Raw genomic sequence first — 115343 nt, 5'->3', positions numbered from 1 at the left:
GATTATATACATAAAGATACTTCTTTTTCAAATAATAAATGTACCATCATTTGGAAAGAAGGCCGATGTATGAAGAAAGCAAAGTGGACTTTATTAGGCGGGTTAGCAACGTTCGTAGTAGCGATTGTACTCTATAAACTTATTGTATTAACTGGTGGCTATATGATGGATGAAAAGCAGCTTGTTTTCCACTCTTCATCACGTATCGTTGACCAGAAAGGAAAAGAAATTACGAAATTATATGTAGAAAATAGAGAGCTCGTGCCGATCGAAGAAATTCCAAAGTACGTGCAGCAAGCATTTATTGCTGTGGAAGATTCTCGTTTTTATGAGCATCAAGGAATTGATTACCCTTCCATATTTCGGGCGCTTTATAAAGACGCTTTAGCTGGAGAGAAGGTAGAAGGCGGTAGTACGATTACGCAGCAACTAGCTAAAAATGTCTTTTTAACTCGCGAAAAAACATTTACGCGTAAATTGAAAGAGGTCGCAATCTCTCTTCAATTAGAGCAAAAATATACGAAGCAGCAAATTCTTGAAATGTATATGAACCATATTTATTTCGGTCATGGGGCGTATGGTATTCAAGCGGCGGCTAAATTGTATTTTAATAAAAATGTAGAGGATTTAACAGTGGAAGAGGGGGCGATGCTTGCAGGGCTTCCGAAAGCGCCAAATGGCTATTCACCGTACTTATCTCCTGAGAAGAGTAAGGAACGCCGTGATCTTGTTTTGTCACTAATGCATAAACAAGGCTATTTAACAGCGGAAGATAGCGTTCGTTACCAAGGAAAAACAATCGCTCTTTATAAAAATGCAGATGAACGTGAACTCGCATATATGCCGTATATCGATATGGTTATAGATGAAGCAGCACGTTTATATGGTTTATCGCATCAAGAGGTACTACGCGGAGGATATACGTTTGTCGTACCGATGGATGAAAAAGTTCAAAAGGTAGCATATAACCAGTTTCAAGATGCGAAAAATTTCCCTGGTAAAGAAAACGGGGCGCAAGGTGCATTTTTATTAATGGATAACCAGACTGGCGGAATTAAAGCCGCGATTGGCGGAAGAGAGTATGTTCCGAGAGGGCTTAATCGTGTTTTTGCAAAGCGGCAGCCTGGTTCTGTTTTAAAGCCACTTATCGTATATGGACCTGCACTCGAGACGAAGAAATATAATCCATATTCTTTATTAACGAATGAAAAAAGTTCGTTTGAAGGTTATGAACCTCGAAATTATAATCATGAGTATACGCAAGAGATGACGATGTACGATGCGGTATTAGAATCAGCAAATGTGCCAGCTGTATCTTTATTAAATGAATTAGGGGTAGATGAGGGAAAGCAATATTTAGAGAAAGGGAATGTTCATATTGCGGACTCAGGTTTAAGCACAGCACTTGGCGGGCTAAAAAATGGTGTTTCTCCATTTGATCTTGTCAAAATGTACCGATCTTTTTTAGCAAACGGGAATATTATAGAACCGCACGTTATTGATAAAGTGTTAAATAGACACGGGGCAGTCATTGGAGAATCATCAAAAGCTGAAACGAAAGTCTTTTCGAAGCAAACGGCATGGTATATGACAAAGATGCTTGAAGGAGTTGTGAAAGAAGGTACGGCGAAAGCTGGTGTATATAATGGAGCTTTAGCTGGAAAAACAGGCACAACTTCACTGCCGAATGATGACCATGGTGCGCGTGATATGTGGTTCGTTGGATATACACCAAATTTAGTAGGTGCAGTTTGGATTGGCTATGACCGCACCGATAAAGAGCATCAATTACAAGATGGAACTGCATCTGCAACGATGTTATTTAAAAAGATTTTAACGAAAGCAAATATACAAGATAAAGCGAGTTTTCATAGGCCAAAAGGTGTTGAAACAATTGGACTGCCAATTCGTTTAGATAAGATTCAAAACGTGGAAGCAAAACTAGCTTTTAGTCCTTTCGGTTTATTTGCAATGAAACTAAGCTGGACACCGCTTCCTGATGAGCGAATTATGTACCGGATTTATAAAGTTGAAAAAGGAATTCATACGCACGTTGGAACGGTAAAAGGAACAGGTAAATATGAGGAAAAGTTTATTAATATATTCTCAAAACCAAGTTTTTACGTTGTGCCATATAACACACAAACGAACCGTGAAGGAGAAAAGTCAAAAGTAGCTAAACCGTAGTTTTTCTCTGTGCTATAATAAGAATGTTGTGAAAATAGTAAACGGTTTTACGAACGTTTGTGTCAATTTAATGAACAACGTACATAATGTTATGCATTTTGTTTTTACAAGCTGTATAGTAAAAAAAGATAAATATTGGAATAGAGCATATTTAAAGAAAAAGCATTGGTAAGGAAGGGAGCTAGGGTCTTGGTAAGAACTATAAATGAGACATTTTTAAAAGCATGTAGGGGGGAACGTACAGAGTATGTACCAGCATGGTATATGCGTCAAGCAGGTCGTTCACAGCCGGAATATAGAAAGATAAAAGAGAACTATTCTTTATTTGAAATTACACATAATCCAGAGTTGTGCGCTTACGTTACGAAGTTGCCAGTTGATCAATATAACGTAGACGCAGCAATTCTTTATAAAGATATTATGTCACCACTACCTGCAATTGGTGTTGATGTGGAAATTAAATCTGGTATTGGCCCAGTTATCGATAAGCCAATCCGTTCTTTACAAGACGTAGAAAAACTAGGGGAAATCAATCCAGAAGATGACGTACCTTACATATTAGATACAATTCGTTTATTAACGACAGAAATGTTAGATGTACCGTTAATCGGTTTTTCAGGAGCTCCATTTACGTTAGCGAGCTATATGATTGAAGGCGGTCCTTCTCGTAACTATCATAATACGAAAGCGTTTATGTATGCAGAGCCGAAAGCTTGGTTCGCTTTAATGGATAAGCTTGCAGATATGGTTATTACATATTTAAAAGCGCAAATTAACGCAGGAGTAAAAGCTGTTCAAATTTTCGATTCTTGGGTTGGAACAGTAAATGTAGCGGATTACCGCATATTTATTAAACCAGCGATGGAACGTATTTTTGCAGAAGTTCGCACGATGGGTGTTCCAATGATTATGCACGGTGTTGGTGCTGGACACTTAGTGAATGAATGGCACGACTTACCGCTTGATGTAGTAGGTTTAGATTGGCGCTTATCAATCGAAGAAGCACGTGCGCGCGGCGTTCATAAGGCGGTACAAGGAAATATGGACCCTTCATTCTTACTAGCACCTTGGCCTGTTATTGAAGAACATGTAAAAGGTATTTTAGATCAAGGGATGAAGCAGCCAGGTTACATCTTTAACTTAGGTCACGGCGTATTCCCAGAAGTAAATCCAGATACATTAAAACGCTTAACTACATTTATTCATGAGTACTCTAAAGAACAGTTAGCGAAGTAAAGGAGATTGTCTGTATGAAAAAGAAAATTGGTTTGCTTGTAATGGCATACGGAACGCCATATAAAGAAGAAGATATTGAACGTTACTATACACATATTCGCAGAGGAAGAAAGCCAAGTCCTGAAATGCTAGAAGATTTAACAGAGCGTTACCGTGCAATTGGTGGTATTTCTCCTTTAGCTACTATTACATTAGAGCAAGCTAAAAAGTTAGAGACGCGTTTAAATGAAATGCAAGATGAAGTAGAGTACCATATGTATCTTGGTTTAAAACATATTGAACCGTTCATTGAAGATGCAGTACAAGCTATGCATAAAGATGGAATAGAAGATGCAATTGCACTCGTTCTTGCCCCTCACTATTCTACTTTTAGCGTGAAGTCGTATGTAGGACGAGCGCAAGAAGAAGCAGAAAAACTTGGAAACTTAACAATTCACGGCATCGATAGCTGGTATAAAGAACCGAAATTTATTCAGTATTGGGTTGATGCAGTGAAAGGTATATATAACGGTATGTCAGAAGCAGAACGTGAAAAAGCTGTGTTAATCGTATCTGCACATAGCTTACCAGAAAAAATTATCGCACTTGGCGATCCATATCCAGATCAATTAAATGAAACAGCTGACTATATTGCACGCGGTGCTGAAGTAGCAAATTATGCAGTTGGCTGGCAAAGTGCCGGAAATACACCAGATCCTTGGATTGGTCCAGATGTACAAGATTTAACGAGAGAACTAAATGAAAAGTACGGATACAGTTCATTCGTATATGCACCAGTTGGATTTGTTGCGGAACATTTAGAAGTTTTATATGACAATGACTTTGAGTGTAAAGTTGTAACGGATGAAATTGGCGCGAAATATTATCGTCCAGAAATGCCAAACGCATCGGACGCATTTATCGACTGTTTAGCAGATGTTGTATTAAAGAAAAAAGAATCTGTAATGTAAGTAGAAAGGGGGAGCTTACTTGAGGAAAAAAGTTGTGATCATCGGCGGTGGCATCACAGGATTAACAACAATGTATAACTTACAAAAAGAAATTCGTGAAAAAAACTTGCCGATAGATGCATTGCTTATAGAAGCGTCCGGTAAACTTGGCGGGAAAATTCAAACCGTTCAAAAAGATGGATTTACAATTGAACGTGGCCCTGATTCTTTCTTAACAAGAAAAGAGAGTGCAGCTAAATTAGTGAAAGAATTAGGACTTGGCGATGAACTTGTAAATAATAAGGCCGGTCAATCATTTATCCTTGTAAACAATCGGTTACATAAAATGCCGAGCGGTTCAATGATGGGAATTCCAACGCAAATTACGCCGTTTCTATTTTCCGGATTGTTCTCCCCAATTGGTAAATTAAGAGCTGGTTTTGATCTGTTAATGCCTAGATCAAAACCAGTATCTGATCAATCACTCGGGCAGTTTTTCAGGCATCGCCTTGGAAATGAAGTCGTTGAAAATTTAATTGAGCCATTATTATCTGGTATTTATGCAGGGGATATTGATGAAATGAGTTTAATGTCAACATTCCCTCAAATTTATCAAATTGAACAGGAGCACCGTAGCATTTCACTCGGTATGCGTACGCTCGCTCCAAAGAAAGAGAAGGCTGAATTGAAAAAGGGAATCTTTAAAACTGTGAAAACCGGTTTAGAATCTATAGTAGAATCTCTTGAAGTGAAGATTCCTAATGATATGGTAATGAAGGGAACTCGTATTGAAAAAGTTATAAAACTTGGTGATAGTTATACGATTACTCTTAGTAACGGAAAAGAAATGGAAGCAGACGCGATTGTAGTTGCGACGCCGCATAAAGTATTGCCGTCTATGTTTGCGCAGTACAAGCAGTTTCGTTTCTTCCGTAACATTCCGTCTACATCTGTTGCAAACGTGGCACTTGCTTTCCCGAAGTCTGCAATTCAGCGTGATATTGAAGGTACGGGATTTGTCGTATCAAGAAATAGTGATTATACGATTACAGCGTGTACGTGGACACATAAAAAATGGCCACATACAACGCCAGAAGGAAAAACGCTTCTTCGCTGTTACGTCGGACGCCCAGGTGATGAAGCGATTGTTGAACAAACTGATGAAGAAATTGTGCAGCTTGTACTCGAAGACTTACAAAAGACAATGGATATTACAGAGGATCCAGAGTTTACAATTGTAAGCCGCTGGAAAGAAGCGATGCCTCAATATACAGTTGGCCATAAAGAGCGAATGAAGAAGCTCACAACATTTATGGAGGAAGACTTGCCAGGTGTGTATTTGGCAGGTAGTTCTTACGCTGGTTCTGGTCTTCCGGCTTGTATTGAGCAAGGCGAGAGAGCGGCAAAGTGTGTGTTATCTCATTTAGAGAAAGAAATGGAAACCGAATTAGTCGCACATTAAAATAGTTCAAACAAAACGCCTTCAATTATATTGAAGGCGTTTTGTTTATTGGATAAAATACCTGTTAGTCAATAAACCTATATAAGTTATTTTGTATTATAGTTTGAAAAGTTGTAAATTAAATGAATTTTGTGTAAAACTTGTCGAAATATGATTCTATATAACGAATCATTTGTTATGATAGATATGTTGAGAAAATATGAAATAGGGAGAGGGAGATGGCTGTGAAGAAATTATTAAGTGTCTTTTTATCATTGATGCTATTGCTTTCATTTACTGGAACTTTAGCGCAGGCGGAAGAAACTACTTCTATGTCAGTAGAAAAAGCAATTCAAGTATTTAAGCAGCAAGGGAAAACGAAGGGGATAGTGGAAGGATATATCGTTGGGTATACGCAAGGTCCTTCTAAATACACGAAAGATCCGGCTAAGTTTGACGATACAAACGTGGCAATTGCCGATTCGCCAAACGAAACGAATCCAGACAAGATCATGCCTGTTCAATTGCCAAAAGGCGATGTGAGATCGGCAGTAAATGTGAAAGATCATCCTGAAAATATCGGGAAGAAAGTTAGGTTGACAGGGACGCTTGAGTTATATTTCGGTAGCCCAGGTTTAAAATCAGTAACAGCTCATAAGTTTCAAGGCGAAGAACAAAACCGCGTTAGCGATGTAGTGGCATCACCAAATGGCGGGGAAGTTGCAAAAGGAACAGCGGTAACATTAACAACGAATACAGAAGGAGCAACAATCTACTATACGTTAGATGGCTCTAATCCTACAAATAAAAGCGTTCGTTATAACGGACAAATTATAGTGAATGAAAATAGTGTAGTGAAAGCAATCGCAGAAAAAGAAGGGCTTACTTCTTCAGCGATTTCAACATTTTCATTTATTATCGTAAAAAATGAACCAGTTCGTATTCATGATATTCAAGGGAAATCACATATTTCCCCTTACACTGGGAAGAAAGTAAACAATGTGGAAGGCATTGTCACAGCGCTTGATAAAAACGGTTTTTATATAGAAGATAATCAGCCGGATAATGATCCAGCTACTTCAGAAGGTATTTACGTATACAAAAAAGATGCAAATGTAGCGGTAGGAGACCTTGTCCAAGTTGATGGAGAAGTAGAAGAATATGTTGGACCTGGATATGCAGAACGATTCGAAACAGACTTAACTACGACTGAAATTAAAGCGAGTCGCATTGGTGTAATCGCCCAAAATCAGATTTTACCAGAAGCGATTGTATTAGGAGAAAACGGAGTGAAAATCCCAGATCAAATTATTGATAATGATGGATTTGGTCTATTTGATCCGAACGAAGATGCAATTGATTTTTATGAGAGTGTAGAAGGCATGCGCGTTACGATGCCAACACCAAAAATTATCGCTCCTCAGAAAAATGGTAACTTATATGTAACAGTAAAAAACGGTGGGGATAAAGTTATAACGAAGTATGGCACACCGCTATTAGATAAAGAGCAATTAAACCCAGAGCGTCTTTCTGTAAAAGTACCTCGTGATTATGTCGCGAAAGTAGGAGATACGTTCACTGGTAATATAACAGGTGTAATAGGATATGACTACGGTGCGTACCGCATTTCGCCAGTAACGGAATTACCATCTGTAACGGACGGTGGGTTTAAGCAAGTAGGGGCAAATATTCAGCCGCGTCTTGATAAGTTAACAGTTGCTACATATAATATTGAAAACTTCTCAGCGAACAAAAAAGAAACAACAGATGAAAAGGTAAAAGCGTTAGCTTATTCTATTAAATATAACTTGAAAATGCCTGATATTATCGGTGTAGAGGAAATGCAAGATAATAATGGATCAATTAATGATGGTACAACAGATGCTTCATTAAGCGCAAAACGTGTAATTGATGCTGTATTAGAAATTCGTGGACCGAAGTATGAGTATGTAGAAATTGCTCCGAACAATAATCAAGACGGAGGAGCACCAGGAGCGAACATTCGCGTCGGTTTCTTCTATAATCCATCACGCGTGAAATTAGCAGCAGTACCGAAGTTACTTGATAAAAATGTTGTTCGTATTGGAGATGAAAATCCATTATTTGAAAGTACACGTAAACCATTAGCAGCAGAATTTACGTTCCAAGGACAAAACATCGTTGTAGTTGCAAATCACTTAAACTCAAAAATAGGAGATGCAACGCCATTTGGAAAAGTGCAGCCGCTCGTATTAAAGAGTGAAGAAAAACGAGTTCAATTAGCACAAGAAGTGAATCATTTCGTACAAGGTATTCAGAAAAAGAATACGAATGCACCAGTTGTTGTATTAGGTGATATGAATGACTTTGAATTCTCTAAACCGTTAGAAGCACTAGAGGGAACGATATTAAAAGATATGTTAAACACAGTGCCGAAAGAGAATCGTTACACGTACATTCATGAAGGTAACGCACAAGTGCTAGATCATATTTTAGTAACAAATAACATTGCACCGCACACAATTGTAGACCCAGTACACTTAAACTCAAACATTATGAAAGAACATGGACGTGTAAGTGACCACGATCCAGTACTTGCTCAAATTGATTTGAAGAAGGCTTCTTAAATAGTCGAGAAAGAACGCTTAGAAATATACTAAGCGTTCTTTTACATTATTAGGAATTTTCATGGTAAAATAGATTGAATATTCATTCTTTAATGCAGGGAGGTGTAGACATATGGTAGCCCGAATAAACGGAAAATTAATGAATCAGCTTGCAATTTTTTTTAGTACGATCGTCATGCTTCAGTTTCTAGCTGATATAACAGGGCTTACACAGAATCTAGATAGTATGTATTACTTACTAAATACAGCAACTTCCTATATAACGTTTAGTTTGGCGGTTATTTTTACTTTAATCGGTGCAAGAAGAGAATTAAGTAAATATGCAATTATTTCATTATGTTTAGTGGTAGCTATTAAAGCAATTTACTTTGCGGCTGTCGTGATTTTGTGGGGATTGGCTGGTACGCCGTAAATGAATATAAAAAACCTAATTTCCAAGATAACGTGAGGAAATTAGGTTTTTATCCCGCTATTCGCCGGGCAGTAAAACTCCCACCTCAAAATTCAGTTGGAGCAAAGAAGTTAGTTGGGAGATAACTGCCCGTAAAAGCCCGATTGGTGAAGGCTAATAATTAGTGGGGGATGGATAAAACCCCCACTGATTAAAGTTTCACTTTATAATGGCTGAAAAGCTTTTCTACATCGATCTCGTTTTTGAAGTCTTCTCATATATCTTTTTTGGTCCCGTTGTAATCCTTTAATGTACATGAATAAGCTGACAAGGAAGAAAAATGTACATTGTAAAATGTACGGTGACATCCCGTGTAATGGTTGTTTTGGATCATATAAGTGAATAGGTGCTCCGCCTATTGTAGGGAATATTGTATTTAGCAGGACGAAGGGAATGGAAGTAACTGCCAATGGGAATAGAAGTGCCATGTAATCCTTTTGTGACCATGTGGACGCTGCTAAACCTAAGAGGGCCATTAAACCAGCGAATAAAAAATTAATCCCAATATATAGATAAATATAAGTGATGGGAGAAGAGAAATATAACTCTGCGAACATTCCGTTGCCATTTATCATGCTAGTACCGACGGTTGGATCTCCATTTGGAATTGTTAATTTGCAAAGTAATAAAGAAAGAATGAACGGTAAAGTATAAAGAAATCCCCCGCAGAAAAATGTAACGATATACTTTGTAAAGGAATACGAGAATAGGGAAATTTCCTTACTTATAAAAGTTTTGAAACCATCGGATTTATCGGAATTATAACTCGTACTAAATGGTAAACTTGCAATAACAGGCATTAATAATAAATAAATCTCCATTTCATTATTACGAAACCCGATCCATTTAAAAGCAGTTGCTATAGCCCCATTCGCTGTGTCTCCTGAATAACGAATTACATAATAATAATGATAAATAGAAATAAGAGCTAATCCACTAAACATAATAATTAAAGAAACACGATTACAAAAAGCTTGCCTTATATTTAAACGAAGCGCACGCATCATGACTGAAAAAGCCTCCACTATTTTTATAAATCTGTCTACTTTCTATATTACTATTAAATGTAAGGATTTTCTTGTTTTTTTATTTGTTTATTAGAAAACGAAGGATTTTGTTGTTGTTAGGTAAGGTTTAACTGTAGAAGAAGATTGTCAGAGTGAAAGGAAAAGAAAGGACATATTGAATTCTAGTTTAGACAAAATTACGTTTTCTACGCTGAAATAAGAAAAAGTTGTTCATAAAAATTATATCTGAAGAACATCTTTTCCTTTCCCCTTTTTTTCTGATACACTATGACAGTATTATATAGATTGACTGGGATTTTTTTAAACTGGGAATAACTAAAAAAAGAGAACTTGTATAGAATGTAAGCGTGTGGTAATATCAAATATGTACCGATTGACTATATTGTCCAATTGGTCATTTTTGGAGGTGACGATGTGGCGATAGATCGAAAACGTTCTATTATTGAAGCTGCAACAAAGTCTTTTTCAGCATTCGGTTATAAGGCGACGACGATGGATCAAGTTGCGAAGTTAGCGAATGTAGGAAAAGGAACAATTTATACTTTTTTCAAAAATAAAGAAGAACTATTTGGCGAAATTATTTCTAATTTAATTACAGAAATGAAGCAAGTTGCAGAAAATGCAATTCGTTCAGATATTTCATTTTTTGAAAATGTACATAGAGCATTATATAGCATATTAGAATTTAGAAAAGAACATCAGCTCATGATTAAACTAATTCAAGAAGAGCGTGATATGGGAACGAAAGAAGTACAAGAAGTGATGCAACAAGTAGATGTGGAAATCATTTCTGTCATCCAATCTTATTTAGAGATTGCGATTGAAAAAGGTGAGATTAGCAAATGTGATCCAGAAATTACAGCATTTATTATGCTTCGCCTATACGTATCGCTTATTTTTGATTGGGAAAAAAATCATGAACCGTTAGAAAAAGAAAAGATCTCGGAATTATTCGAACTTTATTTACTAAAAGGATTGTCAAATTAAGATAATCCTTTTAATATTATAAAAAATGACTAATTGAACGAAGTGGTCAATTATATGAGAAAGGTGGTTAAATAGTATAATCAAGTAGATGAAAATGTGCATAGTATAAATTCGGGGATAAGGCATATGTATGAACAGATATAGCCTTTTTATTTGGGTAAAAATGACTAAAAATACATTTTGGTCATTTTTGAAAAGGGGGATAAATTATGAAATGGCATAAGTTGCTTAGTAAAGAATTTGCAGAGATTATAAAAAGTAAAAAAATATTAATCCCAATCATTGCGGTTTTGTTTGTACCGATTTTATATGCGGGTATGTTTTTATGGGCCTTTTGGGATCCGTATGAACAGCTAGATGACTTGCCAGTTGCGGTAGTCAATTTAGATAAAGGCGCAGAACTTGATGGGAAACCAATTGAGGTCGGGAAAGGGCTCGTTGATAACTTAAAAGATAATAAAAGTTTTAAATGGGAATTTGTAAGTGAAAAAGAAGCGAAAGAGGGAATGGAAGGCAGAAAGTATTACATGTTAGTACGTATTCCAGATGACTTCTCAAGCAACGCTACAACGTTATTACAAGACGATCCGAAACCATTAAACTTAGAATATATTCCAAATGAAAGTTTAAACTTCTTATCTTCACAAATTGGAGGTACAGCTATTGAAAAAATTAAAAGTGAAGTATCAAGCACGTTAACGAAAACATATGCAGAGAAAATGTTTGATTCCATTAAAGACGTCTCAAAAGGATTAGCAGATGGAGCGGACGGAGCAAATAAGTTACATGATGGAGCTAGTGAGTTGCATGATGGATCAAGTAAAGTGACGGATGGGCTCCATACACTTCAAGGGAAATCTGGTGAGATGAAGGATGGAGTTCAGAAATTAGCAGATGGATCTAATAAATTACAAGATGGATCCGGAAAAGTAACAGATGGTTTAAATACATTAAATAGCAAAACAGGTGAAATACAAACGGGTATAGGGAAATTACAAGATGGGTCTGGAAAAGTAACAGATGGTTTAAATGCATTAAATAGTAAAACAGGTGAGATGCAGACAGGTATAGGGAAATTACAAGATGGGTCTCAGAAAGTAACAGCAGGTTTGAATACATTAGTAAGTAAAACAGGTGAATTAAAAACAGGAACGAATGAATTATCAAATGGTATGGAACAACTTGTTGGCGGACAAAATCAATTAGAGGGAGCCTCTCAAAAAATTGAAAAGGGTTTGCAAGAGTTAAATAGTACAGTGAAAAACTCTGTTGCAGGCTTAGAGGAAATGCAGTCGAAAGTTCCTACTATATTAAATACGGTAAATCAGAAAATAGATGGTGCTGGAGAAAATGTAAATCAGTTAAATGAATTTACTCAATCAACAGCAGGAGATGCGAAAAATGCAGCACAAGATGTAGTGAATTTGCAAAAGCAAATTGAAAGTTTACCAAAAGAATATCAAGAGCAGTTACAACCATTTATAACAAATGCGGCAAAAAGTACAGCGACAGTTCAACAGAAAGCTGCCGGAGTAGCAGGCGGAACGAGCAAATTAAATGAAGAAGTAAAACAATTAAAAGGTGAAATCAGTGAAAAGACAAGTGGAATGCAAAGCAAAATGCCGAATCCAGAAGAGGTGGAAAATTTAACGAGTGGTATTAAGAAATTAACGAATGCGCAAAACGAATTTGTAAGTAAGTTTCATGGATTAGGTGAAGGATTAGGTAATGCAAAAGCAGGTGCTGATAGATTGAAAGACGGATCAGGTCAATTAATTGATGGAGAAAATCAATTAGTAGATGGATCTGGAAAGGTAACAGAAGGATTAGGTACATTATCTGCAGGAGCAAATCAAATGGCAGGTGGCGTAAATCAATTAGCAGATGGTTCAAGCCAAGTGACAGGCGGCTTAGGTACATTATCTGTAGGAACAAACAAAATAATAGGTGGCGTAAATCAATTAGCAGATGGCTCGGGTCAAGTAACAACTGGCTTAGGTACTCTAAATGGTGGTCTAAATAACATGGCAACTGGCTCAACCCAGCTAATCGACGGAGTAAATAAACTAACAGACGGTTCAGGAAAAGTGACAGACGGACTCGTAAAAGTAAATGATGGGTCAGGTGAACTTGCAGAGAAACTTGGTGAAGGGGCAGAAAAAACAGGAGAAGTAAAAGGGACGGATAAAACGTATGATATGTTTGCAAGCCCTGTAAAAGTGAAGGTGGAGAAAATAGCGGAAGTTCCAAACTACGGAACAGGATTTACACCGTATTTCTTATCACTCGGTTTATTCGTTGGGGCATTACTATTATCTATCGTATACCCATTACGCGATACAGTCGGCGTTCCGAAATCAGGATTCAGCTGGTTTATTAGTAAGTTTGGCGTTTTATTATCAGTCGGTATTATTCAAGCAATAGTAGCAGATGTCATATTACTATTCGGATTAGGCGTAGAAGTACAAAGCATTCCATACTTCATACTCTTTAGCATTATTACAAGTTTAGCATTCATCGCATTAATTCAATGTTTAGTAACAGCATTCGGTGATGCGGGCCGTTTCATTGCGATCTTAACATTAATTATGCAGCTTACAACAAGTGCTGGAACATTCCCGCTAGAGTTGATTCCGAAGTATTTACAATCCTTTAATGCTTGGCTACCGATGACATACTCTGTATCAGGATTTAAAGCAGTCGTATCAAGCGGTGATTTTAACTTCATGTGGCAAAATATAGGGATATTAATGATCTTTATCGTTTTATTATCACTTGGAACAATTGTTTCATTAACTTGGATGCATAAGCGCCAGTTTAGAAACATTGCTGAGAATCAATCGGTTGAAGCTTAAATAAGACCAATAAAAAAGGCACCGAAATGGTGCCTTTTTTATTGGTCTTGTTTTATTGGTTGAGAAAGTTCATTTGTTTTTCTATTTTTACGGAACAAGTATATAACAATACTTATAAGAATAATTGTTGCTACAATCCAAACAAATGGACCATATCTTTCAGCAAAAGTATATAGTTTCATGTTGCTGGAAATGTCCTCTTTTGTTTTTCCTATTAGAATTTCAGAGCCACTATAACCTTCAAGTGTATCTCCGTTTTTTATACCAAAAATAAGAGTGTCTGATTTGTTTTCTATTCCTGTGTATCGGTATCCTTTACCTTTAATTGTTAATTGAGTATCATCGTTTTTTAGTGTGTAGTCTTCGGCGGAAATATCTTTTCCTGACAGTGTAATTGGTTCCATTGAGAAGCGGATTTCTTTTAATGCAGGAAGAGCCTCATTGTTTAGTAAGAGCTGCTTTGCAATATGCTGCTCGGTATCAATGTTTTTCCAATTTGCCTTTCGTCGTTTATATGTATTAATTTCAAGAAGTGCAAATTCTTTATTTTGAAGTTTTTCCTCTGTAATAGGTTGTGTAGTAGTTAATGTTCCTTTTAATAAAATCACACCGTCTTTTGCAGATTGAAATGAAGAGACTTCCTTCGTTTCTTTTAATGTATTGATAGCACCTCTATAATCTTCTTTTCCTAAAAGAACAGCTCCCGTATGTACGGTTAAAATAAGATATAGGATGCTTAATACTATAATAGCTTTTTTCACTATTTTCCCTCCAAAATATGTATAAGTTAATTGTAACATAATTTCCCATATGAAATTTATTAATTTTAATAATAGGTTATAAGAATGAGGGTGATAAGTAAATTAAGAGAAGTGTGGATGAGAGAGAAATACAGTTGTAAGAAAGGTGAACTGTACTTCTCTTTTAGATGAAAAGTATTTTATTCCGTAAAATCCCGATTGGTGTAGGCTAATAATCAGTGGGGGATGAACAAAATCCCCCACTGATTAAAGTTTCACTTTATTGAATTCTTTTTCGCTGTATTACATTTAAAAACCCCTCAATATTCGAGCTTGAAATTTGTCCCACCGTTATATATTCGTCTTCATAGTAAAATATTAGTTTTTTATCAAAGAATGTTCTTTTCGTCTCTATGGATAGAATTTTTTTATATTCAAATTCCACAATCAATGCATTTTTACAACATTTGAATGATTGTCCATAAAAAATAACCCTCCTATTAGTGGCAAGTAACACTCCGGAACGAGGGACATTATGTGTAATAATATAGCCAGTAAGTGAACATCTTAAAGTGGATAAAATATTTTCTTCATGATGTAATAGTTGTTTTGCATCCTCTAAAATTTGATTCATTGCATATAATCCTTCTTTATTTAAAATACAATCTATATGGATATTATTATAGCAAGAAAGACCATACACCAAATATGCAACATTGCATATTTGGTGTATGGTCTTTTGAATATTACTCAGAATTGTTCTTACTTTCCAAAGAGTATCTTCTCCTTAATTTTACCATATCTCATGTTTAGGCTAAATGAAAGAACAGGAATTGCAACAATTTGAATAGAAGTATATTACATGGGAGTTGATACGATGAAAGGAAATCTTACTTATTATTTTATCGTAAATCCGCTAATCATCTTTCTTGTTTACGCGCTTTCACCTATCTTGTTTCATAAAGAAAAATATACAAATATGAAAGATGCACTAGGAATACTTGTAGTTTACTATGTGCTAATTAGTGGGTATTACTTTATGGATGTTGTAAGTAAAAGAATGAAGAAAAATAGTAAGGACAAACAATAAAGTTTTATTACATAAAAACTGATGGAGGACAACAAAATGACCGAAAGCCAAATGAAATTTCGTGATACGACCATTCGCAATTTTTTTGATAAAGAGGAGCGTTTAAAATCGATTCCAGGTCAAAAAAAGAAAAAGTTAGTATTGTTAGAGCATTTGATTAGCAAATTAAACGCTGAAAATCAGTATACGGAAAAAGAAATTAATACATTCATAAAACAATATCATGATGATTTTTGTACGATTAGACGAGAGTTTATCGTGCATGGATTTATGGATCGGGAGGATAATGTGTATCGTATAAATGAGAGAGAAGTATGGAGGAAATGGGAAGAGTTATAAATGTAATGAGGAAGGGGGATTTTCTTGCAAGCTAGTAGTCTTATGCATGAAGAGATTTCTGGAAAACCATCGATTTTTGGGATATTCACTTCGCCAACACTACAATTCAAAAGGATGAAGAATCAAAGAAATATATTCTTTCCACTAGCCTTTTTAATTGTGCTTATTATAATTTCAAGTGCCTTAATGTCTTGGAATTCTTTAAATAATCCTGCACTCAGTATGTTTCATGATAAAACGGGATTTACTGTTCCGAAATACATAACTTTCTTTACTACATTTGGATTTTCAGCAGTCAGTGGAATCGTAGCTATACTTTTTGCACCTATATTCTATAAGAACATTATGATTTTCTTTGGAGTTGATATTAACTATAAAGAAACATTCCCGATAATCATTTATGCTTCGTTTGTATTAAGATTAGGGATGATTTTAAACGGATTAATTGCATTTTCTCTAAGTGGGTATGAGATATCTTATACAGGTTTAGGTGTAATAGCAACAGATAATATGATTCTACATACAATCGCTCAAAGAATAGATATATTTAATATTTGGTATTACGTTTTATTAGGAATAGGTTTAAAAACGATAACGAATTTAAATAAAGACAAACTTATCCCTCTTATTATTGTACTTTTCGTTTTCACTAGTTTATTAGCGAGCATGGCTGGGTTTATGCAGGAAATAGCTAAACCGTAAGGATAGGTGGGAGTCGGGCTGCCCGTAAAAGCCCGATTGGTGAGGGCTAATAATCAGTGGGGGATGAATAAAACCCCCACTGATTAAAGTTTCACTTTATCGTGCATGGGTTTATGGATCGAGAGGATAATATGTACCAAATAAACGGGAGAGAAGTATGGACGAAGTGGGAAGAGTTAAAATAACGAATCAGCGGGGAGATCCCCACTGATTATGAATCCGTGCTAGTTTTGCATTTTCTCTGTAGTAAGTCTATGAATTCTTCAATATTTGAACTTGTAATGTATCCCACCGTTATATATTCATCTTCATAATAAAATATTATTTTTTTATCAAAGATTCTTCTCTTCGTTTCTATAGATACAATTTTTTCATACTCAAATTCGGAAATTAATGTATTTTTATATTGGCTAAAAAAGAGAAGTCTTCTATTAGTAGCAAGTAGCATGCCTGGATATGGGACTTTATGCGTATTTATATAGTCAGTAAGTGAACATTTTAAAGTAGATAAAATCTTTTCTTCTTTATGTAGTAGTTGTTTTGCGGCTGTTAAAATAGGATTCATTGTATACATTCCTTTTATATAGATGTAAGGATATTGTATCAAAAGTGAAAAGATACTCAATATGCAATGTTGCATATTGGGCATTTTAGAGGTTCTTAGTATTATTTTTTTAAGAAAAAGGTAAGAGGTGATTCGGTGATACGATTAGCAAAAGAGGTTGATGCGGAATCAATTATGGATATTAGAAAAGAAATTATATTATCGGAAACTACTACAAAGTTTTTTATATCATCTCCAAATAAATTACCAAATGATATTGATTCAGAAAGAGAAAAGATACAGACAAGTAGTGAAAAAGGCAACCTTTATATAGTTTATGAGGTAGATAGTAAGGTGGTTGGCTTTCTGGTTTTCAAACGATATGAACTAGAACGCTTACGACATGCAGGCACAATGGGAATGGGGATTAGAGAGGAGTACTGCAATCAAGGCATTGGTACGAAGCTAATTGAATTTCTTATTAGCTGGGCTAAAGGGCAGAATGGTTTAGAGAAAATTTGCTTAGGCGTAGTTTCTATTAATGATAGGGCAATTAAAGTGTATAAACGTATGGGCTTTGTAGAAGAAGGAAGGCAAAGAAAGCAAATTAAATATGAAGATGGATCATATGGAGACGACGTATGGATGGGTTTTTATATTGAATAAAAAGAGAAACTTTCTGTTAGGAGCAAGTAACATGCCTGGATATGGGACTTTATGAGTAATCGTATAGTCAGTAAGTAAACAATTTAAAGTATATACAATATATTCGCCTTTATGTAATAGTTTTTTGCAGATATCAAAATTGAATTCATTGTGTGCATTTCGTTTATATAGACGTAGGAATATTGCGTCAAAAGTGAAAAGACTGCCAATATTGGCAGTCTCTTTTTAGTGGAAATGTTAACACTTAGCAAACCTTAAGTTCCAGTCGATCTTTCTGACGAAGATGATGTGCAAAATGCATAGAAATGAGCTGGAACCATTCTGCCGCATTTAAGTAACCAAGACCGGGATGTTCTACTTTGCAATCATTAGGAATAGAAGAAAGTGTTGGCTCAATGTTTTTAACCACTGTAATTAATTCCAGAAAACGCTCTTGTATTTCTTCTTTGTTAGTTGGATTTTCAGGTGTGTATCCAGGGTGCTCAGGTACCTTTATTTGTATGTCAGGGAAAGCTCCCAGTATATATACTTTTTCACCCATATCCGTTTTGTTGTTAGCTACAAATGGTGTTTCAGTTTTACATTTCTCGATTGCATCTAATTGCATATACGTAGCCGAAAGTAAATGATTATACATTTGACCGAGAGACCATTCTTCAGCAGAAGGTTTTGTCCTAAATTGTTCAAGAGAGTACTTTTCTAATTCCTCTAAGTAATATGTTGCTAAACTTTCAAATTTCTCTAAAGTGGTAGTCCTGTTCATATCGTTAGCTCCTTTTTATGAAAATGTATTTGTTGATACTTACTATAAAGGAGGGCTACTGACAACATTATGTCAGCAGTAAAATGAAAAAATTAAAGTTGTAACATTTTTTTGCTTCATCACGTATTTTCTCAGAAAGAAGTGCCGGTTTTAGTACTTGCACTCGGCTCCCCCAGCTTAATACCCATTGAAATACTTCATCTATACTTCTTGATTTCAAAAAGACATGAAAACCATTATCTTTATACTCGTATGAATCTATAAAAAAGTATCGTGATTCAATAACTTTATGTGCAATATGAGATGAGAACAATAAATGAATTGTAACAGTGCGATTGTTTTCAGGTTGATAGTCTTGTAAAGAAAAGTCCTTCGGTTTTGTGAAAAATTCTTGTTCTTGCTGTAATGTATTCATACGGTCTAAGCGAAAATTACGTATTTGTTTTCGAAGTAAACAATGAGCAACGATGTACCAAATTCCTGAAATATTGACTAAACCGTAAGGGTGAACGGTCCGCTTTATTGTTGTAATATCTCTTGGTTTACGATAGTAAAAAGAGATAGATTGCTCTCTTTGAATAGCTTCTTGTAACAAGAAAAGTTGGCTCTCTAGTTTTTCTTGCTCGGCTTGCTGGTTTGAAAATATAGGAGAAAGAAAACGAAAAGTTCCTCGTAACTCTTCAACTTTCTTTTGTTGATCAGTAGGGAGGACAACCTCAAGTTTCTCTTTTGCTGATTGCGCATGTACAGAAAAAGAAGAATTGAAAGTTTTCCCGATATAATCACCGCCTAATAAAAGAGTAACAGCCTCTTCAGGCGTAAGTTGAATGGGTGGTAAGAAATAACCATCCATTAATGAATAACCGTGGCCAGGCATTGCGAAAAGCGGGACACCAGATTCACTAAGTGCATCCATATCTCGATAAATAGTGCGTATACTTGTCTCGAATTTTTCAGCTAAGCTTTGTGCTGTAACGGTTTGTTTTCTTTGTAATTCAATTAATATAGCTAATAAACGATCCGTTCGATTCATGAAATATCATCCTTTATTTTATAAATATTCTCATTGTGAAATTCTAAAAGTAGTGTGTAATTTCCTGCCATTAACAGACTTTTCCCTATGTATAATATTAATATAGTAAAATCATAAGAACCTATATTGCAGTTTCCAATAATATACTATATAATCAGGATAAGAAAACGTTTTCATGCAAAGGGGGAAATTTCGTGTCGACTATCGAGGACGTGGCGAAATTAGCGGGGTTATCAAGAACAACGGTTTCTAGGGTGATCAATAATCATCCATATGTTTCAGATGAGAAGAAGAAAAGGGTTCAATTAGCAATGAAGCATTTAGGCTTCGTTCCTAATTCTGCGGCGAGAAGGCTTCGTAAACAAAAAACAGAAACAATTGCGGTGCTTGTTCCAAGGATTACAAATCCTTTTTTTAGTAGATTTATTGAAGCAATCGAGATTGCTGCTTCTGAACATAAATATAAACTGATTATTTGTCAAACAAGATATTTACCGGAAAAAGAGATGGAGTATTTACAATTATTATCTACGAAACAAGTAGATGGGATTATTCTATGTTCACTAGAAAATCCATGGGAGAATGTGGAGCCATACTTGCAACACGGTCCAATCGTGTTATGTAATGAATATATTGAGGAAGCAAATGTTCCAACAGTGAAATTTGATCATGCACAGGGAGCATACATAGCTGCCAATCATGTATTAGAACAAGGATATCGTAATCTTATTTTTTGCCGTGGTAACGAAACGAAAGTAGTGAGCCAACAGCGAAAAATGGGCTTTTTACGCGCGATTACTGAAAAGAGTAGAGAAGTGGAAGCAATCGATTTTCTTGAAAACGCTTTCTCTTGGGACGATGGAAAACGAATATTCCATGAAGTATTAAAGGACAAAAAAAATCCTACCGCGATTTTGGCAGGAGGCGACGAGGTTGCAGCTGGAATTATCTCAGAGGCGAAAAGCCATGGTTGGAGTATTCCAGAAGATCTCGCTGTGATCGGTTTTGATAATCAAATTTTAGCGCAGATTACAGAGCCAGGTATTACGACAATTGAACAGCCAATCGACGAGATGGCCCGAAAAGTTGTTGAATTAATGATGGATAAAATCCATACGAAAAATTATCGACAAAAAGAATTGTATGAGTTTGAACTGGAGCTCTTGGTGAAAGGTTCAACGATGAAGGATACGATGTTATTAGCCTAGTAGACTATGTCTGCTAGGTTTTTTTATGTTCACAAACTACTATTCTTCGTGAACGCAATCGTCACATTTGTTATGGTATGCTTCGTGTTGCTCATCAATTTCCTTCCCGCAGTGTGCACAAGTTTTCGTCGGTAAATTTCGGAAAAACTCCATTGGTTGATCAATCATGTCAATCCCTCCATTTCCATTTCTTACTATCATTGTATTAGTACAAAAAACAAAAGTCAACAACTGTTTTATAACAAAATTGAAAATTAATGAAAAAGTTTAGGAAATGGATTATAGTTAACAATGTAGGATGTAAGTAAAAAACTTTCTCAAGTACGGAGAAAAACGGCATTCCTACACGGTTTTAGAAAGGATGGATACATATGAAGATGACTGTTGTCGGCTTTTGGGGCGGCTTTCCAGAAGCGGGAGAAGCAACGTCGGGGTATTTGTTTGAACACGATGGTTTTCGTTTACTTGTAGACTGTGGTAGTGGTGTACTAGCACAGCTTCAAAAATATATAACACCATCTGATATAGATGCAGTTGTATTGTCACACTATCATCACGATCATGTTGCAGATATTGGGGTATTGCAATATGCAAGATTAATTACGAGTGTGACAAAAGGACAACTACCGGAGTTACCAATATACGGTCATTCGTTTGATGAGAATGGATTCCACTCTTTAACGCATGAACCGCATACGAAAGGAATCGCGTACAATCCAGAAGAAACACTTCAAATTGGACCGTTCTCCATTTCATTCTTAAAAACTGTTCATCCTGTTACATGCTTTGCGATGCGTATTACAGCTGGCGATGATGTTGTTGTATACAGTGCAGATTCAAGTTATATTCCTGAATTTATTCCGTTCACAAAAGATGCTGATCTTTTCATTTGTGAGTGTAATATGTATGCACATCAAGAGGCTGCCAAAGCAGGGCATATGAATAGTACAGAAGTAGCAAGTATTGCGAAAACTGCGAATGTAAAAGAACTTTTATTAACGCATTTGCCGCATACAGGCAATCCATCTGATTTAGTAACAGAAGCAAAACAAATTTTCAGTGGCCATATTACGCTTGCGCATAGTGGTTACGTTTGGAATTCATGAGGTGATACGATGTTATTTATTGATAATAAAGGGATTACAGATCCTACGATAAACTTAGCGATTGAAGAATATTGTGTTAAAAATTTAGATATTAACGAAACATATTTACTGTTCTACATTAATGAGCCTTCGATTATCATTGGTAAAAACCAAAACACAGTGGAAGAAATTAATGCAGATTACGTAAAAGAAAAAGGCATTCACGTCGTTCGTCGTTTATCAGGCGGGGGCGCAGTATATCATGATTTAGGAAACTTAAACTTCAGCTTTATTACGAAAGATGATGGAGATAGTTTCAGCAACTTCAAAAAATTCACAGAACCTGTAACGAAAGCGCTTGGTAAATTAGGCGTAAATGCAGAGTTAAGTGGTCGTAACGATATTTTAGCTGAAGGTAGAAAAATTTCAGGTAACGCGCAGTTCTCAACGAAAGGTCGTATGTTTAGTCACGGTACGTTACTATTTGATTCTGAAATCGATCACGTTGTATCAGCACTAAAAGTAAAAATGGATAAGATTCAATCAAAAGGAATTAAATCAATCCGTAGCCGCGTTGCGAATATTACAGAGTTCTTAAACGAAAAAATGACGACAGAAGAGTTTAGACAACTTCTTCTAGAAACAATTTTCGAAGGAGGAACAGAAATTCCAACGTACGAATTAACAGAAGCTGATTGGAAAGAGATTTATAAAATTTCTGAAGAACGTTACCGCAATTGGGACTGGAACTACGGGAAGTCTCCGAAGTTCAACTTACAACATTCACACCGCTTCCCAGTTGGACAAGTTGATGTTCGTCTTGAAGTGAAAAAAGGAACAGTAACAGAATGTAAAATTTACGGTGATTTCTTCGGATCACTAGATGTTCATGACATTGAAGAACGTCTAACAGGCGTACAATTTGATAAAGATACATTCACTGTAGCTTTAGAAGGCGTAGATATCGCGCGCTATTTCGGTAATATTACAACAGAAGATTTCTTGCATTTATTCTTCTAAAAATGAGGGAGGCTGCCGTAACGGGCAGCCTTTTTCTTTTTGTGTGGATTGTCAGGTTTTGTCGGTAAGTCGATATATTTCAAGAATCGCTGATATAAATTGGTTTACGGTCGATATATTCGAAAAATCGCCGATATAATTTCACTTACCGCAAAACGTATATTTACAGGACATCTGCTCCTTATAAAGGAATATATATGATAAAAGGAGGCGAATCGAAATGAAAAGAGTAATGTACGTTGTATTATTGCTCAGCTTCGTCATCGGAATGACAGCTTGTAACGATGAAACTTCTTCAAACCGTACGACTTTGTCTATTGGAAAGCCAGCGAAGGATAATGTCATATATTATACGCATACAGATAACAAACAAAAAATAAATGATATACAAACTATGTTTCAAAATAAGAAATGGAAAAGAAATGAAACGTTTAGTAGCGTTGGTAAAACGCCAGATGTTGTCTTGTCGATAGATGAAGACAATAAAGGATTACCGACACTATATGTTACAGTCTACTTGCATGAAAATGGAGCGGATGCTCTCAATTTGTATGGGGAGTATACGGCTTTAAATAAAGAGGAAGTTGAAAAACTTATCGGAAAAATGAGTGCATATTATCCTACAATGATTTTAGCTACAGTTTAACTATATGTTTGTACCTATTTCTTTCACATATAATTCTCGTATCTTACTAAAGTGTTCTGGAAGAAAGTGGTTACTCTATATTCGATTAATAGAATATCACTTGCTACTTTAATTTTCTTTTAATATAATTAATTTAGAATTTTTAAATATTCTAAATTTTATAAAGGTGGGGTTTGTGTGAATCTCGTTCAATCTTTGGCTGAAACGGCAAAAACGAAGGGGAATAAACCGGCGTACATATTTATGGATCAGTCGGTCTCGTATGACCAATTAAACAAAATGGTCACTAGGTTTTCTAGTAATTTAGCAAAAATGGGCATTGGAAAAGGGGACAATGTCGCATTAGCTGTAGGCAATTCACCACATTTTTTAGTCGGTTTATACGGAACAATGAAAGCCGGAGCAACTGTCATTCCGATTAATCCAATTTATACAGCAGACGAAATACATTACATATTACAAAATGGAGATGTAAAAACAATCATCGTACTCGACGTCCTTCTACCTGTTATACAATCTCTTACAACAAGACTTCCTTCACTTGAAAATATCATCATATGCGAAACCTCATCAGATTTTAACCATATAGAAACCGAAAAAATGAAAACGTTTACTAGTTTTATAGGAACTGGAGATGTAACTTACGAAGGTCCTGAACTAGATGAAGAAGATGTAGCTGTTATTTTATACACTTCAGGTACAACTGGAAAGCCAAAAGGCGCTATGTTAACGCATAAAAATTTATATAGTAACGCTAGCGATGTGGCGTCATATTTACGATATACTGCTGATGATCGCGTCGTTGCAGCACTGCCGATGTTCCATGTGTTCTGTTTAACAGTTGCGGTAAATGCGCCGATTGTGAACGGGGCAACAATTTTAATGTTACCGAAGTTTAGTCCGAAAGAAGTATTTCGCATTTGTCGTACGTATGAACCAACGATTTTTGCCGGTGTGCCGACAATGTACAATTACTTATATTTATTTGAAGAAGCAAGCGCAGAAGATGTGAAGACACTTCGCCTTTGTATTTCAGGTGGTGCGTCGATGCCTGTTGCGCTTCTAAAAAACTTTGAAAAACGTTTTGACGTTATCGTTTCAGAAGGGTACGGTTTATCAGAAGCATCACCAGTTACTTGTTTTAACCCGTTAGACCGTCCTCGTAAACCAGGATCAATTGGCACGAATATTTGGCACGTAGAAAATAAAATTGTGAATGAACTTGGGGAAGAAGTACCTGTTGGTGCAGTTGGGGAGTTAATTGTTCGCGGACCTAACGTTATGAAAGGTTATTACAATGCGCCAGAAGATACTGCGGCGACAATTAAAGATGGCTGGCTATATACAGGAGACTTAGCGAAAATGGATGAAGAAGGTTACTTCTATATCGTCGATCGCAAAAAAGATATTGTTTTAGTTGGCGGTTATAACGTATATCCTCGTGAAGTAGAGGAAGTATTATATACTCACGATTCGGTAGCTGAAGTTGTCGTAATCGGTGTTCCTGATGAAAACTTAGGAGAAGCAGTGCGAGCTTACGTCGTTCTGAAACAAAAGAGCGTAACAGAAGAAGAGCTTACGCATTACTGCACGTTACATTTAGCGAAATATAAAGTGCCAATGAGCATTGAGTTTTTAACAGAATTGCCGAAGAATACAACTGGTAAATTGTTAAGAAGAGCTTTGAGAGAGAAGGCATTGCAAGTATAAAAATAAAGATATCCATCTCTATGACTACATGTTTAGAGATGGATATCTTTTTGTCCTGCAAAAGCCCGATTAGCGTGAATGGACAAAATCCCTACTGATTAAAGTTTCACTTTATTTTTTAGAATTGGCTAAGCTATAAGCCCATATATTTAAACCGTAATATGAATAATAAGGAGGCGATATACGTGGAGCAGAAGGAATTACGCTTACGGAAAGTACAATATCTTATTTGTGACATTATGGATGAAATGAATATGGAGAATGAAAAGAAGAACTTAGAAACATTGCAAAAAGTAATTGATCACCTTTCAGGAGCGATTGGGGATTTAGTGGATCCATCGGGTACGTATTCATTAGACTATTTAGAGAGAAAAGTGCATACTGCTCATTATTTATTGTTTAAAAATGATCGGAAAGCATATTTATGTAATAAGTAGGTAGTACTCGTTTAATTTTTTATTTGACATTGATAATCATTATCAATATGATAGTTATGTTGGATATATTTATATAAAGGGAGAGATCATATTGATAATGATTAAGAAAAAATATATTAATGCATTCGTTATAGCAGCAACTTTAGCAGTTCCACTAAGTGGTTTCAATGCACCAATTGCAAAAGCAGATGTGATTGAGATGAAGGCAGCTAGTAAACTTGCAGATGGCACATATGACGTTACTTTAAAAACTTATAAAGATCAAACGAATGAAACATCTGTTGCTTCTACATATTTAAAAAATGCAAAAGTAACAATTCAAGGTGACAAAAAAATCGTTACGTTAACAGTTCAAGATAGTAGCTATTTCCAATATCTTAAAGTAGAAGATACTAATAAATTAGGGACGTTCCATGATGTGAAAGTGATCTCTGAAGATAAAACAAATAATGGTACGAAAGTTATTCAATTTGAAATCGATGAGTTCTCGAAAAAATATAATATGCAAATGCATATATTAATTCCAGCAATTAAATATGATCATAAATATCTAATACAGTTTGAAATCGATGCGAGTGCAATTGAAAAGAAATCTAAGTTTTCAGATGTACCGACTTGGGCACAAGAGTCAGTTCAATATTTAGTAGACAAAGAGGCAGTACACGGTAAGCCGGATGGTACATTTGCACCAGCTGAAAATATCGATCGTGGTTCAGCAGCAAAAATATTAGCTACTGTTTTAGGATTAGAAATTAATAAAGATGCGAAGCCATCATTCCGCGATGCGCAAAATCATTGGGCTACACCATACATCGCAGCAGTTGAAAAAGCTGGTATTGTAAAAGGTGATGAGCAGGGTAACTTCAATCCGAGCGGACTAATTAACCGTGCATCGATGGCTTCTATGCTAGTAAATGCATATAAATTAGAAAGAAATGAAAATATTAAATTACCAAAAGAGTTTGCGGACTTAAAAAATCATTGGGGCGCGAAGTATGCCAATGTTTTAATCCAAGAAAATATTTCAGTTGGAACAGATAATGGTTGGGCTCCAGATAAAGCGGTAAGCCGCGCGGAAGCAGTTCAATTTATTGCGAAAACAGATAAGTTGAAGAAATAAAGTGAAACTTTAATCAGTGGGGGATTATCCTCACTGATTTTTGTTTATTAAGAAAAAATAAATTCCAAGTTGACACATGTGAATTACGGAATTAAAATGAAAAGAAATCAAACAGAATACAATAGAAGCTCATCAGAGAAACTGAAGGCGCACAACGTTCACTTTTGTGAATAGATTGTGTGCCTTTTTCTATTGTACAAACTAAGGGGGCTTTATATATGAAACAGTGGGGTAAGACAGCGCTTATGAAAAGTACAGGTGTCTTATTGTCAGCATTTGTTCTTTTATCGGGGTGTGGTTCGGCAACATCCACTAGTAATTCTGAAGGAGGCGGGGATAAGAAGACAGTTGAACTTTTAAATGTTTCCTATGACCCAACGCGTGAGTTGTATCAAGATTTTAATAAAGACTTTGCGAAGTATTGGAAAGAGAAGCATGGTCAAACAGTAAATGTAAAGCAATCACACGGGGGATCTGGAAGTCAGGCACGCTCCGTTATTGACGGCTTAGAAGCAGACGTTGTAACATTAGCGCTCGCTTATGATATTGACGCAATTAGTAAGAAGAAACAACTAGCAGAAGATTGGCAGAAGCGACTTGCGGATAATTCTACTCCGTACACATCAACGATTGTATTTCTTGTGAGAAAAGGAAATCCGAAAGGGATTAAAGACTGGGATGATTTAACGAAAAAAGGTGTGTCTGTCATTACACCGAATCCAAAAACATCTGGAGGAGCACGGTGGAACTATTTAGGAGCTTGGGGATACGCACTAAAGAAATATAACAATAGTGAAGATAAAGCGAAAGAGTTTGTCGGCCAAATTTATAAAAACGTAGAAGTGCTTGATTCTGGTGCACGCGGGGCAACGACGACTTTCGTTGAAAAAGGAATTGGTGATGTGTTAATCGCTTGGGAAAATGAAGCATTATTATCACAAAAAGAACTTGGAAAAGATAAATTCGAAATTGTAACGCCTTCGATTAGTATACTTGCAGAACCGCCAGTAGCCGTTGTAGATAAAGTCGTTGATAAAAAAGGAACGAAAAAAGTAGCAGAAGGATATCTTGAGTATTTGTATTCAGAAAAAGGGCAAGAAATTGCGGCGAAAAACTTTTATCGCCCTCGTAATGAAAAAGTAGCAGAAAAGTACGCGTCAAAATTTCCGAAAGTTCAATTATTTACAGTAGATGAACTATTTGGAGGCTGGAAAAAAGCGCAAGAAAAGCATTTTAATGATGGCGGCGTATTCGATCAAATGTATAAAAAATAAGGGGGGATGAGGTGACGTTATATGAGGAAGAGGCGCGTATTACCAGGGTTTGGATTATCTCTTGGATTTACAATGCTGTATATGAGTTTATTCGTACTTATACCACTTTCTATCGTATTTATTCAAACTTCGCAGCTAGGCTGGAAGAAGTTCGCACAAGTTATAACGAGTGAGCGCGTGTTGCATTCCTATCAAGTAAGTTTCACAACTTCACTTGTAGCGGCAATCGTAAATGCCATTTTCGGTTTATTAATTGCTTGGGTGCTCGTTCGCTACACATTTCCAGGGAAACGGTTATTAGACGGACTAATCGATTTACCATTCGCTCTTCCGACTGCTGTAGCAGGTATTACACTGACGACGCTTTATGCGGAAAATGGCTTGATTGGAAAAATATTTAGTGTGTTTCATATAAAAGTAGCTTTTACCCAGCTCGGAATTATTGTGGCGCTTACGTTTATTGGCTTACCATTTGTCGTCCGAATGGTGCAACCAGTGCTGCAAAGTATTGATAAAGAAGTAGAAGAAGCAGCTTCTAGTTTAGGGGCGTCGCGCTTCCAAATATTTGTGAAAATCATTTTGCCAGAAATATTCCCGGCTCTACTTGCTGGTTTTTCACTCGCGTTTGCGCGGGCCTTAGGGGAATACGGATCTGTTGTGTTCATTGCAGGTAATATGCCGATGAAAACAGAAATCGCACCGCTTATGATTATGACAAAACTCGAACAATATGATTATGCAGGCGCAACAGCTGTAGCGGCTGTGATGCTTATTATTTCTCTCCTTTTCCTACTACTTATTAATATGATTCAAACTTGGAGTAGAAGGCACGAACTGAAAAGCGAATAGGAGGGGAGAAAATGGAACCAACATTATTAGAGAAGAAAATAGTAAAAAGCGTATCAGCTAAAAAAGAATCTAAGTTTGTACCAATTCTATTCATTACGATAACAATTTTATTTTTATCTCTCTTTCTATTACTGCCGCTCGTGACAATCTTTATGAAAGCATTCGAACGAGGCGTTGATGTATATATTGCTGCCGTAACAGATCAAGAAGCATTTTTGGCAATTAGGTTAACACTTCTCGTTGCTTTAATTGTTGTGCCGCTTAATACGATATTTGGAATAGCGGCTGCTTGGCTTATTACGAAGTTTCAGTTTAAAGGAAAGCAAGTATTATTATCTCTTATTGAACTGCCGTTTGCTGTATCACCAGTCATTGCAGGATTAGTATTCGTTTTACTTTTCACACCTCGTGCGGCTCTTGGCGGATGGTTATTGGAACACGGGATAAAACTCATCTTCTCTGTCCCTGGCATTATCATTGCGACGATATTTGTTACGTTTCCGTTCGTTGCGCGTGAATTAATCCCGGTAATGCAGGCGCAAGGGAAGAGTGAAGAAGAAGCGGCTCTATCACTTGGCGCAAGCGGCTGGAAAATGTTTTGGCGTGTTACGCTACCAAATATAAAATGGGGCCTATTATACGGCATGATCCTATGTAACGCCCGCGCCATTGGTGAGTTCGGCGCCGTTTCCGTTGTATCTGGTCACGTGCGCGGCGTGACAAATACGATGCCGCTTCATATTGAAATTTTGTACAATGAATATCAATTTTCAGCAGCGTTCGCTGTGGCGACTTTAATGTCACTCATCGCAGTTTTTACGCTCGTTATAAAAAACTGGATTGAATGGAGAATGGAAAAACGACAATAAGGGGTGAGTGCGGTGAGTATTCAAATTCAAAATGTATCAAAACAATATGGTACATTTCAAGCGCTGACAGACATTCATTTGGATATTCCAAAAGGTGAACTGGTCGCTTTATTAGGCCCATCAGGTTCTGGGAAAACGACGTTATTACGAATTATTGCAGGCCTAGAAGAAGCGGATGGGGGTTCGATTTCTTTTGATGGGGAAGATTTAACTGATATTCACGTGAAAAACCGGCAAGTCGGTTTCGTCTTCCAGCACTATGCACTTTTTAAACATATGAATGTATTTGAAAATGTCGCTTTCGGTTTAAAAGTAAGAAAGAAAAACTTAAGACCGTCAGCTGAAGTAATAGAAGAAAAAGTAATAGAACTATTGAAACTAGTAAAAATGGATGGTTTTGCAAAACGTTACCCAGCGCAATTATCTGGCGGACAACGACAGCGTATCGCACTAGCCCGGGCACTTGCAGTAGAGCCGAAAATTTTATTGCTAGACGAACCATTTGGTGCACTTGATGCGAAAGTACGGAAAGAATTGCGAAGATGGCTCCGGAAACTACATGACGAATTTCAAATTACGAGCGTATTCGTAACGCATGACCAAGAAGAAGCACTAGACGTTGCGGACCGCATTGTTGTAATGAATGAAGGGCGCATTGAACAAATGGGAACGCCGGAAGAAGTGTATGAAAAACCGGCAAGTCCGTTCGTATACGACTTTTTAGGAAACGTGAATTTATTTCACGGCCGCGTTCATAAAGGTAAGCTAAATGTAGGGTCGGTGGAACTAGAAGCACCAGAGCATAAGCACGTTTCAAACGTAGACGGAGTGGGATACGTAAGACCACATCATCTATCGATCGATCGTACGAAACAAAGTATAGATGCCATCCCGGCGAAAGTAACATACTCACATGCAGTTGGCCCTGTCGTATATGTAGAATTGAAGCGCGACGGAACAGATGAGTATTTAGAGGCGGAAATTAGTAAAGAACAGTTTAGACAGCTAGGCATTCAAACGGGTGAGTTTGTATACGTACATCCGAGAGAAGTGAAGGTGTTTATTCCAGAGGATTTTGTTATTTAAGAGAGCTAAAATTCACTTGAATTAACAGTGAATTTTAGCTCATATTAGCAATCTATTAATAAGAGGAAGTCCCCTAACATATATTTTGGGAGACTTCCTCTTTGTTTGTTGTGATAGTTTTTTCTTATGTGAAATGTAGTGGGAAGTTTGTTATAGATATAATAAGGAGAGATGGGCCGTGTTCAAACAATTATTTGGTACGAGTAGTAATGAAGATATTCTTATGACGTTCTTAAATGCTATGTTATAAAAGTCATTACAATTAGGAGACCCACATTTACACCGGGAATATGATGTAGATAATAAAAATACAGTATATATTGATGCGTTAAACCGTCGTATTGAACATACGTATGATGAAAATGCAAAATGGAGCACCTAAGGGTAAATTTAAAAGTAATAAAACGATGAAGCGTACAACACGTAGTACAGGTGGAACGAAGGAAAAATATACCCAACCAGATGGATTAACAGTTCATCTTAAAAAGTTTAAAAATTGGGTAGGAACAAATACTTCTGGAAGAAAGACAAAAAAAGTCAAAGTGGTCAAAAAACCAAAAACAGGGAGGATAGTAACTAGTTTTCCATATTAATTAAATGACTACTATTCATGTTCCCCTCATTATATAGAGTGAGGGGAATTAGGTTATTATTGATTTATTGGAGGTCTGTTAGTTATGAAAAAACTAGTATTTAATAAGCGGATGGATTTTTCATATATAGAAGGAGAAATTCTCTGTATTACAACGGGAAACAAACAAGATATGATAATTTTAGTATTGGATAAAAAGGTTACAGACACTTATTATTATAAAATTATACACTTGTTGAAATCTGGCGTTTTGAAACAATATACTATAGAAAATAATCAATATTTTAACTTCATTCAACCTTTAGGAGAAAATTGGATTTTGGTTAAAAGTTTCGTTGAGAAAAAGGAAGATACAACGGCTACAATTTTTGATAAAAAAGGAAACATCATTGCTTCATATTACTTAGGAAATGGAATAAAATATTTTCAAGTTGATGAAGAAGAACATTTATTGGTTGGGTATAGTGAAGAAGGTATATTTACTTCTGTAGAGGAATTGTTTATTTCAGATGAAGAATTTGATTCGATAGATTGGGAAAATATATATGATATTAATAAATTTGAAAAGAGCGGATTAGCTATTTTCTCTAAGAATGGCGATTTAATTACTAATGAATTTAATAATTCAATAAAGAGATCTGTCTGTGATTGTACAGCAATAAATATACAGAAGACAGGTAATATTCTAATGTCTTACTATAATGAGCAAGGAACATATACATTCACACAGATTAATAAAGAACGGTATGAACAAGATAACCTGTATGAAACAACATTGAATCATACATCACTATGTTTAAAAATAAAAAATACTATTATCTTTGGTGTAGATACTAATCAAATACATGCATATTCACTTGTAAATAAAAAATTATCAACTTTATTAATAGTAGATAGTGATGGAAATTCCATGCAATTTGAGTATATTTTTTCAAGGGATCAAACAATATATGCTGTTAAAGAGAACAGCGTATATTGCTGGGAGCAACACGGAATTTTAGAAGAGGGAGAATAAATAGGGAAATAATATGTAGAAAGAAGAGCTGATATCGGCTCTTCTTTTTCTACATATATTTTATATAAACAATTAGGTATGATGTAGATAATAAAAAATCTAGAAAGGGATCTTGGTGAATATGATGATGAATTTTAATAGTGTAGAGAATTTATTTCCGATACTTTTAAAGTATCCAGTACGTATAATTTTAATATGTATTGGAAGCGGCTGGATTTTTAAATGTATCAAACAAGGTTTCTTATTTTCAGCCGCACTTATGTTAACGATACTTACACTACTTTTTATTATTACATTTACAGACATATTAGCGTCTGTTTTAAATAGTATTCCCCTTACAATACAATATAGTGGTGTAGTATTTTTGCTAATACTATCATGTATTATGTTTGATTATGAATCTTCTCGTCAGTGAACTACTCACCACTTACCGTTCTTGCAGACTGTTTTTCTATGTATGTGTGTTGGTATAGCCAGTGGGATTTTATAAAAGAAAAGTCGTTCTTATAATTAAGTGAAAATAATGAGAAATATAGCGAAATCAGCGGTCAAAGGAGCGCTATTCACTGGTAGTAAAGCTGTTGGAGGGATAGGACTGATTCCGGACGCGGCGGTTTTTGTAGATGGATATTATAAGGGGTATAAAAAAGGATATATGGATTATAGACCGAAAAAAACTAATTCTAAGAAAAGGTGGTTTTAATATATCATTTACAAAAAAATGTCCGATTTAATGCAAGAGGATCACAAATAGCAGGTTACTATAAAGAAAACCTGTAAAAATAACTTTGTTTTGTAATAAATAAAGCAGTCTTATTACGGTCCGTTTGGAATGCTTACTATTTCCGTTAAACGTGCATAACAAGATATAATAGAAGAAATCAATAAGGAGGCTGGCTGTGAAGAATCTTCGTTATTTCAATATATTTACTATGTTAATTCTATACACACTACTCATGTTTTACATCGGCTGGAACGGATGGGTTTGGCTCAGTACGGTATTTGGCTGGGAATCTTGGGGGTATTACGCTTTCATAGTCGGATTTATTTCATATGCGTACATTCTCGTACAAGTGTTTAAATTCCTTCCTTTCCTGCGAACGGTCGGTTCAATTTGGTTTGCGGTTATACAATACGCGCTTATGTTATTGCCGTTAGCCGATATTGCAGTTTTCCTACTGCAGTTTTCAATGGAGAAAGAGACGGCAATTATTTGGACAGGAACGGTCGTTTTACTCATGTTCGTCTTTATCTTCGCGTATGGAGTATTTAATGCATATAGTCCAGTAGTAAGAAAATACGAAGTGCATATACCGAAAAAAGTAGAAGGGCGTAAAAATTTACGCATTGCGATGGCTTCTGATATGCATTTCGGTAAACTGTCTGGTGTTGCTCATTTAAAGAGACTTGTTCGTCACGTAAATGAAATGAAACCAGATATTATTTTACTGCCGGGTGATATTATCGATGATCATCCAGGTGTATTCATTCAAAAAAATATGGGACCAATCATGAAACAGATGAAAGCTCCATTAGGCGTATATGGTGTGTTAGGAAACCATGAATATTACGGCCGAGCTGTTCCTGAGTTTTTACAAGAGATGGATAAGATTGATATTCGTATTCTTTTAGATGAAGTCATTACAATTGAAGATAATTTTTATCTCGTTGGAAGAAGAGATAAAACAGAGCGTGATCGTCAAAGCTTTGAAAATCTAATGAGTACGGTAGATAAATCGCTTCCTGTTATTGCAATGGATCACCAGCCATTTGAATTAAAGCAGGCAGCGGATGCTGGCGTTGATTTATTATTATCCGGTCACACGCACCGCGGACAAATGGCGCCGAATCATATTGTGACGAGAAGAATGTACGAATTAGACTGGGGATACGTACAAAAAGGTGCATTCCACGCCATTGTTTCTTCTGGATTTGGATTTTGGGGACCACCGCTTAGACTTGGAAGTAGATCTGAGATTGTGCAGGTGGAAGTTACGTTTGAATAGGTAGGTGAAATAGAGAGCTGAGTGCTCTCTATTTTTTATTTAAAGGCACAAAATATTCGAGTGAAGTTCTTTATTTACTCTCTAAAAAAAGAGATACTATAAGAAGACTCTGCTTGAAAAGGGGGATTATGAGTGATCATATCAGATGTAATATACGGTGAGTTTAAAGTAGATAAAGTGTTAGAAGAATTAATTTTAAGTAAACCTGTGCAAAGGCTGAAAGGGGTTCATCAGGCCGGAGCAAGTTACTTAATGAATGAGAAATGGAATGTAACGCGCTTTGATCATTCAGTTGGTGCTATGTTGTTAATTAAAAAGCTTGGTGGTTCAGTAGAAGAACAGATTGCTGGTTTACTGCATGACGTATCGCATACTGCGTTTTCTCATGTGATCGATTATGTTTTTGATAACGAAAATGAAAGTTATCATGAAGAAATATTTAGTGCTGTCGTTAAAAACTCGGAAATCCCGGCGATTCTTTCAAAACATGGTTATAACTATGAAGATGTTTTGTTAGATGATTCGAAGTGGACATTACTTGAAAGATCTGCGCCAGAATTATGTGCAGACCGAGTGGATTACACATTGAGAGATATGTATACATATGGATATATTTCTTTAGAAGAAGCTCAAAATTTTTTAGATGATTTAATCGCAGTGAATGGAAAAATGGTTCTGCAAAATATCGAGATTGCCGAATGGTTTACGAAGACGTATTACAAAGAAGTAATCGATTTCTTTATGAAACCACTTAATATTTATGGAAACGATATGTTAGTTAAAACGTTAAAATTAGCTCTTCATAAAAAGATAATCCATCCAGATGATTTTCTTCTTGAAGACCATGAGCTTATATCGAAATTGCAGCTATGTAAAGATCAAGAAGTAGGTACTTTATTAAGAAAAGTTCATCCAAGTATAGAAGTAAAAGAAGATAGAAATGAATATGATCTACATCAGAAAAATAAAGTGCGTCTCATTGACCCGCCATTACTTCGTGAAGGGAAAATCGTTCAGTCGTCTGTCGTATCAGAAAAAATAAGACAGATGAGCGATATCGCTTATGAAAAGGCGATAAGAGGGATGTATGTGAAAGTGATTTCTAATTAGTTTATCCCGCTATTCGCCGGACAGTAAGACTCCCACCTCAAAATTCGGCTGGAGCAAAGAAGTTAGGTGGGAGATCAACTGCCCGTAAACGCCCGATTGGTGAAGGCTAATAATCAGTGGGAGATGAACAAACCCCCCACTGATTAAAGTTTCACTTTACGTGTAATAGCAAAAGGTGTCATCAATTATGATGACACCTTTTGCTTTAAAGGGTTGTTCGTATGAAAATGTGTGCATTTTTACGATACTATTTCATATTACCAGAAAAATACCTTTTATGGTAAAAAAAGAATTTTCATAAAGTTTTTCGTTGAAAATAATTTGTGAAAAAAGTACTCATTTTTAATGTGACAAAAATAATATATTTTTCAATAATCACTTTAGAATCTTTCGTTCTTTATATATGGATTTTTCTATTATTTAAGGTAATTTAAAGGTTTTTGTCGTTTTTTGTTGTAATTTTCATATTATGATAAGCAGAATGTTCGGAATCAACCATTATAACAGAAAAATTTTTAAAAAACAGAATTGAATCACGTTGTTTATTTTAATATAATTTATTTGTTAATTAATAACATATTTGGGTGTGATTCTTTATTGCGGCGAGAATTCTTTTTAACATAGGGGGATTTACAGAATGGTTAAAACGGCAAAACCTGAAATGATGGATGAATTAAAAGAAGCGGTTTACAAATTCTTTCCGAAAAATATTGTGAAAGAAGAAGGATTGTACGAGGAGTCCAAAGAGCATAAAAGGTTTGTAGCCTTAAAAGAGAGCTTTATAAAAAACGAAAGCTCTCAAAAGGAAGTTTTGTCTTTAATCGAGTCAACATTTTGTGATTATCACGTGTCAGACTATACAGATTTAAACCTATATAATTGTCTAGAATATAATGTGTTACTAAATGGAAAAGAACCGATGTTAAATGATGATATTGATTGGATAAGAAAATCAAGAGGCGAGCGCCTTGATTTAGGGGTTTTTGTTAGCTTACTTGATAAATATTATTATTACTACGTATTAAAAACAACATATGATGAAGATGTAAGGGAATGGACTTTTGAAACAATCGATGTAGAAATGGATACCATTTGTGAATTTGAAAAACTAATGAATACAAAAGGATTTGTAAGAGTAGAACGAGAGGTTGCTAGAACTGCAATTCCTGATATAGAAACGGAATGTTTACGTATGGGGGAAGTTAACGTATTCCACGCTTTATTCACGGATTCTGTTAGTGAAATATAGGTTTTAAATTATTAAAAAGGTTGTGTAGAAAATAGCTACTATTTTCTACACAACCTTTTCATTTTCACTAATCAAACCAATTCCAAACCTCAATATCTCCAAGAGTCGCATAACGTACGTGCGGGGAGCTTTGTAATTTTAATAATTCTTTCGACGGCCCAGTAATGACAATGCCGTATACTTTTACGCCGTTATCTTTTACATATTTATAACGTTTATCTAAGTTCAGCTGACCCTCAGGTAGCATAGCAACTTTATTTACAGTTTTTTCATGCGTAGAAAGAATACGCATCATTTCAATTACTTTAGCCTCTTGCGTTTTCAGATTTTCTGTTTCATCATCAAGGAATCCTATATGTTCTGGAAATCCTATAAATTCGCCCCCAGATAGGATGAAATCTTCTTCGTTTATTCTTTCTTGTCCCGTATCTAAGGCGTACCATACAGGAGTTGGAGGGAGTTCTTGTGCTTCAAATACGCTATATAAAAGTGGTTCTAATTCTTGTAAAGTGTAAGGTTTGTCAAAAGAAATTGCAACTTCGGCAACGGTTCCCTCATGTATCTTTGCAAGTGTATCCCAAACCTTTTTAGATGCTTCTTTCAAATAATCACCTTGTTTTATTTTTGGATGAACAAAGTGGATGTTCGGTTGATAGTGCATATTCACCCAAGATTTATGTGTGATATTTAAAGAAGATAAGAAGCTGCTCGTTTCTATTGTACCGAGTGGCATTTCTTTTTTACCAATCGTTTTGACTAAATCAAATTGGCTGTTTGTTCGAAAGAAAGCTTCTACACTTGTTCCGCCCCCCATGACGCGGCTATTTGGGATAGTTGCTTCAAGCGCAAGAGAAGGAACATCTCTTATTTCTTTTAGCCTTTTATCATTATCAGCTTGAAAGTAAAAGGCAGATAATACCCCGCCAATCATATATATAACGATACAAATTGCTAGTATAAAACCAACCGTTTGTAACCGATGTTTCCACTTAATCCTCCAAAAAGGAACTTTAAGATCTTTTGGCGGTAACCTTTTCTTAACGGGTTCGGTCTTCGCAAGCAACTCATCCAAATGCACTTCACACTCTTCGCAAGTCTCAATATGACTTTCTAGCTGCTCTTGTTCATCATGTGTGAGCGTTCCTTTTTCGTACTTCTCCCACAGTTTTTTGAATTTTTCACAACCCATCTGTATCACTCCTTTATGCTTTTCGTTTCTTTTCTTCCTCGGTGTAATTCAATTTTTACTTTTGCTAACGAGAGACCAGTCATTTCTGCTATTTCCTTATAAGAGAATCCGTAGTAATCTCGTAGTAGTAACACATTTCGTCTTTCGAGCGGAAGAGAGGATATACTTTGTAACCAACTAGCAATCTCATGTTTTACGAAATAAGAGTGTTCTGTACTTGGCACGTTTGGTAAGTGGAATTCTTTAATTTGCGTTGTTTTATACTTCTTTTCTTTTCGGTACCAATCGATAAAGGCGTTGTAGGCGATTGTAAATAACCACGGCCTAATTTCTTCTCCTTTATAATAGTCAATATGGACGAGCATTCGGTAAAATGTTTCTTGCATGAGATCTTCGGCACTATGAGAATCTCCGGTTAGGGAGAGAAGATAGCGAAATAAATCTTGCATATGCTCTGAGTAAATTTCTTCTAATGATTGACTTTGTTTCACTACATTTCCCTCCCTTCATACATAACAACGAAATACATATAAAAAAGTTACAATTTTTACGAAATTATAGTAAAAAACGTCAAGAATTGGATAGGATTCTCTTTTATCATAATACATATAAGGCGGGTGAACAGAGATGGAAAGCTATGAAACACAAATTCAAAGGTCAATTGATTATATTGAGGAAGATGTAATGGAAAAACAAACGCTGCGTAATTTAGCACGTGTTGCAGGTTTTTCTGAGTCGCATTTTCATCGTGTATTCCAGGCGTTAGTAGGCGATACAGTAATGGAGTATGTTCGAAAGAGGAGGTTAGCCCGGGCAGCTTATCAACTTTCTCATACGGATGAAAAAGTTATTGATATTGCATTTGAGCATGGCTTTCAATCTCACGAAACGTTCACGAGAGCCTTTAAAAAATTATTTCAAATGACACCAAGTGAATATCGAAAACAAGAAATTGAAACACCGATGTATTATAGAGTGAATGTAAAACAAAGAAAATTAAATCCATATTTAGGGGGCATACAAATGGAATATCGTATTGTAAATAAACCAGAATTTTTAATGGCGGGTTATGAGCTGAAGACGACAAGTAAAGAGGGGAAAAATCATCAAGATATCCCGGTCTTTTGGCAAGAATATTTACAAAAGGATCTTGGAACGACGATTCCGAATCGTAAAGATACGAGCCAATGGGTAGAGCTTGGATTATGTACCGATTTTAATTTAGAAACAGGGGACTTCACTTATATTATTGGAATGGAAGTTACAGATTTTGAAAATGTACCAAATGAAGTTGCAAAGCGTACATTCCCATCCGCAACGTATGCAGTATTTACAACGCCGAAAGTTCCTCATGAAGAAATGGTATCGTCTATTCATCAAACATGGAATGCAGTATTCTCAGAATGGTTCCCACATTCAGGATATGAACATTGCGGAGTTACAGAGTTTGAACAATACGATGAGCGTTGCCATGCAGATAAGAGTGAGTTCGCTCAAGTTGAGCTTTGGATACCGGTGAAGAAGAAATAATAGAAAGAAAGACCGTCCAAAAGGTATTTTTGGACGGTCTTCTCTTATTAATAGGTTGCTACTATTGTCGTATTTTATAGTTAAGTCGATATAATTTCATTTACTAGCACGCTACTCCGAAAAGGAAAAGGTACTTTTATAAAGCACCTTTTCCTACGAACGAAACGGAAACACAAGTATAATTGTCGTTCCTTTTCCAAGTTCACTATCAATGGAGATCGTTCCGTTATGGGCATGAACGAGCTGTTTTGTAATGGCGAGGCCAAGTCCAGTTCCGATGTTGCTTTCTTCTGTATTCGTTCCTCTGTAATATCGCTCGAATAGAAGTTCTTTCGTTTTATCATCCATACCTTTTCCGTTATCTGAAATAGATAGTGTAAATGAATTTGCATTTTGCGAAAGTTTTACGATTACGTTTGTCGTTTCATTATTATGTTTTACAGCGTTTGCTAATAAGTTTTCGATAATACGCTGGAACCATTTTTCTTCAATAAAATATTGGATTTTGCTTGAACTTGGTATAAATTCAATATTTTGATTTTGCAGCGTTGGATTATTAATAAATTGCAGTAGTACTTTTTGAACGAATTGGTTAATTTCAACATTTACATGCTGTCCGGGAAGGGCATTACTTCTTAATTGATACGTTAAGCTTAAGTCGTCAATTAATGTAGTCATATATTGTGACTTTTCTTTCATTACAAGGCCAAATTGCTGAATATCTGAATCCGTCCAATTATACTGCTTCGATTCTAATAATAATGCATAGCCGTATATAGAGCTAAGCGGTGTTTTTAAATCATGTGTTAGACCAGTAATCCATTCTTCACGTGTTTGCTGCAAAACTTGTCTCATTGCATCATTCTTTTTCAAAGTAATAGAAAGGTGCTCTAGTGAGTTCGTAACATCTTTAAACAGACGGAATGACCATTTTTCTTTACCGGAGCGCCGGAATCGAATAGGTTTTCCTTTTTTACTAACAGGCTCTTCATATTTTCCACCAGCGATATTTTTAAGCCAGCGCAACGTATGTAATAGAGGCTTTCCAAACTTATTTCCATACCAAATTGAAAGAATGACTAAATAAACAAAGACGATAAGAAGGATTAATCCGCATCCGATTAGAAACTTCTTAGTAAATACATCCTCAATTTCGTCATCTGGGTAGTAGCGTTCATTTTTTGCTGTAACGACGAGAAGCTGACCGCTATTTGCATCGTAAAAGCTAGACGTGTTTTCTTTATGATTCCACGGTTCTTTTTCGTTAAGAGCAGTCTGTATTGTTGAAAGTGTTTTTTTCTTTCCAGTTGGATAGGAAAAAACCTCTTCGCCATTATGATTAAATATTTGCAGCGTTGCTTTTTCTTTAGAGAGTAACTGTTTTTCTTGTTCCGTTAATGTGAACGAATCTGTAGATACAGAAGGGTGTTCTTTCTGAATTGTTTTTAGTAATGCATTACTTTTTAACATACCACCGTAAATAACAAGTACGTTCTTTTCTTCTACTCCAATTTCCCAATATGTAAATGTATAAGGGCTTTCTATATGATTCTGTATATGTGCGAGTAAAGATGTTTTTGTATAAGAAGTTGGGACATCACTTGGTGTATTAAATTGATAGAGGACTTTTCCATTTTCCTCTACAATCTGAATCCAATCATTTTTCTCTTTAATTAAATCTTTTACTTCAGTTTTTAACGTAATATCGCCATCTTCTGAAGAGATATATCTTGAAATTGTAAAACTATCAGAATCCGGAATGTTAGGTTCGTATGAAATACTAGTAACAAGAAAAATTAAATAAGTGAAAGCAGCGACTACAGCAATAAGTAATGTAACTAAAACAAAAACGTGTTGCAGTATAAATTGGATGATAAGCCGTTTATTAAGATTCATATCGTCACCCTACTTTGTAACGAACTTATAGCCAAGTCCGCGAGCAGTTTTTATGTATTCTGGTTTACTTGGGTCTTGTTCAATTTTTTCGCGTAGTTTTCGAATGTGGACCATAACAGTATTGTCATCGCCATTATAGGCTGGTGCTCCCCAAACTTTCTCGTATATTTCTTCTTTCGAAAATACGTAGTTCGGATTCTCGCAAAAGAAGAGTAGTAGTTGAAACAGTTGAGCGGAACATTCGACAACTTGTCCATTTACTGTAAGTTCTGCGGAATGTTGATCAATTTCAAATCTTCCAAATGAAATGGAGTGTGCTTTTTGTTCGTGTGGTACGGTTTGTTTCATATGTCTTCGAAGTTGTGCTTTCATACGAGCTACGACTTCTAATGGATTAAATGGCTTCGTAATATAATCATCTGCACCGTATGAAAATCCAGATATTTTATCTAAATCAGATGTCTTCGCTGATAGGAAGAAAATCGGACAATCTGTTTGTTGGCGAATAATCGGACAAATATCAAAACCAGATTGTCCAGGAAGCATGACATCTAAAATAATTAAATCGTAATTGTTTTGCTTGGTGAGAGATAAAGCTAATTCAGCTGATGTCGCAGTTGTAATATGAGAAAAACCTTCTTTTTCAAGAATGGTAGTTAGTAGTTGTAAAATTGCTGTTTCATCATCGACGAGTAATATATTTGCTTGATACATAAGAATCCCCCTTAATTTCCTCGAATATCATATCATCTTTTTGTAACATATGGAATTTTTAAGGAAAATTTAAGGTTTTCTTTCACAAAAAATTAAGAATCAAATGATATGATAAAAGTAACATAGGGGAGGAGATGAGTGTGAATCCGTTTCAAATGATGCGAGCTAGATATTTTTTAATTGTATTTGCACTATTAATTTTAGTAGCGAGAAGTAGTGAAAAATTGCTAGAAAGTACATTTCATATACAAAATTCTTCTTTTATAAATATACTTATATTTTATATCCTTCCGATTGCATGGATTTTTTATGAGTATAGAAAGCACCGTGTTTCATTTTCATTATTTGTTAATAAAAATGAAACATTTAACTTGGTGCAAGTTTTATACATTACGATTATGTTGTGCATGTTCAGTTACGGGTATCTGATTTTGTACATGTACAGCTTTGCATGGATTACACCAGATTTTATTATGAATGCTTTACACAAACCGATTGTAGATAGTGCCGGGGGATATATATATCAATTTATTATGGTTGTATTTATCGCACCTATTATTGGGGAATTTGTTTTTCGTGGATTTTTACTTCAGCGCTTTGCTGCAAAATGGGGAACGAGTATAGCGATGATTGCAGTGGCACTTTTATTTGCGATATTACATGTCGATTTTCTCGGTGCCGCCGTATTTAGTATCGTATTATCAATCGTATATATTCGTACGAAAAGCTTACTCATGCCAATTGCGATACATATGTTAAACAATACACTTGTACTCTGTGCATCTTTCCTAGTAAGTAGAGAAAAGATCATGAGTTTTGCAGATTTCTCAAACTATACGACGTTCTTTCCAGGACTTATTATTTTTATAACAGGATTAAATTTAGTACTCATTTTTTTATTTGTTAACCGCAAATACTGGAGTAAAGAAGTGCCAGTTATATATGCAGAGCAGGTAAAGAGTTTTGCAGATGTAGTGGGAGATAAATGAGATGAAGAAGACGTTTGAGAAAATATTGAAAGATATTATAGATGCTACGTCTATTACTGATATGTGTGATAAAAGCTTTTGTAATTGGATTCAACCTGTAGTAGATACAATTGTGTTTCCAGAGTATTACTTGTTTTCTAGTACTCATTTAAAAGAAAATATTATTTCTCTTCTTATTGTGTTAGGGATTTTAATAATATTCGGTCTAATTTTAGAAGCAATGATGAAGCGCATCTTCAGAAAAAATGAAGAGAAGTATGTGTGGGTTCATAAAGTATTCGCGAAAGTAATGGGGGCTTTCCTTTTGTTTTATGGTATGAAAACAATCATTTACTTTATAGCTTTGAAACATCATTAATTCGAAATTTGAAAGGGATGTATAAAATTATATGAATGAAACAATATCGTCAAATAAGTTTTTTTATTTGATTGTACTGAGTTTAGTATTGATTACGACAGTAAATGTTGTTCTTCGCTGGGAGGAAGCTTACTTTTTTATGTATTTAGCGCTCCATTTATTAGGCATTTTATGCATAACGGGCGGAGTAGTTGCTGAGAAAAAGCATGAAGAAAGTATTAATTATATGTGTGTGATGGGTCTTATTTTACTTTTAACTGTACAAGGTATTATGAAATATAGTTCTTTTTCTTTGCAAGATTTTAGTTTGTTAATAGATGTACTTCCTTAAGAAGGATTTTAAGGGTTATGAATATATAATATAGGATATGTAAAAGGAGCTTGTTTGTAAGTACATTTCTTATACTAGATTATGAGCCGAAGAAAATATTTGAAAATAGGTGAAACTCTTCTTGTAATAGAAGAGTTTTTTTATGTAAATTGAACAAGATAGAACAATTCTCACGATTAGCTTGTTCTAATTTTGAAAGTACGAACTTACAATAATAATAGACAGGCAGCATAGAGGAGGGAATAGCGTGAGGAAAGTTATTGGGTGGTCGCTTTTTTTGTACGTTGGGTTTGCGTTACTTATATATTGGTATTTATTTGGATGGAATCATGAACTCATTCCAGACATGTATAAAGGAACGAGGGCAGATCCAGAGACGTTTATGAATGCGAGAGAGCTTACGCTAAGCCAAGATTATTCGCGCGTGAAAAATTTACTTTTCTTTTTAGCGACGCCTCTTGAATGGATTATTTTATTATTTGTCCTTGTGCTCGGTATTTCAAAAAAGTTTGAGAAATGGTCGAAGGACACGACGAAAATAAATGTCTTACAAGTTGCGATTTATTTCTTTTATTTATCACTACTAACAACAGTTCTTGCCTTACCAATGCAATGGATTGGGCGTAAAGTGTCCGTTGATTACGGCATTTCAACGCAAAGTACACAGAGCTGGATAAAAGATCATGTCATCGGTTTTTGGGAGAGTTATGCGACTATGTTAATCGTAGTTACTGTTCTTTTGTGGCTTATCCGTAAATTCCCGAAGAGATGGTGGTTAGCAGGATGGGCGCTCTCTGTACCATTTACAATCTTTTTAACATTCATACAGCCTGTCGTTATTGATCCGCTTTATAACGACTTCTCGACGCTGAAAAATAAAGAGTTAGAAACGAAAATTTTAGCGATGGCAGACAAAGCTGACATTCCTGCTAAACACGTATATGAAGTAAATATGTCGGAAAAAACGAATTCATTAAATGCATATGTAACAGGCATTGGCCCTAACGCCCGTATTGTAATGTGGGATACAACGCTTAAGCAATTAAAAGATAAAGAGATTTTGTTTATAATGGCTCATGAAATGGGACATTACGTAATGAAACATATATATTGGGGCGTTGCGAGCTATGTCTTGATATCGTTTATAGGTATGTATTTAATTAGTCGTATTTTAAATATGTGTATTCGAAAATGGGGAGATACATTGCAAATTTCAAAATTAGCGTGTTTCTCAATTTTACCTTTATTCTTCTTAATTTCTTCTATACTATCTTTTGCTGCAAGTCCTGCATCAAATTACGTATCACGCATAGAAGAACGGGCGGCAGATCAATACGCTCTAGACATGACGAAAGATGGGGAATCAGGTGTGAAAACATTTCAATATTTATCAAAAACGAGTTTAAACCAAGTGAATCCACCTGCGTTAGTGAAATTTTTCTTATACACGCACCCACCAATTTTTGAAAGAATTCATACGTTTGAACAATATGAAAAACAGAAAAAATAAAGAAAGAAGTAGCGATTATGCTACTTCTTTCTTTTATAAAAATATAAGTTTGAGAATGGGAATATTTATCATTGCTTTTTATTATGATTTTGTAAATAATAAACTATAAAATTCTAAAAATCTATATATAAAGGAATAAAGGTGGAAAAATGTATTTTTTACAAAATTTAAAAGTGAAATATAAATTGTTCTCGCTTATCTCATTAGCAGTTTTGGGAATGATAACTATGAGTTGTGTAGCAGTTAATTCAATTAATCAGATTAAGTATGATACGGAAATTGTCGTAGATGATTATCAAAATTCAGCAATTTTATTAGAAGGGATGCTTCGTACACAAAATTCACTAGAATATAACTTACTAGAATTAATTACAGTGTCACAAAATGAGGGGACAAATAAAGAGGGGATTATTGGTAATGTTGAAAAGGATCTAAAGAAATATGATTCTTTATTAAAAGAATATGATGATGGCGTTAATTTAAGTAAGCAAGAGGATGAACTGTTTCAGAAGATGAAGAAATCTTTGCCAAGTTATATGGATACATATAAAAAGTTGTTTGAAAAAGCGAAGGTGACAAACGAACCCCAGCTGGTAAACGAATTTCATAAGGAATTAAAACCAAAGGGAGTAGAGTTAGCTAGTTATGCGGTAGATCTAGAAGCATATGTTTCAAACTTAGCTGATCAAGTATTTAAAGATTCTCAAAAAATGATAGATCAGTCCGTTATTACTTTTATCATTCTTGCAGTAGTTACTACAATCGTTATATGTATAGTAAGTTATATTATTAGCAAGCTTATAGTTGCTCCTTTACAAACGGTTAGTCGTATGATGGAAAGAGCAAAAGAAGGAGATCTAACTGTATATGGTGATTATAATGCTAAAGATGAATTGGGCTTATTAGTAAGTGATTTTAACGAGATGATTGCAGGGCTAAGAGCAAATATGCAAGAAGTAGATAAAAATATTCAGCTTTTATTCCAACATGCAGACGGAGTAGTATCTGCATCGGAAGTATCTAGTGGTGCAGCGAAGAAAATCACTATAGATATTGAAGAAGTTGCAAATGGTGCAGAGAGTCAAATGCAAGCAATGGAGCAAACTGCGGGTGCGATGGAAGAGTTGACACAAGGAATGCAGAGTATAGTGAATACATCATCCTCTGTAAATGAATTGTCTGCTCAATCAGCATTAGATGCAGAGAGTGGTAACAAATTAATGAAACAAATGATTCAACAGATGGATACAATCCAAAATTCAGTACATAGCGGTGTCAAACAAGTTGAGACTATGAAGGAACAATCAGAAGAGATTGTTAAAATTATTGATGTTATGCAAGGTATTACCTCTCAGATTAACTTATTAGCATTAAATGCCGCAATTGAGGCTGCACGTGCTGGAGAAAGTGGTAGAGGATTTGCAATTGTGGCAGATGAAGTAAGAAAATTAGCAGAACAATCTAGTGATTCTGCAAAACAAATTGAGAAACTTATTATTCAAGTTATGGGAACAACGAACCATACGGTAGACATGATGGGGAAAGTAGATAATGAGGTACAGGCAGGTACACAAGTAGTGATGAATACAGAAAAAGTATTTGGAAAAATCACTGAAAAAGTGCAGCAAGTATCTAATCAAATTCAAACTGTATCTATGTCTACAGATGAAATTGCAGCGAGTAGTGAGGAGATTTCTGCTTCTGCAGAAGACATGGCTCAAATTTCTCAAAGATCATCTGATCGAACTGATAGGGTAAAAGAGTCTATTCATCAGCAAGAAAAATCAGTTCAAGAAATCTCAGTTTCAATTGAGCATCTGCATAGCGTAGCAGGAGGATTAAAGCAGATTGTTTCACAATTTACTCTTCAAAAATAGTATATTTAAGTTTATATATAGTGAAATTCCTCTGAATAAATAATAGAAAAATCATCCTTTATAAGAAATAAAGGATGATTTTTCTATTATGAAGATTTGGTGTGAATTCTACTTTTTACATTCTATTTTTTTACAGTTTTTCAATTGTGATATATAATGATATGTAATGTTTTTAGAATTTTTAGTTTATAAAGAGATGATTGTAGGGGGAGGAGAAAATTGTTTCATTCAAAATCAATGCCGGCTATAAAAATGATCCTTTCGATGTCTATTTTCGGATCGATTGGATTTTTTTCTGTCCAAACGGGTTTACCATCTTTTGAATTAGTATTTATTCGGTGTATTTGTGCGACTTTATTTTTAACGCTATGTTGGTTTGCAACAGGACAATATAAAAATGAGAAATGGAATAAAAAAGAAATTGTACAAATATTAGCGTGTGGCGTATTTCTCGTTTTTAACTGGGTGTTTTTATTTAAAGCGTTTGAAGTCATGTCGATTACAATTGCGATTTCTGTATATCATCTTGCACCGATTATCGTATTAATGATTGGTAGTATTGTATTTAAAGAGAGGTTAACAGCATTTGCGGTTCTGTCCATTACCATATGTTTCATCGGTACAGTTTTAGTAGCTGGGGTAGATGGAAGTATGTCGCTTGAGAAACTCATGTCGTCTGGAATGGTGTGGGCGCTTCTTGCAGCTTTATTTTATGCATTTACAACGTTGCTCGGAAAAGGAATTAAGCATACGAGTGCATATGCGATGACATTTTTACAAACTTTTTTGGGTATATTTTTATTGCTACCATTCGTAGACTTCGGGAAGTTTCAAGGATTAACAGAGATGAACTGGATGATGATCACAGCGACAGGACTTATACATACGGGATTTGTATATTACTTATTTTTTGACAGTTTAAGAGATTTATCGACGAGATTAATTTCGGTATTAGTGTTTTTAGATCCTGCGGTTGCAATACTATTAGATACAGTCTTTACCGGATTTAGACCGACTAGTATGCAAATTGTAGGGATTGTCCTAATATTTGTAGGGATGGCGTTTACTTTTCGAAAAACGAAGGATGAAAAAGTGGTGGTAAAAGAAAATACGTATTATGAAGTGTGAAAAATTACCTCCTAACGTATTGAGAATTTTCTTATTTTTTGTACAATATAAAAGTGGGAAAATAAAGGAAGAGGCGGATGAGAGAGATGAAAAAGTTATTAAAGATAGCGACATCATTAACTTTAATAGGGGGGATATTTGTTAGCGGTAATATTGTTTCAGCAAATACAGATGGAATTCAACAATCTCCACCTCCACCTGATATTATGCTAGAATTTGATGATTTAGCAAATGATCATTGGGCTTATAATGAAATTATGAATTTAGTATATCACCGTATTATGTATGGATATGGAAACGGTAAGTTTGGGGTAGAAGATAATATAACACGTGAACAAGCAGCAGCAGTACTACATCGCGCACTCAATTTAAAAAGAAGTCCATTTGAAGAGAATCCATATGGAGATATTAGTGGGAAATCAACAATGTTCCCTTACGAAATTTTACATTTAACAAGCCTTGGTATTTTTAAAGGAGACGAAAATGGGAATTTCCGTCCGAAAGCAACATTGACTCGCGCAGAATTAGCACAAATTTTAACGAAAGCATATACGTTAAAAGCAAAGCATCCGCATACATTTACAGATATACTAGAAAACTATTGGGCAAGAGATGCAATTAGTGCATTGCAGTCTAATAAAGTCGTAGTAGGAACCGGAGATGGTAAGTTCGAGCCTGAAATGCTCGTTACACGTGGGCAATTCGCTAAGTTTCTACAACAAGCAATTTATAATTCACCAGGGAAATGGGAATAAATAAGAGTATAAAAAAGTACAAGTAGATTATACTTGTACTTTTTTGTCTGAAAGGTGAAGTTTTTAGAAATAAAGGTTTTCTAAGTGAAAGAAAAACATACATTTACTGACATACCAGAAAACCATTGGGCTAAAGATGCGATAAGCACCTTACAATCTAATAAAGCTATAGTTGGAACTGGTAATGGTTTATCCCGCTATTTGTGGGCAATAAAACTCCCACCTCAAAATTTAGATGGAGCAAAGAAGTTAGGTGGAAGCCCTGCTGCCCGTAAACGCCCGATTGGTGAGAGCTAATAATCAGTGGGGGATGAACAAAACCCCAACTGATTAAAGTTTCACTTTATTTGAGCCAGAAAAACTTGTAACTCGTGAATAGTATGCAAAGTTCTTAAATAATGCAATTCATAGGTTCTACGCAAACGATTAATCTATGAAGCTCGAAAAAAGCGCAAATATGATATTTGCGCTTTTTTTGTCTATAAAGTGAAATTTTTATAAGTGAAGGACTTGATTAGTAGATAGTAGAATATTGTATATATAACATCTTTGCAAAAACTTTTGTTTATCCTTTTGAAAATCAAAAAGGGAAACTAGAGCGCAAAGATAAGAGTATTTCTTCAAATTCAGAATATCAATTGGAATTGAGAGTGAATTGGCTCACCTAGTAATCTTCAAAATAATAGATGTTTAAAAATGCAATATATTACATACGGTTTGCAAATGCAGCATATGTAATATGGGAAAAGAATTTAGTCTATTATTTTCCACTTTTAATAAAGTGGAAATGAAGGAGAGAGGACAATGAAGAAAAAAATGTTACGTATAATGGCCGCAGCGACTATTATGGGTGGATTATTGGTAAGTGCAAGTGTACCTAACATAAAAGCAGAAGAGTATCCAGAAATGATTGTATTTGATGATGTTCCAGTAGACTATTGGGCATATGAATATATTATGGAAGTGGCGTATCATAAAGTTATGCTGGGCTATGGAAATGGAAAGTTTGGTGTAGGTGATAATGTAACCCGTGAACAAGTGGCGGCAGTACTGTATCGCGCACTTAATATAAAGCATGAAGGCCCATTAAAAAATCCTTATAAAGATATTTCTGAAAGATCAACAATGTTTCCGGATGAAATTTTGGCATTAACAGAGCGCGGTATTTTTAAAGGTGATGAGAAGGGGAACTTTAGACCTAGAGAAACAATAACACGTGCAGAAGTAGCACAAGTTCTTACACAGACATTTTCATTTGAAGCACAGCAACAGCATACATTTAAAGATGTACCAAATAATTACTGGGCGAAAAATGCAATTAGTGCACTACAAGCTAATAATGTTATAGTAGGAACAGGGAATGGAAAGTTTGAACCAAATAAAGTTGTAACACGTGAGCAATATGCAACATTTTTAAATAAAGCTATTACTAATTTGTATTTGAAAGATGAATAACATGAAACGGAAGTTAAAAAATAATATAGTACAAGAAAATTAAAATTATATTAATATACCATATTTTTTTAAAAAAGCGCGAGAATTACGCGCTTTTTTCTTATTTTAAATTGTTTATCTGTATATTTATTCTACTGTTCATTGTTCGATGGTTACTATTTATGGAAAAAACAGGTTAATTGTGGTTACTTTTTACGGGAAAAAAGTACGATTTAGTAACTTTATTGTTAACTAAGTGTAAAGAGAAGTATATGAAATATGATTCACAAATTAGACAAACATTATATGGATAAGTGTATTGTTACTTTTCCGTGAATTCTTTATATTAGAAAAAAATATGTTTTTAGGGAGAGAACAAAGTGAAGAAAAAGATATTAAAAGTAGCAACAGCTTTAACAATTATGGGTGGAATTGGATTAAGCACACAAGGTACTACAGCAAATGCGGAAGTAGCTGTGAAACAACAACAACAAGCTGCATCTGTTACATTTAAAGATGTACCGCAAGGGCATTGGTCTTATAAAGCAATCCAAAATCTAGCAGACTGGGGAATTATTGCTGGTTATGGAGATGGAAGATTCGGTTTTGGTGATAATGTAACACGTGAGCAAGTAGCAGCGTTAATTTACCGTACAATTGATGGGGACCAATACTTTGATGAAGATCATGAGTTTGTAAGTACATATAACGATATCGTTGATGATAACTCAACAATGTTCCCAATTGAAATTTTAGCATTAACAGAATTAGAAATCTTTAAAGGTGATGGTAGTGGAAACTTCAGACCAAAAGATACGTTAACACGTGCAGAAATGGCACAAATTTTAACGGAAACATTTGATTTACAAGTAAAAGGTACACCAGGATTTAAAGATGTACCAGCAGGACATTGGGCAGCTAAGGCAATTAATGCAGTAGGTTCAAATGGTATTTCAGCAGGTGATGGTTCAGGTAACTTTGCACCAGGTATGAAAGTAACACGTGAACAATATGCACAGTTCCTATACAAAGCAATTTTAAATGATCAGCAACAATAATTTATAAAAAAGAGCCAGTGTTATATAACACTGGCTCTTTTTTTCGTTGAAATCATAATGAATAAACACAGTTTTGTAAAAAAACATTTAATTTTCAAAAAAAACTTCCTTTTCTGAAGATTTGTTATATAATATAAAACATAAAATTAAATCTGTTATAAAACAGTTTGAGAAGGGGATGCTAATATGTCGACGCAAACTTCACGGGTTACACTCGTTGGAGAAATGTTACCAGCGTACAACGAAATATTGACACCTGAGGCACTTAGTTTTTTAAAGGAACTACATGAAAATTTCAATGAACGCCGCACGGAACTTTTACAAAAGCGTGTGGAGAAACAAAAACGAATTGATGCGGGAGAGTTTCCGAAGTTTTTAGAGGAAACAAAAAGCATACGTGAAGGTGATTGGACAATTGCTCAGCTTCCGAAAGATTTAGAGGATCGCCGCGTGGAGATTACTGGACCGGTGGATAGAAAGATGGTCATTAATGCTTTAAATTCAGGAGCACATCTTTTTATGGCAGACTTTGAAGATTCGAATGCACCAACTTGGAGAAATGCTGTCGAAGGTCAAATTAACTTACGAGATGCGAGTGAGGGAACGATTTCACATAAAAATGAAAACGGAAAAGAATATCGTTTAAATAGTAAAACAGCTGTATTAATTGTGCGTCCGAGAGGGTGGCATTTAGAAGAAAAACATATGCAAGTTGACGGCAAGAACATGTCTGGTAGTTTAGTAGATTTTGGCTTGTACTTTTTCCATAATGCGAAGGTGCTTTTAGCAAAAGGAAGTGGCCCGTACTTTTACTTACCGAAAATGGAAAGTTACTTAGAGGCAAGATTATGGAATGATGTTTTCGTATTTGCTCAAAAGTATATCGGCATTCCGAATGGAACGATTAAAGCGACTGTGTTAATAGAAACGATTCACGCTTCATTTGAAATGGATGAAATTCTGTATGAACTAAGAGATCATTCTGCTGGTTTAAACTGCGGGCGATGGGATTATATATTTAGTTTCTTAAAGAGTTTCCGTAATCATAATATTTTTTTACTTCCGGATAGAGCGCAAGTCACGATGACAGCGCCGTTTATGCGCGCGTATTCTTTGAAAGTTATTCAAACGTGTCATCGTCGTAACGCGCCAGCAATCGGAGGAATGGCAGCGCAAATTCCAATTAAAAATGATCCAGAAGCAAATGAGGCGGCTTTCGAGAAAGTGCGTGCTGATAAGGAGCGCGAAGCTTTAGATGGTCATGACGGGACTTGGGTTGCCCACCCGGGACTTGTACCGGTTGCAATGGAAGTATTTAATCACATAATGAAAACGCCAAATCAAATTTTTAGAAAGCGTGAAGAAATACGTGTAACAGAAAAGGATTTATTAAAAGTACCGATGGGAACGATTACAGAAGGTGGTCTTCGCACGAATATTAATGTCGGTATTCAATATATTGCATCTTGGTTAAGCGGGAGAGGAGCAGCTCCTATTTATAACTTAATGGAAGATGCGGCAACAGCGGAAATATCAAGAGCACAAGTATGGCAGTGGATTCGTCATGAGGGCGGGAAGCTAAGTGATGGCCGTGATATCACTTTTAAATTGATGGAAGAATTGAAAGAAGAAGAACTAGCAAAAATAGAAAGAGAGATTGGTAAGGAAGCATTTAAGAAAGGGAGATTTGAAGAAGCTACAAAACTGTTTACAAACCTTGTTCGTAATAATGAGTTCATGCCGTTTTTAACATTACCTGGTTATGAAATTTTATAAGAAACAAGAAAAGGGGATGGAACATATGAAAAACGAAAGAATTGATAAATTGCAAGAAAGCTGGGAATTAGATACACGCTGGAAAGGGATCACACGTCCATATACAGCTGAAGATGTAATTCGTCTGCGCGGATCGATTGATATTGAACATACGTTAGCGCGCTGCGGTGCAGAGAAGCTTTGGAAATCACTTCATACAGAAGATTATATTAATGCACTTGGGGCATTAACAGGAAACCAAGCGATGCAACAAGTGAAGGCTGGATTAAAAGCAATTTATTTAAGCGGTTGGCAAGTAGCGGCAGATGCGAACCTTTCTGGACATATGTATCCTGACCAAAGCTTATACCCAGCGAACAGTGTACCAGCTGTTGTAAAGCGAATTAACCAAACACTTCAACGTGCTGATCAAATTCAGCATATGGAAGGTAGCGGTGATACGGATTATTTCGTCCCAATTGTGGCAGATGCTGAAGCTGGGTTCGGTGGACAGTTAAACGTATTCGAATTAATGAAAGGGATGATTGAAGCGGGTGCATCTGGCGTGCACTTTGAAGACCAATTATCTTCAGAGAAAAAATGCGGGCATTTAGGCGGAAAAGTATTATTACCGACGCAAACAGCGGTGCGTAATTTAATTTCGGCACGTCTTGCTGCTGATGTAATGGGTGTACCAACAATTATCGTCGCAAGAACAGATGCAGATGCTGCAGATTTAATTACGAGCGATATCGATCCAGTTGATCAAGAGTTTATTACAGGTGAAAGAACGCCAGAAGGGTTTTATCGTACGAAAGCAGGTCTTGATCAAGCAATTGCACGTGGTTTAGCGTATGCGCCGTATGCAGATCTCGTTTGGTGTGAAACGTCGGAGCCAAATTTAGAAGATGCAAAACGCTTTGCAGACGCAATTCATAAGAAATATCCAGGGAAGCTACTTGCTTACAACTGTTCTCCTTCATTTAACTGGAAACAAAAACTAGATGAAAAAACGATTGCAAGCTTCCAAAAGGAAATTGCATCGTACGGTTATAAATTCCAGTTCGTAACGCTTGCTGGATTCCATTCATTAAATTACGGCATGTTTGAATTAGCGCGTGGTTATAAAGAGCGCGGCATGGCAGCGTACTCTGAATTACAACAAGCAGAGTTCGCAGCAGAAAAAGATGGTTACTCTGCAACGCGCCACCAACGCGAAGTAGGAACAGGATACTTTGATGAAGTAGCACAAGTAATTACGGGCGGTACTTCATCAACGACTGCTTTAAAAGGATCTACGGAAGAAGAACAGTTTACGAAATAATGATAGAAGTAGGTGCCTGTTATAGGCACTTGCTTCTATTTAAAATATCCAATCTAATATAGTGAATATACCAACGATAGCAGTAAAAAGAAGGAATGCGAATAATGCTAGACAGCCCCATGTAAATAGTTTGTCTTTCCATGTTTCTTCATAATCATCAATTAGTTCTTCTACCACTTTTTTCTGCAATGGCTGTAAAGGATGTTCGGTGTGTAGTCCTGTAATAATGTTATGATCTCCTTTGAATTTTAAAGCACGTACAATATGATAAGAGTCGTTTCCCATCGATTGTTCAAATTGTAGACATGCCGCGTGCATAACATCTGTTTTCTCTTTTTCAAGATACCAATACCGTCCAGCCATTTCTGGGTATTGTAATGTAAAGTAAATATCACCGAGTTTTTTTCTAAGTTCTAATTCATTCGGATAAGTAGCGATCAGTCCGTGTAATCTATCTCTTGCTTTTCCAAGGTTGTTATTTTCAATATCTTTTTCAATTCTCTTTAATGTTTTTTCAGGGATTATTTCTGCCATATACGCCTCCTTATTAGAATAGGTGTGATTATATTGTATAAGAAATACTAAAATTTAGAAATTTTATTTTCAAAAAGGATTGTACATTCTATTTTAAGTATGCTATGATAATACCAGTTGAATAATTAAATTAAGCAATCCATATATTATCAAATGCCGAAAACAAACGGGGAAAAGTATGTGAGAACTAGTTTATGTTTCGAATTTGATAATGTGTGGATTCTTTTTTTATACATGAAGACTAAATAATAAAATGTATTTTCTTAGGAGGAAATAATTATGACAGTTACAGGACAAGTAAAATGGTTTAACAACGAAAAAGGCTTCGGTTTCATCGAAGTTCCAGGCGAAAACGATGTATTCGTACATTTCTCTGCAATCGAAACTGACGGTTTCAAATCTTTAGAAGAAGGCCAAAAAGTTAGCTTCGAAATCGAAGATGGCAACCGTGGACCTCAAGCTAAAAACGTAATCAAACTATAATTTTATAGTTTATTATAGAAAAAAGGATGGCTTATGCCATCCTTTTTTTGTTGAATATGCACTGATAATCAGTATGTAAAAAGGCTTTCCGTAAAGGAAGGCCTTTTAGTGTTCTTTCACAGCTTTTTTCTTTTCACGTTTCTTACATTCTGGACATTTAGATTTACGAAAAGGCTTCGCGAAGAACAGTAAAATAAAAAATAAACCGAATATAATACTCGCTGAATTTTTTACGATAACAATGCTACTATTTTTCATTTGAATTGTTGGATGATCTTGCTTTTCTTCCATGAGAGACCTCCGTATATTTGATTTATATTTTAATTATAGCAAAATTAATCACTGTAATTATATGGAAAGTAGAATATGTTAAACATATTACAAATAATATAAATTCTTTTTTCGTATATAGAATCCTCTTTTTATATAATTCACTTCTTTATTATTTGTATATTATTATCAATTGATTTATAGTGTGGTTGATTTATTATAAGTATTTGTAAAGAATCGTAGAATGTAAACCATTTCCTTTTCGTAGATGCTACTATAAAAGGGAAATGAAGAAGGGAAATTAAACAGCGATCGAAAATTTAAAAAAGAGAGGTGAAAAATCTGTTACTAACAAAAGAGTGGATATAGATAAAAATATTCTTAGCATGCAAAAACTACATACTCTAAGGATATACATGTGTCTATATTTTTAGTAGCAGATAGTAGACTATGGAAAGTAAAGTAGAACGTTATGTCGAAAACTATGTTATAAGCAAAAATACAATGGCCTTACTTCCTGTTGTTCTAGGAGAAAAGAAAGTTGTTACGCGAATTGTTGAAATGGAAGATTCTTTTTTCGTATTTCAAAAGCCTCTCGATATTATAGAGAGAAGTTGCCGGAAACATGGTTCTAGTTTCTTTGGAAGAAAAGAAGGAACGAAGGAGTTAACTCGTATTACACATAAAGCTCCTATCGCAATTAGCCCGACAGATCAACTTTATTTTTTCCCTACGTATTCTTATTCTCGAAAAGAGTGTGCGTGGTTGTCTCATTTTCATATTGAAGGTAATAAAGAATTAAAAGATGGAAATCTTATTATTAGATTTATAAATGGTTTCGCTGTGAAACTAGAAATGTCAAAAAGTAGCTTTGAAAATCAGCAAAATCGTACAGCGAAATTGCGGACAGAATATGAAGACCGTAAGAAAAAACAAGGGAATCCTTGCTTTAAAGAGATTGATAAAAATGAAGAATCTAAATTAACACCAGCATATGAGAAAGTGTATTTTGTGAAGGAAAGCGAAGTGTGAGAGGATGGGGAGACCCCCATCCTTTTTATTTGTCCGTTTTTGTCGGAAAGTCGATAAATTCGAAAAATCGCCGATAAAAATCAAATTGTGATCGATGTATTCAGAAAATCATCGATGTAATTTCATTTACCGAAAAAATCATCAAAAAATATTGCTCTTCAAAAAAACAAACGTATAACAAACGTTGTCGAATATTGAAAGATTATCATAGCGTGATAAGGAAGGAATTCTAACGAAAGATATGGAAACTTTAATAAATACATCTCCATATGTCGTATCTACCATTTCCTCTTTCATTTAAGCAATGATACAGTAGAGGTAGTAATTAGAGTAAAGGGGTAAAGTGTAGAATGGATTTTCAAACGATCAAAGAATATTTTTCACCAGAAAATATGGATCATATTGTTGAAAGTTATCGTGCGTTCGGACCGCTTCTCGGTATTGGCTTACCGATGATAGAGGCGCTTATTCCAGCATTGCCACTCATTGTGTTTGTGTTGGCGAATGCTGTTGCATTTGGCTTTTGGTTCGGTTTTCTTTATTCATGGCTTGGGTCAGTAATTGGTGCAATGCTTGTATTTTTCATTATTCGCAGCTTTGGACGAAGTCGTTTCTTTTCTTTTGTAAATAAGCATGAGAGAGTGCGAAAAGCGATGGGATGGATTGAAAGAAAAGGATTCGCGCCAATCTTTGTTATATTTTGTTTTCCGTTTACACCATCTGCGCTTATAAACGTTGTAGCTGGTTTGTCTCGCGTTAGCGTAAAACAGTTTGGACTAGCATTAGCATTCGGAAAGCTTGTGATGATCTTTATTTTAACGTATATCGGTCATGATTTAGTGTCATTTATTCATAAGCCGGTGAAATCGGTTATTGTTGGCGTTGTTATTTTTATTTTATGGTATGTCGGTAAAAAAATTGAGGTAAAGTTAGAACTACATTAGGAAAAGTCTTCTTTGTAAAGAAAAGCTTCATTATTAAAGGGCGAGGGGAGAAGCGAATGAAGAAAACTTTGAAAAAAGAAGGGCTAGAGTGGATAAGAACAATTTTAATTGGTGTACTATTAGCTGTATTTTTTCGAACGTTTTTCTTTTCAACGTACGTTGTGGAGGGGAAGTCAATGATGCCGACATTGCAAGATGGAAATATGCTCGTTGTGAATAAGGTGAGTTATCAAGTAGGGGACTTGAATCGATTTGATGTCGTCGTTTTTCATGCGAATAAAAAAGAGGACTATGTAAAGCGGATTATCGGTTTACCTGGGGATCATATCGAATATAAGCATGATAAACTATATATAAACGGACAATTCGTGGAGGAACCTTATTTAGAGACGTATAAGAAAGAGACAAATGGACGGCAATTAACAGGCGATTTTAAACTAGAAGAGTTAACGGAAGAAAAGTTTGTACCACCTGGTTCTATTTTTGTAGTTGGTGACAACCGCCTTGGTAGCTGGGATAGTAGGCACTTTGGCTTTGTGAAAGCTGATACAGTTGTCGGTAAAGTTGATTTACGATATTGGCCGATTCGAGAGGTACAAACGAATTTTTCAAAAGGCTGATATAATAAAATGAAGTATAGGAAAAGACAAACAGCTCAGTTTGTCTTTTTTCGTGTCCTATAATACAATTATGGTAGCAAACTAACGTTCGTTATGTAAGTGAAAGGTGGGGTTACATGTCACTTCGATTTGTGATTGGTAGAGCTGGAAGTGGAAAAAGTACACTTTGTTTACACGAAGTGCAAGAAGAGTTAAAGCAGCGCCCAAGAGGGAAAACAATATTATATCTTGTGCCAGAACAGATGACATTCCAAACGCAGCAGGCGTTAATTGGGAGCGAAGATGTAAGAGGTTCTATTCGGGCACAAGTTTTTAGTTTTTCGCGATTAGCGTGGAAGGTGCTGCAAGAAGTTGGCGGAGCGAGTCGTCTTCATATTGATGAAGCTGGTGTACATATGTTGCTTCGTAAAATTGTAGAATCTCGTAAAGATGGGCTATCTGTGTTTCAAAAAGCAGCGGAGCAAAACGGCTTCTTTGAACATCTTGGTAGTATGATTGCGGAGTTTAAACGTTACAATGTGACGCCGTCTAACGTATATGAAATGTGGCAACAATTAGACGCGCATAGCAGTAGTGCAGAGCAAAAGCTACTAGCGAATAAAGTGTATGATTTACAGTTACTATATGATGATTTTGAACGTGCTTTAATCGGAAAATATTTAGATTCAGAAGACTACTTACAATTATTAATTGAGAAGCTTTCAGACTCTGAGTATGTAAAAGGCGCGGAAATTTATATAGATGGATTCCATTCATTTTCTCCTCAAGAGCTAGAAATTGTTAGAGGGCTAATGAGATTAGGAACTAGAGTAACAATAACATTAACGATAGATGAAAAAACGTTAGCGCAGCCAGTGAATGAACTAGATTTATTTTATGAAACGACGTTAACGTATGAAAGAATAAAACAAGTAGCGCGTGAAGAGAAAATAGAAGTTGAAAAAACAATTCCACTTATGGGACAGCCGCGTTTTCATTCGCAAGCATTAGCGCATTTAGAAATGCATTATGAAGCGCGTCCAAATGAAAAGTTTCACGGTGAAGCGAGTGTGACAATTAGTACAGCAGCTAATTTACGAGCTGAAGTAGAAGGTGTTGCTCGTGAAATTCGAAGACTTGTGGCGACTGAAGACTATCGTTACCGAGATATCGCAGTCCTTCTTCGTAACGGAGAAAGTTATTACGATGTAATGCGAACGTTATTTACGGATTATAATATCCCGCATTTCATCGATGAAAAACGCCCGATGTCACATCATCCGCTAGTAGAATGTATTCGTTCGGCTTTAGAGATTATTAGCGGGAATTGGCGTTATGATGCAGTGTTCCGCTGTGTGAAAACAGAACTTTTATATCCACTAGACGTAAGAAAAGAAGCGATGCGCGAAGAGATGGATGAGTTCGAAAACTACTGTTTAGCGTACGGTGTACAAGGGAAGAGATGGACTTCTGAAGATCCGTGGATGTATCGTCGTTATCGTTCTCTTGATGATGCGAGCGAAATGATAACAGACAGTGAGCGTGAAATGGAAGAGAAAATAAATCGACTTCGCGACGTTGTAAGAACGCCAGTTATTCGTATGCAAAAAAGACTGAAGCGTGCTGGAACAGTTATGCAAATGTGCGAAGCGGTATATTTATTTTTAGAGGAGCTTGACGTTCCGAAAAAACTAGAAGCATTACGTATTCGTGCAGAAGAAAGCGGAGATTTCTTATTTGCGACAGACCATGAGCAAGTATGGGAAGAAGTGATGAGCCTTCTTGATACGTTCGTTGAGATGCTTGGCGAAGAGAAGATGTCCCTGTCTATGTTTACTGATGTAATGACGACAGGTCTTGAGGTGCTTCAATTTGCGAACATTCCGCCGTCACTAGATCAAGTGTTAGTTGCTAATATTGATCATTCTAGATTATCAGATATTAAAGCGACGTTCATTATCGGCGTAAATGAAGGTGTGATTCCAGCAGCGCCTATGGATGAAGGTATGCTTTCTGATGAGGAAAGAAATGTTCTCACCGCTGCAGGTATCGAATTAGCACCAACGACGAGACAAACTTTATTAGAAGAACAGTTCGTTATGTATCAAATGGTGACGAGAGCATCTGAGAAGTTATACATTTCCTGTCCGCTTGCGGATGAAGAAGGAAAGACGTTACTTGCTTCTAGTTTTATTAAGAAAATAAAAAGAATGTTCCCTGATGTGAAAGAATCGTTTATTACGAATGATGTAAATGACTTATCGCGTTCGGAACAAATCTCATATGTAGCAACGCCAGAAGTAACTTTGTCTTACGTCATGCAGCAACTGCAAACGTGGAAGCGCTACGGATTTGAAGGCAATTTAGACTTTTGGTGGGACGTATATAACTTCTACGTTACTTCAGATGAATGGAAGCAAAAAAGTAGCCGCGTGTTATCGAGTTTATTCTACCGAAATCGTGCACAGAAACTAAGTACAGATGTAAGTAGGGATTTATATGGAGATACAATTAAGGGAAGCGTTTCTCGTATGGAACTATTTAATCGCTGTGCGTACGCTCATTTTGCTCAGCACGGTTTATCGCTAAGAGAGCGTGATATTTTCAAACTTGATGCGCCAGATATCGGTGAGTTATTCCATGCAGCGCTGAAGAGAATTGCAGACAAGCTATTACGTGAAAATCGTACTTGGGCGGATTTATCAATAAAAGAGTGTGAGCACCTTTCTGCTTTAGTAATAGAAGAAATTGCACCATTATTACAAAGACAAATTTTATTAAGTTCAAACCGTCATTTCTATTTAAAACAAAAACTACAACAAATCATTTTCCGTACATCACTTATTCTTCGTGAACATGCGAAGTCGAGTGGCTTTGTACCAGTTGATTTAGAAGTACCATTCGGTATGGGCGGGGCTGGATCGCTTCCGCCAATGGAATTTGCGTTGCCAAATGGTGTGAAGATGGAAGTAGTTGGCCGTATTGACCGTGTTGATAAGGCGGAAGATGAGAGTGGTACGTTCCTTCGTATTATTGATTATAAATCAAGTTCGAAAGCGTTAGATTTAACAGAAGTGTATTACGGACTCGCACTTCAAATGTTAACGTATTTAGATGTTGTTACTTCAAATGCACATACGTGGATGAAAAAGGGCAGTACTGCATCACCGGCGGGTGTATTGTATTTCCATATTCATAACCCGATTGTTGAGATGAAAGGCGATGCATCTGAAGAAGAAATTGAGAAAGAAATTTTAAAGAAATTTAAAATGAAAGGGCTCGTACTAGGAGATGCTGACGTTGTTCGTTTAATGGATAATAAACTTTCAACAGGAAGCTCTGATATTATTTCTGCTGGTCTGAAAAAAGATGGTAGTTTTAGTGCGCGTTCTAGCATTGCAAGTGAACAAGAGTTTAACGTACTTCAAAAATATGTACACCACTCGTTTGAAAATATCGGAAAAGACATTACAGAAGGTGTTATCGATATTGCTCCTTACAAAAAGGGGAATAAAGCGGCATGTACGTTCTGTAACTTCAAATCGGTTTGTCAATTTGATGAATCACTTGAAGATAACCAATTCCGTACGTTAAAAGATATGAAAGATAGCGAAGCAATGGAGAAAATTAGAGAGGAGGTTGGCGGAGAATGATAGAAAATTGGCCTCAGAAACCAGAAGGTAGTCAATGGACAGATGACCAGTGGAAAGCGGTTGTAGCGAACGGACGTGATATTTTAGTCGCAGCGGCAGCTGGATCAGGGAAAACAGCAGTATTAGTTGAACGTATTATTAAAAAGATTATAAGTGAAGAAAATCCAGTCGATGTCGACCGCCTGCTCGTTGTAACATTTACGAATGCAGCGGCGCAAGAAATGAAAAATCGAATTGGGGAAGCGTTAGAAAAAGTATTAATTGATGGGACAGGTTCACAGCATATAAGAAAGCAGCTTAGCTTATTAAATAAAGCTTCCATTTCTACCATTCATTCATTTTGTTTACAAGTTATTAGAGGATATTATTACATGCTTGATGTCGATCCTCGTTTTCGTATTGGGAACCAAACAGAAAATGAGTTATTAAAAGAAGAAGTGCTAGATGACATATTAGAAGAAGAATATGGAATCGAAGATAATAGTATTTTCTTTGAATTAGTTGATCGTTATACGAGTGACCGTAGTGACGATGACTTACAACGAATGATTTTAGCGCTTCATACAGAATCAAGAGCACATCCAAACCCGGAGAAGTGGCTTGATAAATTAGTAGAAGCATACGACGTTGAAGGAAAGACGATTGAAGATTTAGTGTACGCTTCTTACTTATTAGAAGATGTGAAGTTTCAGCTTGAAACAGCGGAAAAGCATATTCGTAAGGCGACTGAACTCGCAATGCTTCCTGATGGTCCAGCGCCTCGCGTTGAAACTTTACAAGCGGATTTAGCTTTACTTGGAATGTTATCATCAGCAGCTCGTGGGTCGTGGACAAGCGTTTATGAAGCGATGCAAAATGTATCGTGGCAAACATTAAAGCGTATTAAGAAAAGTGATTACAATGAAGATGTTGTAAAACAAGTAGATTCTCTTCGTAATAAAGCGAAAGATGAAGTGAAGAAATTACAGGAAGAGCTATTTAGCCGCAGACCTGAAAGTTTCTTACGAGATTTTCAAGATATGCATCCTGTATTAGAAAAACTCGTGAAGCTTGTAAAAGTATTTACAGAGCGTTTCCAAGCGATTAAGCGAGATAAAGGAATGGTCGATTTCACAGATTTAGAGCATTTCTGTTTGCAAATTTTAAGTGAGCAAAGTGAAGACGGTGAAATGAAGCCGTCAGCAGTAGCACTTCAATATCGTAATAAATTTGCTGAAGTACTAGTCGATGAATATCAAGATACGAATTTCGTACAGGAATCAATTATTAAATTTGTAACGAAAGATTCTGAGAGTGAAGGAAACTTGTTCATGGTTGGTGACGTAAAACAGTCAATCTATCGTTTCCGACTAGCAGAGCCTGGTTTATTCTTAGGAAAATATAAACGTTTCACACAAGAAGGATTGGACGGCGGAATGAAGATTGACTTAGCGAAAAACTTCCGTAGCCGTCATGAAGTGCTAGCAGGTACGAACTTTATCTTCAAACAAATTATGGGCGAAGAAGTCGGAGAAATCGATTATGATGCTGACGCTGAATTAAAGCTAGGTGCTAGCTATCCAGCAGGTGAAGATGTAGCGGCAGAACTACTATGCATTCAGCAAACTGAGGAAGAAGTGCAAGACGGTGAAGAAGGTGCCGAAGTAGAAAAAGCGCAGCTTGAAGCTCGTCTTATGGCGCAGCGTATTAAAGCGATGGTTGATTCAGATTATGAAGTGTATGATCGTAAAACGGATAGTATGCGCCCTGTACAATACCGTGATTTCGTTATTTTACTTCGCTCCATGCCATGGGCGCCGCAAATTATGGAAGAGTTAAAACTACAAGGAATTCCAGTATATGCTGACCTTGCGACTGGTTACTTTGAAGCGACAGAAGTAAATATTATGATGAACGTATTCCGCGTTATTGATAATCCGGTGCAAGATATTCCGCTTGCAGCTGTACTTCGTTCACCGATCGTTGGACTAAACGACGAAGAACTTGCGACGCTTCGTGCTCACGGAAAGAAAGGCTCGTTTTATGAAGTGATGAGCTCATTCTTAAAGGGAGCGCCGCTTGAAGAAGAACAAGAACTGCATGATAAATTAGAGTGGTTTTATAACTTACTGCAAGGGTGGCGTGAATTTGCGCGTCAACAATCGCTTTCCGATTTAATTTGGAAAGTGTATGGTGAGACAGGCTATTACGACTTTGTCGGCGGTTTACCAGCCGGAAAGCAAAGGCAGGCAAACTTACGCGTACTATATGACCGCGCAAGACAATATGAAGCAACATCGTTTAGAGGATTATTCCGCTTCTTACGTTTTATTGAGCGTATTTTAGAACGCGGAGATGATATGGGAACGGCGAGAGCTCTTGGAGAACAAGAAGATGTTGTTCGCATTATGACGATTCATAAAAGTAAAGGGCTAGAGTTCCCAGTCGTATTTGTAGCTGGACTTGGTCGCCGTTTTAATACACAAGATTTAATGAAGCGTTTCTTACTTCATAAAGATTTCGGTTTCGGTTCACAATTTATCGATCCTCGTAAACGAATTAAATATACGACATTATCGCAACTAGCGATTAAGCGTAAAATGAAGATGGAATTAATTGCGGAAGAAATGCGCGTACTATACGTAGCGTTAACACGTGCAAAAGAGAAGTTAATTTTAATTGGAACGGTTAAAGATGCAAATAAAGAAATGGAAAAATGGCTCGATGCAAGAGAGCATAGTGAATGGTTATTACCAGACCATATACGTGCCGGAGCGTCATGTTATTTAGACTGGATTGCACCTTCATTATATAGACACCGTGATAGTGAAATGCTGCTTGAATTAGGACAAGGAAATATTCCAGGTGAAATTTATGAATATAGTGCTAGCTGGAAAGTAGAAGTTGTTGAAGGAAAAGATCTACTTGCACCAGAACCAGTTCAAGAAGAGAAACAAGAGTTATTAGAAGCGCTTCGCGATAAAAAAGCTGTTCCGTTAGAAAGTGAACGGAAAGAAGAAGTGTACGACAGATTAATGTGGAAATACGGGTATGAGGACGCAACATCTCACCGTGCGAAACAGTCTGTTACAGAAATAAAGAGAAATTATCAATCTGAAGAAGGTAGCGATAACGCCTTTATTAAAAAACTTCGTGCACCAATTAAAACACGTCCACGCTTTATGGAGAAAAAAGGACTAACGTACGCAGAGCGAGGGACAGCAGTCCATGCCGTTATGCAGCATGTAGATTTGAAGAAACCAATTACGATTGAAGTTCTTCAAGAGCAAATTGCAAGAATGGTAAATAAAGAACTATTAACATTTGAACAAGCTGAAGAAATAGCGATTGAAAAGGTAATTTCATTCTTTGACAGTGACTTAGGTAAAAGGGTATTAGCAGCAAAAAGTGTTGAGCGCGAAGTACCATTTACGATGATGCTTGCAGCAGAAGAGGCGTATCAAGATTGGCAAGGTAAGAGCGACGAAACAATACTTGTCCAAGGGGTTATCGACTGCATGATCGAAGAGGAAGACGGAATTACTTTAATCGACTTTAAAACAGATACGATTGAAGGAAAGTTCCCAGGCGGATTTGATCAAGCGAAACCAACTTTAGAAGACCGATACAAAGTGCAGCTTTCACTATATGCAAAAGCACTCGAGAAAAGCTTAAAACATCCTGTGAAAGAGAAATGTTTATACTTCTTTGATGGGAATCATGTTGTAAATATTGAGGAATAGAGCTTAGAGAGGGGTTATGGATTATGGCGACGTTAAGAACTTGTGATCAAGGACACGAGTACTACAAAAGTAGCGATTGTCCAACTTGCCCAACCTGTGTGAAAGAGAGAAAGCCAAAAAAAGGATTTCTTTCTCTTCTTTCAGCACCAGCAAGACGAGCGTTAGAGCACCATGGAATAACGACTGAAGCAGAACTTTCAAAGTACAGTGAAAAAGAAGTTTTGAAACTGCACGGTATAGGTCCAGCATCTTTACCTAAATTGAGAACGGCTTTAGAAGATAAGGGATTATCATTTAAATAAAGAAAAACTAATTAGTAGCGGGGAGTAGCATCTTCACTAATGATTAGTTTATATAAGCGAATGGATTATAATATTAAGGAAGGAAGTGCAACACGATGGATTTTGAAACAGTAATGCAAGAGCTTGAAACGCTCGGTAAGGAACGAACTAAAAAAATATACATATCTAATGGTGCAAAGGATCCACTTTTTGGCGTAGCTACAGGTGCTATGAAACCAATTGCAAAGAAAATAAAAATAAATCAAAGTTTAGCTGAAGAGCTGTATGCCACAGGTAACTACGATGCGATGTACTTTGCAGGCATTATCGCAGACCCAAAAGCTATGAATGAATCGGATTTTGATCGTTGGCTGGCTGGGGCGTACTTTTATATGCTGTCCGATTATGTGGTGGCAGTAACTTTATCAGAATCAGATTTTGCACAAGACGTTGCTGATAAATGGATTGCAAGTGGTGACGAACTAAGAATGTCAGCGGGATGGAGTTGCTACTGCTGGCTTTTAGGGAATCGAAAAGACAATGAATTTTCCGAAAGTAAGATTGCCAATATGCTAGAAGTTGTGAAAAATACAATTCAAGATGCGCCAGAACGAACGAAATCTGCTATGAATAATTTTCTAAACACCGTGGGGATTTCATATGTGCCGCTACATGAAAAGGCAGTTGAAACAGCAAAGGAAGTAGGCATAGTAGAACTAAAACGGGACAATAAGAAAAGCAGTTTTCTAAATGCTTACGAAAGTATTCATAAAGAACTTGATAGAGGAAGACTCGGGTTCAAACGTAAATATGTAAGGTGCTAAAAATTAGGATTCTGAAATTCTGTAAAATATTCAACTTTTGTATAAATACATCTATTCCTTTATTCTAGAAAAGGACGCTATTTTTTGAATGAAACTTAGATTTTCAAATGACTTTATTGCTATAAATTTAACCCCGTCCTAAATTTAGAACGGGGTTGTGCTTGTTTGAGCTTTTAAAATATAATAAATTTATTTTCATTTTATAAAGAGAGTAAATATCATAAGAGGTATATATCTGTGTGGAAATAAACAATTGAAGGGGAATGTGCATGGATCCCATTAAAGAGAAATTAGATTTATTACGTAATGAAATAAAAGATATGGGTGGTATGATCGATTTAGATTGGTGCGATAGATTGTTATACCCTTATTATAAACACTTTAATGATAGTAAATTGAGATATCGATCAGGTTCATTGTTAGCATTTTGGGGAATTCTCCTAGAGTGGAAAGATGAAAGTGGATTTCCATTTTATACAGGCACTCAGGAGTATGATTGTCATCATTTTGATATGTATTTAAAGGGATTTCTAAAGTACGCTCCTAAGATTGAGAGGAAATTTCCGAATATTTATCTTGTTATTGTTGAATCACTGATGGAGTTGGATGAAAGAGAAAGATGGGAAAGTGAATTTCCTAACATATGTAAGGAGTTATTCGATGCTGTTAGGGAGGAACTGTTCCATACTGATGTTACACAGATAAATGATGAGACATATCAAAATGCATATAAAGAAGGGAAAATGCTATATTAAAAGAATATAAGCTTGAATTAAAGTTATCTTTAATAGAAGAAACAGCCCTAGCTCTACACAATATAGAGCTAAGGCTGTTTCTTTTTTACGCTGTTCCAATTTGATCTTGGTCTGCTACATCAGAATCAAATGTATTTGTTGCGCTAACGCCGCTAAAAGTGTTGACGACAAATCCGACATTGGAAGCCCCAGATCCGTTATAAGCTTTCGTATTTTCTTTCGGAGACACGTTATAAAAATCTCCTAAGTTGAAAGAGCCGTTACTGTTTTGAACGACAAGATTTCCTACAACCGAAGGCATACCATCCACCTACTTTACTAAGCTTTTTAATTACTATATGAATTATTTAGAGGAAGGTTCATCAGTAATAAATTGGCGGATTTGTAGCGTGCGAGAATTATTAAAAACATAGTCAACATTGCCGATTTGGAAGCACGCGGAATTTAAAATTGTTCGCAAGTGAACATCATTTACTTCAATAAAAGGGCACTCATTTACAATATTCATTTTTACATCTGTTGTTCGCTTTGGAATTGTAATGTATTCATCTGTAAAGATTTCAAACGCATCAAAACGACCTTCACCTTTTATATAACAAGGGATTTCTCGATGAACGATAAGTGCTCTATTTTTTAATTCTATTTGATTAGCATCCCCGACTTGAAAGACGGCTGCAACCCCCATAGAAATGATAGAAACATTTTGTACAACTGAAATATGACGGAGCATAATTTTTCCTCACCTCAACCTGGAGTCGGAGGGACATCTGTTACTAATGGTACAAATGGCCCCTCTGTAACGGATTCGAATGGCGTATCAAGAATAGAAGAAAGGATGAGAAGGTTTGCATCTCCAATTAAAAATAATGCGGAAGAAGAAACCCCGGTCATTTTAATCTGCCCTACTTTTAACTCGCGGTTCACAACATTTAAATTCATACATACTTACTCCTTTCGAAAATTGCCCGGTATGTGTTGAATAAAGGAAAGAAAGGCTTTGTCAATATCTTGTTTCATTGCTTGAATAATGACGTCTCGTAAATAATCGGGATCTGAGGAAATACCCTCATACGATTGAACTTGTGATAAATAATATGGAAGTCTATGTTCCATCTGTTTTTTTATGTCATCCACCATCATTTGTCGATACATCTCATCAAGCGGCGTTCTCTCTTCTTGTTCAAAATGGAGAATGCGACTATATGCTTCTTCATCTAAATAGCGATGCATTTCTTGAAGGATACCTTGATAAAAGTCTGGATTTATTTCTGTTTCAGGATTTACTTTTAGTGTTTCTGTATCTACTTGAAAATCTTCAATTTGTTGCTCTTTTGTTGAAAATGGATTCAAGCCAATATTTAAAGTGCCGTTTAAATTTTCTACTTTTAATTGATCGAATTTATATTCCACTTTTCCTATAGAAGAGGAGGGACGACTTTTTAACTCATTAAGCTCTTCTTGTAGTAGGCGAACTTGCTCTTCAAGATTTAGAATAGTTTGCTGCTGTATTTGGAGAGCTTGCTGAAGTTGGTGTAGGTAAGTGTATATATCTTGATTCATTTTGTGAAACCTCCTTTTCAATAGGGAGGGTATATTCCTGCTATATATTTATGATAATGGTGGTCTAAGAAGAACTAGTTGAAGGTTTAATAGAAATAATTTGTCCTTTCGCATGTAAAGGGCGAAGAGGTTCTGTAAATCCGCCAGTATTTGAGAATTTAGAAAGAGCCTTAATACTACCTGCAGTTCCAATTTGAAAAACGGAAGAGGTCGTAATGCTATCGATTTTAATGCTGTTAATGATGATACTTTGGTTCACATAAAAATTCAATGCAATCGCCTCCTTTAGTTCGAACCGATTATTGCTTGATCAATTACATCTGAATCATTGACAGTCGTTGAGCTTTGATAATTGTAGACAGAGACGTTATCCCCAACATTAAATGAACCTGCTCCGGCAAAAGCGCGTGAATAACTAATAGGCCTAATCGCAAATACATCTCCAATATGAAAAATACCACTTGATCCAATATTAACGATACGAATATGTCCGACCATAGCTGGCATACAAAACACCTTTCATTTTTAAAATTTTCTTTTCTACTATTGTATGGGCGTTTTCAATAAAATGTGTATTTTTTTGAAATAAAAGAAACACATACGTTATTGCGTATGTGTTTCGAACATTTGAGTATGTGTGCAATCTGTATGTATAGGCCAAACAACATTTAAGAGCCTGTCCAGTTCTTGGCTACAATCTACTGTTTTTTGAGAAGTCATTCCGTAGCGTTCAGCAAAATAGATCATTTTTTCGCGTTTTTTTTCGATAGCTTGCTCAAACATTGAAATCGGCTCCATCTCTCAATAAATTTTATGTATATATGTAGTACATATTATACAAAAATTCCATAAAAAAGAAACATCTTCGCTAAAAAAAGTATAATTTCTACATTTTATGTCAAATAACGGATGAGGAACGAATATAAGGAGGGAGGAATATTGTAAAAATTAGCGTGCGGGAGAAGGTTTTTTTTTTAAGGATGCGAATACAATTAAAGGGTATGAGTTTTAGGATGGAGAGTGGAAATGTTGCGTTTTGTAACGGCGAAGAAAGAAGAAAAGGTATTTGTAGGTATTGTGGATGAAGAGGAAGAAAAAGTATTACATTTAAGAGAAGCGCAAAGACAAAAAGGGGAAAAGGTTACTATCCCTATTACCATGTTAGAGTGTATTGAAAGAGGAAGCGAATGTCTTGAGAAAGTATGCGACATTGTAAATTGGGCGAAGGAAAATGCGGGATCGGCGTATTATCCGTTAGCAGAGGTGAAAATATTAGCACCGATTCCAAGGCCGAGAAAAAATATTCTTTGTGTTGGAAAGAACTATCGTGAGCATGCGGTAGAAATGGGCGGAGAAGAGTCTATCCCTGAAAATATAATGATTTTTACAAAGGCGCCAACAACAGTGATCGGAATTGATGAGCAAATTAATGGTCACCCTCACGCAACGAATGAACTTGATTACGAAGGTGAACTAGCAATCGTTATCGGTAAACGAGGGAAACAAATAAAAATAGAAAAAGCTCTTGATCATGTTTTTGGATATACAGTTATAAATGATGTAACTGCTCGGGATATTCAAAGAAAACATAAACAATTTTTCCTAGGGAAAAGTTTCGATACATTTTGTCCGATGGGACCGTATTTAATTCATAAATCGATGGTTAGAACGCCGAATGAATTACACATTGAAACAGTGGTAAATGGAGAAGTAAGGCAAACTTCAAATACGAGAGAAATGATTTTTTCAGTAGAAGAAATTATTTCAACTATAAGTAAAGGTATGACATTAGAGCCAGGAGATATCATTGCAACAGGGACGCCAGCTGGTGTTGGTAAAGGTTTTACACCACCGAAGTTTTTGCATGCTGGTGATGAAGTTGTTGTTACAGTAGAGGGAATTGGTACGCTAAGAAATATAGTGAAATGAAAAAAGAGCTATCTTGTGAAAAGATAGCTCTTTTCTATGGGCGTGGATTAACGGAGTAATCTATAATGGCGAAAATATACAATCCGATTAATGCTAAAGTGCAAATTCCAATTAGCATAACTGCAAGTGCGCTTCTCTCACGGCCAAAACCGATAATTGTAAGGAAAACAGCAGTCCAAAATAATGTTTTAAGTAGTGTGAATGTATTAGGAGTTGAATAATGACTGAGTAAAGTTGTAGATAATATGAAGCCGATGAATGTCATAGAAATAAAAATTGTAGCTAAATAGTTAATGTGTTTACCGTATTTCAATAGCATGCAGTTACCCCCCTTTTGCAAAAAAAACAGATTATTCAACTTTATTTTACGGTAAATTACTAAAAAAAGAAAGAGGTTGTCCTATATTTAGGACAACCTCACTACGATTAAGATAGTACAGCTTTAATTTTTTGGAATGCCCACTCTAAATCTTCTTCAGAGATTACTAGAGGTGGTGCAATACGAATTACGTTTTCGTGTGTTTCTTTACATAATAGACCAGCTGCTTTTAGTTGTTCACAGTAAGGACGAGCTGGCTCGTTTAATTCGATGCCGATGAATAAACCTTTACCGCGAATGTCAGTAATCATTGGGTTATCAATTTCTTTTAATTGCCCAACTAGTTTTTCTCCTAATTGAAGAGAACGCTCTGTTAATTTTTCTTCTTCTAATACTTCAAGAGATGCGATAGAAACAGCACATGCAAGTGGATTACCACCGAATGTAGAACCGTGAGAACCTGGCTCGAATACGCCTAAAATGTCGCTGTTTGCTGCAACACAAGAGATTGGGAATACGCCGCCGCCAAGTGCTTTACCAAGTATGTACATGTCAGGAGTTACATTGTCCCAGTCGCAAGCAAATACTTTACCAGTACGGCCTAAGCCTGTTTGGATTTCATCTGCTACGAATAAAACGTTTTCTTTTTTACATACTTCAAAAGCTTCTGTTAAGAAACCAGCTGGTGGAATGTTAATTCCTGCTTCACCTTGGATTGGCTCTAAAATGAATGCAGCTGTATTTGGTGTAATCGCAGCTTTTAACGCTTCTAAATCACCGTAAGGAATTACAATAATGCCAGGAAGCATTGGACCGAAGCCGCGCTTGTACTCTTCGTTTGATGACATAGAAACAGCACCCATTGTACGTCCGTGGAAGTTATCTTCACAAACGATGATTTCTGCACGGTTTGCCTCTACCTTTTTCACATCGTAAGCCCAGCGACGAGCTGTTTTAATTGCAGTTTCAACAGCCTCTGCGCCTGTATTCATAGGAAGTACCATATTTTTATTTGTTAGTTTCGCAACTTTTTCGTACCAAGGACCTAATTGATCGCTATGGAAAGCACGAGAAGTTAACGTAACTCGATTAGCTTGGTCAATTAAAGCGTTAATGATTTTTGGATGACGATGACCTTGGTTTACTGCAGAATATGCACTTAATAAGTCCATATAGCGGTTTCCTTCAGGATCTTCTACCCAAACGCCTTCTGCTTTAGAAATAACGATTGGAAGTGGATGGTAGTTATTTGCCCCGTATGTGTCTGTAAGTTCGATAATATCCTTAGTTTGAATCATGATTGTTCCCCCTTTTGTTATTACAAGAAGTTTGTAAATACTCTAAATATTATATCATTTAAATATAAAAAAGCGAAACATTTCCTGAAAATAAATGAACATGTTATCATATAGAGTGAAAAAGTGTGAAAAGAGGAGGCAGGGATACGATGGTACATATGCATATTACAGCATGGGCGTTAGGATTAATTTTATTCTTCGTTGCGTATTCACTTTATTCAGCAGGAAGAAAAGGTAAAGGTGTACATATGGGGCTTCGCCTTATGTACATTATCATTATTGTGACAGGCGTTTGGTTATACCTAGATCAAACTATAGTCGATAAGAGCTATCACATGTGGTACGGTCTAAAAATGCTAGCTGGTATATTAGTAATCGCTGGAATGGAAATGGTTCTTGTGAAAATGAGCAAGAACAAGGCAACAGGGGCAGTTTGGGGACTATTTATTATCGCGCTAGTAGCAGTATTTTATCTTGGTTTAAAATTGCCGATTGGCTGGCAAGTATTCTAATAAAAAATAAAACCACCTTATGATCTCAAATATTTGAGAGATAAGGTGGTTTTTATTTTATGTTGCATCGAGATGCAACTCTTCTCCGTTTACTTTCGTAAATCGCAAAATATTTTTATGAGAGGAAGAGTGGCGTACGAAATGATGCTGCAGTGTACAGATCATTTCGTCGTTATCGAACAAAAGAATATTTACTCCTTCGCCTGCTTCATCTTTCGGTAAGAATGATAAATAATTATGACAATACATGCAATCATATAAAGAGTAATTAAGCGATTGCAATGATTCGGTTAATAATGTAAAGACAGAGTCAGGTAACTCCTCAAGCCATTCATGATAGCTAAGAAGTAATTTTTTTCGAATTCGTATCATTTCCCCGTTTTGCAAATGGTGCTGTTCGTTGGCGATTTGCAATACATCGTGTTCATAGAAACGGGCTGGTAGCCAATTGTTGTTATACAAAAGTTCAAATCCATCTTGGATAATATCTTCTAATATAAAGGCTTCATCATTTTCATCATCAAAGAATACCCATTCATTGTTTATATATTCGACATTACCGACTGTATGAGCGCGCGGTTGGTTATACAAAATATGTTTGCGTTGTACCATAGTTCATTTCTCCTTTTATAGAAATAGTTATTCTTGTTATAGACAGTTCGTACGTTCTTTATAACTAGACACACCTAAAGAGAGATGGGCATACAATAAAACACGCTTTACACTGTGAAACTGCTATTCCATATATGGATAGTTAGTTATCGTCAAGTTTGTTGTTTTTATGTATCCGCACTCATAGGGTGGGGATTACTGCACGTTCAGAAACAGATATTAGATTAGGAAGGATGATTCTTATGTGCGGGATTACAGGATGGGTGGATTATAAACGCTCATTAGAAGGGGAAAGGGACATCGTGACGAAGATGGCGGAAACGCTAGCGAAACGCGGTCCAGATGATAATAAAGTTTGGATTAAAGGGAACGTTGCATTTGGGCATAAACGGTTAATCGTTGTAGATCCTGAAGGTGGTAAACAACCCATGACTTGTTTGAAAGATGAAACTAGTTATGCAGTTTGCTATAACGGAGAGCTCTACAATACAGAAGATATTCGCAAAGAGTTATTAAGAAGAGGATATACATTTAAAGGGCATTCCGATACAGAAGTACTATTGGCCTCTTATATTGAATGGAAAGAAGAATGTGTTGATCATTTAAACGGTATATATGCGTTTGCAGTATGGGATGAACAGAAAGAACAAGTGTTTATTGCAAGAGATAGATTAGGTGTGAAGCCGCTATTTTATAAATATGATAGCGGACGATTATTATTTGGTTCAGAGTTAAAAGCGATACTAGCGCATCCAGATGTGAAGGCGGAAGTAACGTTAGAAGGATTATCGGAAATATTCGGCCTTGGACCATCTAGAACACCTGGTCACGGTATATATGCTGGTATTCAAGAACTGCGCCCGGGTCATGCAATGACGTTCTCAAAAGACGGTTTATGCATATGGAGATATTGGAATGTGGAAAGTAAAAAACATGAAGATTCATTTGAAGAAACAGTAGAGAAAACTCGTTTTTTATTACAAGATGCGATTACGAGACAATTAGTTTCTGACGTACCACTATGCACTTTTTTATCAGGCGGTGTAGATTCAAGTGCTATAACAGCAATAGCTGCAAAAGAGTATGAAAGATCAGGAAAAGGGCAATTACACACGTATTCTGTTGACTATGAAGATAACGAAAAATACTTTAAAGCGAATGCGTTTCAGCCGAATTCAGATGCTCCGTTTATTAATTTAATGACAGAGACATTTCAAACAATCCACCATCGCTGCGTCATTTCTAATGAACAACTGGCACAGTATTTAACAGAAGCAGTACTCGTTCGTGATTTGCCTGGTATGGCAGATATTGATTCGTCATTATTATGGTTTTGCCGTGAAATAAAACAAGATTTTGTCGTCGGTTTATCTGGAGAATGTGCAGATGAAATATTCGGTGGTTATCCGTGGTTTTATAGAGAAGATGATTTACAATCAAGTGCATTTCCGTGGATGCGTTCTACAGAAGCGCGTGAACAACTTCTAAAGAAAGAATGGAGAAATAAATTAAATTTACAACAATATGTGCAACAACGCTATGAAGAATCCATTCAAGAAGTTCCTATTTTAGAGGGAGAAAGCCCATTAGAAGCGAAGAGGCGACAATTATTTTATTTAAACATGGTATGGTTTATGACAACATTATTAGACAGAAAAGACCGTATGAGTATGGGGGCAAGCTTAGAAGTACGCGTTCCGTTTGCGGACCACCGACTTGTCGAATATGCGTGGAATATTCCTTGGGAAATGAAAATGTATAAAAACCGCGAAAAAGGTCTATTGCGTAAGGCGTTAGAAGGATTACTTCCAAATGATATATTGTATAGAAAGAAAAGTCCGTATCCGAAAACACATAATCCGCACTATACGAAAGCAGTAACAGTATGGCTCCAAGATTTATTAACGGATAAAGGCTCAATTTTGCATGAATTGTTCGATAAAGAGCAATTGGGCGGATTGATCGAGTCTGGCGGCAGTGCATTTCAAAAACCTTGGTATGGGCAATTAATGACAGGTCCTCAACTTTTAGCTCATTTAGCGCAAATTCATGTTTGGTTTAAAGAGTATGGGGTAAATATTAAAGAATAGGGGAAAGGGCGGCTTACAACATATATGTAAGTCGCTTTTTTATTAAATAAATTGTCATATAAAATTAAAAATTATATTAGAAATAATATTTATTTAGAATTATTATTTTGACGTATTTATTATTACTTGTTATACTTGGAAACAAATGTTCTTGAAAAAGATTCTCATTTCCAAAATTGAGGTGTTATATAGATGATGCATACTCACATGCGTCACGGGCGTAAGCCGTCTGAAGAAGCGCTCCAAAATTTAATCGGACGATATAAAGCAATTGGTGGAATTTCACCGCTTGCGAAAATAACGAAAGAGCAGGCGCATAAATTAACAGATTCAGTGAATAAAATGTTTATAGAGTATGAATTTTTTTGTTACTTAGGTTTAAAACACATTGCTCGATTTAGAAGTTTTATCCCGCTATTTGTGGGCAGTAAAACTCCCACCTCAAAATTCAGGTGGAGCAAAGAAGTTAGGTGGGAGATCAACTGCCCGTAAACGCCCGATTGGTGAAGGCTAATAATCAGTGGGGGATGAACAGAACCCCCACTGATTAAAGTTTCACTTTATATGACAACGATTATGAATGTAAAGTTGTAACTGATGAATTAAATGCCGCATATTTTAGACCGAATATGCCCAATGTACAATCTGTATTTATCGATTGTTTAGCTGAAATGGTTTCCAAAAAATGAAGGAAATAGTTGACAAGGGTTTAGTTTTGAATAATAATTAATTTATAATAATTTTAAATAAATAATAATTACTAGGAAAGAAAGAGGAGGATCCCCCTTGATGAATCCAAATAATCGCTTAACAACAAACCAAGGTGCTCCAGTTGGAGATAACCAAAACTCTCGTACAGCTGGTCGTCGTGGACCGGTATTGTTAGAAGACTATCATTTAGTAGAAAAACTTGCGCACTTTGATCGTGAACGTATTCCGGAGCGTGTTGTGCATGCACGTGGTGCAGGTGCTCACGGTGTATTCGTAACGAAAAACAGCATGAAGCAATATACGAAAGCAGCGTTTTTACAAAATGAAGGAACTGAAACACCTGTATTCGTTCGTTTTTCAACGGTTATTCATGGCCAAGGTTCTCCGGAGACAGCTCGTGATCCGCGCGGGTTCGCTGTTAAATTCTATACAGAAGAAGGAAACTACGATATCGTAGGTAACCATTTACCTGTTTTCTTCATTCGTGATGCCATTAAATTCCCTGACATGGTGCATTCTTTAAAGCCAGCACCTGATACAAATGTTCAAACACCAGATCGTTACTGGGATTTCATGACGTTAACTCCAGAATCTACACATATGATGACATGGGTATTTTCTGATTATGGTACACCAGCAAACTACCGTGAAATGGAAGGTTTCGGCGTACATTCATTTAAATGGATTAATGAAGAAGGTAAAATCGTTTACATTAAATATCATTGGAAACCACAGCAAGCTGTGCGTAACTTAAGTGCAAAAGAAGTCGAGCAAGTGCAAGGTAAAGACTTCAATCATGCAACTCGTGACTTATTCGATGCAATCGAAAAAGGAAACTATCCAAAATGGGATTTACACGTACAAGTAATGCAACTAGATGAAACGGACTCTTTAGATTTCGATCCACTAGATCCAACGAAAGTATGGCCGGAAGATCGCTTCCCATTAATTGAAGTAGGGACAATGACGTTAAATCGTAACCCGAAAAACTTCTTTGCGGAAGTAGAACAAGCGGCGTTTACTCCAAGTGCAACTGTAAATGGTATTGAACCATCTGAAGATAAATTATTACAAGGTCGTTTATTCTCTTACCCAGATACGCAGCGTTATCGCCTTGGTGCAAACTATTTACAAATTCCTGTAAACTGCCCATACGCAGCTGTTCGTAACCAACAACGTGATGGTGCGATGCAAGTGGATCAAAACCCATCTACAATAAACTACGAACCGAGCCGTCAGACTGAAAATCCAGTTGAAGACCCAACTTACCGCGATTCAACTATGAAAGTAGAAGGCTATGTATCTCGTGAAAAAATTGACAAACCAAATGACTTCAAACAAGCGGGTGAGCGTTACCGTTCATTCTCTAAAGAAGAGCAAGACAACTTAATTGCGAACTTAACAAACGACTTAAAAGGCGTAAATGAGCAAACGAAATTACTAGCTATTTGCAACTTCTTCCGCGCAGATCATGACTACGGAATGCGTTTAGCAGGGGCGTTAAATGTTGATATTACGCAGTATGTAGGGAATGTTCCGAAGTAAATAGGAAAAGACGACTGTTAAACGGTCGTCTTTTTTGTGTAAAATCATGCAGGGTATTTTGCGTTTTAGCTATGTCGGAATTCGTCGGTAAATCGATATATTGAAAGAAACGATCGATATATTTATGGGAATACAGGATGGGGTATGCTAATCAGTGCGATAAAAGAGATGCAATCTACTATTAATAGATTGCATCTCTTTTTTAGTTCACTCGCTCTGTATACTCATAAGCTTTCTCCCCGTGCATCGAAATATCAAGCCCCATTTGTTCTTCGTGCTCATCGACGCGAACAGGGAGGAAGAAGTTAATGGCTTTAATAATGGCGTACGTCATTATGATCGTGAATGCATATGTTGCGCCGATTGCTACAAGTTGTTTGAAAAGGAGAGTGGCGTTTCCGTAAAATAATCCGTTAGCGCCATCACCGTTTACAGTAGTAGTTGCAAATAGTCCAGTTGCAATACCGCCCCAAGTTCCTCCGATGCCGTGGCATCCAAATGCATCGAGTGTATCGTCGTATCCGAATTTGTTTTTTAAGAAGAAGACAGCACCGAAACATAATATACCGCCAATTGCTCCGATAAGAAGAGCGGAGAAAGGTGTAACGAATCCACAAGCCGGCGTAATGGCGACTAAACCAGAAACAACCCCGCAAGCAGCTCCCATCGCAGTCGGCTTCGATTGGAAGAACCATTCAGAAAGCATCCAAGTTAGAGCTGAGGCAGCCGCGGCTATATTTGTATTAATAAATGCAGTTAAAGCTACGTCATTTAAAGATAATGCACTACCGACGTTAAAACCGAACCAGCCGAACCAGAGTAAGCCTGCGCCTAACATTGTAAATGGTAAATGGTGAGGAGAGGTACCGCTTATGTTTTTTCGTTTTCCTAGGAAAATAGCTAATACAAGACCAGCGACGCCAGATGTGATATGAACGACATTACCGCCAGCGAAGTCGAGCGCCCCAAGTTCTCTCAGCCATCCACCAACGCCCCATACCCAATGAGCGACAGGATTGTAAACGATTGTTGTCCAAAGAAGGATAAAAATAAGAAAGGCAGAAAATCGCATTCTTTCAGCGAATGCACCTGAAATTAAAGCGGGAGTTAAAATAGCGAACATGAGTTGGAACATCATAAATAAATTGTGAGGAATAGTAGATGAGTAGTCTGGGTTTGGTGCGTAGGTAACTCCGTTTAAACCGAACCAATCGAGATTGCCGATAAGTCCGTGCCAATCTGGTCCGAATGATAAAGAATAACCGATAACAATCCATTGAATCGAAACGATAGCCATTGCGCTATAACTGTGCATGGTCGTGCTGAGTACGTTTTTACTGCGAACCATACCCCCGTAAAAAAGTGCTAATCCTGGTGTCATCAACATGACCATTACTGTAGTTACAAAAATAAAAACTGTATCTCCCGTATTCATTCTCTCTCCTCCTATGATGTTAGAAAAAATAACATCTACTTGTTATGTTTCATATCATATTCGAAATAAAAAGAAAAATCAACTAAAAATTCAGAAAACTTTTTAATTCATGTTAGAAAACCTAACATTAGGTATTTTGGAGGAATAAAATCAACGTATGCGATTTGTTCTGATAATTGGTATAATATTCTTACAATTGGAAGTTTGGGGGATGCGTGTGAAAAAAATATGGACTAAGGAACTATTCATTTGTTTTTGTTTAGCTGTTATTTTGTTTGTACCAGTACATACTTTTGCGGAAGAAAAAAGGGAATGGCGAGATGAAGTTATATATTCCATTATGATTGATCGCTTCAATAACGGAGAACCGAAAAATGACAAACAGTTAGACGTTGGTAATTTAGAAGAGTATCAGGGCGGAGATATAAGAGGGATTATAAAAAGATTGGACTACATAAAAGAAATGGGATTTACTACTATTATGCTTTCACCGCTTTTTGAAAGTGAAAAGTATGATGGATTAGGCGTTCGAAACTTTCAAAAAGTAAATGAACATTTCGGAACAGAAAATGATGTGAAAGAACTTGTAAATGAGGCTCATCAAAAAGGAATGAAAGTTGTCTTTCAATTTACGTATGAAGAAAATGAACAAAGATTAATAGACTCGATGAAATGGTGGATAAAAGAAGTCGATTTAGACGGAAGTTATGTGATACATAGTGAAAAAAAGCCGCGTACTTTTTGGGATGAAGTGCAAAAGGATTTGCAGAAGGTAAAGAAAGATTTTCGCATTATGACAAAGGAAGATAATGAGTACTATAAAAAAATAGTAGAGTCATTTTCAAAAGTAGATATGTCTGTGAAACCTTTATATGATGTGAGCGGAAAAGAAGAGGAATTCGCTACGTTTTTAGATAATCAAGAAACAAAGCGGTTTGCGCGTATTGCAAAAGAAAATATGTATTACCCGCCGTCTCGTTTAAAACTAGCGATCACTTACTTATTAACATCCCCGGGGATACCGAATTTTTATTACGGAACTGAAATCGCATTAGATGGGGGAGATGCTCCAGATAATAGACGATTAATGGATTTCAAATCTGATGAAAAGTTTATGCAGCACATAACGAAGTTAGGTGAAATTAGACAAACGAGACCATCTTTACGACGTGGTACGTTTGAACTTCTATATGATAAAGATGGAATGAGTATATTAAAACGAAAGTATAAAGATGAAGTAACACTAGTAGCGATTAATAATACGAAAGAAACACAAAAAGTTTCCTTACCTGTAAGTACAATTGGTGAAAAACAAGAGTTAAGAGGATTGTTAGAAGACGAAATTATAAGAGAAGAAAACGGAAAATTTTATCTTGTTTTAAAGCGCGAAGAATCGAATGTTTATAAAGTTAGCGAAGAAACAGGTGTGAATTGGTTATTTATCTCCTTAATAGTCGGTGTGAACGTATTATTTATTGCTTTTTTAATTGCGGTTAAAAAGAGGCGGAAATGAGTAACTCTTCTTTTGGGTAGTCTGTTTACAGTTCAAGATGAGGTGAGATATTTGAGGAGAAAGAAGTTGTTCGCTCTATGTTTTTGTCTTCTTATCGTATTCGTAAGTTTGTATTTTTGGGCCAACGGTGACGATGGGGAATTTGTTCAGTGGGGCGATAGTGTTCATTCTGTCGATACAGCGGTTCTTAAGAGAAATAATATTAAATACAAAATTGAAAATGATAAAGTGTATATTCCAGAAAAATCATTTGATAAAGCAATATATTGTTGCTCGTAATAAGTAGAAAACCTCCTCTGAATAGAGGAGGTTTCTTTTTAGCGGTAGTTAATGAATTGTACGTCGATTGGCAAGTCAACGCTGCGAACGGCTGCGATTACTGCTTGTAAGTCATCACGGCTTTTCGCTGTTACGCGTACTTGGTCATCTTGAACTTGTGTTTTCACTTTTAATTTCATTTCTTTAATGATGTTGTTGATTTTTTTCGCGTTATCTTTATCGATACCTTGTTGCAGAGTTGCACGTTGGCGAACAGTGTTACCAGATGCAGTTTCAACTTTTCCGTAGTCCAAGTTTTTAATTGGAACGTTACGTTTTACAAGTTTAGCAATTAGAACGTCTTTTACTTGGTCTAATTTGAACTCGTCATCAGAAGTTAAAACAAGTACTTCTTTTTCTAATTTAATATCACTTTTACTACCTTTAAAGTCATATCGGTTTTGGATTTCCTTTAATGCGATGTTAATTGCGTTTGTTACTTCAGGTAATTCTACTTTCGAAACGATGTCAAAAGAACTCTCTTTTGCCATAGTTAGCACCTCCAAATAAATTTCTATCTTTTAACGCACCTAAATAGGCTATGTAATATACATATTAAAGTATAGCGGAAAATACATCGATTAGATAGAGTGTTGCAACTTAAGTGTTTTGACGGATCATCCGTAGGGTAATATAGTCCTATAGATAAAGTCTTTATTTAATTATAGTGAATTTTGGGCAGTTGGACAAATAAAGGAAAAATCGTGTTATAATTAACTTTTGTTTGGAATGATAAAAAAGATAACTTTATATATATAGAAGGGAATTAAAAAATATGTATTTGCAATTAGGATCGATTGAACAGGTAACTGTTTTACGCGAAACGGAAATCGGATATATGGTTGGAAACGAAGAGGAAGAAATCTTCCTACATAAAAACGAATTAGCTGGAGAAATTGCAGAAGGCGATACGATTGATGTATTCTTATACCTTGATCACCAAAATCGTATTTCAGCAACAATGAAGGAACCAATTATTACAACACATGATTGGAATTGGGTAAAGGTTGTAGAAGTTATTCCTAGTTTAGGTGTGTTTGTTGATATTGGTGTATCAAAAGATATACTAATTCCACTTGATGAGTTTCCAATTTATATGCCAGTATGGCCTCAAGAAGGCGACGAATTATATTGTACGTTAAAATTAACGAATCGTGATCGTTTAATTGCTCTTCCGGCAAGAGACAGTGATATGCAAGAAATTATCGTAGATGCAACGCCATCTATGCGTAATAAAAACGTAAATGGACGTGTGTATCGCTCACTTCAAGTTGGTTCATTCATACTAACTGACGAGCATTTCCGTGCTTTCTTACACCATACAGAAAGAAAAGAACAAGTCCGCATCGGTGAGCGCGTAACAGGCCGTATCATTGACGTGAAAGATGACGGTACAATCAACATTTCACTTCTTCCTCGTAAAGAAGAAGGAATGGAAGATGATGCAGCAGTACTTTATGCATATATGGAAGAACGAGGCGGAGCAATGCCGTTTTGGGATAAGAGCAACCCAGAAGACATTAAAGAACGTTTCAATATGAGTAAAGCTGCCTTTAAGCGTGCACTTGGTAAACTGATGAAAGAAGAAAAGATTTATCAAGAAGAAGGCTGGACTTACTTTAAGAAATAAGATAAATGAAAAAGGACTATTTTTTCTCTTGATTTTTAAGAGAAGAGATAGTTCTTTTTTTATTATAAAGTAGATAAAAAGTAAATAAGGTGTAATAAAATTCACAAAATCTGAAGATATACAAACGACTAGAATACGTTATGGTTTTTATTATAACAAGAACGAAGAGTATTTCGAATAAAAAGAATATTAAAATGAGTTTTTGGGCTTTTAGTTAACAAAGTTTCAAAAATAAACATTTTATAAAGGTTTCCTTTATATATGATTATTGTATTTCGAGGGTTTCCTTATAAATCTTAGCTATATATTTTACAAAATCAATGATGGGATAGTGTATGAGCGAGCGGTGCTGCGCAAAACGAACTCCTGATTTTTCCATTTTCGAAATGAGTTGTTCAATTTCCAACTCTTTTTGTTGTATCTTATTATAATTTTGATATACAATGTTTTTCCATTGATAGGAAGAACCATGAAAATAACTCTCTCCTTTTACCCTGTGATTAAATATTATTTCTATTTTTTCTCTACGTTGTCTTTCTTTCATATACGATTCCGTTGACTGCATGTTTATCGCCTCTTTCCTTTGTATTGTATACTGTTTCCAAAAATTCGGTCTAACTCATCATAGCCAATGTACAGTGATTTTGTTGGGAATTGTCGTTTAAGGCTATCTCACCAACTGTATATATTTTCCAATTCCTTAATCTACTATCTTATATCTAAATAAATTGTTAGTGTGTATAAAACGCCATTAATCTTTTAAGTTTTTACTGCTAATAACAAAATTAGAAAGTAGCGAAAACGCATGAAAGATTAATTGTTTATCAATCTTTATTATAAAACGATTCTTTATGGGTATGCACCTTTTTATAATCACCAAGATTTAAAACATGACGAGTATCTTCATCCATGAATGTTATTCTCTATTTACTGAGGATAGTTTTTTTATTTAGGTTAACTAACATATCGTATGCCTCAGTATTCCTTTTATAAAAGAGGACAATATATGTAACGGTTCCCCTTTTGATATGAAGAAATCATATCAAAACATAGCGCTCTTAAAGAATTTTGTTACAAATTTATTATGTTTGACTTTAAAAAAAGGAACGTAATATTTATTTGTAGAAAATTTTAAGGGTAAAAATAGAATGACTATTTATATGATAAGAAAAGGGGGCACTTATAGATGCTAACAAATGATTTAGATTTCCGATTAGAACCACGTTTAAAAGAAATGTATGAACAACATAAAATAAGAGCGCAGAAGATAGACTGGGGTTATCATGAGTTTTTACCATGGGATAAGGGAATGGACTTTAAAAGAGTTCCTTGGGATGAAAGTCAAGTTACTCTTCCTTCTGGTGTAATTACGGCCATCGAAACAGCTTTATTAACAGAAGTGAATTTACCATGGTTTACAACGTATTTATCTGCGACTTTTAAAGGATCCCTTTCTGTTATTACAGACTTTATTCATACTTGGACTTCAGAAGAGGATCAACATTCGAATTTATTGGAGATATATTTACTACTCACTCGAAGTGTGAACCCTAAACGAATACATGAATTAAGAAAGTCAGTCGTTGAGGGTGGATTTGAGCCTGATTTTCATACACCAATCGAAGCAATGACGTATACGACGCTACAAGAACTTGCAACGATGGTGTTTTACAATAATGTAGCTAAGGTTGCAAGTAAGCACGATCCAGATCTTGCTACATTATTACGCCGTCTTGCAAAAGATGAAACTCTTCATTATGCGTTTTATCGAGACGTCATTCGAACACATTTGGAATTGGAACCTAATTATTGCTATCATATTGCCAATGTAATTATGAATTTTAAAATGCCAGGTGCTGTCATGCCTGATTTTGAAAATAGAATGGCTGTGATTGCAAAAGAAGCTAACTATGGACCGCTACAATATTTTGATCAAGTACTTGATGTAGTGGTTGATTATTGGGGGTTAAAAGATTTAAGACCAATTGCACCTCTAGCTGAAAAAGCAAGAATTGAGATTTTGGAGTACCACACAAGATTGAAAAAAATACGGGATCGATTTGGTCGTTTTCAAGGGAAAACTGATCTACGTTAATTAGTAGAGGTTTCAGAATATACGCGGGAAAATCCCCCTTCCCTTTATTCGAAATCCGACACGCTCCCTATAAATTTGGTGCTGTTTTTACTAAATTTTATTTTTGAAGAAAAAGATATTGACACTAAAAATAAATTTATGATATTATTAAATATTTGATAAAAAATCACATGTATGTTAAGCTTAACAAGGTTACCATATATGGAGGTGGATTATATGTTTCAAATTGGCGATAACATTGTTTATCCAATGCACGGAGCAGGTATAATTGAAGCCATAGAAGAAAAAGAATTCTCAGGGAAAAAACAACGGTATTATGTTATAAAAATGTCAATCAGTAATATGCAAGTCATGATTCCTATGGGTAAAATATTGAGTTCGAGTATACGCCCAGTTACTGATATACTTGCATTAAAACACATTATACACATTTTTCAGCATGGAGAATCAGATAGATTATTGCCGTGGAAACAAAGGTATAAAGTGAACACGGACAAAATAAAAACGGGTGAAATACAAGAAGGTGCTGAAGTTGTACGTGATTTAATGCGTATGAAGAAAGAAAAGGCACTTAATACAAGCGAAAAAAAAATGTTGGATAACGCACATGAATTTTTGATTAGTGAACTAGGATTAATTAAAGGAATCACTGAAAATCAAATAAAAAGTTTCTGTTAAGATTCATTATAGATAATGTATTACATCCCCCGAAAATATCCTGAATTTTTCGGGAATATGATTATTATTAAAAGTAAATCATTTCAAAGACATTCAACTTCTTCAACTCACTTTTAGAGTAGGAACCTCTTTTGTTATTACTTCAATCTAATCCATTTTTATTTTTAAATTTCTTTTACGAACGTTCGAAGTTGCATCAAATAACTCGATTAAATAGTCACTTGATTTTTGCAATCCTGATTCACACTGGCACGGACAAGGAGCCGTAAGGATGAAAGAGAGGTAGGGCTTTCATTGTTTTAGGTAATATACTATCTAAGTCATTATTTCTAGAAGAAAAAACAATCAATCTCACCGCTATCTTTAAGAATTTCTTACATCTACTGATACAGTGAATAGTAATTGTTTATCTTCTTTACGTAAAATTGATAAGCAAACTGGTAACACCATATGGTCAACTACAAAAAATGGTTTCCAGACCAGGGAACCATTTTTAATTTCATTTACATAACAATAATAAATTAAGCAGTAAGAAGGAGTGCACACATGAAAAAAATGTTAACAAAAGAATTAAGTAATGAATTAAAGAAGCGAGAAGGAATCATTTCTATTACAGTTGAGCCTTATGAAAAAATCGAAGTTGGTGGAATTCGTGTAGATGGACCAGCTGTTATTCTAATTAATCAAGAATAGCTAGAAATAGTTGAATGAACGAAGAAAAGGATCAGCCTTTACGAGAAGGGAAGATCCTTTTTGTTTGCTGCAGTTAATATGGGATATACATAATTTTCATCTGATGTGTTGGGGGTTAAAAGGAAGGAGAGGGTCTGGATTATCATAGTGGAAAGCTTAATATTGGTAGGATTTCTTTTCATGTTATATACATTAGTTGCTAAAAAAACAAACTAATTATTTAAATGGACAGATTTTTCTTTTTAAGGTAGGGATTTATTTTATAGTGAAATGGATAATTTAGATGGATGCAAGGAAAGAACGCATAAAATACGAGAAAATGTCAAAGGATTATGACTGTATTTATTTAGTTTTGTTTATCCTATTAATTGTGCTTGTTTGTAGTAGTGTGATTATCATAGGAGCTACAGGGGGAAAATATGGAGTGTTTTTATTGTTAGCAATTTTACTTAACGCACGTATTACTAAAGAATCTCAAAAAATGTATGAGCACTATTCTAATAAAGGGCGTATTTAAAATGCTACATATCTTGAAAGGAACAGCTTGGATGTACATTCAAAATATCCCTATATAATCACCTATTAACTAGTAAAAGTAACCTTATATAAATAATTTTTTAGCAATTTAGGAATAGAAAACGCACCTTATTAAAATGTTATTTTCGTTCCTATAATGAATTATCCTTCTAGCATAGTTATAAGATTTATATCATATATTAAGAGAAAAAATGTAAGTTAGAAAGGAGTCCTATAGAATGAGTTATTTAGAGGCAAATGACTTTAGTGAACAAGATATGGTAAGTGTACCTAATCCCTACGTATATCAGACATTACAATCGGTAATTGGTAAACATGTGGTTATTGAAACTGTAAGAGGTAATGTAAGAGGGAAGTTAAAGAATGTGAAACCAGATCATTTGCTCACTGAAGATAAGGTGCCGCATATTGTACGTATTCAACAAATTGTATGGATTATGCCAAAACAATGATCAAATTACATCTAGTTTGATTTATAACAGATTGGCGTCATAGACGCCCAAATAAAAATATAGGGTTTTATCTCTGTGTTTCTTCAAATTTTCGTTTTTGAATATATGCTTGAGCATGAATGATTTCTTCCTGAAGTGCTTCTAATTCTTCCGTAGATTCTAATTCAATCCTCATATAAGTAGTAACTAAACTAATCATCATATCCATCTTCTCTACTATATTTTGAATGACCTGTTCAGATTGCTCTTTTTTAGGGTGTTGTATTGCTATTAATACATTTTTCATATAATTGTTCTTTCTTTGCTGGATATCATAAATAAACTGTTTTGTGTTTGAGTTCATTTGTTGTTCCTCCTTTTGGATATATTTCCATTCTATCATATTTGAATAGAAAATATTGGATTCCCCTAAATTCACACCTGTCTCGTATATCTCCACAAATATACAAACTAGTTCCTTAACGTACAGGGAATAAATTGAAATGCGTCAATTTTATGTCTAAATGTACAGTTTTCTTTTTTGGGTATGGTGCCCCTAATAGCTTCAGTTGAATTTTGTATGCTTTTAGTTACAAGAGATTAAGAAAGAATAGATGAGATATTGAAACGGAGGTACGGAAGTGCAAGATAATGAACTGGAACAATTAATAAACCGTCGTTCCGTATTATCCTCCGAAAAAGAACGTGAAATATTAGCGACGGATTTAAATGATATATATGAGAGTAGTCAAAGGTTTGAAAAGTTGCTTGAGAGTATGGTGAACTTTCAGCAAAATAAAGACGACTTAATAGATATATTAATTGAAGTAGAGATAGAACTAGATCACATCAATTGGCATTATAAAAGTCTGAAGAAAAAGCTGAAAGTATTAATGAAAGAATAAAAAGCACGACCTTATTTAAAAAAATAAGATCGTGCTTTATTTTAGTTCCCTTTCCCAAAAAGATGAGAAAATGTATCTTTCAAATCATTATCGTTTATTTTAATATTCGCCTTCTTTAATTCATCTTGTAATAATTTTTGACCGAAGGAAGGGTCAGCAATACGTTCTGCTTCTAAGTCTTTACGTATAGAGTTTTTCACTTCATCGTAAGGTTTTAAATCTTTTTTATCAGTTAGTTTAATAATGTGATAGCCGTTTGGTGATTTAACGGGATTGCTAATTTGTCCAACCTTTAATTTGTAGGCAGCTTTTTCAAATTCAGGTGTCATTTTGCCTGCTCCGAAGTATCCGAGGTCTCCGCCATTATCTTTTGATAATATATCTTGAGATTCTTGTTTTGCTAATTCTTCAAATGAAGTGCCGGTATCTAATTTCTTCTTTATTTCTTTCGCTTCATTTTCGTCACTTACTAAAATATGGCTAGCTTTAATTTCTGGTTTATAGTGGTCTTTCACATCTTTTTCTGTAACGCTTTGTTTAATCGCTTCATTTAATGAAAGTTTGAATCTAATTTGATTTTTGAAATCTTCTTCATCTTTTAAACGATTATTTTCTAGTGTTGCTTTGAATTGTTCTCCATATTGATCTTTTGCTTTTTCTACTTCTGTATCTACTGCATCATCAGATACTTTATATTTTTTAGTAATAACATCTTGTGCTACCATTTCGTATAGCGTGTCTTTTCCGTATCGATCTTTCAATTGTTTTTCGAAATCGCTCTTCGTAATGGTTGATTTTGTTGTTGTAGCGATTGTGGCCGAGTCATTTTTTTGTCCGCAAGCAGATAGCATTAATATACTTATTAGTGCAGTGATAATGAATGTGATTTTTCCTTTCATGCTAACACCTCATCTGAATATGTTATCGCTATTGTAGAATATAGAAGTGAACATGAAGTGAATTTTTAATGTTTTTTCCCTGTAAAATGTAAAAAAAGTACATCAACATTAACGTTGATGTACGATGTAATCAAAGGTGATCGGTTTTCTTAGAATATGCACGTTTTCCTTGCTGAATATTTTTTTGCTCTTGTTCATTTTTTTGAGTGCGCTTTGCATTATTATCGCGTGCTTTTTTGTCGTTATCGCTCGTATGTGGCATATGTATCAACTCCATTTCTAAACGTTGTATGTTTATCATTTCCTTTTTCGTAAAGACTATGTATAGCGGTGCATTCATGAATACTAGAGGTGGATTAGAAATGGATTTGAAGCTGAATTATACTGAACTTATTAAGAAGCTAATCGTTGTAATTATTGCAGGTTTATTAAATGCAATTGGAATGAATTTATTTTTAACACCAGCGAAAGTATATGCGAGTGGTTTTGCTGGATTGTCTCAATTATTGTCACAAATATTAGGTGACTTTTTATCTATTCATATATCTACGGGGGTATTGTTTAGTTTGTTTAATATTCCTGTCGTTATTTTAGCGTGGAAAAAGGTTGGGAAGGCCTTTACATTTTTTAGTTTTCTTTGCGTTATATTTATGACTTTGTTTTTAGAAATTATCCCAGTTAGAGCGGTTTCGGACGATATCATATTGAATGCGATTTTTGGTGGTATTATTTCAGCGATTGGGGTAGGGGTTGCTTTAAAGTGGGGGGCTTCTACAGGTGGTCTAGATATTATTGCCATGATTTTATCAAAGATAAAAGATAAGCCTGTCGGCACGTATTTTTTCTTCTTTAATGCACTTATCATTATCGCTGCTGGCTATGTGTATGGATGGGAAAAGGCATTATATACTTTGGTTACTTTGTATGTATCAACGAGAATTATTGATGCGATTCATACCCGTCATGTGAAGATTACGGCATTAATTGTTACAAAGAACGGGGCAGATGTGCGAAAAGCGATTCACTCTCGCTTAGTGAGAGGGATTACAACTATACCAGCAACAGGTGCTTATACAAATGAAAATAAAGAAATGTTAATGATTGTTATTACTCGTTACGAGTTGTACGAATTAGAGAGGGTTATTAAACAAGTGGACCCAGGTGCATTTACAAATATACTGCAAACGGTCGGAGTGTTTGGGTTATTTCGAAAAGATTAAAGAGGACCAAAGCTGGTCCTCTTTTTTTAATGCGAATTCGTAATGTTTTGCAATTGCTCCTGCATTTCACGTAGCTGAACTTTTTCAGCAGTTGAAGAGTTTGCATAAGCAGAGTGCAAAGAGTTTTTTGCTCTATAAACGAGTTCCTGTTGTTCAGCGCCACTTGAACAAGAAACGGCACTTGAAACAGCGTCTCTAGCTTGTTGGAATAGTAAGTTTCCCATTAAACCCCTCCAAACGAAGAGTTACTTCTCGCTTTTTCTGCCTCAGCTAATGTACCTCTGTACGGGAATCTTGCATCATGCTTCATAACAGCATCGGCTCCTTGCTGGATAAAACGTTTTGATTTGTTCTTTTTACCCATTCGAAAAACCCCCTTTATTTAGCTGAAAACAATTGACGCGCTGACTCTTGCGTCTAATAATAGTATGAGCGTTTGGGAGAAACTATAAGCAGGGAATTTTTAGATTACAATCCAAGAACCTCTTCTAAATATAGAGCGATACCATCTTCTTCATTCGTTAATGTCGTATGATTTGCGAGTGATTTTAATTCAGGAATTGCATTACCCATTGCGATTCCATGACCAGCAAATTCGATCATTTCAAAGTCGTTATCCTCATCACCAAAAGCGATAATTCGCTCTTTAGGAATATTATAATGGCCTGAAATTTTTTGTAATCCGACAGCTTTATTTAATCCGCTTTTTACAATTTCAATAATTGGCCAAGGTGCACCCCATTTTCTATGGTCGATGACCTCAGCATGCATATCTGTTAAATGTTGGCGAATTGCAGCAGAGTGCTCGTCATGTGCATCGATTAATAAGCAAGTTGGATGGTCGTTTAAAGTATTTAATAAATCTCCTGTGAAAATCTTTGGAGAACCGAATTCAAAAATATGTTTTTTATCTTCATCAATTTCACGGACATACACATCATCGATGACTTCAGCATAGACATTTTTCACGCCGAAATCAAAGCAAGCTCGGACGATTTCTTGTGCTGTTGAAAGTTCAAGAGGAGAGTGATGTGTTCCCCAACTTGAATCAAGAGGGTGATGCACGTAAGCTCCATTAAAGTTTACGATTGGTGTGTTAAGGCTAAGCTCTTTATAATAATCGTAACTAGCGCGGAATGGACGCCCTGTTGAAATAACGACAATATGTCCTTGTTCTTTTGCTTTTGCAATTGTGTTTTTCGTTCTTGGAGAAATTATTTTGTTGTCTGTTAATAAAGTTCCGTCTAAGTCTAAAGCGATTAAATGTTGTTTGTTCATAATTTCACCTCTTATAATATTTTTTTTGATTCTATCTGTATTTCCGTTTTTAATATGCAGAAATAAGAGGTTAGACTGGGTGAAACTACTGTAGATGAAAGTTTCACTATATATTCATCTTACGTCGCGAAGCGCTGTGGTGTCTACTATTTCTCATTGGAAATCAGGAGAAAGTCAATATCTTTTTAGAAAGTTCAAACAATGTTTCTTTCATTATGTACAATTTGTGAAAAGGGTTACATTGTTTGAATGATGCGACTTATAATGAACATGTAATCTTCTCGTATATGTTTGACTCTCCTTTGGAACTGGCCTAAACTTAGGTTGGTTTCTTTTTTTTCAACAAATATACCAATAATTCCTGCTTAAGGTTGTGTAATTATATATATGTACATGGATAAACGGTAGTACTGTTTCCTAAACATGACAGAAAAGCTTTCTTTTAAAATGGATATACTAATGAGGCAAGACGTCATGGAAGGAGAATGAAAATGGGACAAAATCGCAGGTTTCGTTCAGGGCAAAAGGCGCCAAATGATGGCATTTACGTAGAAATTGGTGAAACGGGAAGTATGGTGAAAGATCCACAAATGGTGAAATTAACTGCCGGGGAAAGGTTTCCGGAGAACGCAAATCATAACCGTCAGTGGACATATAAAAGAAAACCGTAACAGAAGCCGCAATCGTTATTGCGGCTTTTTTGATTAGGAAAATGAATGTTACTTTTTTCTTTTTCCAATAATAAGTTTGAGCTACATAAGCAAAATTATTGTATAAAAAAGTCAGTTGGCGTATAATCAAATCAAAGGTCAAAGAAAGTCAAACATTTGGAGGGCTGTAAAGATGGACTTAAATCAAATGACAACGAAAACACAGGAAGCGATTATGAGTGCTCAATCTTTAGCGGTATCTCATCATCATCAAGAAGTAGATACTGTTCATCTATTGCTTACGTTATTAGAGCAGCAAGACGGATTAACAGTACGTATTTTTCAAAAAATGAATGTCGATATAGAAGCGTTAAAACAAGGTGTAGAAAGTTTAATTAAGAAAAAGACTTCTGTAACTGGAAGCGGGGTAGAGGCAGGGAAATTATATGTAACAGGTGCTTTGCAACAACTGCTTGTAAGAGCGGGAAAAGAAGCGGAGAAATTGCAAGATGACTACATTTCAGTCGAACATGTATTACTTGCTTTTTCTGAAGAAAAAGGCGATATAAATCAAGTATTCACAAAATTTCATATTACGAAAGATAACTTATTACAGTCTTTAATGACAGTTCGGGGGAATCAAAGAGTGACTAGTCAAAATCCAGAAGCAACTTATGAAGCGTTAGAAAAATACGGCCGTGATTTAGTGGCGGAAGTAAGAGCGGGGAAAATTGATCCTGTAATTGGTAGAGATAGTGAAATTCGCCGCGTGATCCGTATTCTTTCGCGTAAAACGAAAAATAATCCCGTTTTAATCGGGGAACCAGGTGTTGGTAAAACAGCAATCGTTGAAGGATTAGCACAGCGTATTGTGAAAAAAGATGTCCCAGAAGGATTAAAAGATAGAACAATTTTCGCTTTAGATATGAGTGCACTTGTGGCCGGAGCAAAATTCCGCGGTGAATTTGAAGAGCGCCTGCAAGCTGTATTAAATGAAATTAAAAAGAGTGAAGGCCGCATTTTATTATTCATTGATGAACTTCATACAATTGTCGGCGCTGGTAAAACAGAAGGAGCGATGGATGCAGGAAATATGTTAAAACCAATGCTAGCGCGTGGTGAACTGCATTGTATCGGGGCAACGACATTAGATGAATACCGTAAATATATTGAGAAAGATCCAGCGTTAGAAAGACGTTTCCAACAAGTATTAGCAGAAGAGCCAACTGTTGAGGATACAATTTCCATTTTACGTGGTTTAAAAGAGCGTTTTGAAATTTATCACGGTGTAAATATTCATGACCGCGCGATTGTAGCAGCATCTGTTTTATCAGATCGATATATTTCAGATCGTTTCTTGCCCGATAAAGCAATTGATCTTGTTGATGAAGCTTGTGCAACAATTCGAACAGAAATTGATTCTATGCCAACAGAATTAGATGAAGTAACGCGCCGCATTATGCAGCTGGAAATTGAAGAAGCTGCTCTTGGGAAAGAAAAGGACTTAGGTAGTCAAGAGCGCCTAAAAACATTGCAACGTGAATTATCGGATTTAAAAGAAGTTGCAAGTAGTATGAGAGCGAAATGGGAGAAGGAAAAAGAAGATATCCATAAAGTGCGTGACTTACGTGAACATTTAGAGCGTTTGCGCCGTGAGTTAGAAGAAGCAGAAGGAAATTACGATTTAAATAAAGCAGCTGAGCTTCGCCACGGGAAAATTCCAGCTATCGAAAAAGAGTTAAAAGAAGCGGAAGAGATGGGGGCACATAATAAACAAGAGAATCGTTTATTACGCGAGGAAGTAAGTGAAGAAGAAATTGCAGACATTGTTTCAAGGTGGACTGGTATTCCTGTCGCAAAACTCGTTGAAGGTGAACGTGAGAAATTATTACGTCTTGAACAAATTTTATCAGAGCGTGTTATCGGTCAAGAGGAAGCGGTAAGCCTTGTATCAGACGCAGTTCTTCGTGCGCGCGCTGGCATTAAAGATCCGAATCGTCCAATTGGTTCATTCATTTTCTTAGGCCCTACAGGTGTTGGTAAAACTGAGCTTGCAAAAACGCTAGCACAAACGTTATTTGACAGTGAAGAGCAAATGATTCGTATCGATATGTCTGAGTATATGGAGAAACACGCAGTGTCGCGCTTAATTGGTGCGCCTCCCGGATATGTTGGATATGAAGAAGGCGGACAATTAACAGAAGCGGTAAGACGTAAACCATATTCTGTTATTTTGTTAGATGAAATCGAAAAAGCACATCCAGAAGTATTCAACATTTTATTACAAATGTTAGACGATGGACGCATTACAGATTCACAAGGACGTACAGTAGACTTTAAAAATACGGTTATTATTATGACTTCAAATATTGGATCTGCTCACTTATTAGAAGGGCTAGAAGAAGATGGTTCTATTAAAGAGGAATCAAGAGAACTTGTAATGGGACAATTAAGAGGACATTTCCGACCAGAATTCTTAAACCGTGTCGATGAAATTATTTTATTCAAACCTCTTACAAGGAACGAAATTAAAGGTATTGTTGATAAGATTGTACAAGAATTACAAGGGCGTTTAGCAGATCGCCACATATCATTAGAATTGACGGAATCTGCAAAAGAATTTGTTGTAGAAGCTGGATTCGATCCGCTGTACGGAGCTCGTCCGTTAAAACGATACGTACAGCGTCAAGTTGAAACGAAATTAGCGAGAGAATTAATTGCAGGAACGATTACGGACAATAGTCACGTAGTGGTCGATGTTGAAAATAACGAATTAGTCGTTCATGTAAAGTAAAAAAAGAGTTCGGATAAAATCCGGACTCTTTTTAGTGTTGTTCTACTGGCTCGTTTGGAATCGCAGCTGCAATCGCTAATACTAATACCGCAAGAACAACTGAGAAAATAGACGCTTGGTTAAAATCGTATGTACCGCCAGTCATAGAGCCGATTACGTAGCTCATCATATGTACAAGCGCGAACGACCAAATTAATGCCCAAATGAAACGCATCTTTTACACCTCTATTCGTTCAATCTGTCCTTATTGTAACACAATTGAAAAAAGAATATAGAAAAATATTTGTAGATTTTTCAACGCAAATTTGCATTCTGTTCATACATTATAAAAGAGTACTTTTATACGTTTAGAAAATAAGGCGGGGGAAAAATGAGTATTACGGAACGTTTTTTTTATTTAGAAAAAGAACCATGTGTAATTTATTTACCGGAAAAGCCAAATGGATTTTCTGTTATGCTCCTAGGAGATTATAACTATTTTATTGAGAATGGTACAAGTTTATGGACACAGCATGCAGGAAGAGCTTATTTTTTACAGGGCCTTATTGAAAAAGGCTATACGGTCTTTTCATCTAACTTATACGGAAGGCATTGGGGGAACGACCGAGCTGTTCGTTTAGCAAAACGTTTGTATGATGTCGTTCTAAGAAAAGAGACATTGAATGCGAAAATGCACATTATGGCAGATGGTATGGGAGCACTTGTAGCACTTGAGATGATGAACAAGTACCCTGAATGTATACGTTCGGTCGTTATGTTAAATCCGTGTTTAGATTTACCAGAATATGTGGAGTTTGAGAAAGAGCATAAGTTTTTTTACAAAAGATTAGTGAAGGAATTAAGTTTGGCGTATGATTCCAAAGAAGAAGAATTAGAATCAAAAATAAATAAGAAATCATTTGCACTTCTTCCGTCTTGTGTACCTGTTAAAATTTTTGTCTCAACACAGGAAAAAAGAGGAAGAAAACAATTGTTACGTAAATACGAGAAAATGAGGCAATTCAATCAATGCGATACTTCTGTTTTATTCCATCTGCAAGATGTGAAATATAAAATGGTTAGACAAACGACTGATTTCTTTAAAAAATATGAAGAAGAATTGTGAAGCTCCCATATACATAAATGAGGAGCTATTTGTTTCAAGGGGAAAGGGTTGGTGGTATGAAACGCGTGCTGATTATAGGTGCACTTACGTTTGTAGGTTATCACCTTGTGAATAAAATGATTGCAGAAGAAGTAGAAGTATATGGTCTTGATTTTGATGAATTTGATAGTATGACAAAAATTAATGAAGAGAAATTATTGTTGATTGGGCGAAATGCGTTATTTACGTACTATTCTATAAGGGATGAAGACGGATGGCGATCGGTAGAGGAAGAAAGTTTCGATACAGTTTATTTTTGTTTGTATGAGCCGAATCAACAAAGTGGATTTCGGAATGAAAGGGTCATATTACAATATTTAAAACGAATCGTAAGGATGTGTGAAAAAAATAAAGTAAAGTTAAATCTAATTTCTTCTATTGAAATAGGAGGCACTGAAGAATCCGAAAACAAACATCTATTTTCGAAAGTGGAAGAAGGGTTGAAAAAAGGCGAATTACAATATAGTGCATATCGAGTTCCTACATTATATGGACCGTGGCAACCGTCGTTTATGATGTATCATCAGCTTATTTTATCAGAACTTGATGACAAAGAGTGCCGTTGTATAAATGGAGAAAAAGGAAGCGATTTACTTTACATTGAAGATTTATGTGAATATTTATGGGAAAATGGAATGAATGTAAAACACCTCGGTATATATAATTTACTTAGTGGAAAAGAAGAGTTATGGGAAAAAGGTATGAGTCTTTTACATGCAGATGATAAAGTAAATAACAAAAATGTGGAAGTAAGAGATGAAGCTGTAGATGTTATTTCTATTCAAAAAAATACACCTGTAGAATTCGGTTTAAATAAACAATTGGCACATATGAAAAAATATAAAGAGTTATACGAAGGGTAGCGCACGTGTTAAACTATTGTATGGATAATGGATTGAAAGCTTTAATGGAGAGGAAGAGATTACATGAACGAAAAAAGTATGCAATTTTTACAAATCGCAATGAAGCATTTACCAGAAGCTAAGGCAATTTTAGATTCTAATGGAATTGCGCTTGATATGGAGAAAGCACAGCCGGTGTTAGAGCTATTGATGAAAGTAATGGGCGAAGCATATGAGCTTGGGAAAGCGGATAAAGAATAAAAAGCATTTTTTTTAGATGGGAGAGAGGCTCGAATCGTGGATAGAAGCGGTTGGGGCCTTTTTTTGTTTCGAGCGGAGTAAAACCGGAGGGATGAGGTAGTTAAGGGAGAAGGTTGTGAGGAGAATGCTCTAATTTTGAAGGGAAAGCGGATAAAGAATAAAACCAAACAAAACCCTTCTTTTTTGATGGGAGAGAGGCTCGAACCGTAGATAGAAGCGGTTGGGGCTTTTTTTAGTCTCGAGCGGAGTAAGGGTAAGTGTATGGAATAATTTATATTTTGAAAGGACAGGAATTTTTCTGTTTCTTTTAATGAAAAATAAAGTTAGTAATACGCTGTCTTATTTTTTTAGTTGAAATATATTCTAGACAAAAGTACATTTATGTTTTAAAATTAGTACCAAGTCATAACAATTGATATAAAATGGAGGGCTGCGATGTGAACGTGGGCATTTTAGGGGTCGGAAGATATGTGCCAGAAAAAGTAGTCACAAATCACGATTTAGAGAAAATCGTAGATACATCTGATGAATGGATTCGTACGAGAACGGGAATTGCAGAAAGACGCATTGCCGATGATACAATAGATACTTCATATATGGCGGTAGAGGCTTCTAAAAAAGCACTTGAAGATGCAGGGATTAGCGGAGAGGATATCGATCTTATTTTAGTGGCAACAGTAACGCCAGATCGCGCATTCCCAGCAGTAGCCTGTGTAATCCAAGAAGCAATTGGCGCAAAACACGCAGCCGCGATGGATTTAAGTGCAGCGTGTGCTGGCTTTATGTACGGAATGATTACAGCGCAGCAATTTATTCAAACGGGAACTTATAAAAATGTATTAGTAGTTGGTAGTGACAAATTATCTAAAATTGTAGACTGGAATGACCGAAATACAGCAGTACTATTTGGGGACGGAGCAGGTGCTGTGGTAATGGGAGCTGTTTCAGAAGGAAAAGGTGTACTTTCCTTTGAATTAGGAGCGGACGGAAGTGGCGGTAAGCATCTTTATCAAGACGAGTATGTTATGATGAACGGCAGAGAAGTCTTTAAATTTGCTGTTCGCCAACTTGGTGATTCCTGTCTTCGCGTGTTAGAAAAAGCGGGACTTACGAAAGAGGATGTGGACTTCTTAGTACCACATCAAGCGAATATTCGTATTATGGAATCTGCAAGAGAAAGATTAAATTTACCGAAAGAAAAAATGAGTATGACAATTGAAAAGTTCGGTAATACATCGGCTTCTTCAATTCCAATTGCAATGGTAGAGGAATTGCAAAATGGACGTATTCAAGATGGTGATTTAATTATACTAGTCGGTTTTGGCGGCGGGTTAACATGGGGAGCAGTAGCTCTTCGTTGGGGTAAATAAGGACTGAGAGAAAAAAAGGAGTGTATTTTGTATGGGAAAAAAGAGGGTCGTAATTACAGGGCTAGGAGCTGTTACACCGATCGGAACAGATGTTGAAACAGCTTGGGAAAACATTAAAAACGGTGTATCCGGAATCGGACGACTTACAAGAATAGATTCAGAACAAATTCCTGCAAAAGTAGCAGCAGAAATTAACGACTTTGAAGTCGAAAAATATATAGATAAAAAAGAAGCGCGCCGTATGGACCGCTTTACGCAATATGCAGTAGCAGCAGCGAAAATGGCAGTTGCAGATGCGAAGCTTGAAATTACAGAAGAAAATGCACCACGCATTGGTGTATGGGTTGGTTCTGGTATTGGTGGTATGGAAACATACGAAGAACAATTTAAGATTTTTACTGAAAAAGGTCCGCGCCGCGTGAGCCCGTTCTTCGTACCAATGATGATTCCAGATATGGCAGCAGGTCAAGTGTCAATCGCTACAGGAGCGAAAGGAATTAATACTTGCTCTGTAACAGCTTGTGCATCTGGAGCAAACTCAATTGGTGATGCGTTTAAAGTAATCCAGCGCGGTGATGCTGACGCGATGATAACAGGCGGAGCAGAAGCGCCGTTAACAAGTATGGCGTTCGCAGGGTTTAGTTCAGCGAAAGCACTAACATTTAATGAAGACCCAGCAACAGCGTGCCGTCCATTTGATAAAAATCGTAGTGGATTTGTAATGGGAGAAGGATCTGGGATTTTAATTCTTGAAGAATTAGAGCATGCGTTAGCGCGTGGTGCTCATATTTACGCGGAAATTGTCGGCTATGGTGCAACTGGTGATGCATTCCATATTACAATGCCTGCTCCTGGTGGTGAAGGCGGAGTTCGTGCGATGCGTCAAGCTTTAGCTGATGCAGGTCTAGAGCCAGAAGATATTGATTACATTAATGCGCATGGTACAAGTACAGATGCAAATGAAAAGTATGAAACGATGGCAATTAAAGAAACTTTCGGAGAGCATGCATATAAAGTAGCAATTAGCTCAACGAAATCAATGACAGGTCATTTATTAGGAGCAGCTGGTGCTGTTGAAGCGATCTTCTCTATTAAATCAATCACAGACGGAGTAATTCCTCCGACGATTAACTATGAAACACCAGATCCAGAATGTGATTTAGATTACGTACCAAATACAGCGAGACATCAAGAAGTAAACGCGGTATTAAGTAATTCACTAGGATTCGGTGGCCATAACGCAGTATTAGTATTTAAAGCATATAAGTAATATGTACAATAAGGTGTCTTTTCGTAAAGTACTACGAAAAGACACCTTATTTATTTTTTATCACCTTTACGTTCCATTCTTTTTTGCATATACATAAGAAAAGGAGGGATGAAGGTGGGGGTTGTTGAAACGGCAGAATGGTTACATCGGTATTATGGACGTCCAGAGAAGCTTTGTGAGAAATTTACAAAGTATATTCCATTGCCAAAAGAGAGGCTGTATCGCTTTTTAATCTCTAAAGGTATGTATCGCCCCATAATGCGGGGGGAGCAGGAAATTAAAGAATTAGAGAAAAAAGAAATTTGGAAAGAACTTAGCATGGAGTATGAAAAATTGAAAAGTTGGCTAAAAGGTCCAGATGTCCCTATCTTTATTTTATTATCAGATTCATATAATCGAACGGTACAAGAGGAATATAACGGGAAGGCTGGTTTATCTATGCGTCACGTTATTTTCTTATTCGTATGTGGGCGTAATTCAGTAGAGGAACTAAAAGCTTTATTAACGCATGAATACCACCATATATGTAGATTACATCAAATTGAGACGAAGGAAACAGAGTATACATTACTTGATACGATGATTATGGAAGGGTTAGCTGAGCAAGCTGTGTATGAAAGGTATACAGAAAAAAGATGTGCACCGTGGACTACTTACATTTCAAAAGAAGATGCTATTTATTATTGGAGAAATTCAATACAAGAACGAATAGATGTAAAGAGAGGTACGAGGGAGCATGATGTTTTATTAAATGGACTGCACTCTTATCCGAAAATGCTTGGCTATGCACTTGGATTTCATATTGTGAAAGATTGTGTAGCATTTGAAGGAGAAAATACACTGTCTTTATTATCTATAGATGCGAAAGAAATATTGAATAAAGCAAATACATTTCATGTTTCATGAAAAACAGGAGGTAACGCTCCTGTTTTTTTATATTATAGAAGAAAAAATAATAATTAGAATATATTTCCTTAAGTGGAATAAAGTTAAGCAAAAATGAACATAATGATTGGTACAAACAGTAGTGAAGTGAGGGGTAGTGAATGTTATATCTACATGATGTATGGGTAAATTGGTTTGAAGGTGAAGAGAATGGGTATAATGTTTGTCATTTTTACGAATGGCGGAAAGATGATACGATTGAGCTATTAGATCAAGTGCCATTATTAAAAGTAGATGCCACATTATATCATTACATCGAGAACGAATTATTAGAGCTTCCGCAAAAATTATTGGAAGACGTATATCATAAGGCTTATATTCGTAAAAATCACGAACGTTTGCAACAAGAATATTGTTTTGTAGTTACAGATGGAAAAGGAATTATTGCGATTGATTCAATCGGCTATAATGTGCCAATTAGAAAAAGTAGGCTTATACCTCGTCAAGAACAGATGGTATATGAGATGGTAGAAAATGTGCAAGAAGAAAAGTATGAGTTCCAAGTGGAAGAGATTGAAAAAGAACATCATATTTTATCGCCGTCACCTTTCATTATGAACGGCCTAACTCGTAAAGAAAGACAGTTAAAACAATTATTATTTATGGCATTAGATCAATTACATACAACGAAAAATCCAGCTGAAATTCGCTATTGGTTCACAGAGTGGGATCCATCAGCGTACGGAATGGTCCAACATATGGAGTTTGAAGATGTTTGGGCTAAACTTTATGATGAAGCGAAAACTGGATGGTCTGAGAAGCACGAGCAATTATGTGAGCGCCTTGTAAAAGGACAGCCGTTTTTTGAAAAGTTATGGGAAATGGAAAATGAGCAGAAGGTAAATTGAAAAAAACCGCCAATTGGCGGTTTTTTTTATGGAGGTGGCAAGCTCTTCGTGTCTAAGAACCTTCCGCATAAGAAGGCAAAAAGCGCCTTTTATACGAAAGAACCTTAGCCAGTCAGAGCTGAACGAGCCGCTTCCACTTTATGTGAAATCTAGCTCCAGCGGCAAGAATGTTCGGTGGCTTCGCGCCTTCCTGCGAGGCAAAAAGCGCCTCGCAGGAAGGCGCTCAATCCCCCTCACATTCTGAACGAGCCGCTTCCGCTTTATATGTTACCTACGTTTTCTACTTAATCCCATTGCATTTTCTACTTTGCGTAGTTGTTTGAATGCAACGCGGTTTGCTTTTTCGGCACCTTTGTCTAGAATTTCGTCTAGTTCTGGGGAGTTGATTAGTTCGTTATATTTGTCTTGGATTGGACGAATTGCTTCTACGACTACTTGTGCTAGGTCACCTTTGAAGTCGCCGTATCTTTTTCCTTCGTACATTGCTTCTATTTCTTCTACTGTTTTTCCTGAGAATGAAGAGTAAATTGTTAATAAGTTAGAGATTCCAGGTTTGTTCTCTTTATCAAATTTAACCATGCCTTCAGAGTCAGTTACGGCACTTTTTATTTTCTTTTCGATTGTTTTCGGCTCATCAAGCATACTGATCATTGATTTTGGATTTGGATCAGATTTACTCATTTTTTTCGTAGGTTCTGTTAATGACATAACGCGAGCTCCTACTTTTGGAATACGAATTTCAGGAACTGTGAACACTTCACGGAAGCGTTTGTTGAAACGCTCTGCTAGATCACGTGTTAATTCCATATGTTGCTTTTGGTCATCACCAACAGGCACGATTTCTGTGTTGTAAAGTAAAATGTCAGCAGCCATTAATGGTGGGTATGTAAGTAATCCAGCTGGAACTGAATCTCTTCCTGAAGCTTTGTCTTTATATTGTGTCATACGTTCTAATTCTCCGACGTAAGCAACGGATTGCATAATCCATCCTAGTTGAGCGTGTGCTGGTACTTCTGATTGTACAAATAAAGTAGCTTTTTCAGGATCGATGCCGCATGCAACGTATAGCGCAGCAAGACTGCGGATATTTTTGCGAAGCATTGCAGGGTCTTGAGGTACTGTAATCGCATGTTGGTTTACAATACAGAAATAACAGTCGTGTTCGTTTTGAAGCTCTGTAAATTGCTTCATAGCTCCTAAATAGTTTCCAAGTGTAATTGTTCCGCTTGGCTGAATACCAGAAAAGATAACTGACATAAGTAATTCCTCCTAAAATTGAATGTGCGATGGGGAAGAGAAGGCATACAAAAAAGCCCATTCATCCCAAATTACATAGGGACGAATGGACCGCGGTACCACCCTAATTATTTCACAGCTGTGAAATCTCTCAAGATCCATAATAACGTCTGGATATAACGCCAAAGCCTACTACTTTCGGTTCGGTTTGGTGCTCAAAAGCCCATTCCATACTGTACAATTACTTGTTCACACCACCCACAAGCTCTCTGAAATTGCCCCAATATGTACTCTTCTTTATCATCGCATACATATAAATTTATTGTTAACTGAGCCCTTTTAATATGAAAGAACTAAAGTTTTATAACAAAATGTTTTGCTGATTATTATATCATATGGAGCAGCGTTTGCAAACTACATCAAAATAGTAAAGCTAATGAGGACCGAGAACAACCCAAGTACGATACCGGTAATACAAATCGGATACGTCCATTTGAATGAATATGTTTTATAAATACGTTCTTTCTTATCGATAGGTTCCTCTGCTTCTTCAATTAAAGATTCAATTTTTTTATTCGTACCAAATACTCTTTGGAATGCGTAAATTGTTACGTTAAAAAATCCATTTTGAAATATGAATAAAAAACCACCTATAAGAATAAAAAACAATGCAATATAGAATGAGATGTTGACAAAATTCAACAAAAATTGAGATGAAACGAGGAATGCGCCCACACTAGAAGCGATTATCGCAACCAAAAATAGTATACAAGTATGAAAAAAAACTTTATTCAAAATATTCCCCTCCGTCAAAATATTACTAGAATTATTATACTATAAAAGCTATAATAAGTAATATAAATAATTTTTTGAAAATTATACGCAATTAAAGCGCTAATTTCAAGATGATGGTAGCAATGTTAACGTATTCCTTTACAAAAAAAATAAAATATAAATATTTTATTAAAAATTTTAACAAAAAAATAAAAAACTATATTCACAATCGTCTAATTATATGTATAATGAAAATTGTAGAAACTTGGAGATTATTCTTTCAATTCTAATTTTCTACAAGTGAGGGTACAGGAAGTGCAATTAGGGGAGGCAACACAACATGAAGAAAAAGATACCGTTATTACTTGCATCAACTTTAACTGCAAGTATGTTGCTTGGCGCGTGTAGCTACCAGAAAGAGGACGCTAAAGCAAAAGGAAAAGAAAATACTACTAGTAGTAGTAACGGAAAACAGATTCTTAATTTAACAGAGTTATCTGAAATTCCATCAATGGATGCATCGTTAGCATCAGATTCTGCATCTTCAACAGCATTAAATAATACGATGGAAGGTTTATATCGTACTGGCAAAGATCAGAAGAGAATGCCTGGGATTGCTGAAGATGTCCAAAAGCTAGATGATGGGAAGAAATACATATTTAAATTAAGAAAAGATGCGAAATGGTCGAATGGGGAACCTGTAACAGCGAAAGACTTTGTATATTCATGGAAAAGAGCAGTAAATCCAGATACAAAAGCGACGTATTCGTACATTATGTTCGATATTAAAAATGCAGAAAAAATTCATAAAAAAGAATTACCTGCTGACCAATTAGGTGTAAAAGCGATTGATGATTATACATTAGAAGTGGAATTAGACAATCCCGTTCCTTACTTTATTGATTTAACGGTTTATCCGGTGTTTTACCCACTAAATGAGAACTTTGTGAAATCACAGGGTGATAAGTTTGGTTTAGAGGCAAATACAACATTATATAACGGGCCATTCGTTATGAGTGATTGGAAACATGAACAAAGCTTCCAATTTAAGAAGAATCCATCATATTGGGATAACAAGACGGTTAAAATCGAAGAAATAAATTTCAATATTGTGAAAAACACATCGACTGATGTAAATTTATATGAGACAAATGCGATTGATCGTGCGGCTCTAACATCGGAATTTGTTGATAAATTTAGACAAACTCCAGAGTTCCAAACACGACAAGAAGCAGGAGTTGCCTACTTAAGATTTAATCAAAATAATAAGTATTTGAGTAATAAAAACTTAAGAAAAGCAATTTCAATGTCCTTTGACCGTGATAACATTGCAAAAGTTATTTTAAACAACGGCGCAATTGGTGCTTACGGATTTGTTGGAAAAGATTTCGCTGAAGGTCCGAATAAAAAAGACTTCCGTGCTGAAAATGGAAAGCTAGTTGAAACGGATTCAAAAGAAGCGAAAAAACTTTGGGAAACAGCGAAGAAAGAGCTTGGCACTGATAAAATCGAATTAGAATTCTTAAGCTTCGATAATGAAGATGCGAAAAAAATTGGCGAATTCTTAAAAGGTGAGATGGAAAAGAACTTACCTGGCTTATCGATCAAAATTAAACAGCAGCCATTCGCACAAAAAAATAAGTTAGAAGACTCTCAGGAATATGATATGGCGTTTGGTGTTTGGGGTCCAGATTTCCCAGATCCAGTCTCATATTTAGATATGTTTGTTACGAATGGTTCACAAAACAAAACGGGATATTCTAATCCGAAATATGATGAACTAATTCTAAAAGCAAAAACAGATACAAAAGATTTACAGGCTCGCTGGAACAACCTTTTAGAGGTAGAGAAGATGTTAATTAAAGAGGATGCAGTTATTGCTCCAGTCTATCAAAAAGGTTCAGCGTATGTAGTAAAAGGTGCTGTAAAAGATATTATCCCGATTAACTACGGTGGTAAATTAACTTACAAATGGGCATCTGTTGAACAAAAATAATCTTTTTTCCATCGTTTACAAGGGTATATGCCTATGATGGGCATGTGCTCTTATTTTAAAAAAATAAAAGTAAGAATATTTCAAACTATCTTATTGCTTTTGAGAAAAACGGGGAGGTGCTTGACTATGGGACGTTACGTATTAAAACGTTTCGTGTACATGGCTTTGACATTATTTTTAATTACTACACTGACTTTCTTCTTGATGAAATTACTTCCGGGTTCTCCGCTGAAAAACCAGGAGAAGTTATCACCGGCACAAAAAGAAATCATTCTTGAAAAATATGGTTTAAATGATCCAGTACCAGTTCAATATGCACGTTACTTAGGTAACTTAGCAAAAGGTGATTTAGGGGTATCATTCCAGTATGATAACCGCCCAGTAACAGATATGATTGTGGATCGTATTGGACCATCAGCACAACTTGGTTTACAAGCGATTATATTAGGAACATTTATCGGGTTAATTTTAGGAATCGTTGCGGCACTTCGGAACAATACGTGGGTCGATTATGGGGCGACAATTATTTCCGTACTCGGGATGTCGGTACCATCATTCGTATTCGCCGCACTACTACAATATTTTGTAGGGGTAAAACTTGGTTGGTTCCCAGTAGCATTCTGGAAGGGACCGGAGTTTACAGTAATGCCTACAATTGCTTTATCGATGGCAGTTATCGCAACAATCGCACGTTTCGCTCGTGCAGAGTTAATTGAGGTTATGCAAGCTGACTACATTTTAACAGCGAAAGCGAAAGGAATTAGCCAAGGCGTTATCATTATCAAGCACGCACTTCGTAACGCATTAATTCCAGTTGTAACAATTTTAGGACCGATGGTTGCAGGATTAATTACAGGGACACTAGTTATTGAGCAAATTTACGCTGTACCTGGACTTGGGGAACAATTCGTTAAATCGATTACAGTGAATGACTATACAGTTATTATGGGAACTACAATTTTCTATAGTGCGATCTTCATCTTAGTTATTTTCATTGTCGATATTTTATACGGAATTATTGATCCTCGTATTCGTTTAGCGGGAGGGAAAAAATGATGAAAGATGTACAAAAATTATCTCCAGATTTATTTCAACAAGCCAATCAGAGTAATGTTGATAATGAAGTCATTGCCCGTCCAAGCTTAACGTTTTGGCAAGATGTAAGAAGACGTTTGTTCCAACATAAAGGTGCCATGTTTGGTTTCGTATTATTAATGCTTATTGTACTACTAGCAGTTATAGGACCAATGATAAGTAAGCATTCTTATAAAGAGCAGGATTTAGGTCGTGCGAAAATGCCACCGAAAATTCCAGTGATTGAAAATGTTCATTGGTTACCATTTGACGGTACTGATCAATATGGTGTTGACCAATATGAAAAACGTGATATTAAAGAGTACTTCTGGTTTGGTACAGATGATCTTGGCCGTGATTTATGGACAAGAACTTGGGAAGGTACGCGCGTATCATTATATATCGCTCTATTAGCAGCAGCAATTGACTTAGTAATCGGGGTTGCATACGGAGGTATTTCAGCCTTCTACGGCGGCAGAGTAGATAATATTATGCAACGTATTATGGAGATTATTAACGGTATTCCATACTTAATCATCGTTATTTTAATGGTAATCATTATGGGATCAGGTATTTGGTCAATTACACTTGCGATGGCAATTACAGGTTGGATAGGGATGTCGCGTATCGTTCGTGGACAGATCCTAAAATTAAAAAACCAAGAATATGTATTAGCATCTCGTACATTAGGTGCAACAAATACACAGTTAATCGTGAAGCACTTAATTCCGAACGTAATGGGACCAATTATCGTAATGACAATGTTTACAATTCCAACGGCAGTATTTGGTGAAGCATTCTTAAGCTTCATCGGACTAGGCATTCAGCCACCATTCGCATCACTTGGTTCTCTTGTAAATGATGGTTATAAATCAATTCAAACGTATCCACATATGATGTTCATCCCAGCAGTTGTCATCAGTATGTTAATCTTAGCATTTAACTTAATTGCAGACGGATTACGCGACGCGTTAGATCCAAAAATGCGTAAGTAAAAGAGGGGAGAAGTAAAAATGAAAACATTGCTAGAGGTAAAAGATTTGCAAGTCTCCTTTGATACACATGCAGGTGAAGTACAAGCTGTACGCGGTGTTACTTTTGATTTAAAAAAAGGAGAGACATTAGCGATTGTAGGAGAATCTGGTTCTGGTAAATCAGTTACTTCTAAAGCGTTAATGGGATTAATTCCGAATCCTCCAGGACGTATTAAAAACGGTGAAATCATATTTGAAGGTCGTGACTTAACGAAACTAACAGAAAAAGAAATGCAGCAAGTACGCGGTAAAGATATTGCGATGATTTTCCAAGATCCAATGACATCATTAAATCCAACGATGACAATTGGTAATCAGATTATGGAAGGTCTTATTAAACACCAAGGGATGAGTAGAGCAGACGCACGTAAAGTTGCTGTAGAATTAATCGACCTTGTAGGTATTCCAAATCCAGAAGCACGCTTAAAACAATATCCTCACCAATTCTCAGGTGGTATGAGACAGCGTGTAGTTATTGCGATGGCGTTAGCTTGTAATCCAAAATTATTAATTGCCGATGAGCCGACAACAGCGCTAGACGTTACAATTCAGGCGCAAATTTTAGAACTTATGAAGGACATTCAGCAAAAAACAGAAGCAGCAATCATTTTCATTACGCATGACTTAGGTGTAGTGGCAAACGTTGCAGACCGAGTTGCGGTTATGTACGCTGGTAAAGTTGTTGAAATTGGAACTGTTGATGAAATTTTCTACAATCCAAAACATCCATACACATGGGGCTTAATCGCATCTATGCCAAGCTTAGATGGTTCAGAGGACGAGCTATATGCGATTCCAGGAACGCCTCCAGACTTATTGAAACCGCCAAAGGGTGATGCTTTTGCACCACGTAACCCGCAGGCGCTGAAAATTGATTTTGAAATGGAACCACCTTTATTTAAAATAAGTGACACACATTATGCGGCAACTTGGTTACTTCATGAGCAAGCGCCAGAAGTAAAACCACCAGCAGTTGTTGAAAAACGTATTCTTCAAATGAAAGCAGGTGAACAACATGACTAAACAACGTGAGAAATTAATTGAAGTGAAAAATGTGAAACAACACTTTGATGTGAGTGGTGGTGTTGTTAAAGCAGTTAATGATATTTCATTTGATATTTACCGCGGTGAAACATTTGGACTTGTAGGAGAATCTGGTTGTGGTAAGTCAACAACTGGAAGAACGATCATTCGTTTATACGATGCAACTGCCGGTGAAGTGTTGTTCGATGGTGAAAATGTACATGGGAAAAAATCACGCACAGAACTTAAGAAGTTCAACCGTAAAATGCAAATGATTTTCCAAGATCCATATGCATCATTAAATCCTCGTATGACAGTAGGGGATATTATCGCAGAAGGTATTGATATTCACGGACTAGCAAAAGGCAAAAAAGAGCGTATGGACCGTGTTCACGAGCTGTTAAATACAGTTGGTTTAAATAAAGAGCACGCGAACCGTTTCCCGCATGAATTCTCAGGCGGACAACGTCAACGTATCGGTATCGCTCGTGCGCTAGCTGTAGAACCTGAATTTATCATTGCTGATGAACCAATCTCAGCACTTGACGTATCGATTCAGGCGCAAGTTGTAAACTTACTGAAACAGTTACAAAGAGAAAAAGGTTTAACATACTTATTCATCGCCCATGATTTATCGATGGTAAAATACATTAGTGATCGCATTGGTGTAATGTACCGTGGTCAAATCGTTGAGCTGACAACAAGTGAAGAGTTATATGCGAATCCAATGCATCCATATACAAAATCACTACTATCAGCAATTCCACTTCCAGATCCAGATTATGAGCGCAATCGTAAACGTATCGTATACGACCCATCGCAGCATGATTATGGTAGTGAAGCACCAACAATGCGCGAAATTCGCCCAGGACATTTTGTATTATGTTCTGAAGCAGAGTATAAGAAATATAAAGAAATCTATCAATAATAAAGTAGAGCCATTCTTCTATTACAGAAGGATGGCTCTATTTTTTTATACTATTTAAACTTAATTTAGTATAAAGAGATTTTATCCAAGTTCTTTTTCTGTTTAAAGACAGCGAAGTAAGAGTTTCCAAGAATGAAGAAAAAGGCGACTGAAATCAGCCGCCTTTTTTCATTTAGAAACACTTTTATTTTATCGCGCTTGAACAGAAGCACTATCTTCTTGTTCATCAGGTTTAACAAGTGCATAATTTTCCCACGATCTACTTCTCCAGCGGAAGAACATAATAATTGCTCGCGTCCATTCGTCGATAGCAATCGCTAGCCAAATACCAACGAGCCCCATGTCTAAATGGAAGGCGAAAAAGTAACCGAGTGGTAAGCTCATTAACACCATGGAGAATGCGCCGATTAAAACAGGATATTTTGCATCGCCAGCTGCACGAAGTGAATTAATGATGACGATGTTCATCGTCCGTCCTGTTTCCAGTAGTACACTTAGTAAAAGAACGCTTGCCCCTAGAGAGATAATATGAGGGTTATCCGTAAATAGTCCCATTAATTGTGTGCGGAATGTAACAACGAGAATGACCATAAATAAAGTTACACCAATCGCCCATTGTACACTTTTCCATACGCGTGTGTAAGCTTCATCCTTTTCATTTCCGCCAACTAGGCGTCCAACGATAATAGCTGTTCCCATACCGATAGCAATGGCGAATAAATACGTGAACATGGAAATGTTAGTAGCGTATTGTCTAGCAGCTAACGATTCTGTTCCTAAGTATGTTGCATAATATAGGAAGACAATTTGGCAAGCTTGATACATGACTTGTTCGAATGCAGATGGAATGCCAATCTTCAAAATTTTGCCAACGTATTCTTTTGATAAAGTGAAGTAATATTGTAATTTCACACGGTATTCCATAACGCGATACAGTAACCAGAAGAAAACGATAAGTGCGATTAACCGGCTGACAGCGGAAGAAATCGCGGCCCCTTGCACACCAAGTTCAGGGAAACCGAATTTCCCGAAAATAAGTACGTAGTTTCCGGCGATATGAATAATATTCATTCCAAGCGAAACAAACATTGCTTGCTTTGTAAAGCCGTGAACGCGGATAATTGCGGCTAATGAGTTAATAATAGCTTGAAGGAAAATAGCTCCTCCGACGATGGATAGATAGCTTTGTGCATACGTTAATACATCGCCTTGTAAGTTCATTGCCATCATCATATGTTTTGAGAATAAAAGAAAACCGGCGCTTATAATGAGTCCGACCACTAAATTTAATGTGACGGCTAATGCTGATATTTTTGATGCTTCCATAAAGCGTTTAGAACCGAGGTATTGGGATACAACGATAGCTGCACCATTCCCGATGACTTCTAGTACTAAAATCGCGATATGAAGGTATTGATTCGCTGCACCAACCCCAGATACAGCATCGTCTGATAATGCACTTAACATGAAAGTATCAGCGATCCCCATCAGCATAAAAAGAAAAACTTCTAGAAAAATAGGCCATGTTAATAAGAATAAACTTAATTTCTCTGTTGGCCCGTTTTTTGAGTGAATTGCTGTCATGTCCGTCCCCTCTTTACCGATATCTATTTTTAGCAAAGTGTATCGTAACACACTTTCATATCCTTTGCACTTATTTTAGCCTACATATTTTCAATATGAATAAACCTTCATTTTATGACAGAAAAGGAAGAATAATTATACGTAAGATATTATAGGATATAAAATTTGTTTTTCTCTGATAATTTAGAAAAGTATAAAATTTAATATTTTTAACACTTTAGTTCAATAAAAACGCAGTTTGAAACGTTTACAAATACACGAATTGTTAACAGAAAATTTTAATAAAATAGAAATATAAATATACAAAGAATATATTTGTGTGTATAATATGAATTATTAGAACATATATAAATTTCTTTCTGTTTGAAAATGAAAGGGCTAACATTTTTTTGGAGGGTGAAAGTATGAAAAAAAAGATACCAGTTTTTGTAGCATCAACAGTAGCAATGAGCATGATTTTAGGGGCATGTGGCTACCAAAAAGATGAACCGCAAGCGAACGCAAAAGGGGATAGCGGGAAAAGTGGTGCGAAGCAAGTTATTAACTTAATTGAAACACAAGAAATTCCAACGATGGACCCAGCGTTATCAGCTGATGCAGTTTCTTCAAAAGTAATGAACAATACGATGGAAGGTCTATACCGCCTTGGGAAAGATGATAAATTAGTTCCAGGTGTAGCGAAAGAATTCCAAAAGTCAGAAGACGGTAAAAAGTATACATTCAAATTACGTGAAGATGCAAAATGGTCAAATGGTGACCCTGTAACGGCGAAAGATTTCGTGTATGCATGGCAAAGAGCAATTAATCCAGATACAGCTGCGAAATCGGCGTACATTATGTACGATATAAAAAATGCTGAGAAAATTAATAAAAAAGAGATGAGTCCAGACCAATTAGGCGTGAAAGCAATTGATGATCATACATTAGAAGTAGAATTAGATAATTCTATTCCATATCTTGTTGATTTAATGGTCTATCCGATCTTCTATCCTGTTAATGAAAAGTATGTGAAAGAGCAAGGGACGAAGTTTGGTTTAGAAGCAAATACAACACTTTATAACGGTCCATTTACATTAAGTGATTGGCAACATGAACGTAGCTTCAAAATGACAAAGAGCGCATCATATTGGGACAATAAAGAAGTGAAGCTTGAGGAAGTAAACTTTAATATTGTAAAAGATACGTCTACACCAATTAATTTATATGAAACAAACGCAGTTGATCGAGCAACGTTATTAGCAGAGTTCATCGATAAATATAAAGGAAAACCAGATTTCAAAACGGTAGAAGATACATCTGTATTCTTCCTTCGCTTAAATCAAAAAGACCCAGCTTTAGCAAATAAAAATATTCGTAAAGCAATTTCACTTGGTTTTGACCGTAAACCATTCGTTGATACATTATTAAATAACGGTTCTAAGCCAGCGACGGGATTAATTCCTGATAATTTCATTAAAGGACCGGATAAACAAGACTTCCGTGCTGAAAATGGAGATATTATAAAACCAAATGTAAAAGAAGCGAAAAAGTATTGGGAAACTGGTAAAAAAGAGCTTGGTAAAAACGAAATTGAATTAGAGCTATTAAATGAAGATGTTGAATTATCGAAGAAAACTGGTGAATATTTAAAAGGTGAATTAGAAAAGAATTTACCAGGATTAACAGTGAAAATTAAACAACAACCATTCGCGCAAAAACTAAAATTAGAAGATGCTGGCGATTATGTAATGTCATTCTCTGGATGGAGTGCAGACTTCCCGGATCCAGTTACATATCTTGATATGTTTGTAACTGACGGATCTCAAAATAAAATGAAGTATTCTAATCCGAAGTACGATGAGATTATTATGAAAGCGAAAAAAGACGGAAGCGACGTAAATGCTCGCTGGAAAAACTTATTAGAAGCAGAAAAAATGTTACTTGATGACGCTGCGATTGTTCCAGTATATCAACGTGGTAGAGCATATTTACAAAGAGAAACAATTAAAGATATGTACAACCATAAATACGGCGGGGAAGTAAGCTTCAAATGGGCATCAGTAGAGAAATAACAAAAAAAGCAGGTGATTACCTGCTTTTTTTAGTACGTACGTTTTTTATAAATGCCTTTTCCACCAACTTGGTTCCAGCCAGATTGTACATCTAAACTTTTGTTAACAAACTTCATTTTTTCTTTCCCACCAAAGAGTTTTTCACCGATGCTATTTGTAATGACACCAATCAATGCTGTTATTCCGATGATGAGGGTAGCAACAATGATAAAATCAGTAAAGAAAGCGATCATATGCAAATTCCCCCTTTGCCTGTCTGTATTTTTATTGTATGAGATAAATGGCAAAAAAGAAAGAAATGTCAGAAAAATATTCGATTTACTTTAGAAAGCATATAGACATGAGCGGGGAGATTTGTTAAAATAAGAACAGATGTTCTTTTTGTTTCTAATCTTTAGAGTCTTACATTTCTCAATTGTTTTGTCGGGAAAAGGTAAGAAAACGCTCTCTTTCTAATGGGGAAGATTATGAAACTGTAATTGTATATCAAGTGAAAATTATTGTAGAAAGCAAGTATCAAAAGGGTTGAAGAGCGTTGTTAAAGGACAGTTTTAATGAGTGTAATCATGTTGCATAGCAGTGGAGTACACGGAGAATTTTTCTCAACTAGCAGTAAATTAACTGTATATTTCTTGCAAAAACTATTGTATAATGATTATAGAAGTTACTTATTAAAAGTAATTGTTGTTGCTTACATGAATTGCGATTTTTTACTTTGCTATAAGACAAGTTATCGCAAAAAATTGCGGAAGTTAGAAATTTAAACTGTAATTAGTACAGAATTTGTACTCTTTAAGGAGAGTGAGCTTTGTATGGTAACATTATATAGTTCTCCAAGCTGTACGTCTTGTAGAAAGGCGAAATTATGGCTAGAGGAAAATCATATTCCTTATACAGAACGTAATATTTTCTCAGATCCATTAACGATTGATGAGATCAAAGAGATTTTACGTATGACAGAAAGCGGAACGGATGAGATTATTTCTACTCGTTCAAAAGTTTTCCAAGAATTGAATGTGAACTTAGAGTCTTTACCACTTCAAGATTTATATAAGATGATTCGTGACTATCCAGGTATTTTACGTCGTCCAATTATGATTGACGAAAAACGCCTTCAAGTAGGTTACAACGAAGACGAAATCCGTCGTTTCTTACCACGTACAGTAAGAACGTTCCAATTACGTGAAGCACAGCGTCTTGTAAATTAATTATAATAATATGAAAACCTTCTACCTATTATAGAGTAGAAGGTTTTTTTTTACTGTTTAACATTACGTAATCGCACTTGTTGAACGATAAAGCCTATGCATAAAATCGTGAAAATGAACAAATAAGGGATACTTGCGGTAAAACTAGGATTATGATGAAAAAACGTTGCAAGTCTGTCTTCATGTGTAATCATTTTTCCTGCTGTATAGGCGAGAACTGCTGCTCCGCAATAAATGAGAAATGGAAAGCGTTCCATGAGTATTAAAATAAGTTTGCTTCCCCAA

The 115343-nt window shown here is 36.0% G+C and carries 120 protein-coding genes, 7 pseudogenes and 1 other annotated feature (1 of these 128 only partly in view); of the genes and pseudogenes, 88 read left to right on the top strand and 39 right to left on the bottom strand.

What is annotated here, in order from left to right; genetic code table 11:
* Positions 1-69: 69 nt before the first annotated feature.
* The 6 genes from ACE38F_RS22680 to ACE38F_RS22655 all read left to right on the top strand — a co-directional run bounded on the left by ACE38F_RS22680 (position 70) and on the right by ACE38F_RS22655 (position 8811).
* Positions 70-2187: a transglycosylase domain-containing protein gene (locus ACE38F_RS22680; protein WP_375370290.1), complete on the top strand. Its 2118-nt coding sequence runs from the start codon at positions 70-72 to the stop codon at positions 2185-2187.
* 189 nt (positions 2188-2376) lie between these two features.
* Positions 2377-3423 (top strand): uroporphyrinogen decarboxylase, encoded by a 1047-nt coding sequence (gene hemE / locus ACE38F_RS22675; protein WP_215555492.1) that lies wholly within the window; start codon positions 2377-2379, stop codon positions 3421-3423.
* A 14-nt stretch (positions 3424-3437) separates the two neighbouring features.
* Complete coding sequence (hemH, locus tag ACE38F_RS22670) at positions 3438-4373, top strand: ferrochelatase (RefSeq protein WP_002158974.1); 936 nt, start codon at positions 3438-3440, stop codon at positions 4371-4373.
* Positions 4374-4392: 19 nt separating this feature from the next.
* Positions 4393-5814 carry a protoporphyrinogen oxidase gene (gene hemY / locus ACE38F_RS22665; RefSeq protein ID WP_215555493.1) on the top strand — a complete coding sequence of 474 codons (1422 nt, stop codon included), beginning with the start codon at positions 4393-4395 and terminating at the stop codon, positions 5812-5814.
* A gap of 218 nt (positions 5815-6032) precedes the next feature.
* The gene (locus tag ACE38F_RS22660) at positions 6033-8399 is read left to right on the top strand and encodes a DUF6359 domain-containing protein (protein WP_375370289.1); all 2367 of its coding nucleotides are present in this window, start codon (positions 6033-6035) and stop codon (positions 8397-8399) included.
* A 112-nt stretch (positions 8400-8511) separates the two neighbouring features.
* Positions 8512-8811, top strand: coding sequence for a hypothetical protein (locus ACE38F_RS22655; RefSeq protein ID WP_375370288.1), 300 nt, complete (start codon positions 8512-8514; stop codon positions 8809-8811).
* Positions 8812-9014: 203 nt separating this feature from the next.
* On the opposite strand, the gene ACE38F_RS22650 is transcribed toward ACE38F_RS22655, so the two are convergent.
* On the bottom strand, positions 9015-9857 hold the full coding sequence (locus ACE38F_RS22650) for a hypothetical protein (RefSeq protein WP_375370287.1): 843 nt from the start codon (positions 9855-9857) through the stop codon (positions 9015-9017).
* Between the two features lie 435 nt (positions 9858-10292).
* On the opposite strand from ACE38F_RS22650, the gene ACE38F_RS22645 reads away from it, so the two are divergent.
* Both ACE38F_RS22645 and ACE38F_RS22640 read left to right on the top strand, forming a co-directional pair.
* Positions 10293-10865 carry a TetR/AcrR family transcriptional regulator gene (locus tag ACE38F_RS22645; protein ID WP_088077914.1) on the top strand — a complete coding sequence of 191 codons (573 nt, stop codon included), beginning with the start codon at positions 10293-10295 and terminating at the stop codon, positions 10863-10865.
* Between the two features lie 209 nt (positions 10866-11074).
* Entirely contained in the window at positions 11075-13720 is a 2646-nt protein-coding gene (locus ACE38F_RS22640) for a YhgE/Pip family protein (RefSeq protein WP_375370286.1), read from the top strand.
* Positions 13721-13758: 38 nt separating this feature from the next.
* On the opposite strand, the gene ACE38F_RS22635 is transcribed toward ACE38F_RS22640, so the two are convergent.
* Complete coding sequence (locus tag ACE38F_RS22635; RefSeq protein WP_215555498.1) at positions 13759-14520, bottom strand: hypothetical protein; 762 nt, start codon at positions 14518-14520, stop codon at positions 13759-13761.
* A 220-nt stretch (positions 14521-14740) separates the two neighbouring features.
* Positions 14741-15094, bottom strand: a complete 354-nt coding sequence (locus tag ACE38F_RS22630; RefSeq protein WP_033715691.1) for a PH domain-containing protein — start codon at positions 15092-15094, stop codon at positions 14741-14743.
* Between the two features lie 243 nt (positions 15095-15337).
* On the opposite strand from ACE38F_RS22630, the gene ACE38F_RS22625 reads away from it, so the two are divergent.
* From ACE38F_RS22625 to ACE38F_RS22610, 4 genes and pseudogenes are all read left to right on the top strand, one after another.
* Positions 15338-15550, top strand: coding sequence for a hypothetical protein (locus tag ACE38F_RS22625; RefSeq protein ID WP_000678023.1), 213 nt, complete (start codon positions 15338-15340; stop codon positions 15548-15550).
* A gap of 36 nt (positions 15551-15586) precedes the next feature.
* The gene (locus tag ACE38F_RS22620) at positions 15587-15889 is read left to right on the top strand and encodes a DUF2087 domain-containing protein (protein ID WP_375370285.1); all 303 of its coding nucleotides are present in this window, start codon (positions 15587-15589) and stop codon (positions 15887-15889) included.
* A gap of 24 nt (positions 15890-15913) precedes the next feature.
* On the top strand, positions 15914-16591 hold the full coding sequence (yknW, locus tag ACE38F_RS22615) for a YknW family membrane protein (RefSeq protein ID WP_375370284.1): 678 nt from the start codon (positions 15914-15916) through the stop codon (positions 16589-16591).
* An 83-nt stretch (positions 16592-16674) separates the two neighbouring features.
* A pseudogene (locus ACE38F_RS22610) lies at positions 16675-16776 on the top strand (DUF2087 domain-containing protein); the annotation flags it as partial.
* 26 nt (positions 16777-16802) lie between these two features.
* On the opposite strand, the gene ACE38F_RS22605 reads toward ACE38F_RS22610, so the two are convergent.
* Complete coding sequence (locus ACE38F_RS22605; RefSeq protein ID WP_215555500.1) at positions 16803-17156, bottom strand: PH domain-containing protein; 354 nt, start codon at positions 17154-17156, stop codon at positions 16803-16805.
* A 135-nt stretch (positions 17157-17291) separates the two neighbouring features.
* Here ACE38F_RS22605 and ACE38F_RS22600 point away from each other — a divergent pair, with 135 nt between their 5' ends.
* Positions 17292-17801, top strand: a complete 510-nt coding sequence (locus tag ACE38F_RS22600; RefSeq protein WP_375370283.1) for a GNAT family N-acetyltransferase — start codon at positions 17292-17294, stop codon at positions 17799-17801.
* Here the strand turns inward: ACE38F_RS22600 and ACE38F_RS22595 are convergent.
* From ACE38F_RS22595 to ACE38F_RS22585, 3 genes and pseudogenes are all read right to left on the bottom strand, one after another.
* A pseudogene (locus ACE38F_RS22595) lies at positions 17787-17950 on the bottom strand (PH domain-containing protein); the annotation flags it as partial. The gene ACE38F_RS22600 and the pseudogene ACE38F_RS22595 overlap by 15 nt on opposite strands.
* Positions 17951-18045: 95 nt before the next feature.
* The gene (locus ACE38F_RS22590) at positions 18046-18564 is read right to left on the bottom strand and encodes a DinB family protein (protein ID WP_375370282.1); all 519 of its coding nucleotides are present in this window, start codon (positions 18562-18564) and stop codon (positions 18046-18048) included.
* Positions 18565-18631: 67 nt separating this feature from the next.
* On the bottom strand, positions 18632-19597 hold the full coding sequence (locus tag ACE38F_RS22585) for a helix-turn-helix transcriptional regulator (protein WP_375370281.1): 966 nt from the start codon (positions 19595-19597) through the stop codon (positions 18632-18634).
* A 194-nt stretch (positions 19598-19791) separates the two neighbouring features.
* Here ACE38F_RS22585 and ACE38F_RS22580 point away from each other — a divergent pair, with 194 nt between their 5' ends.
* Positions 19792-20805, top strand: a complete 1014-nt coding sequence (locus ACE38F_RS22580) for a LacI family DNA-binding transcriptional regulator (RefSeq protein WP_215555502.1) — start codon at positions 19792-19794, stop codon at positions 20803-20805.
* A gap of 39 nt (positions 20806-20844) precedes the next feature.
* Here the strand turns inward: ACE38F_RS22580 and yhfH are convergent, their stop codons facing one another.
* A complete protein-coding gene (yhfH, locus tag ACE38F_RS22575) occupies positions 20845-20973 on the bottom strand; it encodes a protein YhfH (protein ID WP_000567010.1) in 129 nt (42 codons plus the stop codon).
* 203 nt (positions 20974-21176) lie between these two features.
* Between yhfH and ACE38F_RS22570 the strand changes: the two genes are divergently transcribed.
* The 18 genes and pseudogenes from ACE38F_RS22570 (at position 21177) to ACE38F_RS22485 (ending at position 36873) form a co-directional block, all read left to right on the top strand.
* Positions 21177-21911, top strand: coding sequence for an MBL fold metallo-hydrolase (locus ACE38F_RS22570; RefSeq protein ID WP_215555503.1), 735 nt, complete (start codon positions 21177-21179; stop codon positions 21909-21911).
* Positions 21912-21920: 9 nt separating this feature from the next.
* Positions 21921-22910 (top strand): lipoate--protein ligase, encoded by a 990-nt coding sequence (locus ACE38F_RS22565; protein ID WP_215555504.1) that lies wholly within the window; start codon positions 21921-21923, stop codon positions 22908-22910.
* 220 nt (positions 22911-23130) lie between these two features.
* Entirely contained in the window at positions 23131-23556 is a 426-nt protein-coding gene (locus ACE38F_RS22560; protein ID WP_375370280.1) for a hypothetical protein, read from the top strand.
* 177 nt (positions 23557-23733) lie between these two features.
* A complete protein-coding gene (locus tag ACE38F_RS22555; protein WP_341307454.1) occupies positions 23734-25266 on the top strand; it encodes a fatty acid--CoA ligase family protein in 1533 nt (510 codons plus the stop codon).
* Positions 25267-25451: 185 nt separating this feature from the next.
* A complete protein-coding gene (locus ACE38F_RS22550) occupies positions 25452-25703 on the top strand; it encodes a hypothetical protein (RefSeq protein ID WP_002064161.1) in 252 nt (83 codons plus the stop codon).
* 97 nt (positions 25704-25800) lie between these two features.
* A complete protein-coding gene (locus ACE38F_RS22545) occupies positions 25801-26823 on the top strand; it encodes an S-layer homology domain-containing protein (RefSeq protein WP_375370404.1) in 1023 nt (340 codons plus the stop codon).
* A gap of 218 nt (positions 26824-27041) precedes the next feature.
* Entirely contained in the window at positions 27042-28097 is a 1056-nt protein-coding gene (locus tag ACE38F_RS22540) for a sulfate ABC transporter substrate-binding protein (protein WP_375370279.1), read from the top strand.
* 21 nt (positions 28098-28118) lie between these two features.
* Entirely contained in the window at positions 28119-28946 is an 828-nt protein-coding gene (cysT, locus tag ACE38F_RS22535) for a sulfate ABC transporter permease subunit CysT (RefSeq protein ID WP_215555509.1), read from the top strand.
* An 11-nt stretch (positions 28947-28957) separates the two neighbouring features.
* Positions 28958-29815 (top strand): sulfate ABC transporter permease subunit CysW, encoded by an 858-nt coding sequence (gene cysW, locus ACE38F_RS22530; protein WP_375370278.1) that lies wholly within the window; start codon positions 28958-28960, stop codon positions 29813-29815.
* A gap of 12 nt (positions 29816-29827) precedes the next feature.
* Complete coding sequence (locus tag ACE38F_RS22525) at positions 29828-30901, top strand: sulfate/molybdate ABC transporter ATP-binding protein (protein ID WP_375370277.1); 1074 nt, start codon at positions 29828-29830, stop codon at positions 30899-30901.
* A gap of 178 nt (positions 30902-31079) precedes the next feature.
* A pseudogene (locus ACE38F_RS22520) lies at positions 31080-31229 on the top strand (PD-(D/E)XK nuclease family transposase); the annotation flags it as partial.
* A 25-nt stretch (positions 31230-31254) separates the two neighbouring features.
* Entirely contained in the window at positions 31255-31494 is a 240-nt protein-coding gene (locus tag ACE38F_RS22515; protein ID WP_375370276.1) for a hypothetical protein, read from the top strand.
* A gap of 84 nt (positions 31495-31578) precedes the next feature.
* Positions 31579-32508, top strand: coding sequence for a hypothetical protein (locus ACE38F_RS22510; RefSeq protein WP_375370275.1), 930 nt, complete (start codon positions 31579-31581; stop codon positions 32506-32508).
* 124 nt (positions 32509-32632) lie between these two features.
* Complete coding sequence (locus tag ACE38F_RS22505; RefSeq protein ID WP_375370274.1) at positions 32633-32923, top strand: hypothetical protein; 291 nt, start codon at positions 32633-32635, stop codon at positions 32921-32923.
* A 108-nt stretch (positions 32924-33031) separates the two neighbouring features.
* Positions 33032-33211 carry a hypothetical protein gene (locus ACE38F_RS22500; RefSeq protein ID WP_252188753.1) on the top strand — a complete coding sequence of 60 codons (180 nt, stop codon included), beginning with the start codon at positions 33032-33034 and terminating at the stop codon, positions 33209-33211.
* A gap of 196 nt (positions 33212-33407) precedes the next feature.
* Entirely contained in the window at positions 33408-34514 is a 1107-nt protein-coding gene (locus tag ACE38F_RS22495) for a metallophosphoesterase (RefSeq protein WP_375370273.1), read from the top strand.
* A 132-nt stretch (positions 34515-34646) separates the two neighbouring features.
* Entirely contained in the window at positions 34647-35624 is a 978-nt protein-coding gene (locus ACE38F_RS22490; RefSeq protein WP_375370272.1) for an HD domain-containing protein, read from the top strand.
* A gap of 637 nt (positions 35625-36261) precedes the next feature.
* The gene (locus ACE38F_RS22485) at positions 36262-36873 is read left to right on the top strand and encodes a hypothetical protein (protein WP_002064178.1); all 612 of its coding nucleotides are present in this window, start codon (positions 36262-36264) and stop codon (positions 36871-36873) included.
* Positions 36874-36940: 67 nt separating this feature from the next.
* Here ACE38F_RS22485 and ACE38F_RS22480 read toward each other — a convergent pair whose 3' ends face one another.
* Positions 36941-38062 carry an anti-sigma factor gene (locus ACE38F_RS22480; RefSeq protein WP_375370271.1) on the bottom strand — a complete coding sequence of 374 codons (1122 nt, stop codon included), beginning with the start codon at positions 38060-38062 and terminating at the stop codon, positions 36941-36943.
* Positions 38063-38067: 5 nt separating this feature from the next.
* On the bottom strand, positions 38068-38553 hold the full coding sequence (locus ACE38F_RS22475) for an RNA polymerase sigma factor (RefSeq protein ID WP_367961390.1): 486 nt from the start codon (positions 38551-38553) through the stop codon (positions 38068-38070).
* 136 nt (positions 38554-38689) lie between these two features.
* Here ACE38F_RS22475 and ACE38F_RS22470 point away from each other — a divergent pair, with 136 nt between their 5' ends.
* On the top strand, positions 38690-39592 hold the full coding sequence (locus ACE38F_RS22470; protein WP_375370270.1) for an AraC family transcriptional regulator: 903 nt from the start codon (positions 38690-38692) through the stop codon (positions 39590-39592).
* Positions 39593-39745: 153 nt separating this feature from the next.
* Here ACE38F_RS22470 and ACE38F_RS22465 read toward each other — a convergent pair whose 3' ends face one another.
* Positions 39746-41488, bottom strand: coding sequence for an ATP-binding response regulator (locus ACE38F_RS22465; protein ID WP_375370269.1), 1743 nt, complete (start codon positions 41486-41488; stop codon positions 39746-39748).
* A gap of 9 nt (positions 41489-41497) precedes the next feature.
* Positions 41498-42202 carry a response regulator transcription factor gene (locus tag ACE38F_RS22460; RefSeq protein ID WP_215555521.1) on the bottom strand — a complete coding sequence of 235 codons (705 nt, stop codon included), beginning with the start codon at positions 42200-42202 and terminating at the stop codon, positions 41498-41500.
* Between the two features lie 140 nt (positions 42203-42342).
* Here ACE38F_RS22460 and ACE38F_RS22455 point away from each other — a divergent pair, with 140 nt between their 5' ends.
* The 13 genes and pseudogenes from ACE38F_RS22455 to aceA all read left to right on the top strand — a co-directional run bounded on the left by ACE38F_RS22455 (position 42343) and on the right by aceA (position 54721).
* Complete coding sequence (locus ACE38F_RS22455; RefSeq protein WP_375370267.1) at positions 42343-43191, top strand: CPBP family intramembrane glutamic endopeptidase; 849 nt, start codon at positions 42343-42345, stop codon at positions 43189-43191.
* Position 43192: 1 nt separating this feature from the next.
* The gene (locus ACE38F_RS22450; RefSeq protein ID WP_113709043.1) at positions 43193-43549 is read left to right on the top strand and encodes a hypothetical protein; all 357 of its coding nucleotides are present in this window, start codon (positions 43193-43195) and stop codon (positions 43547-43549) included.
* Positions 43550-43580: 31 nt separating this feature from the next.
* A complete protein-coding gene (locus ACE38F_RS22445; RefSeq protein WP_001006056.1) occupies positions 43581-43880 on the top strand; it encodes a hypothetical protein in 300 nt (99 codons plus the stop codon).
* Positions 43881-44127: 247 nt separating this feature from the next.
* On the top strand, positions 44128-45390 hold the full coding sequence (locus tag ACE38F_RS22440; RefSeq protein ID WP_375370266.1) for a M48 family metallopeptidase: 1263 nt from the start codon (positions 44128-44130) through the stop codon (positions 45388-45390).
* 149 nt (positions 45391-45539) lie between these two features.
* Positions 45540-46319 (top strand): annotated as a pseudogene (locus ACE38F_RS22435) (MCP four helix bundle domain-containing protein); the annotation flags it as partial.
* Complete coding sequence (locus ACE38F_RS22430) at positions 46314-47267, top strand: methyl-accepting chemotaxis protein (protein WP_462782408.1); 954 nt, start codon at positions 46314-46316, stop codon at positions 47265-47267. The pseudogene ACE38F_RS22435 and the gene ACE38F_RS22430, both read left to right, overlap by 6 nt.
* A gap of 219 nt (positions 47268-47486) precedes the next feature.
* On the top strand, positions 47487-48395 hold the full coding sequence (locus ACE38F_RS22425) for a DMT family transporter (protein ID WP_131246095.1): 909 nt from the start codon (positions 47487-47489) through the stop codon (positions 48393-48395).
* A gap of 77 nt (positions 48396-48472) precedes the next feature.
* Positions 48473-49150 (top strand): S-layer homology domain-containing protein, encoded by a 678-nt coding sequence (locus tag ACE38F_RS22420; protein ID WP_002011235.1) that lies wholly within the window; start codon positions 48473-48475, stop codon positions 49148-49150.
* Between the two features lie 84 nt (positions 49151-49234).
* The gene (locus ACE38F_RS22415) at positions 49235-49447 is read left to right on the top strand and encodes an S-layer homology domain-containing protein (protein ID WP_002125868.1); all 213 of its coding nucleotides are present in this window, start codon (positions 49235-49237) and stop codon (positions 49445-49447) included.
* A gap of 507 nt (positions 49448-49954) precedes the next feature.
* Positions 49955-50605: an S-layer homology domain-containing protein gene (locus ACE38F_RS22410; protein ID WP_375370264.1), complete on the top strand. Its 651-nt coding sequence runs from the start codon at positions 49955-49957 to the stop codon at positions 50603-50605.
* Between the two features lie 359 nt (positions 50606-50964).
* Positions 50965-51642: an S-layer homology domain-containing protein gene (locus ACE38F_RS22405; RefSeq protein ID WP_215555529.1), complete on the top strand. Its 678-nt coding sequence runs from the start codon at positions 50965-50967 to the stop codon at positions 51640-51642.
* A 186-nt stretch (positions 51643-51828) separates the two neighbouring features.
* The gene (aceB, locus tag ACE38F_RS22400) at positions 51829-53418 is read left to right on the top strand and encodes a malate synthase A (RefSeq protein WP_215555530.1); all 1590 of its coding nucleotides are present in this window, start codon (positions 51829-51831) and stop codon (positions 53416-53418) included.
* 25 nt (positions 53419-53443) lie between these two features.
* On the top strand, positions 53444-54721 hold the full coding sequence (gene aceA, locus ACE38F_RS22395; RefSeq protein ID WP_002149914.1) for an isocitrate lyase: 1278 nt from the start codon (positions 53444-53446) through the stop codon (positions 54719-54721).
* A 39-nt stretch (positions 54722-54760) separates the two neighbouring features.
* Here the strand turns inward: aceA and ACE38F_RS22390 are convergent, their stop codons facing one another.
* A complete protein-coding gene (locus ACE38F_RS22390; protein ID WP_375370263.1) occupies positions 54761-55255 on the bottom strand; it encodes a DUF6584 family protein in 495 nt (164 codons plus the stop codon).
* 279 nt (positions 55256-55534) lie between these two features.
* Here ACE38F_RS22390 and cspA point away from each other — a divergent pair, with 279 nt between their 5' ends.
* Complete coding sequence (gene cspA, locus ACE38F_RS22385; RefSeq protein ID WP_002011282.1) at positions 55535-55738, top strand: RNA chaperone/antiterminator CspA; 204 nt, start codon at positions 55535-55537, stop codon at positions 55736-55738.
* Between the two features lie 105 nt (positions 55739-55843).
* Here cspA and ACE38F_RS22380 read toward each other — a convergent pair whose 3' ends face one another.
* Positions 55844-56029, bottom strand: a complete 186-nt coding sequence (locus ACE38F_RS22380; RefSeq protein ID WP_002011281.1) for a hypothetical protein — start codon at positions 56027-56029, stop codon at positions 55844-55846.
* 293 nt (positions 56030-56322) lie between these two features.
* On the opposite strand from ACE38F_RS22380, the pseudogene ACE38F_RS22375 reads away from it, so the two are divergent.
* The 9 genes and pseudogenes from ACE38F_RS22375 to ACE38F_RS22335 form a co-directional block, all read left to right on the top strand.
* Positions 56323-56409 (top strand): annotated as a pseudogene (locus ACE38F_RS22375) (RNA-guided endonuclease TnpB family protein); the annotation flags it as partial.
* Between the two features lie 49 nt (positions 56410-56458).
* Complete coding sequence (locus ACE38F_RS22370) at positions 56459-57040, top strand: competence protein ComK (protein WP_215555532.1); 582 nt, start codon at positions 56459-56461, stop codon at positions 57038-57040.
* Positions 57041-57390: 350 nt separating this feature from the next.
* The gene (locus ACE38F_RS22365; RefSeq protein WP_002158925.1) at positions 57391-57984 is read left to right on the top strand and encodes a TVP38/TMEM64 family protein; all 594 of its coding nucleotides are present in this window, start codon (positions 57391-57393) and stop codon (positions 57982-57984) included.
* 56 nt (positions 57985-58040) lie between these two features.
* Positions 58041-58604, top strand: coding sequence for a signal peptidase I (lepB, locus tag ACE38F_RS22360; protein WP_215555534.1), 564 nt, complete (start codon positions 58041-58043; stop codon positions 58602-58604).
* A gap of 116 nt (positions 58605-58720) precedes the next feature.
* Positions 58721-62236, top strand: coding sequence for a helicase-exonuclease AddAB subunit AddB (gene addB / locus ACE38F_RS22355; protein ID WP_375370262.1), 3516 nt, complete (start codon positions 58721-58723; stop codon positions 62234-62236).
* Positions 62233-65958 carry a helicase-exonuclease AddAB subunit AddA gene (gene addA / locus ACE38F_RS22350; protein WP_375370261.1) on the top strand — a complete coding sequence of 1242 codons (3726 nt, stop codon included), beginning with the start codon at positions 62233-62235 and terminating at the stop codon, positions 65956-65958. The genes addB and addA overlap by 4 nt, the downstream gene beginning before the upstream one ends.
* Before the next feature lie 23 nt (positions 65959-65981).
* Positions 65982-66260 carry an RNA polymerase alpha subunit C-terminal domain-containing protein gene (locus tag ACE38F_RS22345; RefSeq protein ID WP_341307435.1) on the top strand — a complete coding sequence of 93 codons (279 nt, stop codon included), beginning with the start codon at positions 65982-65984 and terminating at the stop codon, positions 66258-66260.
* Between the two features lie 95 nt (positions 66261-66355).
* Complete coding sequence (locus tag ACE38F_RS22340) at positions 66356-67063, top strand: DNA alkylation repair protein (RefSeq protein ID WP_215556568.1); 708 nt, start codon at positions 66356-66358, stop codon at positions 67061-67063.
* A gap of 269 nt (positions 67064-67332) precedes the next feature.
* Positions 67333-67818 (top strand): hypothetical protein, encoded by a 486-nt coding sequence (locus ACE38F_RS22335; protein ID WP_375370260.1) that lies wholly within the window; start codon positions 67333-67335, stop codon positions 67816-67818.
* An 85-nt stretch (positions 67819-67903) separates the two neighbouring features.
* Here ACE38F_RS22335 and gerPF read toward each other — a convergent pair whose 3' ends face one another.
* The 7 genes from gerPF to ACE38F_RS22300 form a co-directional block, all read right to left on the bottom strand.
* Positions 67904-68119: a spore germination protein GerPF gene (gerPF, locus tag ACE38F_RS22330; RefSeq protein WP_001141570.1), complete on the bottom strand. Its 216-nt coding sequence runs from the start codon at positions 68117-68119 to the stop codon at positions 67904-67906.
* 42 nt (positions 68120-68161) lie between these two features.
* The gene (locus ACE38F_RS22325; protein ID WP_215555539.1) at positions 68162-68548 is read right to left on the bottom strand and encodes a spore germination protein GerPE; all 387 of its coding nucleotides are present in this window, start codon (positions 68546-68548) and stop codon (positions 68162-68164) included.
* Between the two features lie 14 nt (positions 68549-68562).
* Positions 68563-68757 carry a spore germination protein GerPD gene (gene gerPD, locus ACE38F_RS22320; protein ID WP_002087035.1) on the bottom strand — a complete coding sequence of 65 codons (195 nt, stop codon included), beginning with the start codon at positions 68755-68757 and terminating at the stop codon, positions 68563-68565.
* Between the two features lie 6 nt (positions 68758-68763).
* Positions 68764-69378 (bottom strand): spore germination protein GerPC, encoded by a 615-nt coding sequence (gene gerPC, locus ACE38F_RS22315; RefSeq protein WP_215555540.1) that lies wholly within the window; start codon positions 69376-69378, stop codon positions 68764-68766.
* Between the two features lie 64 nt (positions 69379-69442).
* Positions 69443-69649 (bottom strand): spore germination protein GerPB, encoded by a 207-nt coding sequence (gene gerPB / locus ACE38F_RS22310; RefSeq protein WP_001012507.1) that lies wholly within the window; start codon positions 69647-69649, stop codon positions 69443-69445.
* Positions 69650-69663: 14 nt separating this feature from the next.
* Entirely contained in the window at positions 69664-69885 is a 222-nt protein-coding gene (gene gerPA, locus ACE38F_RS22305) for a spore germination protein GerPA (protein ID WP_001111190.1), read from the bottom strand.
* A gap of 96 nt (positions 69886-69981) precedes the next feature.
* Positions 69982-70161, bottom strand: coding sequence for an aspartyl-phosphate phosphatase Spo0E family protein (locus ACE38F_RS22300; protein ID WP_002087032.1), 180 nt, complete (start codon positions 70159-70161; stop codon positions 69982-69984).
* Between the two features lie 243 nt (positions 70162-70404).
* Between ACE38F_RS22300 and ACE38F_RS22295 the strand changes: the two genes are divergently transcribed.
* Positions 70405-71307: a fumarylacetoacetate hydrolase family protein gene (locus tag ACE38F_RS22295; protein WP_341307434.1), complete on the top strand. Its 903-nt coding sequence runs from the start codon at positions 70405-70407 to the stop codon at positions 71305-71307.
* A 34-nt stretch (positions 71308-71341) separates the two neighbouring features.
* Here ACE38F_RS22295 and ACE38F_RS22290 read toward each other — a convergent pair whose 3' ends face one another.
* Entirely contained in the window at positions 71342-71626 is a 285-nt protein-coding gene (locus ACE38F_RS22290) for a hypothetical protein (RefSeq protein WP_341307433.1), read from the bottom strand.
* A gap of 107 nt (positions 71627-71733) precedes the next feature.
* Complete coding sequence (gene rocD, locus ACE38F_RS22285; protein WP_215555543.1) at positions 71734-72924, bottom strand: ornithine aminotransferase; 1191 nt, start codon at positions 72922-72924, stop codon at positions 71734-71736.
* Between the two features lie 149 nt (positions 72925-73073).
* On the opposite strand from rocD, the gene ACE38F_RS22280 reads away from it, so the two are divergent.
* Positions 73074-73436, top strand: a complete 363-nt coding sequence (locus ACE38F_RS22280) for a YisL family protein (protein WP_375370259.1) — start codon at positions 73074-73076, stop codon at positions 73434-73436.
* A gap of 57 nt (positions 73437-73493) precedes the next feature.
* Here the strand turns inward: ACE38F_RS22280 and ACE38F_RS22275 are convergent, their stop codons facing one another.
* A complete protein-coding gene (locus tag ACE38F_RS22275; RefSeq protein ID WP_375370258.1) occupies positions 73494-74048 on the bottom strand; it encodes a DUF2777 domain-containing protein in 555 nt (184 codons plus the stop codon).
* A gap of 242 nt (positions 74049-74290) precedes the next feature.
* On the opposite strand from ACE38F_RS22275, the gene asnB reads away from it, so the two are divergent.
* The 4 genes and pseudogenes from asnB to katB all read left to right on the top strand — a co-directional run bounded on the left by asnB (position 74291) and on the right by katB (position 78394).
* Positions 74291-76138: an asparagine synthase (glutamine-hydrolyzing) gene (gene asnB, locus ACE38F_RS22270; RefSeq protein WP_375370257.1), complete on the top strand. Its 1848-nt coding sequence runs from the start codon at positions 74291-74293 to the stop codon at positions 76136-76138.
* Positions 76139-76330: 192 nt separating this feature from the next.
* Positions 76331-76537: pseudogene (locus tag ACE38F_RS22265) on the top strand (ferrochelatase); the annotation flags it as partial.
* 158 nt (positions 76538-76695) lie between these two features.
* Positions 76696-76868, top strand: a pseudogene (locus ACE38F_RS22260) (ferrochelatase); the annotation flags it as partial.
* Positions 76869-76927: 59 nt separating this feature from the next.
* Complete coding sequence (gene katB / locus ACE38F_RS22255) at positions 76928-78394, top strand: catalase KatB (RefSeq protein WP_375370403.1); 1467 nt, start codon at positions 76928-76930, stop codon at positions 78392-78394.
* Between the two features lie 202 nt (positions 78395-78596).
* On the opposite strand, the gene ACE38F_RS22250 is transcribed toward katB, so the two are convergent.
* Entirely contained in the window at positions 78597-79829 is a 1233-nt protein-coding gene (locus ACE38F_RS22250) for an ammonium transporter (RefSeq protein ID WP_375370256.1), read from the bottom strand.
* Between the two features lie 157 nt (positions 79830-79986).
* On the opposite strand from ACE38F_RS22250, the gene ACE38F_RS22245 reads away from it, so the two are divergent.
* The gene (locus ACE38F_RS22245) at positions 79987-81342 is read left to right on the top strand and encodes an alpha-amylase family glycosyl hydrolase (protein WP_375370255.1); all 1356 of its coding nucleotides are present in this window, start codon (positions 79987-79989) and stop codon (positions 81340-81342) included.
* Positions 81343-81393: 51 nt separating this feature from the next.
* A complete protein-coding gene (locus ACE38F_RS22240; RefSeq protein WP_033714674.1) occupies positions 81394-81621 on the top strand; it encodes a hypothetical protein in 228 nt (75 codons plus the stop codon).
* 38 nt (positions 81622-81659) lie between these two features.
* On the opposite strand, the gene ACE38F_RS22235 is transcribed toward ACE38F_RS22240, so the two are convergent.
* Positions 81660-82151: a YajQ family cyclic di-GMP-binding protein gene (locus tag ACE38F_RS22235; protein WP_078204661.1), complete on the bottom strand. Its 492-nt coding sequence runs from the start codon at positions 82149-82151 to the stop codon at positions 81660-81662.
* A 284-nt stretch (positions 82152-82435) separates the two neighbouring features.
* Here ACE38F_RS22235 and ACE38F_RS22230 point away from each other — a divergent pair, with 284 nt between their 5' ends.
* Positions 82436-83290 (top strand): CvfB family protein, encoded by an 855-nt coding sequence (locus ACE38F_RS22230; RefSeq protein WP_002011240.1) that lies wholly within the window; start codon positions 82436-82438, stop codon positions 83288-83290.
* A 265-nt stretch (positions 83291-83555) separates the two neighbouring features.
* Here the strand turns inward: ACE38F_RS22230 and ACE38F_RS22225 are convergent, their stop codons facing one another.
* Positions 83556-83855, bottom strand: coding sequence for a hypothetical protein (locus tag ACE38F_RS22225; protein ID WP_016104161.1), 300 nt, complete (start codon positions 83853-83855; stop codon positions 83556-83558).
* A gap of 621 nt (positions 83856-84476) precedes the next feature.
* Between ACE38F_RS22225 and ACE38F_RS22220 the strand changes: the two genes are divergently transcribed.
* The 5 genes from ACE38F_RS22220 (at position 84477) to ACE38F_RS22200 (ending at position 87745) form a co-directional block, all read left to right on the top strand.
* Complete coding sequence (locus ACE38F_RS22220; protein ID WP_016104162.1) at positions 84477-85385, top strand: acyl-ACP desaturase; 909 nt, start codon at positions 84477-84479, stop codon at positions 85383-85385.
* Positions 85386-85601: 216 nt separating this feature from the next.
* Complete coding sequence (locus tag ACE38F_RS22215) at positions 85602-86063, top strand: CarD family transcriptional regulator (protein WP_215555551.1); 462 nt, start codon at positions 85602-85604, stop codon at positions 86061-86063.
* A gap of 546 nt (positions 86064-86609) precedes the next feature.
* Positions 86610-86756, top strand: coding sequence for a BC1881 family protein (locus ACE38F_RS22210; protein ID WP_000738547.1), 147 nt, complete (start codon positions 86610-86612; stop codon positions 86754-86756).
* A gap of 283 nt (positions 86757-87039) precedes the next feature.
* The gene (locus ACE38F_RS22205; RefSeq protein WP_375369927.1) at positions 87040-87273 is read left to right on the top strand and encodes a hypothetical protein; all 234 of its coding nucleotides are present in this window, start codon (positions 87040-87042) and stop codon (positions 87271-87273) included.
* A gap of 238 nt (positions 87274-87511) precedes the next feature.
* Positions 87512-87745 carry a YuzF family protein gene (locus tag ACE38F_RS22200; protein ID WP_375369926.1) on the top strand — a complete coding sequence of 78 codons (234 nt, stop codon included), beginning with the start codon at positions 87512-87514 and terminating at the stop codon, positions 87743-87745.
* 67 nt (positions 87746-87812) lie between these two features.
* On the opposite strand, the gene ACE38F_RS22195 is transcribed toward ACE38F_RS22200, so the two are convergent.
* Positions 87813-88088, bottom strand: coding sequence for a hypothetical protein (locus ACE38F_RS22195; RefSeq protein ID WP_375369925.1), 276 nt, complete (start codon positions 88086-88088; stop codon positions 87813-87815).
* A gap of 277 nt (positions 88089-88365) precedes the next feature.
* On the opposite strand from ACE38F_RS22195, the gene ACE38F_RS22190 reads away from it, so the two are divergent.
* A complete protein-coding gene (locus ACE38F_RS22190; protein ID WP_204209391.1) occupies positions 88366-88629 on the top strand; it encodes a hypothetical protein in 264 nt (87 codons plus the stop codon).
* Between the two features lie 41 nt (positions 88630-88670).
* Here ACE38F_RS22190 and prsA read toward each other — a convergent pair whose 3' ends face one another.
* Positions 88671-89528: a peptidylprolyl isomerase PrsA gene (gene prsA / locus ACE38F_RS22185; protein ID WP_375369924.1), complete on the bottom strand. Its 858-nt coding sequence runs from the start codon at positions 89526-89528 to the stop codon at positions 88671-88673.
* 130 nt (positions 89529-89658) lie between these two features.
* Positions 89659-89790 (bottom strand): DUF3941 domain-containing protein, encoded by a 132-nt coding sequence (locus ACE38F_RS22180; RefSeq protein ID WP_001120851.1) that lies wholly within the window; start codon positions 89788-89790, stop codon positions 89659-89661.
* A 100-nt stretch (positions 89791-89890) separates the two neighbouring features.
* Here ACE38F_RS22180 and ACE38F_RS22175 point away from each other — a divergent pair, with 100 nt between their 5' ends.
* Positions 89891-90748: a YitT family protein gene (locus ACE38F_RS22175; RefSeq protein WP_375369923.1), complete on the top strand. Its 858-nt coding sequence runs from the start codon at positions 89891-89893 to the stop codon at positions 90746-90748.
* 26 nt (positions 90749-90774) lie between these two features.
* On the opposite strand, the gene ACE38F_RS22170 is transcribed toward ACE38F_RS22175, so the two are convergent.
* The 3 genes from ACE38F_RS22170 to ACE38F_RS22160 form a co-directional block, all read right to left on the bottom strand.
* A complete protein-coding gene (locus tag ACE38F_RS22170; RefSeq protein ID WP_002011309.1) occupies positions 90775-90972 on the bottom strand; it encodes a DUF3813 domain-containing protein in 198 nt (65 codons plus the stop codon).
* Positions 90972-91112, bottom strand: coding sequence for a hypothetical protein (locus ACE38F_RS22165; protein ID WP_000516816.1), 141 nt, complete (start codon positions 91110-91112; stop codon positions 90972-90974). Before ACE38F_RS22165 ends, ACE38F_RS22170 begins: the two co-directional genes overlap by 1 nt.
* Before the next feature lie 104 nt (positions 91113-91216).
* The gene (locus ACE38F_RS22160) at positions 91217-92026 is read right to left on the bottom strand and encodes a Cof-type HAD-IIB family hydrolase (protein WP_002201383.1); all 810 of its coding nucleotides are present in this window, start codon (positions 92024-92026) and stop codon (positions 91217-91219) included.
* Between the two features lie 491 nt (positions 92027-92517).
* Here ACE38F_RS22160 and ACE38F_RS22155 point away from each other — a divergent pair, with 491 nt between their 5' ends.
* Together ACE38F_RS22155 and clpB are read left to right on the top strand one after the other, a co-directional pair.
* A complete protein-coding gene (locus ACE38F_RS22155; RefSeq protein WP_002117000.1) occupies positions 92518-92697 on the top strand; it encodes a YjzC family protein in 180 nt (59 codons plus the stop codon).
* A 172-nt stretch (positions 92698-92869) separates the two neighbouring features.
* Positions 92870-95470, top strand: coding sequence for an ATP-dependent chaperone ClpB (gene clpB, locus ACE38F_RS22150; protein WP_375369922.1), 2601 nt, complete (start codon positions 92870-92872; stop codon positions 95468-95470).
* Between the two features lie 31 nt (positions 95471-95501).
* Here clpB and ACE38F_RS22145 read toward each other — a convergent pair whose 3' ends face one another.
* Entirely contained in the window at positions 95502-95684 is a 183-nt protein-coding gene (locus tag ACE38F_RS22145; RefSeq protein WP_001211111.1) for a YjzD family protein, read from the bottom strand.
* Positions 95685-95840: 156 nt separating this feature from the next.
* Between ACE38F_RS22145 and ACE38F_RS22140 the strand changes: the two genes are divergently transcribed.
* From ACE38F_RS22140 to ACE38F_RS22110, 7 genes are all read left to right on the top strand, one after another.
* Positions 95841-96575: a lipase family protein gene (locus ACE38F_RS22140; protein ID WP_000028694.1), complete on the top strand. Its 735-nt coding sequence runs from the start codon at positions 95841-95843 to the stop codon at positions 96573-96575.
* 29 nt (positions 96576-96604) lie between these two features.
* On the top strand, positions 96605-97477 hold the full coding sequence (locus ACE38F_RS22135) for an NAD-dependent epimerase/dehydratase family protein (RefSeq protein WP_375369921.1): 873 nt from the start codon (positions 96605-96607) through the stop codon (positions 97475-97477).
* 63 nt (positions 97478-97540) lie between these two features.
* A complete protein-coding gene (locus ACE38F_RS22130) occupies positions 97541-97717 on the top strand; it encodes a ComZ family protein (RefSeq protein ID WP_002011319.1) in 177 nt (58 codons plus the stop codon).
* Positions 97718-98154: 437 nt separating this feature from the next.
* The gene (fabH, locus tag ACE38F_RS22125) at positions 98155-99087 is read left to right on the top strand and encodes a beta-ketoacyl-ACP synthase III (RefSeq protein WP_215555561.1); all 933 of its coding nucleotides are present in this window, start codon (positions 98155-98157) and stop codon (positions 99085-99087) included.
* Between the two features lie 31 nt (positions 99088-99118).
* Positions 99119-100357 (top strand): beta-ketoacyl-ACP synthase II, encoded by a 1239-nt coding sequence (gene fabF, locus ACE38F_RS22120; protein WP_375369920.1) that lies wholly within the window; start codon positions 99119-99121, stop codon positions 100355-100357.
* Positions 100358-100471: 114 nt separating this feature from the next.
* Complete coding sequence (locus tag ACE38F_RS22115) at positions 100472-101263, top strand: DUF2268 domain-containing putative Zn-dependent protease (RefSeq protein WP_375369919.1); 792 nt, start codon at positions 100472-100474, stop codon at positions 101261-101263.
* Positions 101264-101403: 140 nt separating this feature from the next.
* Positions 101404-102150, top strand: coding sequence for a YjbA family protein (locus ACE38F_RS22110; protein WP_215555563.1), 747 nt, complete (start codon positions 101404-101406; stop codon positions 102148-102150).
* Positions 102151-102417: 267 nt separating this feature from the next.
* On the opposite strand, the gene trpS is transcribed toward ACE38F_RS22110, so the two are convergent.
* Together trpS and ACE38F_RS22100 are read right to left on the bottom strand one after the other, a co-directional pair.
* Positions 102418-103407, bottom strand: a complete 990-nt coding sequence (gene trpS, locus ACE38F_RS22105) for a tryptophan--tRNA ligase (protein ID WP_375369918.1) — start codon at positions 103405-103407, stop codon at positions 102418-102420.
* A gap of 74 nt (positions 103408-103481) precedes the next feature.
* Positions 103482-103699 (bottom strand) — a binding site (T-box leader).
* 101 nt (positions 103700-103800) lie between these two features.
* A complete protein-coding gene (locus ACE38F_RS22100; protein WP_215555565.1) occupies positions 103801-104181 on the bottom strand; it encodes a DUF3899 domain-containing protein in 381 nt (126 codons plus the stop codon).
* 319 nt (positions 104182-104500) lie between these two features.
* Between ACE38F_RS22100 and ACE38F_RS22095 the strand changes: the two genes are divergently transcribed.
* From ACE38F_RS22095 to ACE38F_RS22075, 5 genes are all read left to right on the top strand, one after another.
* Positions 104501-106156 (top strand): peptide ABC transporter substrate-binding protein, encoded by a 1656-nt coding sequence (locus tag ACE38F_RS22095; RefSeq protein WP_002140825.1) that lies wholly within the window; start codon positions 104501-104503, stop codon positions 106154-106156.
* 126 nt (positions 106157-106282) lie between these two features.
* On the top strand, positions 106283-107212 hold the full coding sequence (opp3b, locus tag ACE38F_RS22090; RefSeq protein WP_000534165.1) for an oligopeptide ABC transporter permease: 930 nt from the start codon (positions 106283-106285) through the stop codon (positions 107210-107212).
* Complete coding sequence (gene opp3C, locus ACE38F_RS22085; protein ID WP_341307424.1) at positions 107209-108225, top strand: oligopeptide ABC transporter permease; 1017 nt, start codon at positions 107209-107211, stop codon at positions 108223-108225. The genes opp3b and opp3C overlap by 4 nt, the downstream gene beginning before the upstream one ends.
* Before the next feature lie 18 nt (positions 108226-108243).
* Positions 108244-109287: an ABC transporter ATP-binding protein gene (locus ACE38F_RS22080; protein WP_341307423.1), complete on the top strand. Its 1044-nt coding sequence runs from the start codon at positions 108244-108246 to the stop codon at positions 109285-109287.
* Complete coding sequence (locus ACE38F_RS22075; protein WP_215555569.1) at positions 109280-110215, top strand: ABC transporter ATP-binding protein; 936 nt, start codon at positions 109280-109282, stop codon at positions 110213-110215. Before ACE38F_RS22080 ends, ACE38F_RS22075 begins: the two co-directional genes overlap by 8 nt.
* A 189-nt stretch (positions 110216-110404) precedes the next feature.
* Here the strand turns inward: ACE38F_RS22075 and ACE38F_RS22070 are convergent, their stop codons facing one another.
* Positions 110405-111850: an MATE family efflux transporter gene (locus tag ACE38F_RS22070; RefSeq protein WP_375369916.1), complete on the bottom strand. Its 1446-nt coding sequence runs from the start codon at positions 111848-111850 to the stop codon at positions 110405-110407.
* 353 nt (positions 111851-112203) lie between these two features.
* Between ACE38F_RS22070 and ACE38F_RS22065 the strand changes: the two genes are divergently transcribed.
* On the top strand, positions 112204-113850 hold the full coding sequence (locus ACE38F_RS22065) for a peptide ABC transporter substrate-binding protein (RefSeq protein WP_341307421.1): 1647 nt from the start codon (positions 112204-112206) through the stop codon (positions 113848-113850).
* 29 nt (positions 113851-113879) lie between these two features.
* Here the strand turns inward: ACE38F_RS22065 and ACE38F_RS22060 are convergent, their stop codons facing one another.
* Positions 113880-114083, bottom strand: coding sequence for a hypothetical protein (locus ACE38F_RS22060; RefSeq protein ID WP_000559981.1), 204 nt, complete (start codon positions 114081-114083; stop codon positions 113880-113882).
* 579 nt (positions 114084-114662) lie between these two features.
* On the opposite strand from ACE38F_RS22060, the gene spx reads away from it, so the two are divergent.
* The gene (spx, locus tag ACE38F_RS22055) at positions 114663-115058 is read left to right on the top strand and encodes a transcriptional regulator Spx (protein WP_002011348.1); all 396 of its coding nucleotides are present in this window, start codon (positions 114663-114665) and stop codon (positions 115056-115058) included.
* 50 nt (positions 115059-115108) lie between these two features.
* Here the strand turns inward: spx and ACE38F_RS22050 are convergent, their stop codons facing one another.
* Positions 115109-115343, bottom strand: partial view of a TerC family protein gene (locus tag ACE38F_RS22050; RefSeq protein ID WP_215555572.1) — the end only. Its footprint extends 440 nt past the window's final position; the window shows 235 of its 675 coding nt (coding positions 441-675); its start codon lies beyond the right edge, outside the window; the stop codon is at positions 115109-115111.

Source organism: Bacillus altaicus (genome assembly GCF_042136375.2).
GTDB classification, from domain to species: domain Bacteria; phylum Bacillota; class Bacilli; order Bacillales; family Bacillaceae_G; genus Bacillus_A; species Bacillus_A cereus_U.
This window is presented reverse-complemented; position numbering and strand designations above follow the sequence as displayed.

What these genes read in the sequence shown, in the direction of transcription:
- ACE38F_RS22680 (WP_375370290.1), top strand. Translation starts at nt 70, where the DNA reads ATGAAGAAAGCAAAGTGGACTTTATTAGGCGGGTTAGCAACGTTCGTA.
- hemH (WP_002158974.1), top strand. Translation starts at nt 3,438, where the DNA reads ATGAAAAAGAAAATTGGTTTGCTTGTAATGGCATACGGAACGCCATAT.
- ACE38F_RS22660 (WP_375370289.1), top strand. Translation starts at nt 6,033, where the DNA reads ATGGCTGTGAAGAAATTATTAAGTGTCTTTTTATCATTGATGCTATTG.
- ACE38F_RS22655 (WP_375370288.1), top strand. Translation starts at nt 8,512, where the DNA reads ATGGTAGCCCGAATAAACGGAAAATTAATGAATCAGCTTGCAATTTTT.
- ACE38F_RS22650 (WP_375370287.1), bottom strand. Translation starts at nt 9,857, where the DNA reads ATGATGCGTGCGCTTCGTTTAAATATAAGGCAAGCTTTTTGTAATCGT.
- ACE38F_RS22640 (WP_375370286.1), top strand. Translation starts at nt 11,075, where the DNA reads ATGAAATGGCATAAGTTGCTTAGTAAAGAATTTGCAGAGATTATAAAA.
- ACE38F_RS22635 (WP_215555498.1), bottom strand. Translation starts at nt 14,520, where the DNA reads ATGTTACAATTAACTTATACATATTTTGGAGGGAAAATAGTGAAAAAA.
- ACE38F_RS22630 (WP_033715691.1), bottom strand. Translation starts at nt 15,094, where the DNA reads ATGAATCAAATTTTAGAGGATGCAAAACAACTATTACATCATGAAGAA.
- ACE38F_RS22625 (WP_000678023.1), top strand. Translation starts at nt 15,338, where the DNA reads ATGAAAGGAAATCTTACTTATTATTTTATCGTAAATCCGCTAATCATC.
- ACE38F_RS22620 (WP_375370285.1), top strand. Translation starts at nt 15,587, where the DNA reads ATGACCGAAAGCCAAATGAAATTTCGTGATACGACCATTCGCAATTTT.
- ACE38F_RS22605 (WP_215555500.1), bottom strand. Translation starts at nt 17,156, where the DNA reads ATGAATCCTATTTTAACAGCCGCAAAACAACTACTACATAAAGAAGAA.
- ACE38F_RS22590 (WP_375370282.1), bottom strand. Translation starts at nt 18,564, where the DNA reads ATGAACAGGACTACCACTTTAGAGAAATTTGAAAGTTTAGCAACATAT.
- ACE38F_RS22585 (WP_375370281.1), bottom strand. Translation starts at nt 19,597, where the DNA reads ATGAATCGAACGGATCGTTTATTAGCTATATTAATTGAATTACAAAGA.
- yhfH (WP_000567010.1), bottom strand. Translation starts at nt 20,973, where the DNA reads ATGATTGATCAACCAATGGAGTTTTTCCGAAATTTACCGACGAAAACT.
- ACE38F_RS22570 (WP_215555503.1), top strand. Translation starts at nt 21,177, where the DNA reads ATGAAGATGACTGTTGTCGGCTTTTGGGGCGGCTTTCCAGAAGCGGGA.
- ACE38F_RS22565 (WP_215555504.1), top strand. Translation starts at nt 21,921, where the DNA reads ATGTTATTTATTGATAATAAAGGGATTACAGATCCTACGATAAACTTA.
- ACE38F_RS22560 (WP_375370280.1), top strand. Translation starts at nt 23,131, where the DNA reads ATGAAAAGAGTAATGTACGTTGTATTATTGCTCAGCTTCGTCATCGGA.
- ACE38F_RS22545 (WP_375370404.1), top strand. Translation starts at nt 25,801, where the DNA reads ATGATTAAGAAAAAATATATTAATGCATTCGTTATAGCAGCAACTTTA.
- ACE38F_RS22540 (WP_375370279.1), top strand. Translation starts at nt 27,042, where the DNA reads ATGAAACAGTGGGGTAAGACAGCGCTTATGAAAAGTACAGGTGTCTTA.
- cysT (WP_215555509.1), top strand. Translation starts at nt 28,119, where the DNA reads ATGAGGAAGAGGCGCGTATTACCAGGGTTTGGATTATCTCTTGGATTT.
- cysW (WP_375370278.1), top strand. Translation starts at nt 28,958, where the DNA reads ATGGAACCAACATTATTAGAGAAGAAAATAGTAAAAAGCGTATCAGCT.
- ACE38F_RS22515 (WP_375370276.1), top strand. Translation starts at nt 31,255, where the DNA reads ATGATGAAAATGCAAAATGGAGCACCTAAGGGTAAATTTAAAAGTAAT.
- ACE38F_RS22510 (WP_375370275.1), top strand. Translation starts at nt 31,579, where the DNA reads ATGAAAAAACTAGTATTTAATAAGCGGATGGATTTTTCATATATAGAA.
- ACE38F_RS22505 (WP_375370274.1), top strand. Translation starts at nt 32,633, where the DNA reads ATGATGAATTTTAATAGTGTAGAGAATTTATTTCCGATACTTTTAAAG.
- ACE38F_RS22500 (WP_252188753.1), top strand. Translation starts at nt 33,032, where the DNA reads ATGAGAAATATAGCGAAATCAGCGGTCAAAGGAGCGCTATTCACTGGT.
- ACE38F_RS22485 (WP_002064178.1), top strand. Translation starts at nt 36,262, where the DNA reads ATGGTTAAAACGGCAAAACCTGAAATGATGGATGAATTAAAAGAAGCG.
- ACE38F_RS22480 (WP_375370271.1), bottom strand. Translation starts at nt 38,062, where the DNA reads ATGGGTTGTGAAAAATTCAAAAAACTGTGGGAGAAGTACGAAAAAGGA.
- ACE38F_RS22470 (WP_375370270.1), top strand. Translation starts at nt 38,690, where the DNA reads ATGGAAAGCTATGAAACACAAATTCAAAGGTCAATTGATTATATTGAG.
- ACE38F_RS22465 (WP_375370269.1), bottom strand. Translation starts at nt 41,488, where the DNA reads ATGAATCTTAATAAACGGCTTATCATCCAATTTATACTGCAACACGTT.
- ACE38F_RS22460 (WP_215555521.1), bottom strand. Translation starts at nt 42,202, where the DNA reads ATGTATCAAGCAAATATATTACTCGTCGATGATGAAACAGCAATTTTA.
- ACE38F_RS22450 (WP_113709043.1), top strand. Translation starts at nt 43,193, where the DNA reads ATGAAGAAGACGTTTGAGAAAATATTGAAAGATATTATAGATGCTACG.
- ACE38F_RS22445 (WP_001006056.1), top strand. Translation starts at nt 43,581, where the DNA reads ATGAATGAAACAATATCGTCAAATAAGTTTTTTTATTTGATTGTACTG.
- ACE38F_RS22430 (WP_462782408.1), top strand. Translation starts at nt 46,314, where the DNA reads ATGATTGCAGGGCTAAGAGCAAATATGCAAGAAGTAGATAAAAATATT.
- ACE38F_RS22420 (WP_002011235.1), top strand. Translation starts at nt 48,473, where the DNA reads ATGAGAGAGATGAAAAAGTTATTAAAGATAGCGACATCATTAACTTTA.
- ACE38F_RS22410 (WP_375370264.1), top strand. Translation starts at nt 49,955, where the DNA reads ATGAAGAAAAAAATGTTACGTATAATGGCCGCAGCGACTATTATGGGT.
- aceB (WP_215555530.1), top strand. Translation starts at nt 51,829, where the DNA reads ATGTCGACGCAAACTTCACGGGTTACACTCGTTGGAGAAATGTTACCA.
- aceA (WP_002149914.1), top strand. Translation starts at nt 53,444, where the DNA reads ATGAAAAACGAAAGAATTGATAAATTGCAAGAAAGCTGGGAATTAGAT.
- ACE38F_RS22390 (WP_375370263.1), bottom strand. Translation starts at nt 55,255, where the DNA reads ATGGCAGAAATAATCCCTGAAAAAACATTAAAGAGAATTGAAAAAGAT.
- cspA (WP_002011282.1), top strand. Translation starts at nt 55,535, where the DNA reads ATGACAGTTACAGGACAAGTAAAATGGTTTAACAACGAAAAAGGCTTC.
- ACE38F_RS22380 (WP_002011281.1), bottom strand. Translation starts at nt 56,029, where the DNA reads ATGGAAGAAAAGCAAGATCATCCAACAATTCAAATGAAAAATAGTAGC.
- ACE38F_RS22370 (WP_215555532.1), top strand. Translation starts at nt 56,459, where the DNA reads ATGGAAAGTAAAGTAGAACGTTATGTCGAAAACTATGTTATAAGCAAA.
- ACE38F_RS22365 (WP_002158925.1), top strand. Translation starts at nt 57,391, where the DNA reads ATGGATTTTCAAACGATCAAAGAATATTTTTCACCAGAAAATATGGAT.
- lepB (WP_215555534.1), top strand. Translation starts at nt 58,041, where the DNA reads ATGAAGAAAACTTTGAAAAAAGAAGGGCTAGAGTGGATAAGAACAATT.
- addB (WP_375370262.1), top strand. Translation starts at nt 58,721, where the DNA reads ATGTCACTTCGATTTGTGATTGGTAGAGCTGGAAGTGGAAAAAGTACA.
- addA (WP_375370261.1), top strand. Translation starts at nt 62,233, where the DNA reads ATGATAGAAAATTGGCCTCAGAAACCAGAAGGTAGTCAATGGACAGAT.
- ACE38F_RS22345 (WP_341307435.1), top strand. Translation starts at nt 65,982, where the DNA reads ATGGCGACGTTAAGAACTTGTGATCAAGGACACGAGTACTACAAAAGT.
- ACE38F_RS22340 (WP_215556568.1), top strand. Translation starts at nt 66,356, where the DNA reads ATGGATTTTGAAACAGTAATGCAAGAGCTTGAAACGCTCGGTAAGGAA.
- ACE38F_RS22335 (WP_375370260.1), top strand. Translation starts at nt 67,333, where the DNA reads ATGGATCCCATTAAAGAGAAATTAGATTTATTACGTAATGAAATAAAA.
- gerPF (WP_001141570.1), bottom strand. Translation starts at nt 68,119, where the DNA reads ATGCCTTCGGTTGTAGGAAATCTTGTCGTTCAAAACAGTAACGGCTCT.
- ACE38F_RS22325 (WP_215555539.1), bottom strand. Translation starts at nt 68,548, where the DNA reads ATGCTCCGTCATATTTCAGTTGTACAAAATGTTTCTATCATTTCTATG.
- gerPD (WP_002087035.1), bottom strand. Translation starts at nt 68,757, where the DNA reads ATGAATTTAAATGTTGTGAACCGCGAGTTAAAAGTAGGGCAGATTAAA.
- gerPC (WP_215555540.1), bottom strand. Translation starts at nt 69,378, where the DNA reads ATGAATCAAGATATATACACTTACCTACACCAACTTCAGCAAGCTCTC.
- gerPA (WP_001111190.1), bottom strand. Translation starts at nt 69,885, where the DNA reads ATGCCAGCTATGGTCGGACATATTCGTATCGTTAATATTGGATCAAGT.
- ACE38F_RS22300 (WP_002087032.1), bottom strand. Translation starts at nt 70,161, where the DNA reads ATGTTTGAGCAAGCTATCGAAAAAAAACGCGAAAAAATGATCTATTTT.
- ACE38F_RS22295 (WP_341307434.1), top strand. Translation starts at nt 70,405, where the DNA reads ATGTTGCGTTTTGTAACGGCGAAGAAAGAAGAAAAGGTATTTGTAGGT.
- ACE38F_RS22290 (WP_341307433.1), bottom strand. Translation starts at nt 71,626, where the DNA reads ATGCTATTGAAATACGGTAAACACATTAACTATTTAGCTACAATTTTT.
- rocD (WP_215555543.1), bottom strand. Translation starts at nt 72,924, where the DNA reads ATGATTCAAACTAAGGATATTATCGAACTTACAGACACATACGGGGCA.
- ACE38F_RS22280 (WP_375370259.1), top strand. Translation starts at nt 73,074, where the DNA reads ATGGTACATATGCATATTACAGCATGGGCGTTAGGATTAATTTTATTC.
- ACE38F_RS22275 (WP_375370258.1), bottom strand. Translation starts at nt 74,048, where the DNA reads ATGGTACAACGCAAACATATTTTGTATAACCAACCGCGCGCTCATACA.
- asnB (WP_375370257.1), top strand. Translation starts at nt 74,291, where the DNA reads ATGTGCGGGATTACAGGATGGGTGGATTATAAACGCTCATTAGAAGGG.
- katB (WP_375370403.1), top strand. Translation starts at nt 76,928, where the DNA reads ATGAATCCAAATAATCGCTTAACAACAAACCAAGGTGCTCCAGTTGGA.
- ACE38F_RS22250 (WP_375370256.1), bottom strand. Translation starts at nt 79,829, where the DNA reads ATGAATACGGGAGATACAGTTTTTATTTTTGTAACTACAGTAATGGTC.
- ACE38F_RS22245 (WP_375370255.1), top strand. Translation starts at nt 79,987, where the DNA reads ATGCGATTTGTTCTGATAATTGGTATAATATTCTTACAATTGGAAGTT.
- ACE38F_RS22235 (WP_078204661.1), bottom strand. Translation starts at nt 82,151, where the DNA reads ATGGCAAAAGAGAGTTCTTTTGACATCGTTTCGAAAGTAGAATTACCT.
- ACE38F_RS22230 (WP_002011240.1), top strand. Translation starts at nt 82,436, where the DNA reads ATGTATTTGCAATTAGGATCGATTGAACAGGTAACTGTTTTACGCGAA.
- ACE38F_RS22225 (WP_016104161.1), bottom strand. Translation starts at nt 83,855, where the DNA reads ATGCAGTCAACGGAATCGTATATGAAAGAAAGACAACGTAGAGAAAAA.
- ACE38F_RS22220 (WP_016104162.1), top strand. Translation starts at nt 84,477, where the DNA reads ATGCTAACAAATGATTTAGATTTCCGATTAGAACCACGTTTAAAAGAA.
- ACE38F_RS22215 (WP_215555551.1), top strand. Translation starts at nt 85,602, where the DNA reads ATGTTTCAAATTGGCGATAACATTGTTTATCCAATGCACGGAGCAGGT.
- ACE38F_RS22210 (WP_000738547.1), top strand. Translation starts at nt 86,610, where the DNA reads ATGAAAAAAATGTTAACAAAAGAATTAAGTAATGAATTAAAGAAGCGA.
- ACE38F_RS22205 (WP_375369927.1), top strand. Translation starts at nt 87,040, where the DNA reads ATGGATGCAAGGAAAGAACGCATAAAATACGAGAAAATGTCAAAGGAT.
- ACE38F_RS22200 (WP_375369926.1), top strand. Translation starts at nt 87,512, where the DNA reads ATGAGTTATTTAGAGGCAAATGACTTTAGTGAACAAGATATGGTAAGT.
- ACE38F_RS22195 (WP_375369925.1), bottom strand. Translation starts at nt 88,088, where the DNA reads ATGAACTCAAACACAAAACAGTTTATTTATGATATCCAGCAAAGAAAG.
- prsA (WP_375369924.1), bottom strand. Translation starts at nt 89,528, where the DNA reads ATGAAAGGAAAAATCACATTCATTATCACTGCACTAATAAGTATATTA.
- ACE38F_RS22180 (WP_001120851.1), bottom strand. Translation starts at nt 89,790, where the DNA reads ATGCCACATACGAGCGATAACGACAAAAAAGCACGCGATAATAATGCA.
- ACE38F_RS22175 (WP_375369923.1), top strand. Translation starts at nt 89,891, where the DNA reads ATGGATTTGAAGCTGAATTATACTGAACTTATTAAGAAGCTAATCGTT.
- ACE38F_RS22170 (WP_002011309.1), bottom strand. Translation starts at nt 90,972, where the DNA reads ATGGGAAACTTACTATTCCAACAAGCTAGAGACGCTGTTTCAAGTGCC.
- ACE38F_RS22165 (WP_000516816.1), bottom strand. Translation starts at nt 91,112, where the DNA reads ATGGGTAAAAAGAACAAATCAAAACGTTTTATCCAGCAAGGAGCCGAT.
- ACE38F_RS22160 (WP_002201383.1), bottom strand. Translation starts at nt 92,026, where the DNA reads ATGAACAAACAACATTTAATCGCTTTAGACTTAGACGGAACTTTATTA.
- ACE38F_RS22155 (WP_002117000.1), top strand. Translation starts at nt 92,518, where the DNA reads ATGGGACAAAATCGCAGGTTTCGTTCAGGGCAAAAGGCGCCAAATGAT.
- clpB (WP_375369922.1), top strand. Translation starts at nt 92,870, where the DNA reads ATGGACTTAAATCAAATGACAACGAAAACACAGGAAGCGATTATGAGT.
- ACE38F_RS22145 (WP_001211111.1), bottom strand. Translation starts at nt 95,684, where the DNA reads ATGCGTTTCATTTGGGCATTAATTTGGTCGTTCGCGCTTGTACATATG.
- ACE38F_RS22140 (WP_000028694.1), top strand. Translation starts at nt 95,841, where the DNA reads ATGAGTATTACGGAACGTTTTTTTTATTTAGAAAAAGAACCATGTGTA.
- ACE38F_RS22130 (WP_002011319.1), top strand. Translation starts at nt 97,541, where the DNA reads ATGAACGAAAAAAGTATGCAATTTTTACAAATCGCAATGAAGCATTTA.
- fabF (WP_375369920.1), top strand. Translation starts at nt 99,119, where the DNA reads ATGGGAAAAAAGAGGGTCGTAATTACAGGGCTAGGAGCTGTTACACCG.
- ACE38F_RS22110 (WP_215555563.1), top strand. Translation starts at nt 101,404, where the DNA reads ATGTTATATCTACATGATGTATGGGTAAATTGGTTTGAAGGTGAAGAG.
- trpS (WP_375369918.1), bottom strand. Translation starts at nt 103,407, where the DNA reads ATGTCAGTTATCTTTTCTGGTATTCAGCCAAGCGGAACAATTACACTT.
- ACE38F_RS22095 (WP_002140825.1), top strand. Translation starts at nt 104,501, where the DNA reads ATGAAGAAAAAGATACCGTTATTACTTGCATCAACTTTAACTGCAAGT.
- opp3b (WP_000534165.1), top strand. Translation starts at nt 106,283, where the DNA reads ATGGGACGTTACGTATTAAAACGTTTCGTGTACATGGCTTTGACATTA.
- opp3C (WP_341307424.1), top strand. Translation starts at nt 107,209, where the DNA reads ATGATGAAAGATGTACAAAAATTATCTCCAGATTTATTTCAACAAGCC.
- ACE38F_RS22080 (WP_341307423.1), top strand. Translation starts at nt 108,244, where the DNA reads ATGAAAACATTGCTAGAGGTAAAAGATTTGCAAGTCTCCTTTGATACA.
- ACE38F_RS22075 (WP_215555569.1), top strand. Translation starts at nt 109,280, where the DNA reads ATGACTAAACAACGTGAGAAATTAATTGAAGTGAAAAATGTGAAACAA.
- ACE38F_RS22065 (WP_341307421.1), top strand. Translation starts at nt 112,204, where the DNA reads ATGAAAAAAAAGATACCAGTTTTTGTAGCATCAACAGTAGCAATGAGC.
- ACE38F_RS22060 (WP_000559981.1), bottom strand. Translation starts at nt 114,083, where the DNA reads ATGATCGCTTTCTTTACTGATTTTATCATTGTTGCTACCCTCATCATC.
- spx (WP_002011348.1), top strand. Translation starts at nt 114,663, where the DNA reads ATGGTAACATTATATAGTTCTCCAAGCTGTACGTCTTGTAGAAAGGCG.